The following is a 111,649-nucleotide window of genomic DNA, read 5'->3' as shown; positions in this document are numbered from 1 at the left end:
TGTTGCGGATATGGCTGTCGATGGTGCGGTCGGAGACCTGAATATTGAGCTGATAGGCCGCGCGCATCAGCTGCTCGCGATTGAACACCGATGTCGGCCGGGTCAGGAACGCGCGCAGGATGCCGAACTCGATCGCGGTCAGCTTCAGCGGCGTGCCGGCAAAGGACGCGAGATGCTGCTCGGGATCGATCAGGAGGCCGCCCTGCGACAGCGCGGCCGGACTTGCCTTGGCCTCGCCATTGCGCGGGCTGAGGCGGCGCAGGATGACGTTGACCCGCGCCACCAGCTCGCGCGGGCTGAACGGCTTGGTCACGTAGTCGTCGCCGCCGATCTCGAGGCCGAGGATGCGGTCGATCTCCTCGTCGCGCGCCGACAGGAACAGGATCGGCACGTCGGACGTCCTGCGGATCTCGCGGCAGACGTCGAGGCCGTCGAACTCGGGCATGCCGATGTCGAGCACGATCAGATCGGGCTTGTCGGCGGCAAAGCGGGCGAGCGCCTCCTTGCCGTCGCGGGCCTCGATCACGTCCATGCCGGCCTTCTTCAGAGCGACGCGGATGACCTCGCGGATGTGACCCTCGTCGTCGACGATGAGAATGCGATGCGCCAAGGATATCTCCGCTGCCTCGTCAGCCCGCCGGCCGATTCGCCGCCTGGGCGTCCAGCCTGCGCTGAAGCCGCCAGTTTCGGAAGCCCCAGCTCCGCCAGGCCAGATCCTGGCGCTGCTGTTCTACAAGGCGGTCGCGTCGCGACACAAGGCAGCTCTCGCTGGCGCTGGGCCGGAGCGCGATGGCCTTGTCGATGGCGGGGAGCGCCTGTGGCCCGAGCGTCAGGAGATAGTTGATGTCGATCTGCACGCCGTTGCCCGATGCCTCCCGGCTGTGGGCGACATTGTAGTTGGCGATGAAGGCATCGAAGTTCACCAGCGAGCAGCCATAGAGCACGACCGCCAGCGCGATCAGATTGACGCTGACCAGCCACTCGTTGGAGCGGTCGAGCACGATGCGCGCGACGATCAGGATCAGCCCGAGCGCCACCAGCCCCATCCAGATGAAGGCCGCGATGCGCCAGTAGGTCAGCATGTAGATGCCGACATAGAGATCGAGCCGGAGGATGGACGAGGCGACCAGAAGCACGTTCTGGCCCACCCAGAGATAGACAAGCGGCCGGATCACTTTCGATTTCTCGGCGGGCCCGCCCGGACGCATCGCGACCAGCACGAAAGCGGCGGCGAGCAGGGTTGTCGCGATCAGCGGATAAGCGCCGCGATGGGCGTACCACGCATAGGTCACATTGTCGGGCAGCGCGACATGACCCCAGAGATAGATGCCGTCGAGGACGGATTGCGCCGCGAACAGCAGATTGAACAGGATCAGCGATCGCAGAATGGTGGAGGGGCCCAGAAATTCGGCCGAGACGAACGCCGCCAGGGGCTCTGGTTCTGCGACATCGGTTGCGGCGGGCACAGCGAACTTCCGGCGCCGCCAGCGCACATGGATGAACGGCCAGACCAGCGTCAGCATCAAAGCCCAGAACAGCACACGCGGGACACTGACATACTCCAGGATGACCTTCGGATTGAGCAGGGACACCCATTGCTCGATCACCGGATTGGCCGCCGCGAACAGTGCGACGAACACGGTGCTCATCACCATCGGCATCAGCCACAGCGCGAGGCCGCGGGTGAACGCCGACAGGTTGAAGACCTGGAGCGCATCGGGGAAGAAGCGCAAGAAGCCGTACAGAACGAAGTTTCGGAGTGCGCGAGCGCGATCTGCGAGCCCGGTCGTCTCCGGATTGGTCGCGAGGAGCAGGGCGATGAGCAGCGCGGCCATCAGGATCAGGAACGAGAGCGTGTTGAGCTCCTCGACGGCTGGCGCGAGACCGAGAGTGACGATCGCGCCGCCAATCGTTGTACGCCGAAGATCCAGCGTTGCATGGTTGGCGAGCAGCGAGGCGCCAGCGACCGCGATGGCGAAGATGACCAGCGACAGCCCCATCCGCTGGCCGTAGAAGAGCCAGTCGGCGAGCGCGGCGAGCAGCAGCGCCATTGCGAGCTTGGCCGACAGGGCGGAAGGCCCGATGGGTTGGATGTCCGTGGTCGACGTCGAAGCCAGGCTCGTCATGTCCTGAAGACCTTTCGTGATAGGTGGCATCACGAAGTCTGAACGGCACTTGTGCAGAAGGCGGGATCATCGTCTGCACGGTTTCAGGAGTCTTTTGCAGATTTCGTGCAGGCGCGCGTTTGCCTCTCGTCCATCGTCAATCGCTTTGATAGGTGCGAAGCATTCGCCACTTCGAGCGCGTGACGCATCATGCAATTTCTCCGCCGTATCGGTCTCATCCTGCTCTGGCTGGCCGCGCCTGTCGTTGCTTTCGCGGCCGCGAACAAGAACGATCCTTATCTGGTCCCGCTGCGCGGCGCCGGAAACGCCGCGCTTGTCGTTACAAGCATCGTCATCGTGATCGTCCTGCTGCGCAGAGGGCGGTGGCGCACCATCGCCGGCAAGCTGCTCGTCATGCTCTGGTGCCTGCCGCCGCTGCTGATGTCGGCGGCGCATCTGAGGTTCGAGCTGCGCAGGCACGACGTTCTCGCCGCCAGCGCCGCCGAGGCGCGCCAGCTCGGGCCTCATTTCATGATCGGCTATTCCTCCTTTCCCGAGGTCGCGCGCCTTGCCGGCCAGGGCCTGATCGGCGGCGTCTATGTTACCCGGCACAACATCCGCGGCCGGACCGTCGAGGCGCTGCGCGCCGAGATCGCGGCGCTCCAGGATATCAGGCGCGCCGCCGGCCTGCCGCCGCTAACTGTCGCCGCCGATCAGGAGGGCGGCATCGTCGGGCATCTCGCGCCGCCGCTGACGAAAGTGCCGGCGCTCGCGACACTCGCGGGGCTCGCTCCCGACGACCAGCAGGCCAAAGCGGAAGAGTTTGGCCGCATCCACGGACGCGAGCTCGCCGGGCTCGGCGTCAACCTCAACCTCGCGCCGGTGCTCGATCTCAAACCGCCGGCGCGGCGCAACCGTCTCGATTTCCATACGCTGATCGGCCAGCGCGCGATCGCGACCGATCCCGCCGTCGTCAGCACCATCGCGAGCGCCTATGTGCGCGGACTGGAAGCGTCCGGCGTCGGCGCGACGCTCAAGCATTTTCCCGGCATCGGCCGCGTGCGCACCGACACGCATCATTTCAGCGCCAATCTCGATATGTCGGTGAAGGAACTGGAAGCAACCGACTGGCTGCCGTTCCGCGAGGTGCTGTCGCATTCGCGCAGCGCGCTCATGGTCGGCCATGTCACGCTCACCGCCGTCGATCCTGACTGCGCCGCCTCGCATTCGAAGCGTGTCGTCGAGGGAATCATTCGCGAGAAGTGGGGTTATCAGGGCGTGGTGATGACCGACGACCTCGTGATGGGCGCGATCTACCAGAACGATGTCTGCAAAGCCGTGATGGAAGCGATCAACGCCGGTGTCGATCTGCTGCTGGTTGCCTATGACGGCGCGCAGTTCTACCGCGTCTTCGCCTGCGCTCTCGACGGATTGCGGCAGGGCAAGCTCGACGCGGCGATGCTGCGCGCGAGCGAGGCGCGGCTGGAAAAGGGCTTTCCGACCGCGCAGGCGGAAGCCGCTTCATTTGATCGAAGCAGACTTGGGATAGTTGTGCCTGGTGCCCCGCGCGCTATGGCGCGGGGCGGTTGAACGCGGCGTGCCTGTGCGCGAAGAAGTCAGGCGAAGCGTGACACTCGTTCGCGCGCTGCCGGCGAGCTCTGCTACAGGCCTCTATGCTGCCTGCGCGATCAGTCCGTCAATCATCGCGCGCACCAGGGTCGCGATCTCCTTGCGCAGCGCCGGCAGCGGTACTGCAACCAGCTTCTGCTCCAGTCCCAGCGTCACCATCCCATGCACGGCCGAGAACAGGCTACGCGCCGTGATGCCGAGTTCCTCCGGGCTGCGCTCTGGGAACAGCGCGGCGAGCGGCTGGTAGATGTGGCGGAACAGCTGCATCTGGTCGTTGACGGACCAATCGGGGAGGGGCTTGTCGGCCGCCATGCGATGCTCGAACAGCGCGCGCCAGAGCTGGAGATTTTCGGCGGCGAAATCGCAATAGGCGATCGCGATGCGGACCAGTGCCTCTCGCGGTGATGGCTCACCCGCGCTGACTGCCGCGCTGAGCGCCTCATCGAGCCGGAGCAGCGTGCGTGAGCCGACGCGCAGGACGAGTTCGTCCACGTCAGTGACGAGATTGTAGACCGCGCCATTGGCGCAGCCGATCTCGCGGGCCAAATCGCGGGTTTTCAGACCCGCCAGCCCCCGCGCAGCGATCATCTGCTCAGCCGCCTGGATCAGGTCGGCTCGCAATTTCTCACGACGTTCCAGGGCTTTAGTCATTCTTAACCAAATTCTTGAGCGTCGCTCAAATATTTATTGAACAATGTTCAAGGTTTGTGCTACAAAGCATCTGTGAGCAACGCTCATAGACAGGGAGCAGACAATGTTCAAGACCGTCGTGACCCTCTTCCGCGGCAGCGTGGCCGCTGCGGGCGAGGAACTGGAAGACCGCACGGCCCTGCTGATCCTCGATCAGCAGATGCGCGATGCCGCCGCCGCCCTCGAGCGCAGCAAGCGCACGCTGGCGCTGGCGATCGCGCAGGACCAGCAGGAGGGTCGCAAGCTCGAGGCGACCTGCGCCCATATCGCCGATCTCGAGACCCGCGCGGTCGCCGCGCTCGATGGCGGCCGCGAGGATCTCGCCAAGGACGCCGCAGAGGCCATCGCAGGCCTCGAAGCCGATCGTGATGCGGCGATGACAGCACGCGCGCTGTTCGCGACCGAGATCGCCCGGCTGAAGCGGCAGGTCGCGAGCGCACAGGCCCGCATCACCGAGCTCGATCGCGGCCGCCGTCTCGCCCGTGCCTCGGACGCGGTGCGCTCGCTTCGCCGCAGCGGCATCGAGGCGGCGCGTCCCTACGAATCCACGCTGCCGGAGGCGGAGAGCACCTTGCGGCGGCTGCGCGAGCGCCAGCTGGAAGCCCAGGCCGCCGACGATGCCTTGGTCGAGCTCGATGCGGCTACCGGTCCGCTCGCCACCGCCGAGAGACTGGCCGAGCAGGGCTTTGGCCCGCGGCTGAAGACGACTGCGGACGATGTGCTGGCGCGATTGAAGTCCAAGCATACGCCGACGGCCTGATCTCACACCCAAACGTCATTCGAACCAACAGGAGACCATCATGAACCAGAACGGCCAGCCCCACAGCAGCGCCTGGGTGACCTTTACTTACGTGTCCTTCGCAGCCTCCGCGTTCCTCGTCGCCGTCGGCGTCTTCTTCCTGCCGATCGACCTCTGGATGAAAGGCTATCTCACCATGGGCATCGTCATGCTGATCCAGACCTGCATCACCCTGACCAAGACCGTGCGCGACAATCACGAGAGCAGCCGGCTGGTGAACCGCATCGAGGACGCAAAGGCCGAGCGGCTGCTGATGGAGGTCTCCAAGGCGGCTTGAAAAGGTGTTTTGAGCCGATCGGGACGAGAAGCAAAAGAGCCGCGGAGCAACACGCGCCGCGGCTTTCGCGCATTGTGCTTCGGCTGCAGGTGCGATATGGCTCTCGCGCTTTTCAGAGGTGGAGACGAGCTTTGTCGAAACAATCGCTGCGCGAGGAGGCCGAGCGCCTGATCCGCGAATCGATGGAAAAGAAGACCATCGTCGTCAAGCAGGGCACCACCCGCATCGAGGCTGTCTGCGGCAAATGCGGTGCTCCGAACCGGGTGCAGGCGGAGAAAGGCCAGAGCCGCGTCAAGTTTGCGTGCAAGAACTGCGGGCACAAGCAAGAGACGCTGTAGCCTTCTTGACCTTTCCCTGCTCTTTGCTCCCCGTGAGAACGGGGCGAGGGAGTGAGAGAGTGGTGCAAGCCTACTCCCCCTCCACGAACTTCTTGAACGCATCCGCGTAGTCCGGATGCCAGCGCGACAGCGGCGGGCGGTTCTCGACGATGTCGCCTGTCGCCCACAGCATGCGCTTCTCGTCGAGCGCGCGTGGCACGTCGTTATCCGGGCACAGGATGTAGAAATCGCCGGCCTCCAGCCGCGCCAGCATGAAATCGACCGTTTGCTCCGGCGTCCAGGCGCCGGCCGGCTTCTCGGTGCGTCCCTTCGCAGTTAGGCCGGTGAAGACGAAGCCCGGAATCAACAGATGTGCTGTGACGTGGCAGTCCTTCCTGTTGCGCAGCTCGTGCTGGAGCGCCTCGGTGAACGCTTTCACGCCGGCCTTCGAGACATTGTAGGCGGGATCGCCGGGCGGCGTGGTGATGCCCTGCTTGGAACCGGTGTTGATGATGAGGCCGCATTTGCCGCGCGCGATCATGTTCGGCGCGAAGATGCGCGAGCCGTTGATGATACCCCACATATTGACGCCGATGATGCGCTGCCAATGATCGGGCTCGCCGAACAGCGTGCTGCCGGGCTGGATGCCGGCATTGTTCATGAGGATGTCGGTGCCGCCGAACCGCTCGCGTACGGCGCGCTCCAGTTCCGTCACGTTCTCGACCTGGCTGACATCGACGGCGAGCGTCATCACGTTTGCGGCAACCGTGACGGATGACAGTTTTGTTGCAGCTTCTGCCAACCGTGTCTCGTCGACATCCGCGATGCACACCTTCATTCCAGCGCGTGCAAAGGCGGTGGCGGCGGCGAATCCGATGCCGGACGCGCCACCTGTGATCACGGCAACATTGTCTTTGACGATGGCGGGATGTGGCATGGAATGTCTCCGTGGAGGACTCTCGTCGAGCTATAACATGGCAGCAGTGCGACCCTGCACAAGTCGGCATGGGAGGTCTTCGTTCTGCGCTGCCTTTACGCCTATCCGGCACGGCTGTATCCTCCATCCAACGATCCCGCCCAGATCGAACCAATCAATCACCTGACAGGGAGTGCAGCCATGGCTGTGTCGCAGGCTATTCCGATCACGCGCCATCCGTTCGCGAACGGGTCCTACAAGCAGATGCTGATTGACGGGAAGTGGGTCGATGCAGCCTCAGGCAAGCGGTTCGAGACTCGCAATCCCGCCACAGGCGAGCTGCTCGCAACCGTCGCCGAAGGCGACAAGGAAGACATTGACCGTGCGGTCGCCGCCGCCCGCCGCGCCTTCGAAGGACCCTGGAGCAAGGTCAAGCCGTTCGAGCGGCAGAACCTGCTGCTCAAGCTCGCCGACCTCGTCGAGAAGAATTTCGACGAATTGTCGCAGCTCGACACGCTCGACATGGGCGCGCCGCTCAGCCGCACCCGCGCCTATCGCCTGCGCGCCGTCGGCATGCTGCGCTATTACGCCGGCCAGACCACGGCGATCCATGGCGAGACGATCGAAAACTCGCTGCCCGGCGAAATCTTCTCCTACACGCTGAAGGAGCCGGTCGGCGTCGTCGGCGCCATCATTCCCTGGAACGGCCCGCTCACCGCGACGATCTGGAAGATCGGCCCGGCGATCGCGACCGGCTGCACCGTGGTGCTCAAACCGGCGGAAGAAGCACCGCTGACCTCGCTACGCATCGCCGAGCTCGCGTTGGAAGCGGGCGTACCGCCCGGCGTCATCAACGTCGTTCCCGGCTATGGCGATACCGCGGGCGCGGCGCTCGCCTCCCACCACGACGTCGACAAGGTTGCCTTCACCGGGTCGCATGTCACGGGCCAATCGATCATCCGCGCCTCCGCCGGCAACCTCAAGCGCGTCTCGCTCGAGCTCGGCGGCAAGTCGCCAGACATCGTATTCGCGGATGCCGATCTCGACGCGGCCGTGCCGGGCGCGGCGATGGCGGTGTTTGCCAATTCGGGGCAGATCTGCAGCGCCGGCACGCGGCTGTTCGTCGAGCAGTCGATCTATGACGAGTTTGTCGGCCGCGTCGCCGAATTCGGCAAGAAGCTGCAGGTCGGCAACGGCCTCGATCCCAACGTGCAGATCGGCCCGCTCGTCTCCGAGCAGCAGCTCGAACGCGTCACCGGCTATCTCGATATCGGCCAGAAGGAAGGCGCCAAGGCGCTTGCCGGCGGCGGTCGCGTCACCGAAGGCGCGCTGTCGAAGGGCTTCTTCGTCTCACCGACGGTGTTCGCGGGCGTTGAGGACAACATGCGCATCGCGCAGGAGGAGATCTTTGGTCCCGTCATCTCCGCGATCGCGTTCAAGGACATGGACGAGCTGGTCAAGCGCGCCAATGCCACCACGTTCGGCCTCGGCTCCGGCCTGTGGACGCGCGACGTCAGCAAGGCCCACGCGGTTGCGAAGAGCCTGCGCGCCGGCTCGGTGTGGGTGAATTGCTACCAGGCGATGGATCCGGCCGTGCCGTTCGGCGGCTACAAGATGAGCGGTTACGGCCGCGAATCCGGCAAGCAGCACGTCGAGGAATATCTCAACGTGAAGGCCGTCTGGATCAAGACGGCGTAATATCCATTTCCCTTCCGTGTTCCGCGGCAGGGAATATCTGCCTTAGCGGGGCGGCACCTTTTCCGGTGGCCGCCCCTCGCTATATGATCCGCATCCTTTCATAGACATCCGGGGCCCGCATGAAATTCGAAGCGTTGTTTCAACCGTTGCAGGTTGGTCCGTACAAGCTTGCACACCGCGTGGCGATGGCGCCGCTCACCCGGATGCGCGCCGAGCGCGAGAGCTTTTCGCCGCGTCCGCTCAATGCTGAATATTACGGCCAGCGCGCGACGAAGGGCGGCCTGATCATTGCCGAAGCCTCGCCGGTGCTCTCGCACGGCCGCGGCAACCCGGCGACACCAGGCATCTATTCGGAGGCGCAAGTCGCGGGCTGGCGCAAGGTGGTCGATGCCGTGCACGCCAAGGGCGGCATCATCTTCCTGCAGCTCTGGCATGTCGGCCGCGTCTCGCATTCCTCCTTCCACGGCGGCGCGCTGCCGGTCTCGGCCTCGGCCATCCCGATCAAGGCCGAGGGCATGAAGGCGATGACCGCCGACGGCAAGATCTCGGACTATGAGACGCCGCGTGCGCTGGAGACCGACGAGGTCAAGGGCATCGTGGAGGCGTTTCGGCAGGGTGCCAAGAATGCGCTCGCCGCGGGTTTCGATGGCGTCGAGATCCACGGCGCCAATGGCTATTTGCTCGAGCAGTTCCTGCAATCGCGCAGCAACCAGCGCACCGATCAATATGGCGGATCGATCGAGAATCGCGCCCGGCTGCTGCTCGAGGTCACGCAGGCCGCGATCGACGTCTGGGGCGCGAACCGCGTCGCCGTGCGGCTGTCGCCTCACGGCATCGCCAATGATTCCGGCGAGCCCGATCCGATGCCGCTCTATACCCATGTCGTGAAGGCGCTCGACAAGCTCGGTCTTGCCTATCTGCACTTCATCGAGCCGCGCTCGAGCGGCGCGGGCCGGGCCGATGTCCACTGGGAGAACGTGCCGTCGGCAATGGTGCTGTTTCGCCCGCTTTACAGCGGCGTGCTGATGACCGCCGGCGGCTTTACCGGCGAGACCGCGAACGCAGCGATCGCCGAGGGCCACGCCGACATCATCGCCTTCGGGCGCATCTTCATCTCCAATCCGGATCTGCCGCGGCGCCTTCGGCACGGCTATCCGATCACGCCGTACAATCGCGCGACGTTCTACGCCGGCGAGGAGAAGGGGTACACGGATTATCCGGTTTATGACGAGCTGACGCCGGCCTGATCTGTCATTCCGGGGCGACGCGAAGCGTCGAGCCCGGAATCCATCTCACGTCTTAGCTGGCTGCCCGATGGATTCTCAGATGCGCAATTGCGCATCGTAGCTCGCGACTTCGTCGCGCCCCGGAATGACGATCGTGTATCGTCGCGCTCGCAATGACGACGGAGAGAGCCCCCCATGGCCAAAGCCGCAGCCGCCGCAGGAATCGCCACCGGCCAATGCCTCTGCGGCAAGGTCACCTTCGAGATCGACGTTCCCGCGCGCTGGGCCTGGCACGATCATTCTGCCGGTAGCCGCCGCGCCCATGGCGCGGCTTACGCGACCTATATCGGCAGCTGGAAGAAGCGCTTTCGCATCACCTCCGGCAAGACCGCGCTGACCCGTTACGAGGACAAGGCGACGAAGACCGCGCGCAGCTTCTGCTCGCATTGCGGCACGCCGATCATGTACGAACGCCCGCGCGGGCCGCACATGGTCAACATCCCGCGCGCGCTGTTCAACGAGCGCACCGGCCGTCAGCCGCTCTATCACATTGCGATCGAGGAGCTGCAGGAATGGGCCTATACCGGCGAACCTCTGGTGCCGCTGAAGGGTTTTCCGGGCGTGGTCTGGCAGCGCTCGAAAAAGAAGAAGCGTGCAGGCGGTGAGGACCCGTTCGAGCTCGGGCGCGAGGAGATGTAGCCCCACTCTCGTGCCCCGGACGCAGTGCGGCGCGCAGTGCCGCACTGCTGAGTCGGGGCCCATGCATCAGCGAACCCGGAGCGAATCTGGATCCCGGCTCTGCGTCGCAACGTTGCACGTTGCGTCGCGTCCGGGACACGAGACCGCCACACGCAACGCAGCCATGACCGCGCTTCCTTGCGCGGCTCCCAAGACTTCGGCCATCATGCCTTCAGTCCGTGCGGCAACGCCCGCTCCTGGAGGAAACATGAAGAACAAGATCACCGGCCGCTCCGCCTTTCTCGCGCTGCTCAAGGACGAAGGCATCACGCACCTGTTCGGCAATCCCGGCACCACCGAGCTGCCGATCATGCATGCGCTGAAGGATCATCCCGATCTCACCTATGTGATGGCGATGCAGGAGAGCCTGGTGGTCGCGATTGCCGACGGTTATAGCCGCGCCTCGGGCAGGCTCGTCGCCTGCAACGTTCATGTCGCGCCCGGCCTCGGCAATGCCATGGGCTCGCTCTACAACGCCCAGTTCACGGGCACGCCGATGATCCTGACAGCGGGCCAGCAGGAGCAGGGCCACGGCCTGATGGAGCCGGTGCTGTACGGGCCGCTGGTGCGCATGGCCGAGCCGCTGGTGAAATGGGCGGTCGAGGTGACGCGGCTGGAGGACCTGCCGCGCATCGTGCGTCGCGCCGCCAAGGTCGCGATGACGCCGCCGACCGGACCTGTGTTCATCTCGCTGCCGGGCGACATCCTGAATAGCGAGGTCGGGATCGACCTCGGGCGCTGCACCCGCATCGACGCGCGCACAAGGCCGTCGGACGAGGCGTTGAAGGCCTTTGCCGTGCGGCTGCTGAAGGCCGAGCGTCCCGTGATCGTCACCATGGACGAGGTCGTCAAGAGCGATGCGCTGAAGGAGGCTGCGGAGCTGGCCGAGCTGCTCGGCGCCGCCGCCTATCAATCGTCGACGCCCTATGGCTCGCACTTCCTCTCGGAGAGTCCGAGCTTTATCGGCGCGCTCGCGCGCGTGCAGAAGGCCGCGCGCGATACGCTGGCGCCTTACGATCTCCTGATCGCGCTGGGCGGCGATCCCCTGCGGATGTCGGTCTACAGCGAGGTCGACGCCCTGCCTGACGGACTCGGCATGGTGCAGATTGGTCTGGTCGATTGGGAAATCGCCAAGAATTACGGTGCGGAGATCGCGCTGAAGGCAGATCTGAAGGAGACGCTGCGCGCGCTGATCCCTATGCTGAAGGAGATGGGCGGCGCGACACTTGCGAGCCGCGCAAAACAGCGTCTCGCCGAGCTCGCGCCGAAGAACTGGACCGCCCGACGCGCCGCGCTGGTCGAGCAGATCAGCAAGAGTGCCGGCCGTGCGCCGATCGATCCGGATTTTCTGGTGCTGCAAATGGTCGAGGCGATGCCCGACCATGCGATCCTCGTCGATGAAGGTCTCACCTCCAGCCGCCAGGTCGCGGCGCTGCGGCCGCACCGCGACCGTTACGGCTACCACGGCCTTGCTTCCGGCGGCATCGGCTGGGGCCTGCCCGCATCGGTCGGTGCCAGCCTCGCCAATCCGGATCGTCCCGTGGTGTGCTTCTCCGGCGATGGCAGCGCGATGTATTCGATCCAGTCGCTATGGACTGCGGCGCATCACAAGCTGCCGCTCAACGTCGTCATCGCCAACAATGGCGGCTACCGCATCATCAAGCAGCGCCTGCTCGCCTTCCACGGCGATGACAATTACGTCGGCATGGATTTCGTCGATCCGCCCGTGGATTTTGCTGGCGTCGCCAAGGCGCTCGGTTGCGAGGCGATCAAGATCAGCGATCCCCGTGAATTGAAGGCGACGCTGGCGTCGACGTTTGGCCGGCCGGGGACCAAGCTGATCGAGGTGATGGTCGACGGGAAGGTGTAGGGCGGGCTGCCTTCACCGTCATCGCGCAGGTGCTCGCCACAAACTCAGCTGTCATCGCCCGGCTTGATCGGGCGATCCAGTAGTGTGCCGAGTATGAACGGCAGCTTGAGCCGAGAAGCCGCGGCGTACTGGATGCCCCGGTCAAGCCGGGGCATGACACCGAGTGTGTGGCGGCTCTAACCCGTCCTCCCCACGCGATACCCCGCCGCTGGATGCGGCGCATCTAACCGCGCGCGGCCCTGGCCGAACAGCTTCTCCCGCAGCGTGCCCTTTGCATACTCGCTCTTGTACCGTCCCCGTCGCGTCAGCTCCGGCACCAGCATGTCGGCGATGTCCTCGAAATCGCCGGGCGAGATCGCGAACGCGACGTTGAGGCCGTCGACATCGGTCGCCTCGAACCATTGCTCGATCTTGTCCGCGACCATCTCCGGCGTGCCGACCACGACCGGGCCGGCGCCGCCGATGCCGACATGCTCGATGACGTCGCGCACGGTCCAGACCCGATCGGGATCGGCGCGGGTGACGTTGTCCATCGCGCTGCGGCCGGCATCGTTCTGGACGTGGCGGACCTCCTGGTCGAGGTCGTAGCCGGAGAAATCGACGCCGGTCCAACCCGACATCAGCGCCAGCGCGCCTTCGGGGCTGATGTGGCGGCGATAGTCGGCGTATTTCTCCTTCGCCTCGGCTTCCGTCCGTCCGAGGATGATCGTCATCATCGAGAACATCAGGATCTCGGCCGGGTTGCGGCCGAGCGCGGCGGCCTCCTGGCGGATCGCGGAGACGCGCGGCGCAATCACCTTGGCCGACGGTCCCGACATGAACACGCACTCGGCATGCCTGGCCGCAAACTGCCGGCCCCGCGGCGAGGTGCCGGCCTGGTACAGCACCGGCGTGCGCTGTGGCGACGGCTCGCTGAGGTGAATGGTGTTGTTGATGCGGTAGTTCGCGCCTTCATGATTGACGCGATGAACTCTTGCGGGATCGGTGAAGATGCCTCGTGCCCGGTCGCGCAGCACGGCGTCGTCTTCCCAGCTGCCTTCCCAGAGCTTGTAGACGACCTCCATATATTCGTCGGCGACGTCGTAGCGGTCGTCGTGTCCGGTCTGCTTGTCCTTGCCGGCACCGCGCGCGGCGCTGTCGAGATAGCCGGTGACGACGTTCCAGCCGATCCGTCCCTCGGTGAGATGATCCAGCGTCGACATCCGCCGTGCGAACGGGTAGGGCGGTTCGAACGACAGATTGCTGGTGACGCCGAAACCGAGATTTTGCGTCACCGCGGCCATCGCCGAGAGCAGCAGCAGCGGCTCGTTCGACGGCGTCTGCGCTGCATTGCGCAAGGCTGCGTCAGGGCTGTTGCCATAGACGTCGTAGACCCCGAGCACATCGGCCAGGAACAGCCCGTCGAAACGGCCACGCTCCAACGTCTTGGCGAGATCGATCCAATAGGGCAGGCGGTTATACTCGGCGGTGCGGTCGCGCGGATGGGTCCACAGGCCCGGTGACTGGTGTGCGACGCAATTCATCGCAAAGGCGTTGAGCCTGATCTCTTTGGCCATGCTGGTCCCCTCGGCGCCCTGTACTGAGCGCTCTTCGAATGATAGATGTGCGCCCCAACTTGGCGAAGTTCTTGCATATAATTGGCCCTTGGCAAGGACCAAGATAGAAAGGCTTGGGTCTTGGCAAGACCAAATTCAGCGGCGCTGCTGCCCTTGGCAAGCCAATCTCAAGAGAGCAAGAACGAAATCGCAAGAGAAACTACAACAACTGCCCAAGCCCCCGCCACTTTCGACGGCCTATGTAGCCCACTACGTTCGCCCGCGTCGAAACCTTGAAAACGAAAGCAATGACCAGAGCCGACGCCATCACCCGCGCCCGGGATGACTTCAAATCCGGTGCGTTCCTCGCTGAACTCGACCGCCGCGTCGCCTACAAGACCGAGAGCCAGAATCCGTCGCGCGGCGCCGAGCTGCGCGCCTATCTGGAGCAGGAGATGCAGCCGGCCTTCGCCGCGCTCGACTTCACCAGCCGCATCGTCGAATCCCCCAGCGGCAAGGCGCCGTTCCTGTTCGCCGAGCATCACGAGAGCGCGTCTGCGCCGACCGTGCTGATCTACGGCCATGGCGACGTCGTCGACGGCATGGAGGGCGAGTGGCGTGAGGGGCGCGATCCCTGGCGCACGACGGTTGCGGGTACGCGCCTCTACGGCCGCGGCACCGCTGATAACAAGGGCCAGCACAGCATCAACATGGCGGCACTCCGTGCGGTGCGTGACGCGCGCGGTGGCAAGCTCGGCTTCAACGCCAAATTCATCATCGAGATGGGCGAGGAGATTGGCTCGCCTGACCTCGGCAAGGTCTGTGATCTCCATCGCGACGCGCTCAAGGCCGACCTGTTCATGGCTTCCGACGGGCCGCGCCTATCCGCCGACCGGCCGACGCTCTTTCTTGGCTGCCGTGGCGGCATCCGCATCCATCTCGACGTGAACTTGCGCGACGGCGGCCATCATTCCGGCAATTGGGGCGGCGTGCTCGCCAACCCCGCGACCATCCTGGTCAACGCGATCTCGACGCTGGTTGACGGTCATGGCCGTCTCCTGCTCGATGCCTTGAAGCCGCCGCGGCTCACCAACCAGATCCGCAGCTATCTCGCCGATGTGCAGGTGGTGCCGACCGCGGACGAGCCGGCGCTGGCCGAGAATTGGGGCGAGGAGGGATTGTCGGCGGCCGAACGGCTCTACGCCTGGAATACGCTGGAAGTGCTGGCGATGTCGTCGGGCAATATCGAGAAACCGGCGAACGCCATTCCCGGCCACGCCAATGCTGTGCTGCAACTGCGTTTCGTGGTCGGGACCAAGATCGACGGCCTGATCGAGGCCATTCGCGTGCATCTGGTCGCAAAGGGTTTTCCGATGATCGAGGTGCGGGCGGCCCAGAGTTTTGCTGCATCGCGCACGGATTTCGACAGCCCCTGGATCAAATGGGCGGCGGATTCGGTGACGGAGACCACCGGCAAGGCGCCGGCGGTGCTGCCGAATTTCGGCGGCTCGCTGCCCAACGACGTCTTTTCCGATATTCTGGGCCTGCCGACGATCTGGGTGCCGCATTCCTATCCCGGCTGCTCCCAGCATGCGCCCAATGAGCACATCCTGCTGCCTTTGACCGAAGAGGCCTTGACGGTGATGGCCGGGCTGTTCTGGGATCTCGGGGAGTTGCCGGCGCCGTTAACCTGAGCCGTTGATCCCGCCGAAAGTTACATTCTAATCCGGCTCGATTTGTGCTTGCATCCGGGCCGCATCATCCGAAAGGGGAAGAGAAAAGTGAAACATTTCCGCCACATCGGGCTCGCGCTCGCCGCGACCTTCGTCGTCAGCCAGGCCGGGGCCCAGGAGCTGACCGGCACGCTGAAGAACATCAAGGACACCGGCGCTATCACGCTGGGCTTCCGCGACTCCTCGATCCCGTTCTCCTATCTCGACGACAACCAGAAGCCCGTCGGGTTCGCGATGGACATCTGCTACAAGATCGTCGACGCCGTGAAGAAGGAGCTCAAGCTCGACAAGCTCGAGGTCAAGCTCAACCCGGTGACCTCGGCGACCCGCATCCCGCTGATGGCCAACGGCACCATCGACCTCGAATGCGGCTCGACCACCAACAATGCCGAGCGCCAGAAGCAGGTCGCTTTCACCAATACCCACTTCCTGACCGCCAGCCGCTACGTGTTCAAGAAGTCGAGCGGCCTGAAGTCGATCGACGACCTCAAGGGCAAGACCGTGGTCTCGACCGCCGGCACCACCAACATCAAGCAGCTTACCGAGGCTAACGTCGCGAAAAGCCTCGGCGCCAACATCATTCCGGCCAAGGACCACGCCGAAGCCTTCCTGATGGTCGAGACCGACCGCGCCGTCGCCTTCGTCATGGACGACATCCTGCTGGCGAGCCTCGTCGCCGGCTCGAAGTCGCCGAATGACTACGTGATCTCCAAGGATGCGTTCTCCAAGCCCGAGCCCTATGGCATCATGCTGCGCAAGGACGACGCCGCCTTCAAGAAGGTTGTCGATGCGGCAACTGCTGCGCTCTACACCTCGGGCGAGGCCCAGAAGATCTACGACAAGTGGTTCACCCAGAAGATCCCGCCGAAGGGCCTGAACCTCAGCACGCCGATCTCGGCCGAGCTGAAGAACGAGTTCGCCAAGCCGACGGACTCGCCGAACCCGGACGACTACAAGTAAGATAAAACCTCGATCTTTCGATCGGGATCATGTCCGGCCACTCTTGACACCAGGGTGGCCGGACATTTGCATAGGCGCTCAGGACATCCATGACTGGCGCGTTCGCGCGGGGGACACGTGAACTACAACTGGAACTGGGGAATCTTTTTCCAGCCGAACCCGATGGGGACCGGCACCTATCTCGACATGCTGCTGTCGGGCCTGGCGCTGACCCTCAAGACCGCGGCGCTGGCCTGGGTGATCGCGCTGATCACCGGCTCGATCGTCGGCGTCATGCGCACGCTGCCGTCGAAGGGCGCCACCTGGTTCGGCTTCGCTTACGTCGAATTCTTCCGCAACATGCCGCTCCTGGTGCAGCTGTTCCTGTGGTTCTTCGTGTTGCCGGAGATCCTGCCCAGGGCCGCGGGTCTGTGGCTGAAGCAACTGCCGAACGCGCCGTTCTGGACGGCTGCAATCGGCGTCGGCTTCTTCATGTCGGCGCGCGTGGCCGTGCAGTTGCAGGCGGGCATCTCGTCGCTGCCGCGTGGGCAGAAGATGGCGGCGACCGCGCTGGGCCTGACCACCGTGCAGGGCTATCGCTACGTGCTGCTGCCGATGGCGTTCCGCATCATCCTGCCGCCGTTGACCTCCGAGTTCCTCAACACCATCAAGAACACCGCGGTCGCCATCACCATCGGTCTGCTCGAGCTGACCGGACAGGCGCGCTCGATGCAGGAATTCTCGTTCCAGGTGTTCGAGGCCTTCACGGCCGCGACCATCCTCTATCTCCTCGTCAACGCCGTCGTCGTGACCGCGATGCGCTTCCTCGAGCGCTGGGTCGCGATCCCCGGCTACATCACGGGGAAATAGCGCCATGCTCGGAAATTTCGATTTCGACGTCATCCGCCGCGCGCTGCCCTATCTGTTCTACGAGGGCATGACGTTCACGCTGACGCTGACGGGGCTCGCAGCATTCGGCGGCCTGGTCTTCGGCACGGCGCTCGCCCTGATGCGCCTCTCCGGTCTCAAGCTGCTCGGCCGGATCGCCGGCGTCTATGTCGACTTCATGCGCTCGCTGCCGTTGGTGCTGGTGATCTTCTGGTTCTACTTCCTGGTGCCCTATATCGGGCAGTGGCTGACCGGCGCCTCGCGTCCGATCAGCGTCGGCGCGTTCGCATCCTCGCTCATCACCTTCATCATGTTCGAGGCGGCGTATTTCTCCGAGATCATGCGCGCCGGCATCCAGTCGATCTCGCGCGGGCAGCCGGCCGCGGCCAGCGCGCTGGGGCTGACCTACGCCCAGACCATGCGCTACGTCGTGCTGCCGCAGGCCTTCCGCAACATGCTGCCGGTGCTGATCACGCAGACCATTGTGCTGTTCCAGGACACCTCGCTGGTCTACGTCCTGTCGATCACGGACTTCCTGGGCGCGGCGAGCAAGGTGGCGCAGCGCGACGGGCGCCTGGTCGAAATGTATCTGTTCGCAGCAGTCGTCTACTTCACCATTTCCTGTATCGCGTCCTTCGGCGTCCGCCGCCTCCAGGCGCGCATCGCCATCATTCGCTAGGGCCCGTCATGATCGAAATCAGCCACGTCGATAAATGGTACAGCCCGAGTTTCCAGGTGCTGACCGACTGCACCACCAGCGTCGCCAAGGGCGAGGTGGTGGTGGTGTGCGGTCCCTCCGGCTCGGGCAAGTCGACGCTGATCAAATGCGTCAACGCATTGGAGCCGTTTCAGAAGGGCGACATCAGCATCGACGGTATCAAGGTCAACGATCCCAAGACCGATCTGCCGAAGCTGCGTTCGCGTGTCGGCATGGTGTTCCAACATTTCGAGCTGTTCCCGCACCTGAAGATCATCGACAATCTCTGTCTCGCGCAGGAGAAGGTGCTGGGCCGGTCGCACGACAAGGCGGTGACCAAGGGCATGCAACTCCTCGATCGCGTCGGCCTGAAGGAACAGGCGCAGAAGTTTCCCGCGCAGCTGTCCGGCGGCCAGCAGCAGCGCGTGGCGATCGCGCGCGCGCTCGCCATGGACCCCATCGCGATGCTATTCGACGAGCCAACCTCGGCGCTCGACCCCGAGATGATCAGCGAGGTGCTCGACGTCATGGTCGACCTCGCCCATGAGGGCATGACCATGATGGTCGTCACCCACGAGATGGGCTTCGCCCGCAAGGTGGCCAACCGCGTGATCTTCATGGACCGCGGCGAGATCGTCGAGGACGCGCCGAAGGACGATTTCTTCGGCAAGCCCCGCAGCGACCGCGCGCAGAAGTTCTTGTCGAAGATTCTGTCGCATTAGCATCAGCCGTCATTCCGGGGCGCGCGGTAGCGCGAGCCCGGAATCCATCGGGCCGCAGTCCGCGAGGTGAAATGGATTCCGGGTTCATTCGCTTTGCGAATGCCCCAGAATGACGAATAGAGGGTGATCGGCCCTCCCATTTCGCGTATACACGCGCCAAATCCCATTTCCCGCCAGGAGACCCGCTTTGGACCCGCTCGCCTACGTCAACGGCTCATTCGTCCCGCTCTCGGAAGCCAAGATCTCGGTGCTCGACCGCGGCTTCCTGTTCGCCGACGGTATCTACGAGGTCTCGGCCGTGCTCGACGGCAAGCTGGTCGACAATGCTTCGCATCTGGCCCGGCTTGAGCGTTCGGTCGGCGAGATCAAGCTGAGGCTGCCGGAGACCGTCGAGCGCATCACCGAGCTGCAGAAGGAGCTGATCGCGCGCAACAAGCTCGTGAACGGCCTCGTCTACCTCCAGGTCACGCGCGGCGCCGACAAGGGGCGCGACTTCCCGTTCCCCAAGGCTGACGTCAAGTCGAGCCTGGTGATGTTCACCTCCGAGAAAGACATCATCAACGCCCCGGTGGCAAAGACCGGCATTAATGTCATCACGGTACCCGACATCCGCTGGGAGCGCCGCGACATCAAGAGCGTGGCGCTGCTGGCGCAGGTGCTAGCGAAGCAGGCCGCAGCCGAAGCCGGTGCGGGGGAAGCCTGGATGCTGCAGGACGGCTATGTCACCGAAGGCGGCTCGTCCTCGGCGTTCATCCTGACCAAGGACGACGTCATCGTCACCCGCAAGAACTCCAACGCGATCCTGCCGGGTTGCACCCGCAAGGCCGTGATCGCGCTTGCCGAGGAGCGCCAGCTCCGCGTCGAGGAGCGGTCCTTCACGGTTGCCGAGGCGCTCGCCGCCAAGGAAGCGTTCATCACCAGCGCATCCTCATTCGTGCAGCCGGTGGTCGCCATCGACGGCAAGACGATCGGCGACGGCAAGCCCGGTCCAATGGCAACGCGCCTGCGCGAGATCTACGTGGAGTTCGCCAAGGCGACGGCGGTTTAAGTCATACACTCCGCTGTCATCGCCCGCGAAGGCGGGCGATCCAGTACGCCGCGGCGGCTGTGTGGACCGCACTGTCTCTGGAATACTGGATGCCCCGCCTTCGCGGGGCATGACAGTTGTGAATCCCTCACGCCACCGACGCCGTCACCTTCACCGGATGCACGGCGCGGAATGCGATCGCGATCCTGTTCCAGGCATTGATGGCACCGATCAGCATGGTCAGGTTCACCGTCTCCGAGTCGGAGAACTCCGCACGCACTTGTTCGTAGACGTCGTCCGGCGCATGCGTCTCGGCGATCAGCGTCACGGCTTCCGTCCAGGCCAGCGCGGCGCGCTCGCGGTCGGAATAGAGCGGGGATTCGCGCCAGGCGTTGAGCAGGTAGATGCGCTGCTCGGTCTCGCCGCGCTTGCGGGCGTCCTCGGTGTGCATGTTGATGCAGAAGGCGCAGCCGTTGATCTGCGACGCGCGGATCTTGACCAGCTCGATCAGCGATTTCTCCAGGCCCGTCGACTGAATCTGCTGTTCCAGCGCCATCAGCGCCTTCATCGTGTCGGGTGCGGCCTGGTAGAAGTTCATGCGGGGTTTCATGGTTGGTCTCCTTCGCTTGGGTTGATCTTAGTGGGCTCCGCCGGCCGAGGTCTGGCCGGGCTTCTTCAGGAAAAATACGGCGATCAGCGCCACGATCAGTGCCATGCCGAGCAGATAGAAGGTGTCGCTGAAGGCGAGGACATAGGCCTGCTTCTGCACGATACGGCCGATCGCGACATAGGCGCGATGCGCGGCGTCCGCATGGTCGAGGACGCCGTGATTGATGAAGTACTGGGTGAGTTGCTCCAGCCGCGTGCGCGTCGCCTGCTCGAACACCGAGACCGACTGCATCAGCACGTTGGAGTGATACTGCTCGCGCTTGGTCAGCACGGTCTGGAGCAGCGCGATGCCGACGGCGCCGCCGAGATTGCGCATCATGTTGAACAGGCCGGAAGCCGAGCCCGCATTCTCGGCTTCGATGCCGGCGGTTGCCACCGCCGACAGCGGCGCCATGACCAGCGCCTGTCCGATGGCGCGGACGACATTGGGCCACAGCAGCTGGTCGGCGGCGTAGTCATTGGTCATGTAGATGTTCATGAAATTGGACGCCGCAAACAGCACGAAGCCGATGCCGATGATGATCCGTGCGTCGAATTTCTGCATCAAGCGCGGCACCAGCGGGATCAGCAGGAGCTGCGGCAGTCCGGTCCACGCCAGCACCATACCGATCTGCTCGGCATTGTAGCCCTGGATGCGCGACAGATATTGCGGCAGGATGAACACGGAGCCGTAGAGCGCGATGCCGAGCAGGAAGTTCGCGAGCATGCCGAAGCCGAAATTGCGCCGCACCAGCAGGCGCAGGTTCAAGAGCGGCTTCTTCACGGTGAGCTCGATGACCAGGAAGGCGGTCAGCGCCACCGCGGCGATGATCGACAGCTTGACGATGAAGGGCGAGCCGAACCAGTCGTCCTTGTTGCCTTCCTCCAGCACGGTCTGGAGCGCGGCGAGCCCGATCGCCATGGTGATGATGCCGGCCCAGTCGCCATCCGCTAGCTGCGCCAGCTTCATGGGCCTCGCCTCGAGCGCGTACCAGAGCATGCCGACCATGATCGCGCCGGGCACCAAATTGACGTAGAAGATGTACTCCCAGCCGAAATTCTCGGTGAGATAGCCGCCGATGGTTGGGCCGATCGCGGGTGCGAACGTCGCCGACAGTGCGAACAGCGCGAGGCCCACCGGCTGCTTGCCGCGCGGCAGCAGCGTGATGATCAGCGTGAAGGCCATCGGGATCAACACGCCGCCGGTGAAGCCCTGGATGGCGCGCAGCACGATCATCTGCGACAGGTCCTGCGCCAGCGCGCAGGCTGCGGACAGAGCCAGGAACAGGATCGCGTTGGTGAGCAGATAGATCCGGATCGAGAACACCTGCGCGAGCCAGCCCGACAGCGGGATCACCACGATCTCGGCGATCAGATAGGAGGTTGAGATCCAGCCGCCGTCGTCGATGCCGGCGCCGATCGCACCCTGGATGTCGGCGAGCGAGGCGTTGACGATCTGGATGTTCAGCACCGCCATGAAGGCGCCGAGCGTTGCGCCGATCACCGCGATCCAGGTCTTGGCGGGCACCGCCTGAGCGGCGGGCGCGGGGATGTTGCCGGCGGCTGCGACGTTGAGGGCGGGTTGGAGAGTGGTCATGGAAGCCTCGTCTCGGATACGGAGACAGGATGCAGTAGGCGGACGATTTCGATAGTCGAGGATGTTCCGGAAGGGTCATCCGGCGGGATTTGACAATCCAGCCGGAGCCTTCCCGGCCTCAACCGCCGTTCGGGCGGGTCATGTTGGCTGCGAGACGCTTGGCCGTCTCGCGCTCGGCCAGCACCGTCGCCTTTGTGTCGATGGTCGGCACTGCGGACATGCCGGGGCGCAGCAGGCCGTTGAGGCTGTGGTCGTCGAGCACGATCTTCACCGGAACGCGCTGCACGATCTTGGTGAAGTTGCCGGTGGCGTTGTCGGGCGGCAACAGCGCGAATTCGAGCCCGCTCGCCGGCGACAGGCTGTCGACATGGCCGTGCAGGGTCCGATTGCGAAAACTGTCGACGTGCAGCTCGACCGGCTGGCCGGGCCGCACATGGGTGAGCTGGGTCTCCTTGAAGTTGGCAACGACATAGACCGCATCGAGCGGCACCACCGCCATCAATTGCGTGCCGGCCTGCACGTACTGGCCGACGCGCAAGCTGCGGGCGCCGACCGTGCCATCCACCGGCGCGGTGATTTCGGTATAGGACAGGTTCAACTCCGCCTGCTGCGCGACCGCACGGGCACGTTCGAGCTGGGCTGCGGCCTGGGCGCGCTGGGTGGTGAGCACGTCAATCCTGCGCTGCGCGGCCACAAGGCCGTACTTCGCGTGCTGCAATTGCGCGCTGCTGGCGCGCAGCGCCGCATCGGTCTGCTGCGCGCGCTGGATCGTGCCGGAGCCCGACTTCATGAGGTCGTCGTACCGGGCGCGCTCCTCCTGTGCGAATTTCAAATTGGCGTCCGCAGCAGCGACGTCAGCCGTGCTTTGCTCGATGATCGGCTGTTGCAGCTCGAGCTGGGCATCGATGTTGCGCACGGACGCTTCGGCGGCCGCGACATCGGCGCGGGCCTGATCGAGTGCGGCCTTGAAATCGCGGTCGTCGATCTTGGCCAGCAGCTGGCCCGCCTTGACCTTTTCGTTGTCGCCGACCAGCACCTTTGCGATGTAGCCGGAGACCTTCGGCGCGATGATCGTGGAGTCCGCCTTCACATAGGCATCGTCGGTGGTCTCGAGGTAGCGGCCGTTGGTCCAGTAATCGTGTCCGTAGTAGGCCATGCCTGCCGTGCCTGCGAGGAGCGCGAGCACCAAGGCCGCGCGCCGGACCATGTTCCGGGCTGGGACAGCGGGCGCCTTGGCGTATTCGCAAGTGATTTCAGTCGCTTGCTGGAAGGTCTCGGTGCGGGGCAGCTCGGACATTGCGGTCTCCTGTCGGCTCGCTGAGACTATCGGTCTTGCCGGCCCGGGCGATAATTGGCAAAATTCTGGAAGGATTATCCACTGTAGGTGGATAATCGGGGCCGTTGCCTCGGTTCGTGATGTTCTACCGGGCCGGGGACGCGACTGCCCCAGAGCGATTGCGGCCTCTGTCGCGCGATTGCTGCTGATGCGTACATCCTCGCGCAGGGAAGCCATGGATCGATTGACCAGCCTCGAAGTGTTCAGCCGGGTGGTCGAGACCGGCGGCTTCTCCGCAGCAGCCCGCAAGCTCAACATGTCGACCACCATGGTGAGCAATCACGTGCAGGCATTGGAAGGCCGGCTCGGGGTGAGGCTGCTTCACCGCACCACGCGCAAGGTCAACCTGACCGAGATCGGCAAGGCCTATTACGACCGCTGTGTCCAGATCCTCGCCGACGTCGAGCAGGCCGACGACATCGCGAGCGAATTGCAGTCGGTGCCTCGCGGCACGCTGCGCATTCACGTCGCGACCCATATGGTGCCGTTCGTCGCGCCGGTGGTGGCGAAACTGCTGTCGACCTACCCGGAGCTCAAGATCGATCTGCGCATGGGCGAGGCCGATGTCGATCTCATCGAGGAAGGCTACGACGTTGCCCTGCGCATGACCCCGCCGCCGGATTCGAGCCTGATCGTGCGGAGCCTTGCCACCTGGCGTCACGTGCTGTGCTGCTCGCACGATTATCTCGAGAAGCACGGCCGGGTGCAGAAGCTCGACGAGCTCACCGGGCACAATTGCGGTCGACACCTGAACTATCCGTTTGGCGACGAATGGCGCTTCCTTGATCGCAAGGGCACGCCGGCCTCCGTGCGCATCTCGGGCAGCTTCGTCACCAATAGCGGGGAGGCGCTGCGGAAGGTCGCGCTGGAGGGCGCTGCCGTCTGCCTGATGGCCGGGTTCCTCATTCAGGACGATCTCGAAGCCGGCCGCCTCGTGCGCCTGTTGCCGGAGTATCGAACGGTCGAGCTCTCCATGAACGCGGTCTATCCGCACCGTCATCATCTGTCGGCGAAAGTCAGGACCTTCATCGATCTGCTCGTGCACCACAGCGCCGAGCAGCAAAAGCTGATCAACCCGTATTCATGAGCGACGCTGCGCTCAGGCCGCTCGCGCCGCTCTCGGCCGCGCCAGCAGGGATTCGACCTCGGTCTTGACCGAAGCGATCGCAGTCTCTTTCACCGGCCCATAGCCACGAATGTTCATGGGGGCCTTGGCTACGACAATGAGATCCGGAAGATGCGCCGTGTCGAGCTCGCCGAGCATCCGCTCGATCAGGCCTTCATACCAGACGATCAGTTCCCGCTCGGCGCGCCGTTCTGCCGTGTAGCCGAACGGATCGAACGGCGTTCCGCGCAGCCCCTTCAAGCGCGCGAGCATGGCCAGAGGCATCTGGATCCACTGGCCGAAGGCGCGTTTGCGCGGCCGGCCACGGGCATCGCGCCGCGACGGCAGGAATGGCGGGGCGAGGTGATACTGGACGCTGAAGCCGTCCTCGAATTCGCGCTTCAACTCGTCGAGGAAGCCGCTTCTCATGTGCAGACGCGCCACCTCGTATTCATCCTTGTAGGCCATCAGCTTGAACAAGGAGCGTGCGACCGCCTCCGTCAGCATCTCGCTGTTCAGAGTGGACTCGGCGCCGCGGACCTTCGTGACGATCGCCCGGTAGTGTGCCGCATAGGCCGCGTTCTGATAGGCCGTGAGGAACTCGGCACGCCCAGCAATGAGCTGGTCGAGCGTCTCGGCTTCGGGCGCATCGCCCGCCTTCGGCAAAGAGTCCGGATCGGCCGCGGCGATCCGGCCCCAGGCGAAGGCCTGCTTGTTGCGCTCGACCGCGACGCCGTTGAGCTCGATGGCGCGCAACAGCGCCTGCAGCGAGACGGGGATGAGGCCGTGCTGCCAGGCAAAGCCAAGCATGATGATATTGGCATAGACGGCATCGCCGAGCAGGCGTTCGGCCAGCGCATTGGCGTTGATCGTGTCGAGATTGTCGTTGCCGATCACCTGACGGATCGCGCGCAGGCGGGCGGGCGAAGCGAGATCGGCGTCGCGGAAGCGGACCACGTCGCCGGTCGGCATCTCCGCGGTGTTGACAGCGGCACGCATGCCGCGGCGATAGGTGCCTGACGCCTTTGGCGAGGAGCTGACGACGAGATCGCAGCCAATCAGCGCATCGGCGGCGCCCTGGTCGATGCGGACTTGATGCAGCGCCTCCAGTGAGGCGGCGAGGCGGATATAGCTCAGAACCGGGCCGAACTTCTGCGCGAAGCCCGTGAAATCGAGCACCGAGACGCCGCGGCGTTCGAGATGCGCGGCCATGCCGATCAGTGCGCCGACGGTGATCACGCCGGTGCCTCCGACGCCGGTCACCAGCAGGTCATAGGGACGGTCGAGCGCGGTGGGCGCGGGCAAAGGAAGCGCGGCGGCGCGGCTGACCGCGTCGATCTGGCTCGCACTCTTCTTCCGGCGCGTCGCGCCTTCGACCGTGACAAAACTCGGGCAGAAGCCGTTGAGGCAGGAAAAATCCTTGTTGCAGGCCGACAGGTTGATCTGCCGCTTGCGGCCGAACGGCGTCTCCTTCGGCTCGACGCTGAGGCAGTTGGATTCGACCGAGCAGTCGCCGCAGCCCTCGCAGACGAGATCGTTGATGTAGGCAAAGCGCTTGGGATCGGCCAGCTGCCCGCGCTTGCGGCGACGCCGCTTCTCGGTGGCGCAGGTCTGCTGATAGATCAGCACCGAGACGCCGGGAACGTCGCGCATCTCACGCTGCACGGTGTCCATCTCCTCGCGGGGGTGGATGGTCACGCCGGTCGGCACGTCGGCAGGCGAGAACTGTGCGGGATCATCCGACACCAGCGCGATGCGCTCAACACCTTCGGCGCGGACACTGTGGGCGATGGCATGGACGCTGACGGGACCGTCGACCGGCTGGCCTCCGGTCATCGCCACGGCATCGTTGAACAGGATCTTGTAGGTGATGTTGGCGCCTGCCGCGATCGCCTGCCGGATCGCCATCGAGCCGGAGTGGTAGTAGGTGCCCTCGCCGAGGTTCTGGAAGATGTGCTTGCGGCCGGTGAATCGCGACGAGGCCGCCCAGTTCACGCCCTCACCGCCCATCTGGATCAGCGAGGAGGTCTCGCGGTCCATCCAGCTCGCCATGAAGTGGCAGCCGATGCCGGCCAACGCCTTCGATCCCTCGGGCACTTTCGTCGAAATGTTGTGCGGGCAACCGGAGCAGAAATACGGCGTGCGCGTTGCGCCCGGCACGTTGATCGTGCGCGCAGCCTCCGGCATCAAGGCTGCTGCGCGGGCGGCGAGATTGAGGCCCGGAAACATCGGGTCGAGCCGGCGCGCGAGCACGCCAGCCAGCGCGCGCGGCGACAATTCGCCAATCCAGGAAATCAGCCTTGCACCGGTTTCGTCATGCTTCCCCACCATGCGTTCGGGCTTGCTGCCGGGATAGTCGTAGAAGTATTCCTTGAACTGGCTCTCGATGATGCCGCGCTTCTCCTCGACCACCAGGATCTCGCGCTTGCCTTTCACGAAGTCCATGGCGTCATGCAGCGCCAGCGGCCAGACCATGCCGACCTTGTAGACGTCGATGCCGATGCTGCGGCAGGCCGCTTCATCGAGGCCCATCAGCCGCAGCGCTTCCATCAAGTCGAGATGCGCCTTGCCCGTGGTGACGATGCCGTAGGTGGCGCCCGGAATATCGTAGACGTGGCGATCGATCGGGTTGGCCTTGGCGAAAGCGTAGACCGCGTGCTTCTTCGCCTCCAGCCGCTCCTCGATCTGCGGGCCCGGCAGGTCGGGCCAGCGATAGTGCAGGCCGCCGGGCGGCGGCGTGAAGTCGGGCGTGCGGAAGACGCGCGGCGGGCGCAATGCGACGGATGCGCCTGATTCCACGATCTCCGAGATCGCCTTGAAGCCGACCCACATCCCGGAGAAGCGGCTCAGTGCATAGCCATATTCGCCGAACGCGAGATATTCGCCGACGCTTGCCGGATGCAGCGTCGGCATGAACCAGCTCATGAAGGCGACGTCGGACTGGTGCGGCATCGAGGAGGAGACGCAGCCATGGTCGTCACCCGCGACCACCAGCACGCCGCCATGCGGCGAGGAGCCATAGGCGTTGCCGTGCTTGAGCGCATCGCCGGATCGGTCGACGCCCGGGCCCTTGCCGTACCAGAGCCCGAACACGCCGTCGACCTCGCGATCTCCTTGTGTTTCAACCTGCTGCGAGCCGAGCACGGCGGTCGCGGCGAGATCCTCGTTCACTGCGGGAAGGAATTCGATGCGGTCCCGCTTCAGTTGCTCCTGGATGCGCCACAGTTCGAGATCGACGCCGCCGAGTGGCGAGCCGCGATAGCCGGAGATGAAGCCTGCGGTGTTGAGGCCGTTGGCGCGATCGCGCCTCACCTGGTCGAGCGCGATGCGGACGATGGCCTGCGTGCCCGTGAGGAAGACGCGGCCTTCCTCGCGGTCGTAGCGGTCGGAGAGTTCGTAGGTGTCGAGTGACGGAATGGCGTCCATGGCGGACCTCGCGCGGCATCCTGCCCAGTGATGACAGGTTATGCCTGGGCAGTTGGTAAATCTTACCTATTCATCCCAACTCGAGCGTCATTTCGGTAGAATTTTGCGTTCCGCGGCGATTTCTGGTAAATCTATATCGAATTGAGGGGCTTCCATGATCGAAGAGCAGGACACGCGCATTCTCGCCCACCTCCAGAAGGACGGCCGTGCGACCAACCAGCAGCTCGCGGATGAAGTCGGCATGTCCACCTCGGCCTGCTGGCGCCGGGTGCGGGCTCTGGAAGAGAGCGGCATCATCCAGGGCTATGCGGCGCTGGTCGCACGCGAGCAGGCGGGCTTTGCGATGTCCGCCATTCTCCACGTCTCGCTGGAGCGGCATGATGCGAAGTTCGTGGACGAGTTCGTGACGCGGGTGACCAGGCGCCGCGAGGTGCTGGAATGTTTCGCGACCACGGGCGATGCCGACTACCACTTGCGCGTCGTCGTGCACGACATGGCAGCCTATAACCGCTTCCTCGACGAGTTCATGTTCCGCATTCCCGGCATCCGCTACGTCCGCAGCAACGTGGTGCTGAAGGAGATCAAGACCAGCGTGGCGCTGCCGTTTTGAGGATGCTTCGTTCGCGCGCAGCAGGCATTCACATCGTCTCGGTCGGCCTGCGACGGACTAGCTGGCGCAGCGACAGGACGTGCAGAAGGATCGAGCTTGGCACGACGAAGGCGGGCGTCAGCACATTCGGAAAACCATCGACGGCCATGCTCGGGCCCTGTGGAATGATCAGCTGAAACGGGCCGGGCGACATGATCATACCCAAGATGATCGCGACGGCGAAGTCCGCAAGGCCGAAGACATTCCAAAGGATCGCTGCTCTTCGTCCCTCCGTCGTCCCACTTGCGAGGGCAATCGCCGCCGGTACGGCGAAAATACCAGTCAGCACATCGCCTGTTCCTGCCGGCAACGCGCAGAGGCCCGGCAGCACCCCGCGCAGCCAGTAGGCAAGCCATTGGCTGCCGAAGATGCGGTAAAGCTGAAGGGCGATGAGCCATGCGGCTGGCATTGCATCAAGCAGTTGTCCTATGCGCGCCGACAGCAGCAGCACGGGAGCGCCGACGATCACCGGCAGCAGGATCGCGGCGGGGAGCAGCGGCAGGGAGGAGGCGCCTGCGCGGAATGCATCGTTGATGGCTGCTGTCCAGGCGATGGCGGCCCAAAGTGTGAAGGGAATCATGACGAACAGCCAGGTCGCCTGCCGTTGTCTTGGCGTCAATGAAGTGCGTTCGAGGCCGAGCCACAAGCCGAGGGCGATGAGGCCGTGAGCCATTAGCCGAACCCCTAGAGCTGGCAAGCCGCTCTCTGGAAGTGCGGGCAAGGCGTAGATCAACCAGGTCCACAGGGTTGTGAACAGAGCGGCGTAGATCAGGCTGAGCCGGGCGGGAAGCGGCGCAACCACGCCAGCGGAAATAGTATTGGTGTTCATCGGCATCCTTTCATGCGGGCGCGATCCCGATCGGCTGCTCTGCCGGCACGCAGCAGATTGCGATCCGCGTGTTGCGTTACGATCTCTGCGCTTCCGATCCGGGCCTCAGCAAAAGCATGAAGACGAGAACGTGGCCGGCCAGCAGCAAAGGCACGTAAAGGGCCGGGATATAAATGCCGGCGCCGAACAAGCCGGGATTCTGAATCTTCGTCGCGCCCACGTAATACGCATTCAGGAGATCGAGCGTACCCCAGACGTTGAAGATCCAGACCATCGGAATGGCGATCGACCATCGCCTGGAGAGTGCCGCCATTGAGATGAGTGCAAGAGTGGCTGCGGTGAGATCCCCCCATCCGACCTCGCTGGCAAAATCCGGGCTCAGCTCCGGGGAGACGAACCCCGCGACCATGAAGTTCATCCCCAGGAAACGGAACGCATGGAAGGCTGCGAGAAGTCTCAGGGCGTCATGGCGCGGCATCGCTCGGACAAAGGGCCAAACATAGACGGAGGCCACCACCGCGCTTGTCAGAAAAGCGCCTGCGACACTGAGGACGAATGGAAGGTTGAAACCCGGTGGCACGTTCGAATGTCCTTGTATTGGTTCGTCCGGTCGGATGGGGTCGCGGCCACCGGCCGGTCAGGGCTTCGTCATGAGCAGGCGAAGCGGCATGAGCGGGCCGACTGCGATGTATTCGTGGTCGATGAGATCCTGCCTGGCGAGCGGCAGTGCATCCATGATCGCATGCGCTTCGGCATTATCCCTGGCATCCAGCAGGAAGATGGCGCCGCGCCCATCGGACCGCGAATACCATTCACGGACTTTTCCAGTGAGATAGAGCTGGACCGTCTGCCTGACTTCATCAGGCATGACGGTCATGATTTGCTCACGTGTGATGCCCGCCTTGACGGTCAGGATGACCATGATCCCGGTGGTCGTGGGTGACGGCACTTGTGCTTGGGCGGCGGATGGTTCGGTCATGGCGGTAACACCTGTCAATGTGAGGGCGAGTGTCAGGGCAGCTTTGCGGATGGCCTTCATCGGTTTCGCTTCTCCGGTGCGGCTTGTTTGCAATCAGGATGTAGGACGGCTTTCCGCGAGGGACTATTCGCGATAATGTTGATGGGCTATGAAGCAGAACTTCACAGTCAGGCAGGGGGCTCTCGACGGCGTCGAGGCGTTCCTCAGCGTCGCCCAGCACCGCAGTTTTCGACGGGCAGCCACTGAGCTCGGGGTGACGCCATCGGCCATCAGCCAGGCGGTCCGCGCGCTCGAGGCGCGCGTCGGCGCTGCACTGTTCATTCGCACGACCCGCAGCGTCGGCCTGACCGAAGCAGGCGAGCGCTTCCTTGCGCGCGCACGACCGGCCTTCGAGGAGCTCGTCGCTGCAAGCGGAGCGGCGCGTGAGCTCGGACAACGGCCGGCGGGACTGCTGCGTCTCACCGTGCCGCGCTCGGTCGTGCCGATCCTGCTCGAGCCGCTGATCGCTTCGTTCTGTCAGGCGTATCCGGAGATCGAACTGGAGCTTGCTGCCAGCGAACAGATGGTCGACCTCGCGGCCGGAGGTTTCGATGCCGGCATCAGGATGGGGCAGTTCATCGCCCCCGATATGATCGCGGTACGGCTGACCAAGCCGCTTCCCCTCATCGTCGTCGGCAGCCCCGCTTATCTCGCCCGTGCCGGTCGGCCCGAGTGTCCGGACGATCTGCGCGCACATGCTTGCCTGAGATTGCGACGATCGAGCGGCGCGCTCGCATCATGGTCGCTCGACGACAACGGTCGTTCTTTCGAGATCGCGCTGTCAGGACCTTTCATCGCCTACGATTACCCGACAATGCTTGGCGCCGCTGTCGAAGGCGTGGGTCTTGCGCAAGTGCCTGCACCGTTGGCCACCGGCGCCATCGCGTCGGGAAAGCTGGTCCATGTGCTGGAGAAATTCTCGCCGATGACGCCGGGCGTCTTCCTGTACTATCCGGGTCATCGGCAAATCCTGCCGAAGTTGCGCGCCTTTATCGACCATGTGAAGAGCCGATCGGCAGGCTGATCCGGCGGCGTCTACTGCCCCTCCCTCACAAACCTGTTCCGCAACGTCCCGACGCCTGTGATGTCGATCTCCACGACATCGCCATGCTTGATGTCGGGCGAGGCACCGTCGGTGCCCATCCAGATCACGTCGCCGGGCCACAGCGTGAAATACCTGGTCAGCTCGACCAGGAACGGCACCACGCCGAAGATCATGTCGTTGGTGTAAAAGCGGTTGGTCTCCTTGCCGTTGACCCGGACGACGGTCTCCATCCTGGCAAGATTCGCCTTGGTCTCGATCCACGGGCCCATCGGCTTAAACGTGTCGGCGTTTTTCGAACGCCACAGGCTGCGATCGGCCTTCTGCCAGCTGCGCTCGCTGACGTCGTTGCCGATGGTGTAGCCGAACACGCAATCCATCGCGTTCGCTTCGGTGAGATGCTTCACCTTCTTGCCGATGACGACGACGAGCTCGCCTTCATAATGGATCTTGTCGGTCGCAAAGGATGGGATCACGACATCCTCGTCATGGGCGATCAACGCATTCTGCGCGCGATAGCCGATCTCGGGACGGTCGGGCACGGCCGGCACCTCGCCGCGCTTGTCGGCCGCTTCCTTCAGGTGCTTCAGATAGTTGAGGCCGACGCAATAGAAGGTGCGCGGGATCAGCGGCAGCTCGATCTTCACGTCGCCCAGCGGATACGTGCGCGAGCTGCGCTGCCATTCACTGAGCGGATCGCCGTCGACCGCGACGACCTGATCGTTCTCGACGATGCCCCAGGAAGTTTTGCCCGCGGCGGTGAATTTCAGCCAGCGCATATCGTGTCCTCGTCGTTATTCCGCGGCATCGCGCGGCTGCACCTTCCAGGCGCCGGCCGCCGGTCGCTTGAGCCCGAGATTTTCCCGCAACGTCTTGCCGCGATAGTCCTTCTGGAACAGTCCGCGGCGCTGCAGCTCCGGCACGACATGCTCGACGAAATCGGCGTAGGAGCCGGGCACATAGGTCGCGGCGATGACAAAGCCGTCGCAGCCGCGCTCGACGAACATCTCTTCGAGCTTGTCGGCGATCTCCTTGGGACCGCCGACCATGGCGTCATGCACCTGGCCGCGGCCGGAGAAGGTGACGAAGTCGCGGGCGCTCGGGTTGCTCTTGCCCGAATTCTTCAGCACGCCGTCGCGGATGCCCAGGATGCCCTGCATGCTCTTCAAGTCTTCCGTCGTCAGCGGCTCGTCCAGATTCTTGGAGGCGAAGTCGTAGTTGAGCGCTTCGGCGAGCAGCGACAGCGCGTCGATCTCGAGCGGCAGCTTGTTGATCAGCGCCATTTTGTCCTCAGCCTCCGCCTTGCTCGCGGCGCAGACCGGCGTCGTCAGGTTGCAGAGGAACATCTGGTCGGGATCGCGGCCGGCTTTCGCAGCCTCGTTGCGCACGGCAGCATACCCCTCCTTGGCGCTCGCGAGGTTGCGCGCGGCGGTGAAGATCACCTCGCCCCATCGCCCGGCGAAGCGCTGGCCGCGGCCGGATGCGCCGGCCTGGATGATCACCGGATGGCCTTGGCTCGAGCGCGGCACGGTGAACGGCCCGCGCGACTTGAAGGCCGGCCCCTTGTGATCGAGCCGCTTCACCTTGGTGGGATCGGCAAAGCGGCCGCTCTGCTTGTCCATGATGAGCGCGCCGTCCTCCCAGGTGTCCCAATGGCCGAGCACGACCTCCATGAACTCGTCGGCGCGGTCGTAGCGGGAATCATGCTCGGGATGGGAGTCGCGCCCCATGTTGAGCGCCTCGCCGTCGTTGAGCGAGGTGACGACGTTCCAGCCGGCGCGACCGCCGGACATCAAATCGAGCGTTGCGAAGCGGCGCGCGACGTCGAAGGGCTCGTAGTAGGTGGTCGAGCATGTCGCGCCCAAGCCGAGCCTTTCGGTGACCATGCCCATCGTGGTCAGCACGATCAGCGGGTCCATCTTCACGCAGCGGATGCCGTATTCGACGGTGTGGGCATGGTCGTTGCCGTAGCGGTCCGGCATTGCGAGGCGGTCGTCGAAGAAGGCCATGTGGAACTTGCCGGCCTCGAGAATTCTGGCGATCTCCTGATAATAGTCCGCCGACATGGAATCGTCGCGCGAGTCCGGATGCCGCCAGGAGCTCGGCAAGTTCGTGCAGTTCTGTGCCTGGAGGAAGCCGACCAGTACCATCTGCCGATTCATGTTACTGTTCTCCGAATTGCGTCAGGCGAGGCCAAGGACGGTGTCGAGCCGGTATTCGCGCGCCAGCGCGCACAGCTTGTCCCAGGTCGCATCCTCGATCTCGATGCCGTCGCGCAGGCGCTGCTGCTCGCGCAGGCCCTCGATTTCGCCGGGATAGTACACGCCCTTGCTGCCCTCGGAGGGCGGTGTCGATTTCAGATAGCGCGCGAATTCCGCGACCTCGCGCTTGAACTCCTGCAGCGGGCGGAACGCTGCGACATTGAAGACCGCCATGAAGCATCCGTCATTGTGCCGCCCCGTAGGTTCGACGCCGAAGCCGAGGCCGGTGAGCAGGCCGCACAGCACCTCGACCATGGCAGCGAGACCGCTGCCCTTATAGCCCTCGGTGCCGCCCAGCGGCAGCAATGCGCCGCCCTTGCGATATTGCGTGGGGTCGGTGGTGTGCCGTCCCTCGGCATCGATGATCCATCCGGTGGGGATTTCTTCGCCACGCGCGACCGCGAGCTGGATCTTGCCAGCCGCAACCGCCGAGGTCGCCATGTCCAAATAAAACGGCGCCTCGAGGTCGGACGGCACCGCGATCGAGATCGGGTTGGTGCCAAGCCGTGCCTCCTTGCCGCCGAATGGCGCCACATGTTTCGGCGAGCGGCCGGAGTCCGCCGTCGCAATCCCGATCATGCCTTCGCGCATCGCCATCAAGGGGTAGGCGGCGAGGCGGCCGACATGGCTCTGCCGGAACACGGTGCAGGCGGCGACGTTCGCCGTCTTCGCCTTCTCGATGGTCAACGCCATCGCCTTGGCGTTGACGTGGAAGCCAAAACCCCAATGGCCGTCAATCACGGTCGTGGTCGGCGATTCCTGAACGATGGCCCACTTGGCGCCGGGAACGATGTGACCTGATTTGATGCGGTCGATATAGGCGGGCACGGCGATCACGCCGTGGGAATCATGGCCGGCGAGATTGGCGTTGACGCAGCCGATTGCGACCGCATCGGCCTCTTCCTCGGACGCACCGGCGGCGCGGAGCAGGGCGGCGCTGACGCGCGTGAGGCGATCGGCCTTGACGATCGGCATGGCGTTCCCTCGGCTTGGTGCCCTTAACAGGCTGCTTGTTGGGTGCCATCGTCTCAAAGCGCAGCAGCGATATCAATCTCCCGTAAACCATCACAGGGCTGCAAATTCGTAAAGAGAACGCGCCTTTGGTCGAGCGCACGTCCCGTGCGGCGGTATTTCCGGCAGTTTTGTGCTGCTCGTTCGCTGCTCGTTCACTTTGATCGACGGTTTGCGGTGCGCAATAACGCCCATTTAGGCGATCGCCGTTCATAAACGCACCGGGAGAAATAGGCAGAAATGCCCGGGAGCTGAGATCGTGCCGACGACACTCGCGCGCACCTTTGCGGCGTTGAGCGCCATCAATGAAGCGATCCTCTATGCGAGATCGCCGGACGAGCTGTACCAGAAGGTCTGCGACGCCGGATTCTCGAGCGGGGACTTTCTGGCCGTTGCCGTGTTCCTGGTCGAGCCGGACGGCCGGCGGCTGCGCTTCGCGGCCGGCTGTGGCGATGACATTCCGCGGCTCCGCTCGATTGTGATCACGACGGAAGCCGGCACACCAGAAGGATCCGGCGTCGGCGGCGAGGCATTTCGCGATCAGAAGCTGTGCATCAGCAACGATTATCTGAACGATCCGCGCTCGCTGGCGTGGCGCGAAGGCGCCGCCAAGGCCCATATCGGTGCGGCCGCGGCGCTGCCGCTGCTCTGCAACGGCAAGAGCGTCGGCGTATTGTATGTGACGCGGAGCGAGGCCAACTCGTTGAACGAGCAGATGGTGTCGCTGTTCGAGCGCATGTCGGCGAACATTTCCTACGCGCTGGACAATTTTGCGCGCGAGACCGCGCGGCAGACCAGCGAACGGGCGACACGGCGGCTTAACCGCATGTTCGGCGCCATCAGCGCCACCAACGAAGCGATCCTGCGTGCCAAGACCGAGCAGGAGCTGTACCAGCTCGTCTGCGACGCCTCCGTCCACAGCGGCAAGTCGCTGGCGACCATCGTGCTGCTCCGCGAGCCGGACTCACACTGGATGAAGCCTGTCGCCGCCACCGGGCAGAACCTCGAGCTCGTCACCCAGGCGCGCTATTCGGTCGACCCGGAGAATCCCTACGGCAGGGGTATCTCCGGCGAGGTGTTCCGGACGCAGAAAGCCATTGTCGAGGACGATCTCGCCAGCCGCACCAAGGGCTCGCCCTGGGAGCAGGCCAACGTCAATACCGGCGTCGCCGCCTGCGTGGTCGCGCCGCTGATCAAGCGCGGCGAAAGCGTTGGCGTGCTCCTGTTCTTCATCAGCCGTTCCTGGGCCAAGGACGAGGAGATCGTGGCGCTCCTGTTGCGCATCGCGGAGAACGTCTCGTTCGCGATCGAGAATTTTGGCCGCGAGGCCGACAAGTCCAGGATCGCGGCGGAAGAAGAGCGCTTGGCGCGCATGTATGCCGCGCTCAGCGCCACCAACGAGGCGATCCTGCGCGCGCGGTCGCGCTCCGAGCTGTTCGACCTCGTCTGCGAGGCGACGGCCAAAGGTGCCAAATTCACCTCGGCGAGCATCGCGCTGGTCGACCAGCGCGCCGAGCTGCTGCGCGTGGTCGCCAGTTACGGACCGAATGCCGACCAGGTTCGCAACTTCAAGCTTTCGATCTCCGAGCAGGTGGCGGAAGGACGCGGGCTGACCGGCACCGCGTTCCGCACCCGTCAGCCTGCCGTCAGCAACGACGTGCTCGCCGACGGCCGTATCGCGCCCTGGCAGGCCAGCGCCCGCCGCAACGGCATCGCGTCCTCTGCCGCGCTGCCGCTGTTCAACGGCGACCGGGTCGAGGGCGTGTTCCTGTTCAACTCGCCGGAGTGCGGCACCTTCACGCCCGAGCTCGTCGAGTTGCTGCGCAAGCTTCAGGCCAATGTCGCCTTCGCACTCGAAAGTTTCGACCGTGCCGACGAGAAGGCGCGAGTGGACAAGCAGCGCAATCGCCTCAGCGGCATGTTCGAGGCGCTAAGCGCAACCAATGAAGCCATCATGCGCGCCAAGACACGCGAGGAGCTGTTCGAGGCCGCATGCCAGGCGGCCGTGCTCGGCGATCTGTTCGCCTCGGCAACGATCGGCATCATCGATGAAGAACACGAGCTCGTTCGCGTCGTTGCGGTCAAGGGGCGCCTGCAGGAGCGCATGACTGGACGTACCTGCGTCATCTCCGCCGGCCATCCCGAGGGCCAGGGCATCATCGGCACCTCGTTGCGTACGCGCCGGCCCAGTGTCATGAACGACTATCTGAACGAGCCGCGTTCGGCTTACTGGCGGGCGAAGGCGATCGAGGATGGAACGCGGGCAGCGGCCAGCTTCCCGCTCCTGAAAGCAGGCCAGGAGCCGGTCGGCATCCTGCTTTTTCTTGCGCCGGAAGAGAACACGTTCACGCCCGATCTGGTCGAATTGCTCGGACGCCTCGCAGAGAACGTCTCCTTTGCACTCGACAATTTCGATCGCGCCGAGGAGAAGGTCCGCACCGAAGCGCAGAAGGAGCGTCTGACGCGCATGTTCGCGGCGCTGAGTGCGACCAACGAGGCGATCATGCGGGCGAAGTCGCGCGCCGAGCTGTTCGATCTGGTATGCCTCGCCGCGTCCACCGGCGGCAAGTTCACTTCGACGACGATCGCGCTCGCCAGCGCTGACAGCGACCAGTTCAAGATCGTCGCCAGCGCCGGACCGTCGTCCGACACAACGCGTAACGTCCGCCTCTCGGTCGACCCCGAGCGTCCCGAAGGCCGGGGGATGGCCGGCACAGCGTTCCGAACCCGGCAGCCCTGCATCAGTAACGACTATCTCAACGACCAGCGCGTGAGCGCCTTCCACGCCATCGTTCGCGGCGACGGCGCGCGCTCGGGCGCGGCCATCCCGCTCGTCGTTCACGACCTTGCCGTCGGCGTCATGATCTACATGTCGACCGAACCGGCCACCTTCACGCCCGAATTCGTCGAGCTGCTGCAGCGTCTCGCCGACAACGTCTCCTTCGCAGTGGAGAATTTCGATCGCGCCGACGAGAAGAACAAGGCCGACGAGCGGATCGAATATCTCGCCTCGCATGACAGCCTGACCGACCTGCCGAACCGCGAGACCTTCAACGGGCTTTTGCGCGAGGCAATCGACGCTGCGCAGCGCCACGATCACCGCTTTGCCGTGCTGTTCATCGATCTCGACCGCTTCAAGGTCATCAACGATTCGCTGGGCCACGAGGCCGGCGACCTGCTCCTGCTCGAAGTGGCGGATCGCTTGCGCGGCGCATTGCGCACGAGCGACGTGGTTGCGCGCCTCGGCGGCGACGAGTTCGTGGTGATCCTCGACCAGTGCGGCGAGATCGAGGACGTCCAGCACATCGCGACCGAGCTGCTCGCCGCGCTTGCCGAGCCCATGGAGCTGGCCGGCCACGAGTGCCATACCACGGCCTCGATCGGCATTGCGATGTATCCGGCCAACGGCTCCGACGCGCAGACGCTGACCAAGAACGCCGACATGGCGATGTACCTCGCCAAGGAAGACGGCAAGAACGGCTATCGCTTCTTCTCCAAGGAGGTGAAGACGCAGTCGATCGAACGCCTGTCGCTGGAGAGCGCGCTGCGCCGCGCGCTGGAGCGCGAGCAGTTCTCGCTGAACTACCAGCCCAAGGTGGACATGGAGACCGGTCAGATCACGGGCGTCGAAGCGCTGCTGCGCTGGGCGCATCCGGATCTCGGCAACGTCTCGCCGGCACAGTTCATTCCGCTTGCGGAGGAAACCGGGCTGATCGTGCCGATCGGCCGCTGGGTGCTGAATGAGGCCTGCGCGCAGGCCATGGCCTGGCAGCGCCGCGGTCTGCTGCCGCTGTCGATGGCGGTCAACCTGTCGCCGCGGCAGTTTGCCGACGAACATCTGTTGCAGGACGTCGACGAGGCGCTGGCGGCCTCTGGCATGTCTCCGGTGCTGCTCCAGCTCGAGGTCACCGAGAGCATGATGATGCGCAATGTCGGCCGCGCGCTCAAGGTGCTCGACTCCATCCAGAGCCGCGGCATCCGTCTCGCCATTGACGATTTCGGCACCGGCTATTCGTCGATGTCGCTGATGAAGCACTTCCCGATCGACACCATCAAGATCGACCGCTCCTTCGTGCGCGACCTGCCGCAGGACTCGGAGGATCAGGCGATCGCGCAGGCGATCATCAGCATGGGCAAGGCACTCGGGATGACCGTCGTCGCCGAAGGCGTCGAGAATGCCGAGCAGGAGGCGTTCCTGCGGACCAATGGCTGCGACGAGATGCAGGGTTTCCTCATCTCCAAGCCGCTGCCGGCGCGGCAGATGGCCGAGTTGCTGCGGCCGATGGCGCTGCCGGTCGCGCCGCCGCTCCAACCGGAACCGGCCGGCGAAGGCGCAGCGTCAGGGCTGAAACGCGCTGTCGTCTGACGGCTGCGGATGCAGCTCGCGGACCTCGTGGTCTCGCCCGTCGGCCTTGCTCGGAAAATCCTGGGGGCCCGTGAGGGATGTCTGCTCGGTGAACAGCGCGAGAATGCTGCGCGCGCCCTCGGCGAAGCTCGTCCCTGCGCTCACATTCAACGCGCGGCAGCATGTCTCGCTCATCGGCTCCTGGTCGTCGACCACGGCCATGGCGGGCCCCCACCACCAGGCAGGCGCCGGCGAGCGCTCGTCCTCCGGCACGACGTGCCAGCGGACGAACTCGTCCATCACGCGCTCGAATTCCAGGCGTGCAGCCTGATGCATGTGGTCGATGCTCCCAGAATCCGCGCCTGATGACGGGCCGACGCGCGGATTGATCGTGGCCTTGGACGCTCGGAAAAATCGGCTCGCGCAACTTGGCCGAGCCACGCATGCCGACATCGTCGTCGGCAATGCGGGAAAATGCGGCCGTCGGCGATACGCCAACGGCGGCAGCGAATATTCATTCTAGCCGTTTGAAGGCACGGCAGGCAAGGTTCGGATGTTACGGTTGCCTAACGCGACCTGAACGGATGTGCCTTCTGGTGCCAGGCCCAGGCCGTGCGGATGATCGTAGGCAGGTCGGAGTGACGCGGCACGAAGTTCAGCACCTTTCTCGCAGCAGAGGGATCCGCGACCAGATAGGTGGGATCGCCGGCGCGGCGCGGCTTGATGGTGTGCGGCACCTCGCGTCCGGTCTCCTGCCTGATGGCGTCGAGGATCTCGCGCACGGAGAAGCCGGAGCCCGTGCCGAGGTTGAAGCTGGCGCCGGCATGCCCTTGCTCGAGAAGCCTCAAGGCCGCGACATGCGCCGCCGCGAGGTCCGTGACGTGGATGTAGTCGCGGATCGCGGTACCGTCGGGCGTGTCGTAGTCGTCGCCGAACACCGCGAAGTCGACATGGCCCTGGAGCGCCATCATCGCGCGCGGAATGAGATGGGTTTCGTTGTCGCGCAGCTCGCCGATGCCGCCGGCCGGATCGGCGCCGCTGGCATTGAAATAGCGCAGGCAGAACGCGCCGAAGCCATAGGCCGTGCGGTAGTCGGCGAGCATGCGCTCGATCATCAACTTCGATGCGCCGTACGGATTGATCGGCGCGCAGGGAAAGTCTTCCGGCAGCGCCTTGGAATCGGCGTTGCCATAGACGGCGCCGGTCGAGGAGAACACGATGCGATGGCAGCTCGCGTTGCGCATGGCCTGCAACAGCGACAGCGTGCCTTGCACGTTGTTGATGTAGTATTTCTGCGGGTCGGCCATGGACTCCCCGACGAGGCTCGCCGCCGCGAAATGCATCACCGCCGTGATCTTGTGGTCGGCGAAGGCGCGCGCCAGCGTCGCGCCGTCGAGCAGATCGCCTGTCACCAGGGGGCCGGCGACGAAGCTGCGATGACCTGTCGAGAGATTGTCATAAACGACGGGCTGATAGCCGGCGGCGGTCAATGCGCGGCAGGCATGCGAGCCAATATAGCCCGCGCCCCCGGTGACGAGGACGGTCGGTCGTTCGGTCATGTCGTCTTCTGCTCTTCTCTTAGCGGAGGGGGCGGTTGCGGTTGAACAGAAGATAGAGCGCGCGGGGGTTGGTGGTCAAATAGCGCCAGAGCAGGCGGCGTGGCTCGAGCAAGGTGCGCCAGGCCCATTCGAGTCCGATCTTCTGCATCCATTGCGGCGCGCGGGAACGGCTCCCCGACAAAAAGTTGAACAGGCCGCCGGATGTCTTGATAACGCCAACATTGGTCAGATGCGGCGTGAATTCCTTCACGAATGCCTGCTCGTTGGGCACGCCGAGCGCGACCCACAGATAGTCCGGCGCCAGGGCGTTGATCTCCTCGATCTTGGCACGCAGCGGCTCGCCGCGCAGATAGCCGTGGCTGCGCCCGACGATCTTGAGGCGCGGATACATCTTCTGGACGTTCTCGACCGCAGCGGCGTTCTCGGCCTCGCTTGCGCCGAACATATAGAACGTGCGGCCGACCGCTTCCGCCTTGCGCGCGACGACGTGGAACAGGTCCGTGGTCGCAACGCGCTCCGGCAGCGGGAACCAGGATTGCAGCTTCGAGGCCGCGACCAGCGGCTGACCGTCGGCGTTGATCAGGTCGGCGGCGCGGAACAGGTGCTCGGTCTGCGGCTCGGTCGAGCAGCGCGCCAGCACCTCGCCATTGGCCGAGGTCAGGAACAGCGGGCGGCCGATGCGATTGTCTGGATCGGTCGCCTCGATCATGAAATCGGCGGTGGCTTCCAGGTCGAGCGCGGCCATACGAAGACCGCCGACGGTGATCCGCGGCACGTCGGCGGTTGCTGCCCGTCCCTCGAGGTTGACGCGGCGCTCAAGCATATTGTCTGCCTCGCTGGCGCGTTTGGATTGCAGGGGTGAGCTCGTCGAGCACGACGCCGACGAGCTTGCGCTCGACGGGGCCGAGCGCGGCCAGGATCTCTTCCAGGCTGTCGTTGACGTCGTGGCTGGTCGGCAGCACGGCCAGCAGCGAGTCGATGTCGTCGAGCAGCTTGCGGCCGCCGGCCGAGAGTGGCATCGCCGGGCCGTCGAGGATCACGAGATCATACCCGCCGGCGGAACGGGCCTGCGCGATCGCCCTGCGGACCGCCTCGGCAGCCTTGCCGGCGTCGCCCTCCGCGGCCGGCAGCACCGAGATGCCGTTGACCGACTTGATCTCGCGTGCGTCCTTGCTGCCGATCGAGAGCCAGCCGAGCCGGCTCGGTTCGCTCTTGCCGGGACGGATGACCTTGTTCGAGAGCGTGCGGGCCTGATGGTCGGCATCGATCATCAGCACGCGGGCGCCGTCGCGCGCGGCTGCCAGCGCGAAATTCAGCGCGGTCACGCTGCGCCCGGTGGTCTTGCCGGCACCGACGAGCGCAATGACCGGCATCGCCTTGTCGTCGGCGCGCCGCGCCGCGGCGGCGCGCATGTCACGCCAGGCGTTGAGCAGCGTCGTCAGCGGAAAACCGGGGCGGAGCGTCGGCCAGCCCAGCCGTGTGAGGTCGACGCCGCCGCCGGTGGCGAGTATGGCGCCGAGCGTGTGGATGACATCGGCCTCCTGGAAGCGTGCGATCAGCGGCTTTTCGATCAGGGGCTTTTCGACCATCGCAGGCTGGAGCGGGGGCGCGGCAAGTTCCGGCGGAATCTGTTCACCTTCCACAGCTCGCGAGGCCGGCTGAGGCGGCGAAGCCTCCGAAGGCCGCACGCGCTGCGGAGCCCGCGTTGCATCCGGCGCCGGCGTGCGTTGTGGGCGGGCCGGCGTCGGCGCCGGTGTGGTCGCGCCGGTGAGCAGGAGCTCGACCGCGACGAACCAGCTTGACGCCGCAATCGCACCGAACATGAAGCCGATCATGGCGAACAGGCTCATCGCCGGCGGGAACGAGCGCCGCTGCGGCACTGTCGCTTCGCCAATAACTCGAGCCGCCGAGGTGTTCAGGCTCTCCTGCTCCTCGGTCTCGCGGGAGCGCTTGAGAAAGGATTGATAGACGTCGCGGCTGGCATCGGCTTCGCGCTCGAGCTCGCGCAAGCGCACCGCGGCCTGGCTGAGCTGGACGCTCTGCCGCTTCTGCGCTTCCAGCGCCCGGTTGAGCGAGGCTTCAAAATCGCGGGCCCGCGTCAAATCGTTCTTGGCGGACTGAGCGAAGCGGTCGATCTCCTCGTTGATGGTGCGCTTGAGGTCCTCGACCTGCTTCTCGGTCTGGCGCAGCGCCGGATGACGCGGCCCGAGTTCGGCGGCTTGCTCCGCATATTTCTTGCGGGCATCGGCATATTGCGCGCGCAGATTGGCGATGGTTGGCGATTGCAGCGCCTCCGGAATCGCGCCGGCATCGGCCGCGGTGCGCCGGCTCGCCTCGATCTGGTCGAGCCGCGCCTGCGCATCCATCGTCGCCGCACGGGCCGCGGAAAGCCGCTGGTTGCTGGCGGAGAGCTGCTGGTCGCTGATCAGCGCATCCTGGGTGCCGACGAAATTGTTCTGCGCCTTGTAGGTGGCGAGCGCGGTCTCGGCGTTGCGCAGCCGCTCGCGCAGCTCCTTCAGGCGGCTGGACAGATCGTTGGTGGCGCGCCGTGCGGCCGAAGCCTGCGAGTTGCGGGATTCGGCGAGGTAGGCATTGGTCAGTGTGTTGGCCAGCATCGCCGCTTTCGCAGGCTCTGTCGACCAGACCTCGATGTCGACGATGAAGCTCTTCTCGGTCTTGCGGATCGTGATGTGCCTGTTCAGCGCCTCGAGCGCCGCGAGCTGCACTTCCTTCCTCTCCGCGGCGGAGGGCGTGCGGGGCTGCAGGCCGATCAGGCCGAGCAGCGACGCCATCAGGCTCGCAGCCTCGCCGCCGCCGAATTCGGGATCCTTGTCGAGACCGGCCTGCTGGATGACCTGGAGCAGCACGCTGTTGGAGGTGATCAGGCGGGCCTGGCTCTCCACCACCATGGACATGCCGGAGACGTCCTGCGCGCGGGGCGTGAGCTCGCGGTCGACCAGTTGAAGCTCGCGCGGGTCGACATAGAGCTGAGCGGTCGCGGTGTAGCGGGGCGTCACGCTCTTGCCGATGGTGACTGCGAGCGTCGCGCCGAGCAGGGCGGCCGCGGTGATCGCTACCTTTCGCCGCCAGAGCAAATTGGCCAGCTCCAGCACGTTGAAGCCGGCCTGAGGCTTCCGCTGCGAGGCCTCCGCTCCGGTCCGATCGATCGGCTGGTTATAGTCAAGCATGATCCCCAGCTTTCATTCCAACTGCCGCGGGCTGAGGGGTTACTCTTCGCTTTACGCCACGTACCCGGGATATAGGTGCCCAATCAACGCAACAGGGAAAATTAACCATACTCATTGAGGGACTATTCACCGAAATGGCAAACAAAGAGTTTAAGCGCATGCTGCTCTTCGCGGCGTCGCCGTGACGCCGAAATCCCCCAGAGATTAACGGTTCGTTACCGCGCGCGGCGGGCCAGCGACGCGTCGCTCGTCGTGCGATCAACTGCGCGCGCATGGCTGTTCAGCGCTTCCGCAGGATGACGTGATAGTCGCCGCGGCGGACGTCGGTGCCGCGCGGGAGCACGGCGTTCAGCACCGCGGCGCCGGCGTCGACCAGGGCCGCAAACAGCTGCTTGCGCCGTCGCATCTCGGGATAGCGCGGACTTTCGACCTCACGACGATAGATCATCTCGAGGCCGTTGGCGGCGGCGAATGCTTCGAGCCGGGGCAGCGTCACCAGCGGATGGAAGAACGTCGGGAATGGCGGCTCGCCGGGCAGGCCAGCGTCCTTGATGCCCCGGATGTGCCGGTAGAACCAGACGTGAAACCAGTGCGGCGAATATTTGGTGACGACCCCGGAGAGCGAGCGCGGATTGGGCGCGCCGATCAGGATCATCCCGCCGCGCTTGAGCGCGTCACGGAAGTTCAGGAGCGCGGCGTCGACATCAGGCAAATGCTCGATCACGTTGTAGCAGATCACGAGATCGAAGGTCTCGCGGCCGAAGCGGTGGGTCTGGACGTCGCCGAGGATCGCCTCGTCGGCGTAGGTGTTGTTGCGGACCTGATCCTCGTCGATGTCGACGACGGTGACCTTGCTGCGGCTCAGCAATTCCGGTGGCAGAACGCTGCATGAGCCGCCGCCGGCTTCATAGATCGCGAGCCGGCCCTGCGGCAGCTCGCGGCACAGCACCTCATGGACGGCGAGCAGGCTGTCGCGGGCTTCGCCGGGGACGAGATCATGAAGTGCCTGGGTATATGTCGCGGCCGCAGGGATTTGGATCGCCGTGGCTGTCGCGAAATCGATCGTGGCTGGCTTGTTCATATTTTCTGACCGCGCTTGTTCTATTCAAATTTACAGGAAAAAACGCGCTTGCCCGAAGAGCAAATCCGGTGCCGCACGGTCTCACCGGTCGCAGTGCTTACGGTCGGGTTAATGCGCATGTGCATTAACTACGGCATTGTTCATGTTGGGGGCCGCGTCGGCGCATGGACCGCCAATTGCAGTATCGCGTCCGGTAGATTTGGCGGCGATGTGCCGCCCGGCAGCCGTCTGTTTTGGGACGCATCTGTCCCGCGGCGATGTGTCGTCGTGGGACGCGTGATCGAAGCAGGGCTTTTTCAATATATCTCGGACATCTAGAGCGTCATGACATTGATCCCGACAGTCCTGTCTGTGGCGCACATCTTGGATGCCGTGCGCGATCCCAACCGGGAAATCGTGGCGAGCTCTGCGGTCATCGACCTGTCGGTCGGCGTCGTCGTCTGCATTCCCTGCTTCCGCCGTCCGCAGCACCTGCGGCTCACGCTGGAATCGCTGGCTAACCAGCGCACCCCGCGTTCCTTTGCCGTCGTCATGGTCGAGAACGATGCCGCGCGGCGCGAAAGCGCGCCGGTTGCGGCAGAGTTTCTGGCTGCCGGCAGGCTCCGGGGCGTTTGCCTCATCGAGAAGCGGCAGGGGAACTGCCACGCGATCAATGCTGCATTTGAGACGGCGCTGGGGCTGTTTCCCGCCGCGACCCGTTTCCTGATGATCGACGACGACGAGATTGCCTCGCCCGACTGGCTCGAGCTGATGGTCCGCACTGCGGAGGCGACCGGTGCCGACGTGGTCGGCGGGCCGGTGCTGCCGGTCTTCGACGACGACAGCAAGCCCTGGCTTTCGCGTCATCCCGCCTTCTGTCCCGCCTACGACTACAGCGGTGCGGTGCCGCTGATTTACGGCTGCGGCAATTGTCTGATCACGCGTGCCGCCTTCGAACGGTTCGATCGTCCCGCGTTCGACCTGCGCTTCAATTTCCTCGGCGGCGGCGATTGTGATTTCTTCGTGCGGTGCCGTGACGCCGGCATGCTGTTCCACTGGACGGCGGAGGCCGTCATCACCGAGACCGTGCCGCACAACCGCACCAGCCTCCGCTGGATCGCAAAGCGCGGCCTGCGCATCGGTGCGATCAATTATCGTGTGCAGTCCAAGGCCGCGCGAAGCGCAGCGGCGCGGGCGCGGGTGTTTGCGCAGATGCTTGGACGGCTACCGCTCTCGCTGCTTCGCGCCGCAGCCCTGTTGACGTCGTCGAAAGCCGTCGTCGCGATGCATCCCGTGATGGTTGCGTTTGGCGCCGCCTTGGCGGCCTTCGGCCTCGAGCCGAGGCCTTATGAGGCCTCGAAGATCGTGTCTTGATCCGGCTGCGACGGACTAGATGCCGAAACCGGCAAGGGCGACCCTGATTGCGGAGCGTGGCAGCGATTTGAACGACCGCCGGCCGACCATCGCGAGATAGGCGAGGGCTTCGCGATATCGGCCGAAGCGGACCGCTTGCATCGCCGAATAGGTGACGAGATGAATCTCGGCAGCCTGGCGCAACCCACGCGCCGCGCCCTCGGGGAGTCTCGCCAGGATCAGCCCATCATCGAAGACGCGTGCGACCGCCGGCAAGAAATCCTGCGGGGTTCGCACCGCGGCGTTCATCGTGTTGGCCGTATGCAGGCGATAGTCCAGCAGAAGCTTTGGCGCGAATTCGAACTCGCCGATCGCCGCAAGCCGGCACCAGCAATGCCAGTCCTCGCAATATCTGAGAGAGACGTCGAAACCGCCGATGGCGCGGAAGGCCTCCGCACGGGTGAGCACAACGCCACCGTTGACGATGAAGTTCCCGGCCGTGAGCCGCACCAGCACGTCGCCTGATGGTTTGCGGCGTCCCTTCAAAAGCTCGCGTCGGCCGATCTGCCGTCCTTCGCCATCGATCGTGTTGTAGTCGCCGTAGACGAGAACTGCGCGCGGAGCACCGCGCGCAGCCGAAAGGAGTGCCGCCACCGCACCGGGGCGCAGGAGGTCGTCGGCATCGAGGAAGAGCAGCCACTCGCCGCTTGCCTGTCGCGCGCCGAGATTGCGCGCGGCCGATACGCCCGCGGAATCGTTGTGGATCAAGCGCAACCGCGGGTCGCGCACGCCCCGCACGATTGCAGAGGTGTCGTCGGTCGAGCCGTCGTCGACGACGATCACCTCGGTCACCTCGCGTTGCGCCAGCGCGCTGGCGAGGGTTTCGCCGACATAGGCTGCGGCGTTCTTGGCGGGAATGACGACGGAGACCGATGAGGCCGAGCCGACCTGAAGCGGGAAGCGCGCCGGCGCTGCCGCGCGGGAGGCGGCTGGCAGTTCGAGAACGTCTTCGGCGGTGATCAAGTTACGGCTCGCCTTTAATGATCTGTTAACCAGGGCCTGTCTGCCGCGCCGGCAACGCTGGCGGTCGCAGCCCCGGTTGCCAGCGGATGATACTCGCATTGCAGTCAAATCATTGCAGCGAAGCCGCGCGGGTCGCGAGTTTCGTAGAATAACGTTAAGTCGCTGGCATTAAGCCTGTGGCAAATTTCGAAGAGTGCGGCAGCCGATCGCATGCGAGAATGCGCATCGGACTGCCGCGGATGGATCCAGTGCCCGCAAAGACGTTCGAACGCGACCCCGATGCGATGATCCTGAACCTCTTTTACGAGGACAAGGACGACCGCTGGTTTCCCGGCGACCGGCATCTGCGGCGCATCGCCCGCCGGTTGCTGCTCGGCGAGCCGCGCATGAGCGGCCAGCTGCGCGTGTTCCTCAATCTCTGTGCGGGGCTCGACCGGCTCGGCATCCGCTACCGCGTCAACGATTACGGTCATATCGCCAAGCATCCCGACGAGCTTGCCTGCATCGTCGGCCGCACTTTCCTGCTCGACAAATTCGCGTGGAAGAACCCGATCCTGCTCGGCGTTGCCGCCCACAATCATCCGCTCGACGACCCCGACTTGTTCAAGCGTCTGCCGGTGAAGAAGGTCGTGGTGCCCGGCCCCTGGTACGTCGACATGTACCGGCCGCATTGGCCCGATACGGAGGCCTGGCCCGTCGGCATCGACACCGATCTCTGGGCGCCGTCGGAGCTATCGAAAAAGACCGTCGATGTACTGATCTACGACAAGGTTCACTGGGACCGCGAGCGCTATGCGCCGGGGATGATCGAGCCCGTTCGCGCCCGGCTCATCAAGGAAGGCCGTTCGTTCACGGAGCTGCGCTATGGCAGCTACAAGGAAGCGGATTATCAGGCAGCGCTGGCGCGTTCGCGGGCGATGATCTTTCTGTGCCAGAGCGAGAGCCAGGGCATCGCCTATCAGCAGGCCTTGTCCTGCGGCGCGCCGGTGTTTGCCTGGGATCCGGGCGGGCCGTGGCGCGACCCCGATTATTATCCGCACCGGGTGAGGTTCGCGCCAGTATCGTCGGTGCCGTATTGGGACGAACGCTGCGGTGCCAAGTTCACCGACATCGCGGGGTTCGAGGCGGGTTGGGATAGTTTCTGGGCCGGGTGCGCCGCGAGCAAGTTCGATCCGCGCGGTTACATCCTGGACAATCTCACGCTGGAGCAACGGGCGCTGCAATATTATGAGATCGCGCGGAGCATCGTGCGGCAGCCAGCGGTGTCGCAGACCTCCGGCCGGCCCGTTGACGGACGCTCAACAGGGCTGAGCCAGGACGCGGAGCTTCTCCGGCGTCACCAAATGTCTTGAGCCATGGACCGCAGCGCGGCTGACATGATCGACGTCGAGGCCCGATCGTTGGGCCATGTCCTGCGCGACGGCCTTGCAAGGCTCAATGCCGTGCGGGCGGCACGCTGCCTCGTCGCGGTCGGGGCGCTGCTGCTGGTGCTGGTGACGCTCGATCCGTTCCCGGACCTGCGCAATCCCGACGTCACCGCCGTCGTCGGCGGACGAATGGCGCTGACCTATATCGCCTGGGGCCTCCTGGCTGCGGTCGCAATGCTGTGTGTCGCCGCCTCGGATGCGCCCGCGCTGAAGAGCTTGCTGACCCCGCTTCATCTCTGCCTCCTGGGCTGGTTGGCGATCAACATCGTCTTCTCCGAGAGTCGCGGCGTTTCGATCCAGCGATTCGTTCTCGCGGCCAGCGTGACGTCGCTCGCCGTCTTGCTGCCGTTGCTGCCGCCGACGCAGCGCAGCTTCAACCTGTGCCTGGGTGCCGCCGCGCTCGTGCTGCTCGCGCTTTGCTATCTCGGCGTTGTCCTCGCGCCGCAATATTCAATCCACACGGCCCTCGACGTCACCGAGCCGCAGCTTGCCGGCGACTGGCGCGGCAGCTTTGGCCACAAGAACATCGCCTCGGCCGTGATGACCATCCTGGTCTATGTCGGCATCTACCTGTCGGCCGTGGGCTCGTTCGTGATGGGGCCCGCGATCGCCGTGCTGGCCGGCACCTTCCTGATCTTCACCGGCGGCAAGACATCGTCGGTGCTGTGCCTTGCGATCTACGCGCTCGCCTCGCTGGTCTATGTCACGCCAGGCCTGTGGCAGAAGCGGCTCATCTGCTTCGTGCCGCTGGCTGCGATGAACCTGTTGACGGTCGGCAGCGTCCTCAGCCCGGCGCTCGGCGCAATGACGCGGCTGCTTCCGCTCGATCCCACCTTCACCGGCCGTTCGGCGATCTGGGAGTTCGCGCTTGCGGCCGTCGCCGAGAAGCCGATCATCGGTCACGGCTATGCGGCGTTCTGGGACGACGTGAGTGCGCGGCAGACCGCGCAGGGCGCCGAATGGGCGACGTCGGCGGCGCACAGCCACAACAGCTATCTTGATCTTGCGGTCACCATCGGCTTGCCGGGATTGGTGCTCGTGATCCTCGTCTTCGTGCTCGCGCCGCTCGGCAATTTCCAGACGACCCAGGCTCACAGCCGCAGTGGCGCACTGGCCAAGCTGTTCCTGACGGTGTGGTTGTTCGGCCTGTATTACGGCGCAACCGAGACCTTCCTGCTCGAACGGCAGAATCCGATCTGGTTCATGTTCGCTCTTGCCGTGGCCGGCTTGCACTTCCTGGCGAGGTTCCAATGCGTTGTGCACACGGAACCGAAGCCATGACCGTTCTCAGCGTCGAGCAATTAGACGGCCAGGTGTCCAGCACGCCGGGAATCGCGGTCGATTTCCTGCGTGACTGGCGGCACGCGGCCTCGCGCCTGAACGCCGGGCACCGCACCGCGTTCCAGCATGCTTATTGGCTCGGCGCCTGGTACCAGGCGTTTCACGACGTTGCTCCGGTGATCGCCGTGATCTCCGATGTCGCCACGGGCAAGGACATCGCGGTCGTGCCGATGATCAGCCATATCAGGCGCGGCATCCGCATCGTCGAGTTCGCGGACCTCGGCGTCTCCGACAACAACGCTCCGATCCTGGCGCTCGATGCTCCGTTGGACCTGGGGATGACGGATGCGATCAACAAGGCGCTGATCGGCGCGTTGCGCGCGCTGCCCGACCGTTTCGATCTGCTCCGCCTGAAGAAGATGCCGGCCCAGGTCGGCGGCAAGCCGAACCCGCTGGTGTCGCTCGGCCGGATCGGGTCCTCGTCGCTCAATGGCAATCTCGTGTTGATGGGCGCCGACTACGACGACTATCAGGCCTCGATCAAGCGCTTGCAGATGCGGCGCTGCTGGCGGGTCTTCAGCCGTCATGCCGGCGCGCGGTTCGAGATCGCCGCGGATGTCGCGCGTGCGCATGAACTGCTGGATGTGATGGATGTCCAGCAACAGGCACGCATGCAAAAGCTCGGCTCGCCGTTCGTTCTGAACGACGAGACCCATGCGCGGTTCTATCGCGAGGTCGTCCGCCAGGGCGTCGCGGAAGGCTATGCCATGGTCTCGGCGCTGGTGTGCGACGCGGGCATCATCGCCACTGCGCTGGGCGTCAAGCATGGCGCGACCTATTTCCTGCTGCGTATCAGCCATGCCGGCGATCCATGGTCGAGCTGCTCGCCGGGTCTGCTCGTCACCGAGCGCACCATGGCGGCGCTGCATGCGCAAGGCGTGCGCCGTTTCGACCTCAGCATCGGCAATCAAGCCTACAAGCGCCGCTTCGGCGCCGAGAGGGTGCCGCTGACCGATGTCAGCGTCGCGCTGTCCTGGCGCGGTCTGCCCTACGCCTGGCGCGATCATGCCGCGCAGGGCCTGCGCCGCCATCCGAAGCTCGCCTCCCTCGCGGCGCGGGCGATGGGCAAGGGCGCGCGTTAGAAGGCGCATGGTCCTGATTGCACGGGTCGTTCGACTATCGCAGTCGTTGTGCTATCGTGGCCTCCGATCCCGGAGGCGACATGGAAGACCGTTCGGCAAAATATCGTGCGTTCTATGCGCAGTTGATTTGCGCTGCCGCGAAGGCTGCGGACCCTCGCATCGAGCAGGCCTTTCGCGCCGTCAGGCGCGAGCCTTTCGTTGGCCCCGGGCCGTGGTCGATCTCCTTCGGCGGTCACCCCTATGTCGTGACGCCGGATGATGATCCCGCCTTCATCTATCAGAACGCGCTGCTGGCGCTCGACAGCGCGCGCAGTCTCAACATCGGCATGCCCTCTGCGCACGCTTACTGGCTCAGCGGCTGCGCCGTCAGGGAAGGCGAGACCGTGATCCAGATCGGCGCCGGCAGCGGCTACTACACCGCGATTCTCGCGCATCTCGTCGGTCCCGGCGGCCGCGTTCATGCCTATGAGATCGACGAGCGTCTGGCGGGACTTGCGCGCGACAATTTGAAGGACATCGCCCATGTGGACGTACGCGGACGCTCGGGCATCGCGTCGGATCTGCCGGCGGCCGACGTGATCTATGTCTGCGCGGGCGCGGCGCAGCCGGGGGCGGAATGGCTCGATGCGCTGCGGCCTGGCGGGCGGCTGGTGTTTCCGTTGGCGCCGGAAGGCATGCTCGGCGGCATGTTGATGATCACCCGCCCCGATGACGGCGCGACCTGGCCTGCGAAATTCCTCAGCCGCGCCCAATTCATCGGCTGCGCGGGATTGCAGGATGCGGAGGCGGGCCGGCGATTGGGCGAGGCGTTCGCAAGAGGTTGGGAAGGGGTGCAGTCGTTGCGGAGAGAGGGCGCCCCCGACGAGACATGCTGGTTTGCTGGTGAGGGCTGGTGGCTTTCGACGGCGCCCGCACCTATGCCGACGGAGCCGGTTCGGCCTCACGCCGGCACCACACAGGCCTAGCGGTGACACAGGCCTAGCGGTGACGACGTCTCACGATCCCGTGCATTCGGCGCAGTGAAGCCGGCCGCGCGAGGCGCGGAACAGGCTGCGGCAATACCAGCGCCGCGCCAGCGCCTGTGCAGGTTTACGGATCATCTGCGCGATCAACAAGAGTTCGAAGGCCATTATTCGGATCGTTCTTGCTTTGATATCCTGATCACAGATGGGGCGGCATTCCCGAATGAGAATGCCGCTCGTGTCGCATCAGCCGTGCAGCTTAGCCACGCAGCTTCCTGGCGGTCTCCGCGATCTGGCGGCCCTGATAGCGCGCGCCGGCGAGCTCGTTGGCGCTGGGCTGGCGGCTGCCGTCGCCGCCGGTGATCGTGGTGGCGCCGTAGGGTGCACCGCCCGTGATCTCGTCGAGCTTCATCTGGCCGCTAAAGCCGTAGTTCATGCCGACCACCACCATGCCGAAATGCAGGAGGTTGGTGATGATCGAGAACAGCGTGGTCTCCTGGCCGCCGTGCTGGGTCGCACTGGAGGTGAAGGCGCCGCCGACCTTGCCATGCAGTGCGCCCTTGGCCCAGAGCCCGCCGGCCTGATCCAAAAAGTTCGCCATCTGCGAGGCCATGCGGCCGAAGCGGGTGCCGGTGCCGACAATGATCGCGTCGTAACTGGCGAGGTCCTCGACGTTGGCGACGGGCGCGGCCTGGTCGAGCTTGTAATGGGACGCTTTCGCGACCTCGGCCGGCACCAGCTCCGGCACGCGCTTGATGTCGACGGTCGCGCCGGCCTCGCGCGCGCCTTCGGCGACGGCATTGGCCATCGCCTCGATATGGCCATAGGCGGAATAATAGAGGACGAGAACTTTGGTCACGTGTGGTCTCCGTTGGATGTGGATTTGATGGGAAAGTTGTGGTGGGGGTGAGCGGCGCTTATGCCGCGTCGACGAGCACGAGCTCGGAGTCTTCGAGAGCAGTGATCTTCAGCCGGTCCTCGTCGCGGATCGCGGCGCCGTCGCGGGCGTTGACGCGCACGCCGTTGATCTCGACGGAACCCGCCGCGGGCACGAGGTAGAGATGCCGCGATGTCTGCGGTGCGTACTCCGCGCTCTCACCGGCCCTCAGCGTGGTGGCGAGCACCCGCGCATCGGCACGGATCGGCAGCGCGTCGGTATCGCCTTCGATTCCGCTCGCGATCGTCACGAGCTTGCCGGAGCGATCCGCCTTCGGGAACGGCTTTGAGCCCCAGGTCGGTTGTCCCCCGCGCTCGGTCGGCTTGATCCAGATCTGGAAGATCCGGGTCTGGGTCGGCTCGAGATTGTACTCGGAGTGGCGGATGCCGCTGCCGGCGCTCATCACCTGCACGTCGCCCGCCTCGGTGCGTCCTTCGTTGCCGAGGCTGTCCTGATGGGTGATCGCGCCCTCGCGCACATAGGTGATGATTTCCATGTTGGCGTGGGGATGGGCGGGAAAGCCGGTGTTGGGCGCGATCTCGTCGTCGTTCCACACCCGCAAGGCGCCGTGGCCCATGTTGTTGGGGTCATAATGGCCAGCGAAAGAGAAATGATGCTTGGCCTTGAGCCAGCCGTGATCGGCGCCGCCGAGCTTTGCGAAAGGTCTGAGTTCGATCATCTGTGTAATTCCTTGACTTGAACGGGTGGAGGTTCGGATCAGGCGCCGAACCCGCCGTCGACATTGAGCACCGTGCCGGTGACGAAGGAGGCTTCCGGGCTTGCGAGGAACACGATTCCGGCGGCGACTTCCTCGGGGCGGCACTTCCTGGTCATTGGATTTCTCCATTTCCTGCATGTCTGATGGCCCTTGGATAAGCCCCCGCCTGTGGTATAGAAATAGAAACTGTTGAAACACATTGTTTCCTTAAATATCCCAGTTGGACCAAGGCCCATGGCAAAGCTCCCCGATTTCGAGGCGCTCGCGATTTTCGCAAAAGTTGTGGAATTACGGTCGTTTGCGGGGGCCGCGAGCGAGCTCGTCATGTCCAAGGCGACGGTGTCCAAGGCGGTCACGCGGCTGGAAGAGCGGCTCGGCGCGCGGCTGTTCAACCGCACCTCGCGCCGGCTCGCGCTGACCGATGCCGGCCACAAGCTGGCCGAACGCGCGACGCGCCTGCTGGCCGACGGCGAGGCGGCGGAGAACGAGGCGCTGGCGCAGTCGGTCGCGCCGCGCGGCCTGGTGCGGCTCGCGGTCCCCATGACGTTCGGCATCAAGGCGGTGGCGCCGCTGCTGCCGGAGTTCTTCGAGGCCTATCCGGAGGTCTCGGTCGATCTGCATCTGAGCGATGCGACCGTCGACCTGATCGGCGAAGGCTTTGACATGGCGGTGCGGATCGCGCGGCTGCCGGACTCATCGCTGATCGCGCGGCGGCTCTTCACCATGCCGCGCTACACAGTCGCCGCGCCGTCCTATCTCAAGCAATACGGCCGGCCGACGCATCCGATGCATCTGGCCCAGCACAAATGCTTCAGCTACGCCTATCTCTCCACGCCCAACGTCTGGCACTACACCAATTCGGCCGGCGAGCAGGCCAGCGTGCGACCAGGCGGTCAGCTTCGCGTCAACAACGGCGAAGCCGTGATGCCGGCGCTGATCGCGGGCCTCGGCATCGCCGAGTTGCCGGAATTCATCGTCGGTGAGGCGATCTCCTCAGGCCAGGTCGAAGTCATCCTGAAGGATTGGAAGCAGGCCGAAGGCGCCGTGCATCTGGTGACGCCGCCCGGCGGCCCGCGTCCCGCTCGGGTCGAGGCGCTCGGCGACTTTCTCGCCGCCAAGCTGCCGGGCACCTGCAAGCGGCGGCCGAAGAAAGGTGCGAAGGCAGGGTAACTGTCGGGTGGGCAAAGCGAAGCGTGCCCACCATCAAGCACTACGACACCTTCACGCCGTTGATCGCGACGATGCGCAAGCTCGGCTTCAGGGTCCCCTCCAGCTGCGACTTCAACTCGTGAACGCGCGGATCGCTCGAGCGCTTTGCGCAGACCGCATATTGATGGACGGATTGCGCCAGTGCGCGCCGCGCTTCCGGCGTTCGCGTCAATTCGGGCGTTGAAAGCCGCAGCACGATCGCTGCGAGATTCACCAGCATCTCGTCCAAGGCGACGTCGATGGTCCCAAGATTGCGCATCGCTTGCTCCCTGGGAGGGCAACGGCAGCTCTGGGCATGCGTTCCAGGCCGGCTCGGACATGGCTAATGCTTCGTAAACGACTTGTTCTTGCCGGTCGCCACGTTAGGCTGGCCGGTGAAACAAAGAAGATCAGGGGGGAGGCACCACCATGGATCGACGCGATCTCTTGCGCGCCGCTGCGGCATTGCCGGTGTTGCGGGCTGCTTGGCCGGACAAGGCCTTCGCGCAAACCTATCCGGTGCGCAACATCACCATGATCGTGCCGTTTCCGGCCGGCGGCCAGGCCGACCTCGCGGCGCGGCCGGTCGCGATGGCGCTGGAGCGGATCCTCGGCAAGCCGGTCATCGTCGACAACCGCGCCGGAGGCGGCGGCGGATCGGTCGGCAATGCCGCCGCGGCGCGCGCCGAGCCCGACGGCTACACGCTGCTGATGACGCTGTCCTCGCTCGCGGTGCTCCCCGAGGCCGACCGGCTGTTCGACCGTCCCGTTGCCTACGAAGTCTCGCAGTTCATGCCGATCGCGCGCGTGCTGGCAGATCCTACGCTGCTCGCGGTGCCGGCCTCGGCGCCCTGGAAGACCGCACAGGATTTCGTCGAGGATGCGAAGAGGCGGCCGGGCCAGATCACCTATGGCTCGTCCGGGCCGTACGGCACGCTGCATGTGGCGATGGAGATGTTCGCAAACAGCGCCGGCATCAAGCTGCTGCACGTGCCGTTCCGCGGTGCAGGTCCCGCGCTGACCGCGATCCTCGGCGGCACCGTGCAGGCGATCGCCGCCGCACCCGGCACTCTGAAGCCGCAGGTCGACGACGGCAAGCTGCGCGTGCTCGGCAATTGCGGCGCGCAACGCATCGCGAGCTTCCCGGATGTGCCGACCTTCCAGGAGCTCGGCTACAAGGACGTCGAGATGTACATCTGGGCCGGGCTCTTTGCGCAGAGCTCTCTTCCTGCGCCGATCGCGACCCGCCTGCGCGAGGCGATGGCGCAGGTGATGACGAGTCCTGATGTCCTCAAGGCGTTCGAGACCTCGGGCAGTCTCGTCGCCTATCAGGACGCGCCGGCCTTCGCGCAATTCATCGCGGCCGACAGCGCGCGTCTGATCGCGGCGGTGAAAAAGATCGGCAAGGTGGAGTAGGTTCCAGCCGCTTCTTCACATTTTTTTGTTGGTCCAGAACCTGCCCGCGTCTCATTGATTGGTGAGAATTCGAGGGAATCGAGAAGGATCGGGACATGCGAACAGAGCGGATTGCGCTGGGTGTGGCGCTCGCGGTCGGGGGCATCGTCGCGCAGAGCGCTGCGTCCGCGCAGGAATATCGCGGCACGATGGAACAGCAGATGGCCTGCACACCGGACGTGTGGCGGTTGTGCAGCGACCAGATTCCGGATGTGAACCGCATCGTGGCGTGCCTGCAGCAGAACACGCCACAGCTTTCCAGCGGCTGCCGTGCCGTGTTCCAATCCAACAACCAGGCTCAGTCGCAGCAGCAGGTTCCTCGCAATCGTGTCGCGCCGCCGCCGCGCTACAATGCTCCGCCGCCTGCACCGCGGCCGCGTTATGACGAGGACGATTAGAATTGGCTAGGGGTGGTGCTCGCAGACATCGACCCATTCAGCCGCGGTCAGCGCGGCCATACGATCTGGCGTGATGCGCACCGCGCTGTGGGTCGAGCCCGCAGCTGGCACCACCACGTCGAACGCCTTCAGTGACACGTCGCAATAGACCGGCAGCGGCGACTTCAGGCCGAACGGGCAGACGCCGCCGACCTCGTGTCCGGTGATGTCGGCGACCTCCTCCAGCCCCAGCATCTTCGGCTTGCCGCCGAACTGCGCCTTCACCTTCTTGTTGTCCATGCGCGAGGTGCCCGCGGCGATGATCAGGATCACGCGCTCGCCGATCCGCAACGACAGCGTCTTGGCGATCCGCCCCGGCTCGACGCCATAGGCTTCGGCCGCCAGCGTCACGGTCGCGGAGCTGATCGGGGATTCGATGACTGAGATGTCGGGGGCTTTCTCGGCGAAGAAGGCGCGAACGGATTCCAGGCTCATTCCAGTCTCACGGGCGGGCGGCGATGCCTAAGCAATCATTGGCAGCTCGGACAGCGCACGGACGCGGTGATCCGGCGCAAAGCCAAGCTCGTCCATCTGGGTACGGATCGCCTTGAACATGGTGAGCGGTGCCACGAGTTCGTTCTCGACGCAAGCCAGCGCCATGGCTTCCGGCGTCACCCGCTCGATCCAGGCAACCTTCAATCCGAACGATTTCGCTCCGGCGGCGTCCCAGGGATTGGAGGAGACAAACAGGACCTCGTTCGGCTCCGTGCCGAGAACTTCGCGGATCAGCTCGTATACTTGCGGGCTCGGCTTGAAGATCTTCTTCGCGTCGACGCTGATGGTGGCATCGAGCAGGCCGTCGAGGCCCGAATTGCGCACGAGCGCGTTGAGCATGTCCGGGCTGCCGTTGGAGAGGATGGCGAGCTTGCGCGGCCTCAGGGCCGCAAGCGTTGCGGTCGCATCCGGATAGAGATCGAGATGCAGATATTTCTCGATCACGCGCTCGAACGCCTCGCTTTCATAGGCAAGACCGAGCACACGCAGCGTATAGGCGAGCGAATCGCGCGTGACGACGGCAAAATCCTGGTAGCGCCGCATCAGCGAGCGCAGCCAGGTGTATTCGAGCTGCTTGATGCGCCAGACCTGCGTGATGATCTCGCCATAGCCCGGAAACGCATCCTCGGTGATGTCAGCGACCGACTGGATGTCGTAGAGCGTTCCGTAGGCGTCGAAGACGACGGCTTTGAGGGTCATTGGCTGTCCTTCCGGGCCGTTGTGGTCACAAGAACCCCGTTTGGGGGAGTGCGCACAATCGTCAGCTTACCAGAGCAAAGCGGACGTCTGCCACTGCAAGTGTGATCGGCGGCTTGTGACCCGGAGCGGACGTTAGTCGGACCGTGCGGCCGACTCGTCAATTTTCATGATCGGCTGGCCTGCCTTGACCTGCTGGCCAACTCGGTCACGCACGATTCAAATTTTGTCTTTTGACCTTGAGGCAGGCAAATATCCGCCCACGTGGTCGTTGCCACCGTGCGCGGCGATGAACATGGCGACGGCCGACCGGCAATAGGATTCGATTTCCCTGTCGTCCTCTGCTCTCGCCTGATCGAAGCGTGCGATCATCAGGAGATCGGATCCCTTGAAAAGCGCGGCAAACAAGCGGGCGGACCGGAGAGGATCGGGCACGTTCAGAACCGCCTTCGCGTGCAACTGACGCAACAGGGCCTCGATTTGGGCGATGACATAGGCGGGGCCGGCTTCGAAATGGAGCTTGCTTAACGAGTTTTGACTCGTCTTGTCGGCCATGACCATGGCTTCGACACTGCGGACGTCTGATCTCAACAGCGTGCGAAGCAGTAATGATCCCACCGCCATGAGCTGATCTTCGACCGAACCGTCGACGCCTTCAAGAAGGGCCTGGGGTGCAAACAACTGATGGCAGCCGGCCGCCATGGCCGCGCTGAACAGCGCCTCCTTGTTCTCGAAGTGCCGATAGATGCTGAGCTTGGATATCTTCGCCCGCTGGGCGACCTTGTCCAATGTCGTCGCTTGAAAACCCAATTCCACAAAGAGTTCGCGCGCGGCGTCGACGATCGTTTGGCCAAGCGCCTCGTTGGCGGGCCGGCCGCGCCGGCCCCGGCTGTTTTCGGTCACGATAATTCCAGTACTTGACAGTATTCTAATTCTTGAATTATGATACCATGAAGTATCTGAAATGTGCAAGCCGGGTAGGTTGCAACCTGTCCTCCAACGGAGCCCATCACCATGGATGACGTCATCATCATTGGCGGCAGCTTTGCCGGTCTCGCCGGCGCCCTGCAGCTCGGCCGTGCCCGCCGCAAGGTCACCGTTCTCGATACCGGTCTGCCGCGCAACCGCTTCGCCGGCCACTCGCATGGACTGCTCGGCCACGATCACAAGCCGCCGCTGGACATCCTGGCCGAGGCGCGACGGCAGTTGGCGCGTTATCCCGCGATCAAGCTGGTCAGTGCCCGGGCCGACAGCGTCTCCGGCGCCATCGACGATTTCAACGTCCTCACTTCCGATGGCGAAAGCCTTCGGGCGCGTCGTGTGATCCTGAGCTACGGCGTCGCCGACCAGATGCCTGATGTTCCGGGCTACGCCGAAAGCTGGGGCACGTCCATCGTGCCGTGCCCGTATTGCGACGGCTTTGAAGTCGCCGGCCAGCATTGGGGCCTCGTCTGGTCCAGCCCGCAGTCGCACAATCAGGTCAGGCTGTTCCACGATTGGACCGACAAGTTGACGCTCTTCGCCGATGGTCACGACATTCCGCCCGATATCCAGGCCGATCTGGCGCGCCGCAACATACCTGTCGTCGATGGCCGGATCGTCGAGATCGCCCATCACAAGGGCCATATCGCCACCGTCAATCTCGATACCGGCCGCAAAGTCGCAGTCGACATCCTGTTCGCCAATCCGCGCAACAAGCCGTCCGCAAGCCTGCACGAATCACTGGGCCTTGCCACCGTGGCTACGCCCGTCGGTATCACCCTCAAGGTCGACGAGCGCCGCCAAACCAGCATGCCCGGCATCTACGCCGCCGGCGACCTCACCACGCCCTTCTTGCCCTCGGTCACCCAGGCATCATCGCAGGGCGCGATGGCGGGTATCTTCGCCCAGCAGTCGATGCTGGTTTGAGAGCACAGATTCCCTTCTCCGGTTGCCGCGGGCGCGGTTGTCCTTCGAAGTCGGGCGCTAAAGCATGATCCGGAAAAGTGCGCAGCGGTTTTCCGAAAAGATCATGCTCAAACAATAACCTGAAGCGCGATGGCGATTCATCCTAATCGCATCGCGCTTTAGGCGGCACCGATCTCGACGCATGAGACGATCACACGCAGGTCTGGCGCCTTATCGCTGGTGAAGGCGGGATCGCTGGAGACGAAGCGCGCTTGGCATCGGACAGCTTAGTTATGAACGAATCAAAACAAGGATATGTCATGGCACAGCACAGTGCCCATCAGGTCGCCGACTGGAATGGCCAAAGCGGGGAGCGCTGGGTCGCCCACCAGGCCCGGCTCGACGCCATAGCGGCGGTGTTCGGCCAGGCCGCGATCGAAGCCGCCGCGCCCGCGGCGGGCGAGCGCGTGCTGGACGTCGGCTGCGGCGCGGGCGCCTCGAGTCTGGCTTTGGCCGCCCGCGTCGGCGCGGGGGGCCAAGTGCTGGGCGTGGACATATCCGAACCGCTGATCGCCCGAGCGCGCGCGCTTGCGCCACAGGATACGCCGGCCCTGTTCCGGGTGGCCGACGCCAGCAGCGCCGAGCTGCCCGAGGGGGCGTTCGACATCCTGTTCTCGCGTTTCGGGGTGATGTTCTTCGACGATCCGACAGGGGCGTTCGCCCATATGCGCCGCGCGCTCAAGCCGGGCGGGCGGGTCGTTTTCGTCTGCTGGCGTGACGCGGCCGAGAACGATTGGGTACGCCTGCCGATGGGCGCGATCAAAGGCATCGTCCCGCCGACGGCGCTGCCCGATCCCGAGGCGCCCGGTCCATTCTCGTTCGGCGACCCGGGGCGGGTGGGTCGGATCCTGACGGCGGCCGGCTTCACCGATATTGCTATCGCGCCCTTCGATGCTTCCGTCCCGCTTGGCGAGGGCGCGACGCGGGACGCGGCGATCGACGACGCGGTGAAGATGACGTTCGAGGTCGGCCCGCTGTCGCGCGTGCTCGCTGATCAGCCCGACGACATCCGCGCCCGCGCCTCGGCCGCGGTTCGTGCCGCCTTCGCGGGCCGCCCCGGCGAGCGGTCGGTGATGATCGACAGCGCGACGTGGATCGTCACGGCGCGCAATCCGGCATGCTGATAGCGATTAGCAGGGGAGACGCCCGGCTCGGTGGAGGGGGCGTCTTTGGCCGATCAGCGGGACCAGAGATGAGGGCGTATTCGCCGGCGAAGCACTCGCGCGGGAATGCCAGCGCTCTATTCCGGCGTTGGACGGACAAGCAGGCCGACACGAGCGCCGGACATCGGTGACGAAAGCCTTTGGGCTGTCCTGCTTTGCCAATTCACCAAATAGATGACGGAGAGAATGATGTCGAAAGCCCTCGAAGGAGTGAAAAGCTTTGCCGGCAAGCGGGCTCTGATCACAGGGGCGTCGAGCGGCCTAGGCCTTGAATTTGCAGACCTGCTGGCGGCGCAGAAGGTCAATCTCGTGCTGGCGGCGCGTAGGCTGGAGCCGATGGAAAAACTCGCCGCCGATCTTCGCCGCAAATACAGGGTGGATGTCTTGGTCGAGGCGATCGATCTTGCCTCGCCCGGCGCGGCCGACCGCCTGAAACGCAGTCTCGACGCGAAGTCTGCGCCGATCGATATCTTGGTGAATAATGCCGGATACGGCTTGCACGGTGACTTTCTGGAAACCGCGATCGAGCGCACCGTAGATATGATCCAGCTCAACATCACGGCGCTCACGGAGCTGACCTACCTGTTCGGCCGTGACATGGCCGCGCGGCGATCTGGACACATCCTTCTCGTCGCCAGCCTCCTGGGCTTCCAGGCCGTTCCCAGCTACGCGGCCTATGCGGCGACCAAGGCTTATGTGCTCGCTTTCGGCGAGGCGCTGCATGACGAACTTCGCCCGCATGGCGTCGTCGTGACCAGCCTCTGTCCCGGGCATACCGCGACTGGTTTCGACGCGGCGGCCGGCGCCACTGCCTCGTCCTTGCTGCGTCTTCTCACGATGAAGCCGCGTCCGGTCGCCGCGAGCGGTATCGCGGCGCTCTCAAAAGGAAGGGCGACGGTGGTGGCGGGTCTGGCGAACAAGATGGTCGCCCTCTCGAACCGCCTGACACCTCGGTCAATGCAAAGAGCCACGATGAGAAAAATCATTGGGCCGTAGAGGTGAGAATACCCATGGTATTCGATGCGCCAGAAAGCGGCCTAGATCGGTAAGCCCAGTCTGGTCTGGAATTGGCCCACGCCGGACTCAGGGCGAGTGGCGCCAACGCGCTGCAATCAGGGGCGGAGCAGACCTCGGACAAGGAGCAGCGCGAGCTAGACGGTCGGCGGGTGTCCTCGCCGCGTCCAACCCTCCCGCTCGGCGAAGACCCGGCTGACCTCTGCCATGTGCTCCGTGCCCCATGTGCAGAGCGGCACGAGCGCCTCGGCGAGGCTGCGGCCCAAAGGCGTGAGGCTATAGTCCACCCGCGGCGGCACCTCCTTGTAGTCGGTCCGCTTCACGAGACCGTCGGCCTCCAGCTCCTTGAGCTGCTGGATCAGCACCTTGTCACTGACATCGCGCACGGATCGTCGGAGCTCGCCATAGCGGGTCGGGCCGTCCTGGGCGACGAAGTAGAGGATCAGCGGCTTCCACTTGCCGGCGACGACCCGCAGGGTCGCATCCAGGCCGCAGGTGAAGCCGGGCAAATTTGGCGTGCAGCGCTGGACGTCTGCTTGAACCGGCGCCGGCGGGGAGATGGGGTCTGAACGATCTGACGACATTTTTTGGGTACTTACCAAAAGGTGCATACTTGTCGATAGGTGGGTAGGCCGCCAGCTCAGTGCAACCTCAATGAAGGAGCACATCATGAGCAGACTACAAGGCAAGACGGCGGTGGTGACGGGCGGTGGAACTGGCATCGGGTTTGGAGCGGCAAAACGGTTCGTCGACGAAGGCGCGTTCGTCTATCTGTTCGGGCGGCGGCAGGAGCCGCTCGATGCCGCCGTTGCGCAGCTGGGGTCCTCGGCGCGCGCAGTCAGGGGATCGGTCACCGATTTGTCCGACCTCGACCGACTGTATGCGACGGTGAAAGCCGAACGCGGCAACGTCGACGTCCTGTTCGCCAATGCCGGGACCGGGGCATTTGCGCCGCTCGGCCAGATCACGGTCGAGCACTACGATCAGATCTTCGACGTCAATGTGAAGGGATTGGTATTCACCGTGCAGAAGGCCCTGCCGCTGATGCGGAAGGGATCGTCGATCATCCTGACCGGCTCGAGCACGGGCGTGATGGGGACGCCGCAATTCAGCATCTACAGCGCGACCAAGGCCGCGATCCGCAATCTGGCGCGGAGCTGGGCGCTGGACCTGCGCGGCACGGGCATCCGCGTCAATGTGCTGTCGCCGGGCCCGACCAAGACGGAATTGGCGCTGGAAGTCGTGGGCGAGGAAGCATTCGACGCACTCGGCAGCGCCACGCCCATCGGGCGCGTGGGCGACCCCAGCGAGACCGGGGCGGTGGCCGCGTTCCTGGCGTCCTCGGACAGCAGCTACATGACCGGCGGCGAGGTCTTCGTCGACGGCGGCTTGGCACAGGTCTGAGGCCTTGAATCGAGAGGGCTTCGATCATGCGACCGAAGCCCTCGAAGCACTGCGGCTTGCTTGAGCTTTGCGGAACCGCCTTCAAGAAGTCGTCATCCTCCCGTGCTCAGAGGCATCTCACTTCAAGCTTCGATCAGTGCGACAAGTTGTCCTTGCCCCTTGTGGTGTTCCTGCAGAAGATTTTCAGGAGGCGCATGCGCCGCGTACGGATCGGGCGAGGGATTTCGTCGGCCAGAGCATTCGCAAGTCCAAAGCTCGTTTGCAGCTCGCGCGTCAACACAATTCGCGCACAACGTTAAAATTGCAATCATACAATCTTTGCTTGACGGTGCGCGATCGGTCTTGTCTATTGATTCCTGTTGCGCGACGACATCGCGAGTAGCATTCGACGCGCACCTCACGAGCGGGTTCTTTATGGCAAATGGTTGCCGAATAGGCTTGAGATCGGCTGCACACAGTACATGGCGACATCGGGCCTGCGCGTTCTTCGCTCTGTTTTTCCTCGCATCTGTCACCGAAGCGAAATCTTGCGGACAGGCGTGTCGCGCGGCGGCGATAGCGTGCTTGGGGCCGTGCTGTGACCGAGATCCGTCAAGCTCCGACATTCCGCATCAGGAAGGCTTGCTTCAGATGGTGGCAAACTCCCAGCCTCCTCTCGCATATTTTCTCGACGCGCTGCCGACCGATTTCGACCCGGCACATATCCCAAATGGCGTGCAAGAAACTGCCATCGTCAGAGTGCGTCCGCTCGCCAGTCCGGTCTGGTTGGGAGGACGGGATCAGTCAGGGATTCCACCGAAGCAGCACTCTCGCGACAAGAGCTTTGTCCGGTTGCAGGTACTGGAGGTGCGAAGCGGCAACGCATCCGTCGGCAAGACGTATGACGTCTACTTTGGCGAATGGGACCGCGAGATGATCTATCCACTCACGCCGGACCAGCTCGCGCGCGACTACATCGCCGCCATGTATTTCGATCCGGCTGATGGAAAACACCGGCTCGTCGGATTTCCAGTCAACGGTGAGACATATCGGGACTGGATGGCCAAGCGATCGGAATACTGGCGCTCGGAGCTCAAGAAATAAGATCAACTAAGGGGGGATTTGCCATGGCTTGGTCTGACGTCAAGATCAGGATAAAATTCTATGGCCCGGACGCAGACGATCTGGGCAATGCGACGGGTTTGGACGGTATGCCCGCAACCGTCAACGGCATCGAGCCCTACGGCCTAGCGTTCTCGACGTCTGTCGAAGACGGAGCCAACGTCCCCACGGAAAAAGCCGACATCCTCACTGCGCTGCAGGATCTTTACGACAAATCCGCGACGGCCCGAGCGATGCTGGATGCCGCCACAGCCGGCGAAGACATCTGGCTGATGAAGAGCCTGACTGGCTCTTCGTCGAAACCAGGGACGGGCACTGGTTGGAGACGCGTCATGGCCGGGCTTGTCCCGGCCATCCACGCCTTTCCACGCAGCATATAGAATGTGGATGCCCGGGCCTTCGCCTCGCCGAAGCAGCAGCTTCGGCCGCGCGGGCGGGACAAGCCCGGGCATGACGACCTCTATGATAGAGTAGAAAGCGACTCCGGAGCGCAGGTTTGAGACCCATCAATGCAGGATGATGTCATCAGGCAACCATTGCTGGTCGAGGTCGCCATCGAGGCGGCATCTCGGGCGGAGCATGAGAAGCTCGTGACGGCGCTCGCTAGGCTCGCCGCCGAGGATCACTCGTTCATGGTGTCGCTCGATCCCACGTCGGGTCAGATTGTGCTGAAGGGCGTGAGTGAAAGTCATCTCGCAGGCAAGGTCGATGTGCTCAATCGGGCCGATCGGATTGCTGTCAATGTGGGCGCAATGCAGGTCGCATTTCTGGAGCGTCCAACCACACGGGCAGAGGTGGCTTACACGCACAAGAAGATCTACGGCGCGAAAGGCGACTTTGCCGCCGTCAAGCTCGCTGTTGGACCCATCGATTCCGGGAAGGGCTTTCACTTCGAGTCAAAGATCGACGAGAGCGTGCTACCGAGGGAGTATCTCCCTGGCGTCGAAAAAGGTCTGAAGGACGTCCTCGCTTGCGGCGTCGTTGCGGGCTTTCCAGTGATCGATGTCGGGGTCGAACTGATCGATGCCAAGTATCACGATGTCGACTCATCGGTACTTGCCTTCGAGGTCGCTACGAGAACAGCCTTTCGCGAGGCCCTGAACATGGCAAAGCCGGTTCTGCTCGAACCGATCATGAAGGTCGAGGTGGTGACACCGGCAGCCTTTGCAGAAGCCATCGCCCACGATTTGCGATTGCGGCGTGGGCAGGTTGGCGTCACGAACGTCCAAGACGACACTGTCGCGATCGACGCGATCCTGCCGCTCATGACCATGCTTGGCTATACGAACAGTCTAGGCTTGATGAGCCAGGGGCAGGCGACCTACACGATGCGCTTCGATCATTACGCTGCAATTCCATCGCCCACCGGCGATCCGCCTTTTCGTCCAGCGATCGGGATTCGCGCTTGAGACTCGCAATGACCGCGGCGGAGTCGCTGCAAGCGGCTCCGCCGATCAATAAGAACGCCTAGATCCCCAGCAGCTTGCGCGCGTTCGCCTTCAGCACCTTCGGCCGGATCTCGTCGCGGATCTCGATCTTGGCGAAATCCGACAGCCAGCGGTCCGGCGTGATCACCGGCCAGTCCGAGCCGAACAGCATCTTGTCCTGCAGAATCGAGTTGATGTAGCGCACCAGGATCGGCGGGAAATACTTCGGCGACCAGCCCGACAGGTCGATATAGACGTTCGGCTTGTGGGTCGCGACCGAGAGCGCCTCTTCCTGCCAGGGGAAGGAGGGATGCGCGAGGATGATCTTGAGGTCGGGGAAATCGGCCGCGACGTCATCCATGTACATCGGATTGGAATATTTCAGCCGCATCCCCATGCCGCCGGGCATACCGGAGCCGACGCCGGTCTGGCCGGTGTGGAACAGCGCGATCGCGCCGCCATTGTTGATCTCTTCGTAGAGCGGATAGGCCATGCGGTCGTTGGCGTAGAAGCCCTGCATGGTCGGGTGGAATTTGAAGCCGCGCACGCCGTATTCCTCGATCAGCTTGCGTGCTTCGCGCGCGCCCAGCTTGCCCTTGTGCGGATCGATCGAGACGAACGGGATGAGGACGTCGAGATGCTCGGAGGCAACCTCCAGCATCTCGTAATTGTTGTAGCGGCGGAAGCCGGTCTCGCGCTCGGCGTCGACCGGGAAGATCACCGCGGCGATGTTCTTGGAGCGGTAATAGGCCGCGGTCTCCGGCACCGTCGGCGGATGCTTGTTCGGCGACTTGAAGTATTCCGCCATCTGCGCCTGGAAGTCGTCATAGCCGTCGTCGGGATGGCAGCCGCAGGGCTCCTCGGCATGGGTGTGGATGTCGATGGCGACGACATCGTCGATATTGGGCAGCTTCAGCTTCGGCATGGGTGTCCTCCCGACAGGTTGCCGAATTGATTATATGATATAACGAATTTGGCAAGGCGCGTTGGAGGCCCTTGAAGTCGTTGCGAGAAAATCGGGCCGATCCGGCCGCTTCTACTGTGCATGGGGTTGTTTTCACGATTTTGCCGGTTCGGAACCGGGCAGTTAACATTGACATCACCTCCACCCATGCCTTAAGAACCGCCCCGTCCCGGGCGGTCGGTCCGCTGGCGGGAAAAATCTCATTTTGCCACATTCGCGCGTGCCGAAACGGTAGTGCCGAACACGGCCTTTCGAACGTTCAGGATTCTGCCATGAAGGTCCGTAACTCGCTGAAATCGCTGCGCGGTCGCCATCGCGCCAACCGCCTGGTCCGCCGCAAGGGCCGGGTCTATGTGATCAACAAGGTGCAGCGCCGCTTCAAGGCTCGCCAGGGCTGATCTCGCCCTGCCGGGCGCCCTCGCGCGCCCCGCAAGACCACGGTCTCACACGAGTTTGACGCCGCCTTTGCTTTGCAAGGGCGGCTTTGCGCGTTTAGACTTTCACCATGGCAGTCAGATTCCACCTCGCGCGTACCTTGTGTCTGGCCCTTGTGCTGGGAACCGCCGGCTTGGCTCCGGCCTTGGCCCAGCAGGTCGAGCCACCCGGCAAGCAGAAGAAGCTGCCGGAAGCGCCGGCCAAGCTGCCCAAGGTCGATCGCAGCAAGAATCTCGATTTCCTGTTCGGCGCGCTGAAGGCGGCGCCCGACGAGACCAGCGCCAAGCATGTCGAGGCGCGGATCTGGGCGATCTGGCTCCAGACCCCGAGCGACACCGCCGCGCTTCTGATGTCACGCGCCAAGACCGCGGTCGACGCGAAGAAGATCGACGTCGCGATCAAGCTCCTGGATTCGATCATCAAGCTCAGGCCCGATTACATCGAGGCCTGGAACCGGCGTGCGACGCTCTACTACATGCAGAACGACTATGGCCGATCGCTCGCGGACATCCAGCAAGTGCTGATCCGCGAGCCGCGCCATTTCGGCGCGCTCGCCGGCCTCGGCATGATCATGCAGGAGGTCGGGGACGAGAAGCGCGCGCTCGACGCCTATCGCAAGGCGCTCGCCGTCAATCCGCACCTCGAAAAGATCCCCGATCAGGTCAAGGCGCTGACCGAGAAGGTCGAAGGTCGCGACATCTAGCTATAACTCGATCATTTCTTGAGTGGTTGCGGCGTGCCCGGATTAACCACGATCCGAAGCGTTGCACCGCGAGGACTATTGCGGGGCCTGTTGCAGGCCTACCTGCATGGCAGGAGCGAAAGCCATGAAGCGTTTGGTGGTCGCAGCTGTCTTGCTGCTCGCGTCGGGGACGGTGAGCTTCGCCGACGGATCGTTCTGGGTGGTCGGCAACCGCGCCACCGGAAAATGCAATATCGTGACCAGCAATCCGGTCATCATCGGCGACATCTGGTTCGGCGACGGTCCCTACAAGTCCAGGGCCGATGCCAAGCTTGCCCGTTCGACGATCCGCGCCTGTCCCGTAATCACGCCCGAGGAGGAAAAGGAGGAGGACGGTACGAACTAGCCGCGCGTCAATGCAGGACGCTGCTACCGCGCTCGACGAGGCTGCGGTCGGCGGCTGCGGCGTAAGCCTTTGCAAGCTCGGCCTCGAGATGTTCGTTGATCAGGAGCAGCGCCCGCACGGCACCGCGCAGGTCGCCGTTGCAGCTCGCGACGATTTCGTCGATCGCAGTGTCGTTCGATCTGAAGCTCATTGAAAATTCTCCGGTTCAAACCAGGACAAATCCTGCCGGTCTTTCCCGCATCGCCCGACGTTGCGAGAGGATCGGCGCCCACCCGCGCCTAGATGGCGGAACCGACCATGGCGATTATATGGAAGCCGCGATGACGCCTGCATGAAGCTGTGCCGGGGCTTGCGTCCTCTCTCGGATTATTATTGATTCCATTGAGCTTTTTTGTTCTGAAATTATGCACATATCCACAGCCCCCGGCATTTTCGGTGGAAGCGCGGAAAGCCGGCGGCGAAACTGCCGCCGATCAGACCCGTAACTGCCCAGTGCCCAGGATCACCCGGATTCTCTCCATGATCGTGATGTCAGTCGTGACGGCGCTGGTTCTACTGGTGCTGGTCACGCAGGTGGGAATCGTCGCCGTGCAACGCGCCTTTCCGCCGCAGGGCCGGATGATCGAGGTCGATGGCGCGACGCTTCATGTCGTCGATATCGGCCCTCGCCATTCCGGTCCTCCGATCGTGATGCTGCACGGCGCGAGCTCCAATCTCGAAGCGATGCGACGGCCACTCGGTGACATCCTCGCCGGGGATCGTCGCGTGATTCTGATCGACCGCCCCGGCCACGGCTGGAGCACGCGCGGTCGGCGGCAGGATTCGACGCCGCAGATCCAGGCGCGGATGATCGATGAGGCGCTTCATGAGCTCGGGATCGATCGCGCGGTCTTCGTGGTGCATTCCTGGAGCGGCGCCCTCGGTGCGCGGATCGCGCTCGATCACCCGCACCGCGTTGCCGGTCTCGTGATGCTCGCCCCCGTCACTCATCCCTGGCGCGGCGGTGTCGGCCGTTACAACGAGATCATCGCAACGCCCGTGATCGGTCCGCTGCTCGCCTACACGATCACGCTGCCGCTCGGCTATGTCCTGGCTGAATCCGGCGCGCGCAACGTCTTCCTGCCGCAAGTCATGCCGGACGGCTTCGTCAAGCACTCCGCGACGCCGCTATTGCTGCGTCCCCGCGAGTTCATCGCCAATGCCTATGATCTGGTGACGCTGAAGGAATCCGTCGCCGCGCAAGTTGCGCGCTATGGCGAGATAAAGGCGCCGGTCACGATCGTCGCCGGCGAGCCCGACAAGACGGTGAAAACCAGCATCCACGCGCGCCCGTTCGCCGCGGCGGTGCCGAATGCAAAGCTGATCGTGCTGCCCGATCTCGGCCACATGGTGCAGAACGCGGTGCCGGATCTCGTGAAGGCGGAGATCGAGACGATGATCGGCAAGATCATCCCGGCGCAGGCGGCCGCCGATTAGAGCGTTTTCGAGCGAAGTGGATGCCGGTTCGCGTGAAGAAAACGCGTCAAAGCAAAGAGCGACAGCTTCGGTTCTGATTCAATCAGAACCGAAGCTCTAGCGGTCGCCGTTTGCGCGCTTACTGCTTGATCTTCCCGTCCTTGTCGAACTGGGAGACGTAGGACCAGAGATTGTTGATCTCGGTCTCGTTCTTGATGCCGGCGAACGCCATCTTGGTGCCGGGGATCTTGGCCTTGGGGTCCTTGATGTATTCCTTGAACACGGCCTCGTCCCAGGTGATGCCGGAATTCTTGTTCGCGTCCGAGTAGCTATAGCCCTCAACCGTGCCCGACTTGCGGCCGTTGAGGCCGTTGAGCTCGGGGCCGACCTTGTTCTTGGCGCCTTCGCCGATCGCGTGGCAGGCCAGGCACTTGTTGAACGATGTCTTGCCGGCCGCGACATCCTGCGCCATCGCGGCGGGTGCGGTGGCAATCATGGTGAGGATCGTCAGTGCGCCAAAAGTCAGTTTTGTCATCGGGTGCTCTTCGTCTCTTCCCTGGTGGGTCTGGTCAGTCTCTTGCCTGATCGACAATCGCCGACCCGCCGCTTTTGGCAGGCCTGCTCGGCTTGGACAAGCCACCAAACCATGACAGGTTTCACGATTTCCTACTTGTCCCAGAGCGAACTCGCCTCGGATCGTCGATCCGACTTTCGGATGGCCTACCCAAACAGGCGCGGACGTGGTTGATTTGCCGCGACAAATTGGATCATGCGGCGCGAGCCGGAAGGATATGTCATGGCCATCATGATGCCCGCGAGCGACCAGGCGGTGCTTGCGCGCCGCGCGGAGATCATTGCTGCGTTGCGGGCAATCGTGCCGGGCGAGGGCGTGATCGATACGCCCGCCGAGATGCGCGCCTACGAATCCGACGGGCTGACCGCCTATCGGCAGCCGCCGATGGTCGTGGTGCTGCCCGATACGACCGAGCAGGTCTCGCTCATCCTGAAATATTGTGCGGCGCAGGGCATCAAGGTGGTGCCGCGCGGCTCCGGCACCTCGCTGTCCGGCGGCGCGCTGCCGCTCGAAGACGGCGTGCTGCTCGGCCTTGGCAAGTTCAAGCGCATCCGCGAGATCGATTTCGACAATCGCGTCGTCGTCACCGAGCCCGGCGTCACCAATCTCGCCATCAGCCAGGCGGTCGCGCATGCCGGCTTCTACTACGCGCCCGATCCGTCCTCGCAGATCGCCTGCTCGATCGGCGGCAATGTTGCCGAGAATTCCGGCGGAGTGCATTGCCTGAAATACGGCATGACCACCAACAACGTGCTCGGTTGCGAGATCGTGCTGATGAGCGGCGAGATCCTGCGCATCGGCGGCAAGTCCGCCGAGAACGCCGGCTATGACCTCATGGGCGTCATCACCGGTTCCGAAGGCCTGCTCGGCGTCATCACGGAGATCACGGTACGGATCCTGCAGAAGCCGGAGACGGCGCGCGCGCTGATGGTGGGCTTTGCGCAAGTCGAGGCGGCGGGCGAGTGCGTGGCGCGCATCATCGGTGCCGGTATCATCCCCGGCGGCATGGAGATGATGGACAAGCCCGCGATCCACGCTGCGGAGGCCTTCGTCCATGCCGGCTACCCGCTCGATGTCGAAGCGCTGCTCATCATCGAGCTCGACGGTCCCAAGATCGAGGTCGACGAGCTGATCACGCGCGTCGAGGCCATCGCCAATGCCTGCGGCTCGACCACCTGCCAGATCTCGACCTCGGAGGCCGAGCGCAACCTGTTCTGGGCCGGCCGCAAGGCCGCGTTTCCGGCCGTCGGCCGGATCTCGCCGGATTATCTCTGCATGGACGGCACGATCCCCCGCGGCGCGCTGCCGAAGGCGCTCGCCCGCATCCGCGAGCTCTCGGAAAAATACCAGCTCGGCTGCGCCAACGTGTTCCACGCCGGCGACGGCAATCTGCACCCCTTGATCCTCTACGATGCCAACAAGCCCGGCGAGATCGAGCGCGCCGAAGCCTTCGGCGCCGACATCCTGCGCGCCTGCGTCGAGTTCGGCGGCGTGCTCACCGGCGAGCACGGCGTCGGCATCGAGAAGCGCGATCTGATGCCCGACATGTTCAGCGAGATCGACCTCAACCAGCAGCAGCGGTTGAAATGCGCCTTCGACGCGCAGGGCCTGCTCAATCCCGGAAAAGTGTTTCCGACCCTGCACCGCTGCGCCGAGCTTGGCCGCATGCATGTGCATGCCGGCAAGCTGGCGTTCCCGGATATTCCGCGGTTCTAGATCCGCGACGAACGAATTGCTTTCCCTTGTGAACTTCGATACCGGCACAGTCGTGGATACGCTGAAGGTCAGAGACGCCAAAGACGTCGAAGAGGTGGTGCGCGCGGCGATTGCCAATGAGCAGCCGCTCGAGATCATCGGTCATGGCGGTAAGCGCGGCATCGGCCACGCGATGGCGACCAATGCGGTGCTCGACGTCTCTGCGCTCAATGCCGTCACCTCATACGAGCCCAATGAGCTGATCGTGACGCTCCAGGCAGGGGCGCCGCTTGCCGATGTGCTGGCGCTGATCGATGCCAAGAACCAGCAATTCGCCTTCGAGCCTGTCAACACCGCGCCGCTGCTGGGCACGCCGGTATCGGGCACCATCGGCGGCATGATCGCGGCCGGGCTCGCCGGGCCACGGCGGATCAGGGCGGGCGGCGCCCGCGATCACCTGCTCGGCGCGCATGCCGTTTCCGGTTTCGGCGACAGCTTCAAGACCGGCGGCAGGGTGGTGAAGAACGTCACCGGCTACGATCTCTGCAAGCTGCTCGCGGGGTCCTGGGGTACGCTGTCGGTGATGACCGAGGTCACGCTGAAGGTGATGCCGAAGCCGGAGGCTGAGCGGACGCTGCTGCTGCGAGGGTTAGATGATGCCGTCGCCAACAAGGCCATGACCGCGGCGCTCGGCTCGCCCTTCGACGTGTCCGGTGCGGCGCACCTGCCGAAATCGGCATTCCGGGCCAGGACCGACGGGCTGGGTGACATCGTGGGCCAGGGCGAGGCGCTGACCCTGCTGCGGCTCGAGGGCATCACCGCATCTGCCGCGCACCGCGCCGGCTCGCTGCGCGAATTGCTGGCGCCGTTTGGAACCGCGACGCTGATCGAGGATGCGGCATCTGCCGCGCTGTGGGCCGCGATCCGCGACGTGCTGCCGTTCGCGGCCGGCGGCGCGCTCGGCGCCTGGCCGGTGTGGCGTATCGTCTGTCCGCCGGCCTCGGGCGCGGCACTCGGCACTCAATTGGCGCGCGAGACCGGCGGCGATTTGATCTACGATTGGGGCGGCGGGTTGATCTGGGCGGCATTGCCGCCGAAGCCGGACGCGCACGCCCCTGTCGTGCGTGCGCGAGCGAACGCGGTCGGTGGGCACGCCACGCTGATCCGGGCGGCCGAGGAGGTCAGGCGCGATGTCGATGTGTTCCATCCACAGGCGCCGGGCATTGCCGCGCTGAGCGAGCGGGTGCGCGCCAGCTTCGATCCGAAGACCATTCTCAACCGGGGGCGGCTCACGCGGAGCGCTGGCTGAATGAAGACCGAATTCTCACTCGCGCAGCTCGCTGACCCCGACATCGCGGAAGCCGACAAGATCCTGCGTGCCTGCGTCCATTGCGGCTTCTGCACCGCAACCTGTCCGACCTATGTGCTGCTCGGCGACGAGCTCGATAGTCCGCGCGGCCGCATCTACCTGATCAAGGAGATGCTGGAGAAGGACCAGGCGCCGACGGCCGAGGTGGTCAAGCATATCGACCGCTGCCTGTCGTGCCTTGCCTGCATGACGACCTGCCCCTCGGGCGTGAACTACATGCACCTCGTCGACCAGGCCCGGGTCCGGATCGAGCAGCGCTATCAGCGGCCGCTGGCCGAGCGGCTGCTGCGTCAGGTGCTGGCCTTCGTCCTGCCGGACCCGCAGCGCTTTCGCGTCAGCATGTGGTTGGCGCGGCTGGCCCGTCCGCTGAGTGTCTTGCTGCCGACGCCCCGGCCTTCGGCGACGCCCGGATTGATCCAGCGCATCAAGGCGATGCTGGCGCTGGCCCCGAACCGGCTGCCGCCGGCAGGGCCTGCCGCGGGCAGCGTGTTCGCGGCGCTCGGCAAGAAGCGCGGACGAGTGGCGCTGCTCCAGGGCTGCGCCCAGCAGGTGCTGGCGCCGCGCATCAACCAGGCTGCCATCAGTCTCCTCACCCGCCATGGCATCGAGGTTGTCCTGGTCCGGGACGAGCAGTGCTGCGGCGCGCTGACTCATCACCTCGGCAACGACCAGGATGCGTTGGCGCGAGCTCGCGCCAACGTCGCGGCGTGGGGGAAGGAAGCGGCCGGCGAGGGGCTCGATGCCATCCTGGTGACGACCTCCGGCTGCGGTACGGTCATCAAGGACTACGGCTATCTGCTGCGCGAGGACACCGCGTTCGCGGCCGATGCGGCGAAGGTGTCGGCGCTCGCCAAGGACATCACCGAATACGTCGCCGGCCTCGAACTCGCGACGACTGCGAGACAGGACAACATCGTCGTCGCCTATCACTCCGCGTGTTCGTTGCAGCACGGGCAGAAAATCACAGGCCTTCCGAAAGAATTGCTTTCCAAGAATGGATTCGTGGTGAAAGATGTACCCGAGAGCCATTTGTGTTGCGGCTCGGCGGGGACCTACAACATTCTCCAGCCCGAGCTTGCGGGTCGGTTGCGCGATCGCAAGGTCGCCAACATCGCGAGCGTCAAGCCGGACATGATTGCCGCGGGCAATATCGGCTGCATGGTGCAGATTGCCAGTGGCACGTCAGTTCCGGTCGTACACACGATTGAGCTTCTCGATTGGGCTACGGGCGGGTCGCGGCCGGCATTGAACGCGCAAGCTTGAGCTTTCAAAGGCTGAGCTTTCGTCCGGAGGCGACGCCCGATCGACCATTGTTCGGCGGCAACAGGAGGACCACGATGGCGAAAGCGAAGAAGAAGAAAAGCAAGAAGGCCAAGAAGGCCAAAAAGGTTGTAGCGGCGAAGAAGACCGCGAAGAAGGCAGCCAAGAAGTCCGCGAAAAAGTCTGCCAAGAAGGCTGCAAAGAAAGCAGCTAAGAAATCTGCCAAGAAGGCCGCCCCGAAGAAAGCCGCCAAGAAGGCTGCGGCAAAGTCGGCCAAGAAGGCCGCCCCCAAGAAGGCCGCGAAGAAAGCGGCACCGAAGAAGGCGAAGGCAGCGCCTGCTCCGAAGCCGTCAGCACCGGTGGAGGCTCCGGCTCCCGAGCCTGCCGCCGAGACAAGCTGGGCGATGCCTTCGTCTTCTACGGAATCGGCGCCGGCCGAGGGACAGGGGTAGGCCCCGGCCGCTCGTCTCCCTTGGAAGGATCTGCAAGCAGAAGGGCCGCGGCGCCAGGCGCTGCGGCCTTTTTGCATCGCTATAGCCGGTTTGGTCGCCACCGTTCCCGGCGCCCGCCTTGATTCGTAGCCCGGGTGCCACGCTGTCCGACGACCCCCGGACTTACACGGGCCTCCCGTGGACTTTGGAATGCAAATAATGTGATCAAGAAGCCACACAGGCCGACAACCTTTCGCGGAATCGTCAAAACGCCTAAAAAGTCGGCAGATGCCCGCGCTTTTTGCTTCACGGTTCGCGCCCCTCAATCCAGATTGTCGCAGTAACGCAATTTTGCAGACACGTCGTACGCCCCGGGGGGCTTCCGGGATCCGACTGGTAAGAATTGGCGATGGGGATCGAAATGAAAAAAGTGGCTTTGTTGGCAACGGCGCTGGCAATGGTGACGACGGGTTCGGCTTTCGCGGCGGATTTGCGCGTGAAGGCACTGAAAGCCCCGCCGCCGCCGGCCTTCGATCCGTGGGATATCGCCTTCGGCGGCGCGATCATGAGCGATTACATCTTCCGCGGTATCACCCAGTCGAACCACAAGCCGTCGGTCGCGGCCTATTTCGAGCCCCGCTACAACGTCACCAAGGACCTCCAGCTCTATGTCGGCGTCGCCGGTGAGAGCATTTCCTTCCCGAACCGCGCGGCGGCCGAGATCGACGTCTACGGCGGTATCCGCCCGACCTTCGGCGCCTTCGCCTTCGACATCGGCGTGTGGGGCTACCTGTATCCGGGCGGCACTTGCTACTTCGGCGGCACTGGCATCGACAACGCCGGCGTCTTCCAGGGCGCCGATTGTGCCGAGAAGGCCCTGCTCAACACCAACGTGATCAAGAAGGACCTCAGCTTCTTCGAAGTCTACGGCAAGTTCACCTACACGGTGAACGATAACTTCTCGTTCGGCATCAACGAATACTACACGCCGAGCTACTTGAACTCCGGCGCCTGGGGCAACTACACCTCGATCGTCGGTAAGTACACCGCGCCCAGCACGATCTTCGGCTCCAGCGGTGTCGGCATGTACGTGTCGGGTGAGTTCGGCCGTCAGTGGCTCGGCACCTCCGACAGCTTCTACGGCGTGCCGGCTTTCCCGAACGGCATCAAATACGCTGACTACAACACCTGGAACATCGGCATCGGCTTCACCTACAAGGTCATGACGCTGGACCTGCGCTACTCCGATACGGACCTGTCGAAGGGCGATTGCAACGCCTTCACCAGCGATTTCTCGGCGCGCGGCAACATCACCGCTTCGAGTGGCACGTTCGTGACGCCCATCAATCCGACGGGCGTCGGCTCGAACTGGTGCGGCGCCGCCGGTATCGCCAAGCTGTCGTTCGACCTGACGGCGATGACCAACCTGAAGTAAGTTTCTTTCCGAGACGACTTTACCAAGTCATTTGGCGAGGGCGGCAGGGCAACCTGCCGCCCTCTTGCTTTGGGGTTGGTGAGAACGATGCTCGATCGCGGGGCGAGGGTGCGAAGTGTGGGGCTGAAGACCGGCGCTGACGCCTCACACTCCGTGATTGCGTTTGCAATGTGGATGTGAGCCGCGCGTCTCGTTCTCGTGCCCCGGACGCAGCGCAGCGCTCCCCTGGCGATGCGAAGCATCGTCCAGCGAGCGGTGCGCTGCAGAGCCGGGGCCCATCCTTCTGGAGTCCGACACCTGGGTCCCGGCTCTGCGCCGCAACGCCGAAGGGCGTTGCGGCTTGTCCGGGACACGAGAGGAAGCGGGCGCCGCGCACCTCTGCGCCTCAGGGCGCGGCGGTCGGCTCCGCCTCGACCGGTTCACGGCCCCTGCCGACAACGTGGATCGCGCCGTCTTTCACCAGCGTCACCTTCCGCGTGTGGAAGGCGTCGAGCGTCGAGCGGTGGCCGATCGAGACGATGGTGGCCTGCGGCAGCTTCTCCGCCAGGAGCCGGTAAAGCCGGGCCTCCGACGGCTCGTCGAGCGAGGCAGTCGCCTCGTCCAGGAACAGATAGTCCGGCACATGCAGCAGCGCACGCGCAAGCCCGAGGCGCTGCTGCTCGCCGAGCGACAGCATCCGGTTCCAATGGCCGTCCTCCTCCAGCCGCCCGGAGAGGTCAGGCAGCCCGACCGCGATCAGCGCGTCGCGGACTTGCGCCGCGCTGAACGCGCCGGGCGCTGCCGGATAGACCACGGCATCGCGCAGCACGCCGATCGGAAAATACGGCCGCTGCGGCAGCATCATCAGCTTTGCCTTCGCGGGGATGACAACCGTGCCGGTACCGAACGGCCAAATGCCGGCGATGGCCCGGAACAGCGTGGACTTGCCGGAGCCCGACGGTCCGGTCACCAACACGCGCTCCGACGTCTGAATGGTGAAGGCCTTGGCGGCAACCAGCGGCGTGCCGTTGGGCAGGTTCACGCAGAGCTGCTCGAGGTCGATATGGCGGCCGCCGCCGGCGACCTCCAGGGCGATGGCGGGCTCATGTGCCGGCAGGTTCGCCGCCGATTCGACCGACATCTCGAAGCCATCGAGACGCGCGACGATCGAGCGCCACTCCGCCAGTGACCGGTAGGCCGTGACGAAGAACGACAATGCGCCTTGGACGCTGGAGAAGGCGGATGCGGTCTGCATCATGTCGCCGAGCTGGATCTTCTTGGCGAAGAAGGCCGGCGCCACCAGCACGTAGGGAAAGATCACGGCGGCCTGCTGGTAGCTGGCCGTGAACGCGGTGAGGCGTTTGGTCCGGCTCATGATGCCGTACCAGTTGGCGATCACGAAACCGAAACGATCGAGCAGGCGGACGCGTTCGGCGCCTTCACCCCTGAGCAGCGCGATCTGCTCGGAGTTCTCGCGGACGCGGACGAGGTTGAAGCGGAAGTCGGCTTCGTAGCGCTGCTGCTCGAAATTGAGGTTGACCAGCGGTGCGCCGATCCAGTGCGTCAGCGCGGTGCCGAAGATCGCGTAGATCAGCGCGCCCCAGCACAGATAGCCGGGGATCATGAGATCGGTGCCGAACAGGCGCAGCGGCGCGGCGTTGGAAAGGCCCCAGAGGATGATCACGAAGGAGAACAGCGTCACGATCGACGAGAGCAGGCCGAGCCCGATGGTCAGGGTCTGCTCGACGAAGTTCTTGACGTCCTCGGTGATGCGCTGGTCCGGGTTGTCGGCCGCATCGCCCTTGAGCTGCATGCGATAATGCGTGGCGCCTCCGAGCCATTCACCGAGATAATGCCGAGTGAGCCATTGCCGCCAGCGAATCTGGAGCCACTGGTTCAGGTAAAGCTTGTAGACAGCCAACGCGATATAGGTGAAGGCGAGCGCGACGAAGATCCAGATCTCCCGCACGAAAGTGTCCCAGTCGCTGTTCTGGAGCGCGCTGTAGAACCGGTTCTGCCACTGGTTCACCAGCACGTCGATCGCGACCAGTGCCAGCTCCATCGCGACCACGGCGGCGAGCAGGCCGCGGCCGGCCCATTTGTCCTCGGACCGGAAATAGGGGGCGGCGATTCGCCAGACGATCGCGAGCGTGGCGCTGATGTTCTTCACAGAGCAGGATCTCCTCGGGGGATGTGCACAAATGCCTGGAGCCAAGGACTTGAGGCAATGGCTGAAATGGGCGCGCTTAGACTAAAGTCGCATGGTCCTGCAATTTGCGTTGGCTTGTCGCAGCTTGCAACCCTAGCATGGGGCTCGACAGCGCGGGGCGGGGTGCTCAGGGATTTCGCGAGCTTGTGAGCGGATGGGAACCGCTTCAGTCGCGACGAATTCGCGTCCAATTCAGGGGTTATCGCTTCCAGCGTCAAGCAGGACCGGCTCTCCACGCGGGTCGCCTGCCGCAAACATGCGTGGGGAGGAAGACTATGTGGAATCAAATCTATGATCCGCTGCACAGCCCGGTGCTGTCGACGATCGCGGCGGCGGTGCCGGTCGTCACGTTGCTGGTCCTGATCGCGAGCGGCCGCGTCCAGGCCCACATCGCGGCCATCATCGCGGTGATCGTGACCAATCTGATCACGATCTTCGTCTTCACCATGCCGACGAACATGTCGCTCCGCGCCTCGGTGCTCGGCATCGTCACCGGGTTCTTCCCCATCGGCTGGATCGTTCTCAACGTCATCTTCCTCTACCAGGTGACCGTCACGACCGGACGCTTCGAACTGCTCAAGCGCGCGGTCGGCGGCGTCCCCGAGGACCGGCGGCTGCAATTGCTGCTGATCGCCTTCTCGTTCGGCGCGTTCTTCGAGGGCGCTTCGGGCTTCGGCACCCCGGTGGCGATCACAGGCGCGGTGCTGATCGGGCTCGGCTTCTCGCCGCTCGCGGCCTCAGGCCTGTCGCTGATCGCCAACACCGCGCCGGTCGCCTATGGCGCGCTGGGCACGCCGATCCAGGGCCTTGCCTCCGTCACCGGGCTCGATCCCTACATCCTGGGTGCGATGGTCGGCCGACAATTACCGTTCTTCTCGCTGATCGTGCCGTTCTGGGTGGTGTGGGCATTCGCGGGCTGGAGGGGCATGAAGGACGTCTGGCCGGCGATCCTCGTCACCGGCGTGTCGTTCGCGATCCCGCAATATGTGATCTCGAACCACATCAATCCGTGGATCGTCGATATCGGTGCCTCGCTGATCTCGATGGGGGCGCTGATCCTGTTCCTGAAGGTGTGGCATCCGCGGCAGCTCTGGCTGTCACCAGAGCTGCGCGGTCACGATGAATCGCATGCCACCATGGCGCCGGCCAAGCCGCTCGACAAAACCCCGCTGACGCAAGCCGAGCTCTGGAGCGCGCTGCTGCCGTGGATCATCGTCTGCGTCGTGATGCTGGTTTGGGGAAGCGGCTGGTTCAAGACCTGGGCAAACGGGATCTTCGTCTATGACTACGCCGTTCCCGAGCTGCACAACATGATCAACAAGATGCCGCCGGTGGCGGCGAAACCGACGCCCGAAGCCGCGAAGTTTACTTTCACCTATCTGTCCTTCACCGGCACGGGCATGCTGATCGCTGCGATCATTTCCGGCGCCCTGATGGGGGTCGGACCCGGCAAGCTGCTCGTGCAGTACGGCCGCACCATCCGGCTGTGCGCGATCTCGCTGATCACGATCTCGGCGATGCTCGCGATCGGCACGCTGACGCGCCTGTCCGGCGTCGATGCGACGCTCGGCCTCGCCTTCGCCGCCACCGGCGTGCTCTATCCCTTCTTCGGCACGCTGCTCGGCTGGCTGGGCGTGGCGCTGACCGGATCGGACACCGCCTCCAACGTGCTGTTCGGAAACCTGCAGAAGATCACCTCCGAGCAGCTCGGCCTGTCGCCGATCCTGATGGGCGCGGCGAACTCCGCCGGCGGCGTGATGGGCAAGATGATCGACGCGCAGTCGATCGTGGTCGCCTCCACCGCCACCAACTGGTACGGCCATGAGGGCACCATCCTGCGCTTCGTGTTCTGGCACTCGATCGTGCTGGCGTGCCTCGTCGGCGTGCTCGTGACGTTGCAGGCCTATGTCTGGCCGTTCACGGCGCTGGTCCTGAAGTAGCCGTCAGCGCCGCGCTTCGACAAATCCCCGCGAGGTTCATCCCCGCGGGGATTTTTGCGTCTCCCGCGAACCTTCTCAATGGCGCAGCCGTCTTATAGAAGGTGCCGCAAATCAGGTCGGTCGAGAGGTCTCATGGTTTCGCTTCTGCGATTGGTATGTGCGGCGGTTGCAATGCTCGCGATGTCCACGCTCGCGCGTGCCGAGGAGGGGTTCCCCTTCGGCACCGAGATGACGCTGGAAGCGCTGCCGCAAGCAGGCTCGAAGCGGATTCCGAACATCGAGATCGGCGACAATGGCGAGGTCGTGCTGGAGCTCTGGTGCAAGGGCGGCAAGGGCCAGTTCTCGGTTGCCGGCAACACCGTGATCTTCGTCCCCGGCCAGATCCAGGACCGCTCCTGTCCGCCCGCGAAGGCGCAAGCCGACGACGAGCTCGTCGCTGCGCTCGGCAGCGTCGAGACCTGGAAGCGCCAGGGCGACGGCCTCTTGCTGATCGGCCCGAAGCCGCTGCGCTTTCGCGTCAACGGGAACTGACTCTCGTGTCCCGGACAAGGCGTAGCGCGCAAGCGTTACGCCGCTGAGCCGGGACCCAGTTGTCCCTCCAGGATCTCGCTTGTGGCCTCTAGGCCCCGGCTCTGCAGCGCATCACTGACGTGCTGCGCTGTGTCCGGGGCACGAGCGTCTACTTCCACACCGACTTGTCGGCGTCCCAGCGCTGGGCCTTCAGCTCCTTGGCAAGCGCCTCGATCGAGCCGTTGTCGTCGGGCAGATCGCCTTCTTCGTCGGGGCTCGCGTCATCGGACAGATTGAGCTTGGCGCCGCTGCTCTCGTCGGCGGTCGTGGTCGCGGGGCTGCCGATCCAGAGCATGAGCTTGTCGGTGGTGCCCGGCTTGTCGGGCGATACGAGCCCTGCGACCTCAATCGTGTCGGTGAGCTCGAGCGCCGGAAAATCCTGGTTCGGCCGCTTGAACACCAGCTTGAGCTTGCCGGTGGCCGGGTTGAAGTTCTGCGACACCGGCTTTGCCGCGAGCGTCCTGCTGAGGACGCTCGCTACCGCAGTCACAAGCTTTCCCTTGTTGATCTTGTCGCCCTCGCGCCAGTCCGCCGCGGGGAAGCGGATGGTGCGGTCCATCTCGGTCATGCCCGCGGTCCAGCCTGCGGCGGTGACGCCGGGCATTGCCTTGAATTTCGACAGCAGCGCGCCCGCGCGCTCCGGATCGACCGACATGTTGATGGTCTGCTCGCCCGCGCGCAGCGCATCGCAGCCGACATTGAGGCTCGCCAGCGTCACCTCGACCTCCTGGCCCTTCAGGCTCTTCAGGAACTCGGTCGCAGCGTCGAGCTTGACCTTGACCGCGATCGCTTCCGGCGAGACGTCGGTGAAATCCTTCGGCTGCGGCGTGATGCCGTCGTCGGAGGTCTGGTTGTCCAGAAATTCCCTTTCGCTGAGATCGGAATTGTCCGGGGAGGTGACCTCGGTCACCGCCTGGCCGATCGCGATCTGGCCGCGGAATTCGAACATGTCGCCGGCCTGCTTGCGCAGCAGCTTGACGCTGACCGGCGACTTCTCGCCAAGGCTCTGCGTCGTTCCCGACAGCGTCTGGCCGGCGACCTGGAGATTGACGACGAAGCGGTCCTTGCGGTCGGAGTTTTTCGCGATCGGGTAACAGACGTCGAGCACCGCCGCGGTGACCGTCTTGCCCTGGCGCGTCTCCTTCAGGATCACGTCGGCATTGCCGTCCATCAGCCCGTCGATCGAGGTGAAATAGCGCGTCTCCACGCCACCGGGCGCCGTGGCCTTGGGTGACAGCTTCATCTGGGCGGAGGCGCCCTCCGGCAAAGCTGCAAGCAGAACCGCCAACAGGGCTGTCGAACCAACGAAAAGCGCGCGCATCGACGAAATCCTCGAGCAATCAGAATCGGCGCCACCGTAGTGGGTTTTGGCCGCTGGTTGAATCGGAAAGCGAAGGGGCAGGGTCGGCCAAAAAGAAGGCCGCCCGGAGGCGGCCTTCGCAACACTGTCATGGGACGGAGGCTTAGAAGCCGCCCATGCCGCCGCCGGCGGGCATGGCGGGCGGAGCTTCCTTCTTCGGCAGCTCGGCGACCATGGCCTCGGTGGTGACCAGGAGGCCGGCCACGGAGGAGGCGTCCTGGAGCGCGGTGCGCACCACCTTGGCGGGATCGATGATGCCCTTCTCGACCATGTCGACATAGTCCTCGGTCTGGGCGTCGAAGCCGAAGGTCTCGGACTTGTTCTCCAGGATCTTGCCGACCACGATCGAGCCTTCCACGCCAGCGTTCTCGGAGATCTGGCGGATCGGGGCTTCCAGTGCCTTCAGCACGATGTTGATGCCGGCCTGGACGTCGTCATTGGCGTTGGTGAGACGGCCGACCGCCTTCTTGGCGCGGAGCAGCGCGACGCCGCCGCCGGGGACGATGCCTTCCTGCACCGCGGCGCGGGTGGCGTTGAGCGCGTCCTCGACGCGATCCTTCTTCTCCTTGACCTCGATCTCGGTGGCGCCGCCGACGCGGATCACCGCAACGCCGCCGGCGAGCTTGGCGAGGCGCTCCTGGAGCTTCTCACGGTCGTAGTCCGAGGTGGTCTCCTCGATCTGGGCCTTGATCTGGCCGACGCGGGCCTCGATCTCGGGCTTCTTGCCGGCGCCCTTGACGATCGTGGTGTTCTCCTTGTCGATCACCACCTTGCCCGCGCGTCCCAGCATCTTCACCGTGACGTTCTCGAGCTTGATGCCGAGCTCCTCGGAGATCAGCTGGCCGCCGGTGAGGATCGCGATGTCCTCCAGCATGGCCTTGCGGCGGTCACCGAAGCCCGGCGCCTTGACGGCGGCGACCTTGAGGCCGCCGCGCAGGCGGTTGACGACCAGGGTGGCCAGCGCCTCGCCCTCGACGTCCTCGGCGATGATGACGAGCGGCTTGCCCGACTGCACCACGGCTTCCAGCACCGGCAGCATGGCCTGCAGGCCGGAGAGCTTCTTCTCGTGCAGGAGGATGTAGGCGTCCTCGAGCTCGGCGGTCATCTTCTCGGCATTGGTGACGAAGTAGGGGCTGAGATAGCCGCGGTCGAACTTCATGCCTTCGACGATGTCGACCTCGGTGTCGAGCGACTTGTTCTCCTCGACGGTGATGACGCCCTCGTTGCCGACCTTCTGCATCGCCTGGGCGATCATCTTGCCGATGGCGGCATCGCCGTTGGCCGAGATGGTGCCGACCTGGGCGACCTCGGAGGAGGCGGCGACCGGCTTGGCGCGCTTCTCGATGTCCTTGACGACCGCTGCAACCGCGGTGTCGATGCCGCGCTTGAGGTCCATCGGGTTCATGCCGGCGGCAACCGCCTTGGCGCCTTCGCGCACGATGGCCTGGGCCAGCACGGTCGCGGTGGTGGTGCCGTCGCCGGCGAGGTCGTTGGTCTTGGAGGCGACCTCACGCACCATCTGGGCGCCCATGTTCTCGAACTTGTCCTCAAGCTCGATCTCCTTGGCGACGGTGACGCCGTCCTTGGTGATGCGGGGCGCGCCGAAGCTCTTCTCGATGACGACGTTGCGGCCCTTCGGGCCGAGCGTCACCTTGACGGCGTTGGCGAGAACGTCGACGCCGCGCAGCATGCGATCACGCGCGTCTCCGGAAAACTTGACGTCTTTGGCAGCCATGGTCTGCAATCCCTCGTGTTTCGTGATGTGTCTTGTCTTGTGCTGGGTTGCGCTCTCTCCGTCATTGCCGGGCTTGACCCGGCAATCCATCATCTTGCGAAGAATGATGGATGCCCGGGTCGAGCCCGGGCATGACAGCGGCGTATTCAGCGGCCGTTCAGGCGGACGGCCTTAGGCCAGCACGCCCATGATGTCCGACTCCTTCATGATCAGGAGCTCTTCGTTGTCGATCTTGACCTCGGTGCCCGACCATTTGCCGAACAGCACGCGGTCGCCGACCTTGAGGTCGATCGGGATCAGCTTGCCGGTCTCGTCGCGGCCGCCGGGGCCGACGGCGACGACCTCGCCCTGGGACGGCTTTTCCTTGGCGGTGTCCGGAATGATGATGCCGCCCTTGGTCTTTTCCTCGGCGTCGATACGTTTGACCACGACACGGTCATGCAGCGGACGAAATTTGGATTTAGCCATGACGTTTCCCTTTGGAGGCTCGCTTCGGAAGTAGTGGAAGTCGGTGGGGCGGCGCTTCCGTCCACCCTCTCCCCGAGGATCGAACGGCGCGCTTAGCAATCGGGCTTTCCGAGTGCTAATAGTGGGCCCGGAAATATGGCTTGGCCGCGATCCTGTCAAGCAAAGGTGGTTAAGCGGTTGTTGAGGCGGATATAGGATGGTGGCATTGGAAACTCGTTCGGGGCGCCGGCGTATAGTAGGACGTCATTGCTCCGGCAGCGGTTTTGCGCTTGGCTGCGGGAGGGGTGCGGCCATGGTCTTGTTCGGGGGAATGCCATGATCTGTTCGGCTCACGCGCGCACGGTTGCCAATCTGGCGGCCGCCTCTTGTCTGGCGCTGTTGCTGGGCGCCTGCGGCGGCGGCATGAGCCTGCCGTCGTTCTCGTCCTCGTCCCCGCCGCCGGAGGCCGAACCGGGCGTCGCTCCCGAAATGCCCGCCACCATCCGCTCCGACGAGATCGTCGGCCGCTGGGGCCTCGCCTCGTTCCAGAACCCGGCCGACCGCGCCCGCACCGAGGCGGCCGCCCGATCGCAATGCAAGAATCCCTACGTGATCACCGCCGGCTCCTCCGGCGGCGTGATCATGCATCTGGCCGACCAGGCGACGCCGCAGGAGCTGCGGCTGAAGGGCTCGCCCAGCGGCAAGAACTATATCGGGCCGGCGGGTCCCACCCCCGGCGAGCAGGACCGCGAGATCGTCTCCTTCGACGGCCGCGTCCTGATCACCCGCTTCATCGACAAGGACGCCGCCACCCGCTACGGCAACATGGTCTACGTCCGCTGCGCGCCGCGGGCGTAGTTTCTTTACCTCCGTCATGCCCCGCCTAGTGCGCAATTGCGCACGGGGGCGGGGCATCCGGTACGCCGCGGCTTCTCGACTCCAGCCTCGCCGTCTCTGGAATACTGGATCGCCCGGTCCCGGCTCCGCTGGGCTACGCCGGGCCTACAAGGACGCTCGGCCGGCGAAGCTTCAGCGAAGACGGCAAGCCGGGCGATGACAGCGGAGGGGATGGTGCCAAAACAAAAACGCCGGCCCGCGGGCCGGCGTTTTGTTGTTTCGATGTTTCGTCCGCTCAGTCGAACAGCGCGTCGATGTCGTCCTGCGAGGCGTGGCCGACGTCGCCGGCGAGCTTGGGACCGTTGAGGAGCTTCTCATCGTCGCTGCGGCTGTCGACCGGCGCCGGCACGTGGGCCTTGATCGCGTCGACGCCACCCCAGATCTCCATCATCGCATTGATGTGCTGCTCGATGAACTTCATCGTGGTCATGACCTTGCTGATGCGCTGGCCAGTCAGGTCCTGGAAGTTGCAGGCTTCGAAGATCGAGATGACGCGTTCCTGGATGTCGTCGGCGAGCCGCTTCTGCTGATCGGCCGATTGCACCTTGGACATCGCGCTGGCCGCTTGGTCGATCGACTCGGCGGCTTCGAGGATCTGCTGGGTCGCCTGCTCGGTGCCGCCGACGACCGCGCCGAGCTCGCCATTGACCTTGGCCATCTCGCCGCCGTCGAAGCTCTTGCCGTGCAGCGTCGCGATCTCGCGCTTGGTGCGGTCGATGGCGTCGTGGATGAGGTCGAGCTCGACCTTCAGCTTCTCGCACTGCTCGATCTGCGCCCGGTAGGTCTCGAGCATGGTGCGCGCCTCGGAGAGCTCGTGCGCCGTGGAAGCGTCGATCGCCGCCATGGCGGCGCTGCCGGACAGCGGGGCGGCGATGACGCCCTTCGCCATCTGGGCGCGGATCGCGCGCAGCTCGGCCATGATCTCGCTATGCATCGGGATTGCCTCTTCAGTTTCGTCCAGAACCGGCATCTCGCCGCTGATGATATCCTCGACGCGAAAACGTTTGCGGTGAACAGCCATCAGGTTACTCCCCCCACCTCATTCACGCGTCTTTGTAGGCAGAACCGATTTAACACGAAGTTCACAGCCGGAACCGCTGGGCGGCCGCGCGCGACGCTGCGCAAAGAAGCGATTAACCATGGACGCGCGCCATTCATGGAAAATAAACGCTGATCGCGAAATTGCGCCGCCACTCGCGACGTGGTGAATCCAAACGCTCTTTCCGTTTACCAAACAAAACGGCTTTTGCTTTTTATTGACCACGTCGCGGGGGCGCCGATCAGCCAGGCACCTTCCACCGCGCATGTGATCTAGACGAAACAGTACAGAGTACGTCGATGTTCAAGAAAATGTCTGTCGCGCTGCTCGGCAGCGCTTGCACCTTTATTGCCGGCGCGAACGACGCCAGCGCCTTCGACAACAGCGTGCCGAACGATCCGCCCGCGGTGCTCTACCAGCCGCGCGTGCCGCCGGCGCCGGTGCGCGTCGCTTCCAATTCCAACATGGGCGGCGGCTTCATCGAGTTTCTGTTCGGCGACGGTCCCGGTCGCGGTCCGGCCTACGCGCCGGAGCAGCCGGTGTATCAGCAGCAGCCCGCTTACTACGATCAGCGCCGCCTGCCGCCGATAGGCGAGCCGCAGATGCAAGGCGCAATTCAGCAAGGCGCGCTCCAGCAGGACGCGATCGATCCGCGGCAGCGTCCGTTCGATCCGAAATTCGAGAAACAGCTCGTTGACTATAACGGCAAGGAAAGTCCCGGCACCATCGTGGTCGATACGCCGAACAAGTTCCTCTATCTCGTCGAGGGCAACGGCAGGGCAATGCGCTACGGCATCGGCGTCGGCCGTCCCGGCTTCACCTGGTCCGGCGTGAAGTCGATCACCGCCAAGCGCGAATGGCCGGACTGGACGCCGCCGGCCGAGATGCTCGCGCGCCGGCCCGATTTGCCGCGGCACATGGAAGGCGGTCCTGAAAATCCACTCGGCGCTCGCGCGATGTATCTCGGCTCGACGCTCTATCGCATTCACGGCTCCAACGAGCCCTGGACCATCGGTACCAATGTCTCCTCCGGCTGCATCCGCATGCGCAACGAGGACGTCATCGATCTCTACGGCCGCGTCAATGTCGGGACCAAGGTCGTCGTGATGTAAAGCGTCATGCGCTCGATGGAGCGATCAACTCCGCGTGCCGCGCCGGCTCGGGATGTGCGGCATCGAAGGGGGTGCGTGCCGCCGCCGAGCGCTGCCTGGACGGTCTATGTCTGCTGACGGTGCCGCCTCGATCCGAGACGAGGCGCAACGGAGCGGCGACGACGAGTTGTTGAAGCCGAACGCGGTGCGCGAGCCGAGCGGTTCAACCGCCGCGCCGACAGCTCTGCCTTCCTGACGCGCTCGTGCAGTCCCTCCAGCTCGTACAATTCGGTGATGAGATGTGTTGTCACGTCGCTCAAGGTTGCGATGCGCTGCTGAAGTGGACTCATCTTAAGACCCCCGACTATAGCCAAGAGAGGCAGCCACGGCGTGTGGCAGGAGCAAGGTGTTCTTCCAGTTGAACACCCATGTCCGTATTTGGAAATCCGGGAGTCTACGGCTACGTGCGTCAGAGGGTGATTTCATCTCTCATGGTGAACTCAGGCGCATCGACTCAGTGCACTTCAACAACCGTGCGCATTAGTCATACTATATTCGAAAACTTTTCTGCGCGATGCGCAGTAGCAGTGAAGGTGCTTGAGCTGCGCTGCGAAAGACGACGGCCGCCGAGAGGCGGCCGCTTCGCATCTATCGGGCGAATTGCTTACGCGTAATCGCTGCCGCCGTCATCTCCGCCGTCGACATCGCTGTCGTCAGCCATGTCGAAGTTGTCGTCGCGATCGTCGCCGTAATTCTGGTCGTTGTTGTCGCGGTCATTCGACGCCTGGTCGAGGAAGCCCTGGCGGCTGTCCCGGTTCGAGCCGATGTCGTTCAGGCCCGCATCGCGCGCCAGCGAACCGCCGGACTGATCGCTACCGCCCCACGGGCTGCCGCCTGAACTGCCGCCACCGCGCTCCTCGATGATCGTGGTGTCGCCAAAAGCCTGCTGATGCGATCCACCCATCATGCCCCGGATGCTGGAGAGCAGCAGCGAGCCGCCGACGACGCCGGCCGCGGCCGCCGCCGCCGTGCCGAGGAACGAGCCGCCGCCACCGCCTACGGGCGGGGCACCATAACCTTGTCCCGGCCCTTGGCCGTAAGCCTGTCCATAAGGCGGCTGGCCGTAGCCCGGCTGCGTCTGCTGCATCGCCTGGCCGGTGTTCCAGACCGGTCGCTGCTCACGCGGCGGCACGTTCGGAACCGAGCCGCGCGAGGGACTCCCGCCGAACAGCGTGTCGCGCATGGTGTCGAGGAAGCCGCCGGACTGGGCGGGCTCGGGCGCTTGGGCGGCTTCCAGCTCCTGGATGCGATTATGAGCGCGCTTCAGCGCTTCGTCCTGCAACAGCGTGGTCTGCACGAGCGCATAGACTGCGCCGGGCGCCTTGCGCAGGCCGTCGGAAATCGCGGCGGTCGCATCGGGATCGCGCGGTGCATTTTCCAGCTTTGAAAGCCGGTCGAAAAGGTCGTCGACGAGCTGGCGTTCCTGCGGCGTCATGATCTGTCTCCTTCGCGCAAAACCAAGCGCGCAGGAGATGTAGGGTTCCATTGTGGCCCCAACAGTGCCGGCCGGATTAAATTTCCGTATGCGACAAGCTGCCTCCCGGCGCGCTTTTCGCCGGTTTCATCCCAGTGTCACGTTGCTATCCGCCAGCAGGCGCGCGAAGGCGTCGCCCGAGAGATAGGCGTGCTCGCGCTCGCGGACATCTGTCATCGGGTCGAGGCCGGCCAGGACCTCATCGACGAAGCCGGGATGGCACATCACGAGGCCGCCATCGGGGAGGCCTTCCAGGAATTGCCGCATCAGCGCGCCGAAATCGGCGGCGCGCGTAAAATCATAGGCGCCGGCGAAGGCGGGATTGAAGCTGAGGCCGGCGCTGGCGGCGCGGCGGCGGAATTGCGCGCTGAGGATATCGAGCACCATGGCTTTCGGTGAGGTAAGCCGCTGCGCCAGCGGCAGGTCGCGGCCGCACTGGCGCACCCAGGCCTGTGGCGCAGCGTCAGCGACCGCATCGACAAAGCCGTCGCGCACCTGCGGGTAGAGCTGCACATGCTGGTGGCCGTCGACGAAGTCAGGGGCGCGTCCGAACGCTTCGATGAAGGCGGCCAGCTGCGCCTTCACCTCGTTGCGGATGAATTCACGGTCAAGCCGCCGCATCAATCCGGCGCGCAGCAGTTTTGGAAACGGCATGAACATGTCGCCGTCCAGAGGACGGAAGTGCATGGTGAGGGGCCGGAACGGCGCCGACAGCGTCACATGCAATCCGATCGCGCAGCGCGGGCTTTGCTTTGCCGAAGCCTGAAGCGCCTCGACGTCGCCGCGCGCGATCGCCGGACCCACCATCATCACCGAAGTGGCGTTGAGGCGGCCGCGTTCGATCAGGTCGCGGATGGCGCGGTTGACGCCCGGGCTGATGCCGTAATCGTCGGCGCAGAGCCAGATCCGCCGCGGGCTCGCGGCGGTGCTCATTCGGCTGCCGTCCTGCTCGCGGCGTCGTCCGCCTTGCCGGCCTCGAAGTGCTTCTCGCTGTGCTCGGCGACGAAGTAGATCGGGCGCGCCTTCAGCTCGGACAGGATTTTTCCGATATATTCGCCGACGATGCCGATCATGATGAGCTGCACGCCGCCGATCGTCATCAGGCCGACCACGAGCGAGGGATAGCCGGGCACCTGCTTGCCGGTCGTGAACACTTCCCAGAGGATCGACAGGCCGAACAGGAAGGCACCTCCGGCGAGAATAACGCCGAGCAGGCTGGCGAAACGCAACGGCGCCACCGAGAACGAGGTCAGGCCCTCGATCGAGAGACCGAGCAGGCTTGCGGCGTTGAAGGTGGTGACGCCATGGGCGCGCGCCGCAGGCTCATAGTCGACGCGGATCTGGCGGAAGCCGATCCAGCTAGCGAGGCCTTTGAAGAAGCGGTTGCGTTCCGGCAGCTGCCTGAGCGCGGCGACCGCGCGCGGCGACAGCAGGCGGAAGTCGCCGGCGTCCTCCGGAATCTTCTGGCGTGCGCCCCAATTGATCAGCGCGTAGAAGCCGTGCACTGCGACCCGGCGCAAGAAGGGCTCGTTGTCGCGATGCGCCTTGGCGGTGTAGACGACGTCATAGCCGTCATCGATCCAGTGCCGCACCAGCTGTTCGATCAGCGCCGGCGGATGCTGGCCGTCGCCGTCCATGAACATGACGGCGCCGAGCCGGGCATGGTCGAGGCCCGCCATCAGCGCGGCCTCCTTGCCGAAATTGCGCGACAGCGACACCACCTGGACGTCGATTGCGTCGGCCGGCAGCGACCGGGCGATCGACAACGTCGCATCCGCGCTGCCGTCGTCGACATAAACGACCTCGCAACCGAGGCGGTAGCGCTGCCGCAACGTCTTGGCGAGATCGCAGATGCGCTCATGCAGGGCGGCGAGGCCGGCCGCCTCGTTGTAGACGGGAATGACGATCGACAGCCCTTTCGCTGCGGCGCTAGCTGCGGTGGTCGTCATGCCGGAAACGTCAGAGCCCAGCGTCATCGATCAAGGTTCCAGAGGCGTTTAGGTCTTCTCGACAGCATATGGTAGCTGCCGTTTGCTGTCGCTACGCTGAACGAACAGCTGAACAACTTTGGGCTCACCGTCCCAGGAACGCCTCGAGCTTGGCGAATAGCGGGTTCTCCCGGTCGAACACGTAGTCGAGCGAGACCACCGAGACGGTTTCGGCGCCATGCTCGCGCAGGAAGCTCGCCAGCGCATAGAGCTGCCCCGGTGGGCAGTGCAGCGTCAGCATGCCTGAGGAGGTTGGCGCGCCGAACGGTGCCTCGACACCGAAACGACTGTGGGCCTCGGTGAGCAAAGCCGCGTCGCATTGCCGGAAGCGGGTGCGGACCTCGCGGTACTTGTTGGCCCGCGCCCGCGCTGCGATGTGGTCGAGGATGACGCGCGCGGTCTCGCGCGCCTGCGGCGACCAGTCGGCCTCCTTGGATGCCACCAGATTGGCCTGGCTGCGCAGGATCACGCCGTCGTCCAGCACCCGCAGGCCATTGGCGGCGAGCGTCGCGCCGGTGGTGGTGATGTCGACGATCAGCTCGGCGCTGCCGGCCGCCGGCGCACCCTCGGTCGCACCTGCGCTTTCGACGATGCGGTAATCCGTGATGCCGTGGCTCTGGAAGAAGGCACGGGTGAGGTTGACGAACTTGGTCGCGACCCGCATCCGCATGTGATGCTGCTCGCGGAAGCCGGTGGTGACGTCGTCGAGATCGGCCATGGTGCGGACGTCGATCCAGGCCTGCGGCACCGCGACCACGACGTCGGCATAGCCGAAGCCGAGCCCTTCGATCAGCGACACGCGCTTGTCGGCATCCGCGATGGTCTCGCGCACCAGGTCTTCGCCGGTGACGCCGAGATGCGCGAAGCCGCGCGACAGTTGCGAGGCGATCTCGCTCGCCGAGAGATAGGCGACCTCGACATTGTCTAGGCCTGCGATGGTGCCGCGATAGTCGCGGGCGCCGCCGGCCTTCGACAGCTTGAGCCCGGCACGGGCGAAGAAGGCTTCCGTGTTCTCCTGCAGGCGGCCCTTGGAGGGAACGGCCAGAACGAATGGCGCGCTCATGACTTAAGCTCCCACCTTGCGGCCGATGCGGTTCAGCGCATCCACCCAGACCGAGAAGCCGACCGCGGGGATCGGCGCGGTCGAGCCGAGCTGGGTCATTAGCCTGTCATAGCGGCCGCCGGCGACCAGCGGCTCGGCGCCGTTGCCCCTGTGATGAAGCTCGAATTCGAAGCCGGTATAATAATCGAGGCCGCGCCCGAACGCAGTCGAGAAGCGCGTCTGCTTCACGTCAATGCCGCGCGCGGCCATGAAGCCGACCCGGCTCTCGAATTGGTCGATCGCAGAGGCGAGATCGAGCTTCGCGTCGGTCGTGAGTGCGCGCAGCTCGGCGATGGCATCGTCGGGATTGCCTGATATCGACAGGAAGCGCTTCAGCACGGCGATCGCCTCGCGCGGCAGCGCGCCGCCCTTCAGCGTCGATTGCTCGAGGAAGCGGTCGGCGATCTCGGCCGTGGTGCGCCCGCCGACATGGGTGGTGCCGGCGATCGACATCAGATCAGTGACGAAGGCGAGCGCCGCCTTGCGGTCGGAGCCGGCCAGCGCCGCCAGCACGCCCTCATATTCGCTGCGCGTCGCGGTGGCCGCGGCCGCCAGCCGCTCCAGATCCTGCTCGAAGCTGATCTTGCGGTTGAAATCCTTGACCAGGCGGCGGCGCCAGACCGGATAGAGGTTGAGTGCGTCGAGCAGGGCATTGAACAGCGCGACATCGCCGGTGCGGATCTCGACGTCGCGGACGCCGAAGGCGGCCGTCGCCTCAAGCGCCAGCGCCAGCATCTCGGCGTCAGCCGCGGCGCGGTCCTGTCGGCCGAATGATTCGATGCCGGCTTGCAGGAATTCACTGGCCCGGCCGCTGCGGTAGCGGAACACCGGACCCAGATAACTGAACCCGGCTGGTTGACCGGCCCGGCTAGATGCGAGGTAGTCGCGGGCGACGGGAATGGTCAGGTCCGGACGCAGGCACAGCTCCTCGCCGGAGAGGTCCGTGGTCAGGTACAGGCTCTTGCGGATGTCCTCGCCGGACAGGTCCAGAAATGGCTCGGCCGGTTGCAGGATCGCCGGCTCGGCCCTGACATAGCCGGCCTGCGCGAACGACAAGAGCAGCGTATCCGCCCAGGCGGCGGAGCCGGCAGCATTTGAGGTGGCAGTCGCGGTCATAACAGGGTCCATGGTCCCGGTGGAACCGGGCAGGGCAAGGGGAGGCACGGGAATTGCCGCAGCCCTTAGCATGGCCCGACAGCGGTTTCGACCTCCAAAGGATCAATCGCTTAACGGGCGGGCAATAGGTCCACGAAACCGGTGTTCTCCCTCTCCCGCTTGCGGGGGACGGCCGGGGTGGGGGTGTCTCCGCAACGGACACTCCCAATGAGGAGAGAGCCCCCACCCGGCGCTTCGCGCCGACCTCCCCCGCAAGCGGGAGAGGTTGGGAGCCCGTGGCGCGACCGCTTCGACTCAGCTCGATCTGTCTCTAGGCAGACTTGCCACCCCAATCGCCCAGCACCGCCTGCACCAGCGCCAGTGCGGCGACAGCGGCCGTGTCCGCCCGCATGATGCGGGGGCCGAGCGCCAGCCGCAGGATCCTGGGCTGCCGCAGCAGCAGCGCCCGTTCTTCCTCGGCAAAACCGCCTTCGGGGCCGATCAGCACGTCGATACCGTGTCCGGCCTCGCGCGCGCCTTGCAGGCCCTGAACGGGGCCTAGGACCTCCGCCGCCTCATCGCAGAAGATCAGCAACCGGCCCGCGGCGCGCTGGCTCAGAAAGCGCTCCAGCGGCACCGGCTCAGCCACGGTGGCAATGCTGAGGATGCCGCATTGCTCGGCTGCCTCGACCACATTGGCGCGCATCCGCTCGGTGTTGACCCGGGAGGCCTGGGTGAACCGGGTCAGGACCGGCTGCAGGCTGGCGGCGCCCATCTCGATGGCCTTCTGCACCATGTAGTCCAGCCGGGCATGCTTGAGAGGGGCGAAGACGTAGGTGAGGTCGGGTAGTCGGTCCTGCGGCCGCGTCTGCTGGAGGATCACAAGGCCATCCGGCCGCTTGCGGCCCTCGATGGCGGCGTGCCACTCGCCATCGCGCCCGTTAAAGGCCAGGACCTCGGCCCCGGCGGCCAGCCGCAGCACGTTGCCCAGATAATTGCTCTGGTCGCGGTCGAGCGGCACCCTGGCATCTTGGGTGAGGGGGGCGTCGACGAACAGGCGAGGGGCGCGAAAATCGTGGGAGGGCATCGTTCGAGGGTCCGATTTGCCGCCGTTCTTAACCGAAACAAGTACTTTTGGGGGTAAATATCGCCGAATTGGTGCGTCTCCGCGCCGCGCTCTTGCCCTATTCGACGGGTTGTTAAGGGCCGGCGGGAATCGTAAAAACGCTAACACGCTGGTTGCGCTTCAATTGGGAAGACGCCGAACCCCGTAAGCTCCTGCCGGAGAGACTGCCTTCATGATCCGTCATCTGATGGTTCCGATCACTGCCGCCATGGTCGCCACCCTGGTCGCCTTGGGTGCCGCGGGCGCTTATGCGCAGAGCGCCTTCCCGGCACCGTTGCCAAACCAGGCCGCGAGCAGCTCCGCCTTTCCGCCCGTGAACGGCTCGGCGCCCGTCGCCTCCGTCGGCACGGCGCCGCAATCGTCCTTTCCCGTGAACGGCGCCGCGCCGATCGGCGGCGCCGGTGCTTTCAGCGCCGCTCCGCCGACGCAAGCCGGTCCCGGCGAGGACTGCATGAAGGCCTTCATGCCGCTGCGCGAAGAGGCCGAGAAGCGCGGCAAGCTGATCAAGGCTGCGAGCGACCGTCATGCACCGCCGGACGAGGCCTGTAAGCTGATCCGCAATTTCAGCCAGGCTGAGACCAAGATGCTCAAATACATCGAGGCCAACGCCGCCAAATGCGGAATTCCGCCGCAGGTCGGCGCGCAGATGAAGGACGGCCACAAGAACACCGAGGCCATGACGGCGAAGGTCTGCAACGTTGCGCAGCAGATGCAGCAGCAACAGGCGCGTCCGGCCGGTCCCTCGCTGAGCGAGGTGCTGGGGTCGGGCTCGGCGCCGGAAGCCAATGCCGGCAAGAAGGGTGGCAGCACCTTCGACACGCTCAACGGCAACGTCCTGACCCGATGAGCGACTCATCCGCCCGCGTTGCCGATTCCACTGGCAACTGGGTCGATACGCTCGCGCCGCTTTGGGCGCGACCCTATTTGCGCCTGTCCCGCTTCGACCGTCCGATCGGCTCCTGGCTTCTGTTGATGCCGTGCTGGTGGTCGGCGGCGCTGGCCGCCGGCATGGCGCACGACGTTCGCGGCCTGCCGCTCACCATCGTGCTGTTCTTCATCGGCGCCTTCGTGATGCGCGGCGCCGGCTGCACCTGGAATGACATCACCGACCGCGATCTCGACGACAAGGTCGAGCGTACGCGCTCGCGGCCGCTGCCGTCAGGGCAGGTGACCACCAAGCAGGCGCTGGTCTTCATGGTCGCGCAGGCGCTGATCGGTCTCGTGGTGCTGCTGCAATTCAACCGCTTCGCGATTGCGACCGGCATCGCCTCGCTCGTGATCGTCGCGATCTATCCCTTCATGAAGCGCATCACCTGGTGGCCGCAGATCGTGCTCGGGCTTGCCTTCTCCTGGGGCGCCTTGATGGGATTTGCCGTCACCTTCGGACGCATCGACGTCACCGCGCTCGTGCTCTATGCCGGCGCGATTTCCTGGGTGATCGGCTATGACACGATCTACGCGCATCAGGACGCCGAGGACGACGCGCTGATCGGCATCAAGTCGACCGCGCGCCTGTTCGGCGCGCATACGCGCCAGGCGCTGGTCCTGTTCTACGGGCTCGCGGTGATGCTGATCGGCGTTGCGCTGGCCTCGGGCGAAGCGCGCTGGCCGGCCTGGCTCGGGCTTGCCGCCTTCGCCGCGCATCTGGCCTCGCAGATCGTGCGCTTGAGGATCGAGAATCCTGACCTCTGCAAGCGTCTGTTCTATTCGAACAAGTACGCGGGGGCGTTATTGTTTGCGGGATTGCTCGCGGACGCCGTGATGCGGGCGGCGTAGCTCTCGGGTGGGCAAAGCGTAGCGTGCCCACCATTTGCTTCCTCGGCGTTGATGGTGGGCACGGCGCTTTGCGCCTTTGCCCACCCGGCACCTCGCCTAGCTCCGCGCGATGATCTCGCGCTCGCCGCGATGAACGGGCAGCTCGCGCGCGATGCCGGTGCGACGGCGCATCAAGAATTTCGGACGGCGGGCGCGGATCGCGTTGGCGCGGCGACGGCGGACTGCGGGCTTGCGGGCGCCCTCGTCGAGCTGCGGCAGCGCGAAGATCTCGCTCCAGATCGCCCAGGCTTGCGCGATCTCGTCCGCATCGGCGCCGACCAGCAGCGGAATGGACAACGAGGGATCGCGATGCACGAGGACGAGCGTCTGCGCTTCGTCGTTGCCGCGCAACGCGACGCCGGTGAAGTCGGCAACGCGCACGTTGATCGCCATCTGCATGCCGCGGACGGCACGGCGCAGCACGACACGCTCGCGATGAAGCTCGATCTGCCTGACATGTCCGTCGGCGCGCGGATCGTGCGCATCGAAGCGGACCGGAAGGGAAAGAGGGTCGAGCCGCAAGGAGCGGCTCGACCCGGCGGGGTTGGCCCCGCATGTTGCTGTTTGACGCCTCACGGCTTAGTTCTCCCCGCCGGGATTATGTTCCCGGTCGATGCGAAGACCTTAGCGCGCGCCGTTCCGAAACCGCTTAAAAAGCCTGGTTAACCCACCGTCACTGCTGCTCATGATTGACAAGACCTTGGCGCGCATGATTGACGAGACGTTGCGCCGACGTCGCGAATCTGAGCTTTTGCGGGCTGAAAATGCTTGAAGTCCGCGCTCTCAGGGCACATCTGTGGGTTCCGGTCCCGAACCCCGCCCCAACAGGATTTCGTTCGTGAACTCTTCACCAAGCTCGACGCTTTCGCCTAAAGCCAATCGCGACCTGTTCGACCAGTCCGCGCTTTCCGATCTCGCGCAGCGGCTGGTCGAGGCGGCCAGGCGTGCCGGCGCGGATGCGGCCGATGCGGTCGCGGTGCGCGGCGTCTCGCAGGGCGTCGAGGTCCGCGACGGCCGTGTCGAGGAATCCGAGCGGTCCGAGGGCGACGATGTCGGCCTGCGCGTGCTGGTCGGCCAGCGCCAGGCGGTGGTCTCGACCAACGATGTCAGCGGCGATGCCGTCACCAAGCTCGCCGAACGCGCGGTGGCGATGGCGCGTGTCGCACCCGACGACAAATATGTCGGTCTCGCCGATCCCGCGCTGCTTGCGCGCGACTTCCCCGATCTCGACCTGCTCGATCCCGACGTGCCCGCGACTGCCGAGCTCGAGCGCCGCGCGCTCGCGGCCGAAGCTGCCGCGCTCGGCGTGAAGGGCGTGACCAAGTCCGGCGGCGCGTCGGCTTCCGCCGGCATCGGCGGCATGGTGCTCGTCACCTCGACCGGCTTCCACGGCTCTTACCTCCGCTCCAGCCAGGGCATCTCCGCCACCGCCATATCGGGCGAAGGCACCAGCATGGAGCGCGACTACGACTTCACCTCGGCGCCGCACGGCGCCGATCTGTTGTCGCCGGAAGCGGTCGGCCGTTCCGCCGGCGAGCGCACCGTGGCGCGCTACAATCCGCGCAAGGTCGAGACCTGCAAGGTGCCGGTCGTGTTCGATCCGCGCGTCGCCGGCTCCCTGGTCGGCCATCTCGTCGGCGCCATCAACGGCGCCTCGATCGCGCGCAAGACCAGCTTTTTGAAAGACAAGCTCGGCCAGCAGCTGTTCGCGAAAAACATTCGCATCATCGACGATCCCTTGCGCAAGCGCGGCCTGCGCTCGCAGACGTTTGACGCCGAAGGCGTCGCGGTGAAGAAAACCGCGCTGGTCGACGAAGGCGTGCTGACGACCTGGCTGCTCGACTGCGCCACCGCGCGGGAGCTCGGCCTCACCACGACCGGCCACGCCCATCGCGGCGTTTCCTCCTCGCCCTCGCCCGGTCCGTACAATCTGCATCTCGAGCCCGGCACGCCGACGCCGGCCGAATTGATCGCCGACATCAGCCAAGGCTTCTACGTCACCGACCTGATCGGCTCCGGCGTCAACGGCGTCACCGGCGATTACAGCCGCGGCGCCTCCGGCTTCTGGATCGAGAACGGCGAGATCACCTATCCCGTCAGCGAAGTGACGATCGCCGGCCATCTGTTCGAGATCTTCAAGTCGATGCAGCCCGCGAACAATCTCGAGTTCCGCTACGGCATCAATGCGCCGACGGTGCGCATCGAGGGTTTGACGCTTGGCGGACGTTGACGCGCACGCACTGGACGAAACCATCCTGATCCGCGACGCGGCGCTGCTGAAGGACACGGTGCGGGACGCCGGCGCGCTGGCGCAGTCGATGTTCCGGACCGAGCTCAAGAAATGGACCAAGGGCGCGTCCTCGCCGGTGTCGGAGGCCGACATCGCCGTCAACGACCTGCTCGAAGCGCGCCTGCGCGCTGCCACCCCCGACTATGGCTGGCTGTCCGAGGAGAGCGCCGACGATGCGGCGCGGCTGTCGCGGCGGCTGACCTGGATCGTCGATCCCATCGACGGCACGCGCAACTATCTCGGTGGCCATGACGAATGGTGCGTCAGCGTCGCGCTGGTGGAGGACGCCTCGCCGGTGCTGGCCGCGGTGTTCGCGCCGGCGAGCGACGAGTTCTTCTTCGCAGTGCGCGGCCAGGGCACGACGCTCAACGACACGCCGGTGCGGGCAACGCCCGGATCCGAGCTCGACTTCGCCCGCGTCGCCGGCCCGAAGCCGCTGGTCGAGCGGCTGAAGCCGTCACTTGGCGAGATCAAGCTGCATCGGCGAATCGGCTCGCTGGCGCTGCGGCTGTGCCGGGTCGCCCATGGCGCGCTGGATGCGGCTTTTGCGGGGGGCAATAGCCATGATTGGGACCTTGCGGCAGCCGATTTGATCGTGCAGGAAGCGGATGGTAGGATGAGCGACCTCTCCGGAGAACCCATCCTCTATAACCGCCGGGAAGTGGCGCACGGGGTGCTGGTGGCAGCGGGACGCGATCGTCATGCGGGCATTGTCGCGCATTTTCGCAACCGTCCCTTAGCCTAAAGCGCTTTCGTCGTGCTTCTCGAACACTGCTTTGCCGGGCAGCCCGTTAGGAACAGAACTCATGCCAGATAGTGCCCCGCAACAACTGCTTCACCTCGTCATCGGTGGCGAGCTCGTCGATCTCAAGGGCAACACCTTCAAGAATCTCGACGACGTCGAGATCGTTGGCCTCTATCCGAACTATGCGGCCGCCCATGCGGCCTGGCGGGCCAAGGCGCAGAGCACGGTCGACAACGCGCAGATGCGCTACTTCATCGTCCACCTGCATCGGCTGCTCGATCCGAATCAAGAACCGGCGCGTTGAAAAAACTGCTTCGCAATACGCTGCGAAGCAGCTTCGTTCAGCGTGCCGTCGGGGTCCTGGCGGCCGAATATCTGCGTCTGGTCTGGCGGACCAACAAATTCGCGTTCGATCCGCCTGATGTCTATGAGCGCGTCGAGCCGCAGATCCCCGCCATCTTCGCCTTCTGGCACGGCCAGCATTTCCTCACGCCCTTCATCAAGAACAAGGACTGGTACAAGGCCAGGGTGCTGATCTCCCGGCATCGCGACGGCGAGTTCAACGCCATCGCCGCCGAGCGGCTCGGCATTGGCACGATCAGAGGTTCCGGCGACCACGGCGGCGCGTTTCACCGCAAAGGTGGCGTCGGCGCCTTCAAGGAAATGGTGCGGACGCTCCAGGACGGTTGTAATGTCGCGCTGACCGCCGATGTCCCCAAGCGCTCGCGCGTGGCAGGGCTCGGCATCATCATGCTGGCACGGGAGTCGGGACGGCCGATCATGCCTTTCGCGATGGCGACCAGCCGCTTCGTCCGGCTCAAGAACTGGGACCGCACCACCATCAATTTGCCATTCGGGCGGGGCGCATTGGTCGGCATCAAGGAAATCCACGTTCCGCCGGATGCCGACGCCGCCATGATGGAAGCGTTGCGGCAGGAGCTGGAGGAGACGCTGAACGAGGCGACCCGGCGCGCCTATGCGCAGCTCGGCCGCCCGGGACCGGAAGATGCCTAAATCGCTGCCCATTGCGCTGCCGATCACGCTGCGGATGTACCGGCGCCTGGCCTCCGGCCTGGTGCCGCTTGCGCCTGCGCTGATCAAGCGGCGGCTGAAGCAGGGCAAGGAAGACCCCGCTCGGGTCGGCGAACGGCGCGGCCTGTCCCGCGACGTGCGGCCGCACGGCCCGCTGGTCTGGATCCACGGCGCCAGCGTCGGCGAGGTGCTGGCCGCGGCGGCGCTGATCGCGCGCCTGCGCGATCTCAATCTGCGCATCCTGCTCACTTCGGGCACCGTCACCTCGGCTGCGGTGGTGGCAAAGCGCTTTCCGCCCGACGTCATCCATCAATACGTGCCGTATGACTCGCCGCGCTATGTCGCGCGCTTCCTCGATCACTGGAAGCCATCGCTGGCGCTGTTCATCGAATCCGATTTATGGCCGAACCTGATCCTCGCCGGCGCGGCGCGCCGGGTGCCGATGGTGCTGATCAACGGGCGGATGTCGCCGCGCTCCTTCCCGCGCTGGCGGCGCATGCATGGCACCATCTCGGCGCTGCTGTCGCGGTTCGACATTTGCCTCGCGCAGTCGAAGATTGATGCCGAGCGTTTCTCCGCGCTCGGCGGCCGCGACGTCGTCACCACGGGCAATCTCAAGCTCGACGTGCCGGCGCCGCCGGCCGACCCCGGCAAGCTCGAACGGCTGATGGCGATGACGCGCGGGCGTCCGATCATCGTCGCGGCCTCGACCCATCCGGGCGAGGACGAGATGCTGATCGCGGCGCATCGCAGCCTCGTCGGTTTCTTCCCGCAGCTTCTCACCGTGATCGTGCCGCGCCATCCGGATCGCGGCTCCTCGATCGCAGGCCTGGTCATGGCGTCCGGCCTGAAGCCGGCACTGCGCTCGCGCGAGGAGCTGCCGATGGCGACGACCGACGTCTATGTTGCCGACACCATGGGCGAGCTCGGCTTGTTCTATCGTCTCTCGCCGATTGTGTTCATGGGCGGATCGCTGATCCACCATGGCGGCCAGAATCCGATCGAAGCGATCAAGCTTGGTGCCGCGATCGTCCATGGTCCGCACGTCTTCAATTTCGCCGACGTCTATGAGGCGCTCGATGCAAGCGGCGGGGCGCGGCAGGCCGACACGCAGGAAGCGTTGGTCAAGCAGCTCGGGCGGCTTCTGGCCGAGCCGACGGTGCGCGACAAGATGCAACGTGCAGCCTCAAGCGTGGTCGAGCAGCTTGGCGGTGCGCTCGATCGCACCATGGTCGCGCTCGAGCCGTATCTGTTGCAGTTGCGGATCGAGATGGGGGCCGCCAATGCGTGAGCCGGCCTTCTGGTACCGGCCACGTTCTCCGCTTTCGCACGTCCTTTGTCCCCTGGGTGCGCTCTACGGCGCGATCACCGCACGGCGCATGCTGCGCAAGGGCGTGGACGCCGGCATCCCCGTGATCTGCGTCGGCAATTACCATGTCGGCGGCGCCGGCAAGACGCCGACCGTGCTGGCGTTGACCAAGCTGTTGCGCGAGCTCGGCGAGACGCCGGTGGTGCTCAGCCGCGGCTATGGCGGGCGCCTGAAGGGCCCGGTGATGGTCGACCGCGCAAGCCACATTGCGGCCGACGTCGGCGACGAGCCCCTGATGATGGCGCGCGACGTCCCGGTCGCCGTCGCGCGCGACCGCCTCGACGGCGTCGCGCTGGCGAAATCGCAGGGCGCCACCGTAATCCTGATGGATGACGGTTTCCAGAATCCTGGTCTGCTCAAGGACGCCTCGCTGATCGTGATCGACAGCGAGCGCGGCCTCGGCAACGGCAAGGTGTTTCCCGCCGGCCCCCTGCGCGCGCCGCTGAATGCACAGCTCGCGCGCACCGACGCGCTGGTGCTGATCGGCGATGGCCGTGCCGCCAACGATGTCGCGGCCGAGCTTGCCAAGCGCGACAAGCCAGAGCTGCGCGCGCGCCTGAAGCCGGTTGCTGCATCGCTCGCGCAGCTGCTCGGCAAGCGGGTCTTCGCCTTCGCGGGCATCGGCGATCCCGGCCGCTTCTTCCGCACTCTGCGTGCGAGCGGCATCGAGGTCGCGCGCGCGCGCGCCTTCGCCGACCACCACGTGTTTTCGCAAGACGAGATCGCAGCGCTCGCAGCGGATGCGCAGCGCGAGCAGCTCACGCTGGTGACGACGGAGAAGGACCTTGCACGCCTGCGCGGCCGCGAAGGCGTGCCTGATGGCATCGTGCCGTTCGCCGTTCAGCTCGAGTTCGACGAGCCGGCAAAGCTGCGGCAACTGATCAGCTATCATCTGTACAAGGCGCGCGAGCGGCGGTTTTCCAGGCGATGATCGCGTAGTTAGCTCTGCGACCGGGCGAAGCGCAGTCGCAGAGTGTAACCCACCCTACTGAGATCCGGATCCAAAGCGCAGCCGCCGCAGTCGGACGACGCAGCGGCTGCGCTCATGTCAAAATCAGAAATCATGTCTGCAACGAGGTGACGGGTCATGCTTACCACGCCCCGACGGCCATCAATCCGACAATGGTGAGGCACGACATGCAGGCCACGATGACAGTGTAGCATTCGGGTGTATTCATTGCTGCCTCCCAAACTGTTGCCAATTGCTTGGTCACTGCTACGCGGGAGTGATCGTTCGGTCTTGGGGCCGCTTCAATTCGGCATGCCGTGACCGGTCTTGCGGTGTGCGTCCGTTCTCTCATCGTCACCCTGCTTCGCAGCATAATGATCCGCTTCGAGAGTTTCGAAGCGCTCAGCTGCGATCAGAAGCTGCTTGCGCATTTCAGCGAGACGGGCGCGGCAATATTCACGATAGAGCAGGTCGAAAATGGCGGGCATGATCACCCCCATCGCTAGATTGTCGATTTACAGATATTCCACCGCGAATTTTCAAGGTGACGGTAGCCCGTCAGATGGCTCTTCGATATGAGCCCGTTCACAGACCGCGCCAATTCCAACGCTCGATGGCTGTTTGGTTGACCTGATCGTCTGTGCGATAAAAAGAACAGGGCCAATGACCTAACATGCACTATAGCAGCCCTTTGTTTCACCAAGACTTCGTCAAACAACTTAAGGGCGCCGAACCGCAACAAAGAATCCAACCACAGCGCGAAATGAATAACCACGGAGTGCACGCACTGTTCGATGCAACGCGGAGCGGCACGACGGAGCTCATTTCGGCCGTGAGGCTGGCAGATCACGCGTGCGAACATCGTCGAGGCGCGACACATCCATCACATGCTTCGTCCAGACGCTGCGCCGCTCGTGCTGTTGCGGTTGAGTTTGGTCGGTCCTGCAGGAGCCTGTCATTCAGGCGACATTCATCGCAGGACCCCTATTCACTTCAGACGATCAGGAGAATTCGATGAAACTGCCGACCGCAGCCGCCGCCAGCCTTGTGTGTCTGATCATTGCGCCCGCGCTGGCACAAACGACGCCGTCCGCAGCTCCAACTGCGACGGTGCCCGTCCCCGCGACCAAGCGCGTGACGTGTCTCGCCACGACGCAAAGCCTGAAAGGGCAGGACAAGCGCGATCAGCTACAGCTCTGCATGGCGCAGGCGCGGGTGGATTGCCTGAAGCAGGCGATTGATCAGAAGGTCGTCGGCGAGAGCAGGAAGGCCTTCATCAAGACCTGCGTGGGCACGGATGGCGCAGATGGCGCTGAACAACAATAGGCGCGCGGGCGCGGCCTCACGGCTGCGGCTTCAGTGCTCCGGGAAAGTGCCGCTGCAGCACCGCGGCGGGCGTGGCGTAGGCCTCCTGCAAATCCACGCTCCAGTACTTCAGCTCGTCGAGCGGGATTCGCGTATCGGTGATCGCGCAGCGTACGAAGGTCCCCGGCGAGATCACGCGGAAATCGCCATCGAGATATTGCACCTGCGCTTCGCCATGGCCCGAGGGGCCGAACTTGTTCAGCACGGTCGAAAGTCTCCGCGGAAGGCCTCTCCATGGAAAACCTGGGAGGGCACGATGTGTCGGACGGAATGTAGCATAGATAGGGTGGCTTGTCCGCCCGTTAAACCCACCGGTTTGTGATGTTTTGCCGCCGTTTCCGCGTGACAGTGCTTCAGCTGAAGGGTTGCTGGTTCCGGCGCCTCCTGCGGCAGAGCCCGATGCGCCTTCGACTGACCGCCCTGTTCCTGACGCTGCTGATGTCGGCCGCGCACGCCGCGCCGGCACCCCAGCCGGTCGAGATTCCGCTCGCGTCCGGGGTCCTCCACGCGCAGCTCTACAAGCCCGAGGGCGCAGGCCCGTTTCCGGCCGTGATCGCGCTGCATGGCTGCGGCGGCCTCGGTGGCCATTCCGATCCGGTGCTGCCGCGCTATCGCGAGTGGGCCGAGCGCCTGCTCAGGGGCGGCCATGCCGTGCTGCTGCCCGACAGCTACGGCACGCGCGAGCTCGGGGCGCAATGCCGGGTCAGGGAGATGCATGTCAAGGCGCGGCGCGAACGCGTCGGCGATATCGCGGCCTCACGTGCCTGGCTGATGAAGCAGGCCTGGGTGGCGCGCGACCGCGTCAGCCTCATCGGCTGGGCGAACGGTGCGAGCGCGCTGCTCTGGGCCGTGCGCCCGCAGAGCGCGGCGCGCGATCTCAGCCCGGATTTCCGCGCCGCGATCGCGTTCTATCCGGATTGCCGGATCTCCGCCGGGCTGGGCTGGAGCACGCGGGTGCCGACGCTGGTGCTGATCGGCGCCGATGACGACGTGGCCTCGCCGCCGGCCTGCCGTCAGATGGTGGACGGCGCGCGCGGCCGCAGCGCACTCGCGCGCATCGTGGTTTATCCCGGCGCCGATCACGATTTCGACCGCGCCAACATGCCGCTGCACGCAGCTGCCGGCAGCAGCGACGCCGCCGCGCCCGAGCGCGATCATTTGGGCACGGACGCCGAGGCGCGCGCAGCCTCGCAGAAGGACGTCGCGCAGTGGCTGTCGCGGTGACGAAGGTCCGGTCGCCCGGATGAGCCAACGGGTCGGCGCGAAGCGCCGCCCGATGACAGGCTCCGCGACATCCGGGAAGACTATTCCCCGCATATCGCTGCGCTCATGCGGGCTACGCAGTCAGCCCAAGCGGGGCCGCCCGAGGAACAACGTTTGGCGGACAGCCCCGCATCGACCACCGCCCTGCACGGAGTATGGCCGACCGTGAATCTACGGATCGCGAAGGGCCGCGGTTTCAGCAGATGGTGGCGCCATCATTCGACCACGATGTCGATTCAACGCAATCTCATGCGTAACCGCATCACCCTCTTCGCCTCCGCACTGATCGTCTTCACCGTCGCGATCCTCCTGTTCGAAGCCCACGCCGGCACCCCACAGCGCGCGCCGGAACATTGTGGCTTCTGGACCACGATCGACGCGGGATTGTCCTGCCGGTAGGGCGCGCTGCCTGCACGTTCGTCATTGCGAGCCACCGGGTCCGCGCGAAGCGCGGCCCGATGACAGGCTCCGCGAAGCAATCCAGAATCTTTCCGCGGAGGGATTCTGGATTGCTTCGTCGCAAGAGCTCCTCGCAATGACGGGGTTGGGAGCGCTCGTCCCACACACTCGCTGTCATCGCCCGGCTTGACCGGGCGATCCAGTACTCCGAGGCGTTCGTGATTCCCCGAGAAGCTGCGGCGTACTGGATTCCCCGCTGGAGCCTGTCATCGGGCTCGCCGAAGGCGAGACCCGGTGGCGGGGAATGACACTGAGGGTGGAATGCCGTTCGCCCCGCCTCAGAACAAGCTGCCCTGATCCACCGGCTTGGCCACGCGCTTCGGCGCGGGCTTTGTTTCCTGCGTGGCCGGCTTGGCTTGCGCCGGCGCACGCTTTGCCGCGGGGGGCGGGCGATCCGCATCCGCCGTCGCGCCGACGCGGCCATCGGCGAACTCGATCTCGACGCGTGCGCCGGGACCGATCGACTCCGCCGCATGCAGGGGATGGCCGGCCTCATCGCGCACCAGCGCAAAGCCGCGCGCGAGCACGCTGCGATAGGACAGCGCGGAGAGCAGCTTGCCGCTGTTCTCGACACGCGCCTCTAACCGTTGCAGCAGCGTGACGAGCGCGCGGCTGGCCCGCTCGGCCAGACGATGCGTGCGCTCGCGCTGGCGGGCGATCGCGTTGCGCTGCGCCTGCGCATTCGAAAGTTTCGAGGCGCGCAGGCGCACCTCCAGCCCGGCAAAGCGGTCGCGCCGCTGCCGCAGCAATGAGCGCGCGGACAGGCCAAGCCGCTCGCCGCACACGGTGAGGCGGTGATCGGCCTGCGCGATCTGGCCGTGCAGCACCCGCAGCGTCAGCTTGGCGCTGGCGGCGGTGAACCTGCGGAAATGCGCGTGCGTGTTGGCCTTGAGGCAGCGGGGCAGGGAGGCTCCGGCGGAATCCAGCCGCTGCCGCGGGATCGCCAGCAGATCGCCGGCTGCCGGCAGCGCGCGCGCGGCGGCGCGCAGCTCGCTGCGGCGGCTCTCCTGGGCACGTTGCCAATAGGCGCGGGTGCGGCGGGCGAGATCGGCGACCTCGACGAAGAGGTCGCTGCGCACCGGCACCGCCATCTCCGCCGCCGCGGTCGGCGTCGGCGCGCGCTTGTCGGCGACGAAATCGATCAGCGTGATGTCGGTCTCGTGCCCGACCGCCGAGATCAGCGGGATCATGCTCTCGGCCGCCGCGCGCACCACGATCTCCTCGTTGAACGACCAGAGATCCTCCAGCGAGCCGCCGCCGCGCGCGACGATCAAGACGTCGGGCCGCGGAATCCTGCCGCCCTCCGGCAGCGCGTTGAAGCCGCGGATCGCGGCCGCGACCTGCTCGGCCGAGCCTTCGCCCTGCACCTTGACCGGCCACACCAGCACGCGGCGGGGGAAGCGGTCCTCCAGCCGATGCAGGATGTCGCGAATGACGGCGCCGGTCGGCGAGGTGACGACGCCGATCACCTCCGGCAGCCAGGGCAGGAGCTGCTTGCGCGCCTCGTCGAACAGGCCTTCGGCGGCGAGCTTCTTCTTGCGCTCCTCCATCAGCGCCATCAGCGCGCCGATGCCGGCGGGCTCCAGCGCCTCGATCACGATCTGGTATTTCGAGGAGCCCGGATAGGTCGTGAGCTTGCCGGTGGCGATGACCTCGAGCCCCTCCTGGGGCTTGAAGCGCATGCGGGAGTGCACGCCCTTCCAGATCACCGCCTCGATCTTGGCGCTCTCGTCCTTGAGCGCGAAATAGCAATGGCCGGAGGAGTGCGGCCCGCGAAAGCCGGAAATCTCGCCGCGGACGCGGACATGGCCGAAGGCGTCCTCGACCGTCCGTTTCAGGGACAGCGAGAGCTCGGAGACGGTGAATTCAGGCGCGTTGAGCAGTGGTTCCGCAGGCGGCATCGGCAAACGATTCGGCATTTTGGGGTCGAGCCCGACGTTAAGGATTTTCGCGCCGCGGCGCCAATCGGGGGATCTCTCGGAAGAGAACTCTGTAATATAGAGTACTCTATTGTTGATGAGTTTTGAGGAGTTGGGCCATGGCGATCCGGTTGCTGCGCGGCGTTTTGAACGGGCTGAAATGGCTCCTGTGTGCGGTCGGCGGCGTCGCGCTGATCCTGGGTGCCATGATCGCAACGCCACTGGAGCGGCCACCCGAGATGCGATCGGTCTTGGATTCCGCCAAGGGCATCGACTGGTCCACGCTGCCGCCGCTCGAGCGCTTTCAGGCCCGCGACGGCACCTGGATCGGTTATCGCCATTATGGGCCGAACGGCCCGGAGACAGGTCGCGGCGCGATCTTCATCCATGGCTCTTCCGGTTCCAGCGGCACCGTCAATCACGCGCTGACCCATGCGATCGCCGCGCGCGGGGTGGAGACCTGGGCGCTGGACGTCCGCGGCCATGGCGGCTCGGGCACGCGCGGCGACATCGGCTATGTCGGCCAGCTCGAGGATGACCTCATCGACTTCGTCGCTCATGTCCGCAAGAGCGCGCCCGATCTGCCCCTGACCCTGATCGGCCATTCCGCCGGCGCCGGCTTCTCGCTGTGCGTCGCCGCGACACCGATCATGCAGGACATGTTCGTCCGCACCGTGCTGCTCGCGCCCTATCTCGGCTATGACGCGCCGACCAACCGGCCGAGCAACGGCGGATGGGTCAGCGCCGATATTCCGCGCTTCCTGGGACTCACCGCGCTGCGCAAGCTTGGGATCGACTGCTGTGCGCAGCTTCCGGTGCTCGCCTTCGCGGTGCCGGTGAATTCGGCGAAGTACCTCACCTCGACCTATTCCGACCGCCTGATGCGCAACTTTGCGACGCGCGGCTATCGGCTCGATCTGCCGGCAACGACACGGCCGATCACGATCATCGCCGGCGCCGACGACGAGATGATGATCTCGGACAAATATGCGGAAGCCGTGCAGGCGATCAAACCTTCGGTCGACGTCAAGATCATTGACGGCGTCAACCACATGGGCCTCGTCACCAATCCGAAGGCGATCTCGGTGATCGCCGAAGACGTGGCAACGCGAGGCGCAGGCCAGTCATGATGCGACGCGCTGACGGCAACGCAATCGCAGATGGAAGCGGCATCCCCGCGGCCATCCTTCGAGACGCCCGCCTGCGGCGGGCCCTCAGGATGAGGACCGAGCTTGCGGCAGTCGCCTCAATGAGCACTGGTGCCACTGAGCCTCATCCAAGGGCAAAGCTGCCACTGAGCCTCATCCTGAGGAGACCGCGAAGCGGTCGTCTCGAAGGACGAGGCGCTCGCTCAGGTCCCACCGCGAGTCATGTGCGATAACCCCGGGCATAAAGAGGACGACATGATCGACAGCAGACAGGCCGCCGCCGCGCTGGCCGATATCGACGACATCGTCCAGCGCGTGAGGCAATCGCAGCTGTATGAGCTCGCAAGCCTCGCAGCGGTCTGGTGGGGCGTGCTGGTATTCGTAGCCAACGTCGTGACCTGGCTCTGGCCGATCTACGCGGTCTACGCCTGGGTCGCCGCGGATGCCCTGGGCATCGGCGGTCTGGTCGTGCTCCGCGTGATGAATCCGCCGCAACATCCCGGCGGTGCCGCCGCTAGCGTTAGGCTGCTCCTGGTATTCGTGTTGTTCTTCGCCTTCGGCTATCTCTGCACCAATGTGATCGGCCATTTCGGCCCGCGCCAGTTGGGCACATTCTGGCCGCTCTATTTCATGCTGTTCTATACGCTGGCGGGCCTGTGGTTCGGCTACGCCTTCGTGGCGATTGGCCTCGGCATCTCTGCGCTGACGCTGTTCGGCTTCTTCTACATCGGCGAAGCCTTCCCGCTCTGGATGGCCTTCGTGAACGGCGGCGGCCTGATCCTCGGCGGCCTCTGGATGCGGCGGATCTAGCGGGATGGCCGAGCTCGACGACATCATCCACCAGCCGTTGCGCCTCAAGATCATGGCGGCGTTGAACGCACTGCCCGCGACTTCAGGCTTGGAGTTCTCGCGCCTGAAGAAACTCACCGGCGCCACCGACGGCAATCTCGGCGCGCATATCGAGACCCTGGCCAAGGCGGGTTATGTCTCAGTAGAGAAAGCCTTCGTCGGCAAGAAGCCGCAAACGACCGTCACCGCCACCGCGGCGGGCCGCGGTGCCTTCGCCCGGCACGTGGCGACCTTGCAGGAGATTATTGCGGGCAAGCAGAGCTAATCCCATAGGCAAGGCCGGTACAGTTAGGTGGGGACCTCGATTTCACGGCTCAACTCCTCCCTGCCGATTGCTGCGCGCGCTAAGCGAAAATTGTCCTACCGGTTAGTCTTGCGCACTGGGGAAGAGCTCGGCCTTCTTGGCAGCTTCCTCAGCAGCGATTTCTCGGCGCGCCTTGATCTCGTAGTGCAGCCAAACAAGAAACACGCCTGCGGCAATCAGTTCTACAGCCAAGCCCTCGGCCGATTGCGCTCCAGCGAACAAAAGCCAACCAGCGCCGATGGCCACAACTATTACGAGGCCAATCGCAGCGAGCCAAAGAGCGCCTTGGATAAGGGCAGGTAGCAGCGCCAAAAAAAGTACAGCAAGTACAATCCCGCCTGCAATTTCGATCAGCATTTTCCCATTCCCAGCCGACCGGATCAGGTCGCCTTACGAGCCTGAAGGCGCGCGATGAGCCCCTTGAGCTGATAAAGCGCCTTTACGATTTCCTTGGCGAGCTCAATTGAATCCTGCGCTTCATCAGCGCCGATGTTGTCATAGGCCTTCGCCTCGATGTGGGCCGCATCGTTGCCGAGGGCCTTGAGTTCGTTCATTGCTTCAAATAGCGGCTCGGGAAGGATGATTGCAGTCTTTAGCGATACAAGACGCTGATGAAGATTCGTCCCCGCCGCTTTGTTCTCGTCGCAGATTTCTTCAAGAAGCCTACGGACCATCATCGCGGCGGCCCTATATGCGCCCGCACCATGGCACGCGACAGCCTCCTTCAGCGTCTGTTGGAGGCGTGGCGAGAGCCCATCGGGATTGAAGTCCAACAATTGTGGGGGCTCAATTTCGACCGGTCCGTTATCGTCTTCTATGATGAATACCAGCCCTCGGCACTTTACGTTGGGGCATATTCTGATGCTCGCGTAGTAGGTCGAGGTACTCGTATTGGGACCGAACTTCCCCCTTTTCGAATATGATCTTGGGTTGCCGACTGGATTGAAGGACCCCAGCTCGCGGCAGTGCGGGCAGCGAATGGAGAGAGCGTTGCGGCCCACCTCCTGCGAGACACCCAATTCGGCCCGGAAAACATTGGGCTCATCGGGCACAAACGTGGGGGGAGAGTTCATCAAGCACCCTTCGGTTTAGTCGGGCCAAGATGCTACCCGAGATTCGGCGCAGGTAAGAGCCATACAAAACGGAATCCCGTGGATTCCGGAGCGTCGCCAACCGCTCTGCGCATGGCGCGGCCCGATGGATTCCGGGCTCGCGGCTTCGCCGCGCCCCGGAATGACGGGGGGACCCATCCCCCTTGAGCCCCACCCCGATTC

General features: G+C 64.7%; 110 protein-coding genes (1 of these 110 cut by a window edge). 60 read left to right on the top strand and 50 right to left on the bottom strand.

Going from position 1 to position 111,649, the window contains the following annotated elements:
• Positions 1-610: the 5' portion of a response regulator gene (locus tag CVM73_RS23080; RefSeq protein ID WP_100234145.1), read on the bottom strand. Its footprint begins 95 nt before the window's first position; 610 of the gene's 705 nt are visible here — the first part of the coding sequence; its start codon is at positions 608-610; the stop codon falls past the left edge of the window.
• 19 nt (positions 611-629) lie between these two features.
• Positions 630-2,126, bottom strand: coding sequence for a DUF4153 domain-containing protein (locus CVM73_RS23075; protein ID WP_167407002.1), 1,497 nt, complete (start codon positions 2,124-2,126; stop codon positions 630-632).
• A gap of 189 nt (positions 2,127-2,315) precedes the next feature.
• Here CVM73_RS23075 and CVM73_RS23070 point away from each other — a divergent pair, with 189 nt between their 5' ends.
• On the top strand, positions 2,316-3,695 hold the full coding sequence (locus CVM73_RS23070) for a glycoside hydrolase family 3 N-terminal domain-containing protein (RefSeq protein WP_245452411.1): 1,380 nt from the start codon (positions 2,316-2,318) through the stop codon (positions 3,693-3,695).
• 81 nt (positions 3,696-3,776) lie between these two features.
• On the opposite strand, the gene CVM73_RS23065 is transcribed toward CVM73_RS23070, so the two are convergent.
• Positions 3,777-4,385: a TetR/AcrR family transcriptional regulator gene (locus CVM73_RS23065; RefSeq protein ID WP_100234143.1), complete on the bottom strand. Its 609-nt coding sequence runs from the start codon at positions 4,383-4,385 to the stop codon at positions 3,777-3,779.
• A 103-nt stretch (positions 4,386-4,488) separates the two neighbouring features.
• On the opposite strand from CVM73_RS23065, the gene CVM73_RS23060 reads away from it, so the two are divergent.
• The 3 genes from CVM73_RS23060 to CVM73_RS23050 all read left to right on the top strand — a co-directional run bounded on the left by CVM73_RS23060 (position 4,489) and on the right by CVM73_RS23050 (position 5,838).
• Entirely contained in the window at positions 4,489-5,184 is a 696-nt protein-coding gene (locus tag CVM73_RS23060) for a PspA/IM30 family protein (protein ID WP_100234142.1), read from the top strand.
• 40 nt (positions 5,185-5,224) lie between these two features.
• Positions 5,225-5,500 (top strand): YiaA/YiaB family inner membrane protein, encoded by a 276-nt coding sequence (locus tag CVM73_RS23055; protein ID WP_027573528.1) that lies wholly within the window; start codon positions 5,225-5,227, stop codon positions 5,498-5,500.
• A 131-nt stretch (positions 5,501-5,631) separates the two neighbouring features.
• Positions 5,632-5,838, top strand: coding sequence for a hypothetical protein (locus tag CVM73_RS23050; RefSeq protein ID WP_027562959.1), 207 nt, complete (start codon positions 5,632-5,634; stop codon positions 5,836-5,838).
• Positions 5,839-5,908: 70 nt separating this feature from the next.
• Here CVM73_RS23050 and CVM73_RS23045 read toward each other — a convergent pair whose 3' ends face one another.
• Positions 5,909-6,754 carry an SDR family NAD(P)-dependent oxidoreductase gene (locus CVM73_RS23045; RefSeq protein WP_100234141.1) on the bottom strand — a complete coding sequence of 282 codons (846 nt, stop codon included), beginning with the start codon at positions 6,752-6,754 and terminating at the stop codon, positions 5,909-5,911.
• Positions 6,755-6,934: 180 nt separating this feature from the next.
• Here CVM73_RS23045 and CVM73_RS23040 point away from each other — a divergent pair, with 180 nt between their 5' ends.
• The 4 genes from CVM73_RS23040 to CVM73_RS23025 all read left to right on the top strand — a co-directional run bounded on the left by CVM73_RS23040 (position 6,935) and on the right by CVM73_RS23025 (position 12,265).
• On the top strand, positions 6,935-8,431 hold the full coding sequence (locus CVM73_RS23040) for an aldehyde dehydrogenase family protein (RefSeq protein WP_100234140.1): 1,497 nt from the start codon (positions 6,935-6,937) through the stop codon (positions 8,429-8,431).
• A gap of 119 nt (positions 8,432-8,550) precedes the next feature.
• Positions 8,551-9,678, top strand: coding sequence for an alkene reductase (locus CVM73_RS23035; protein WP_100234139.1), 1,128 nt, complete (start codon positions 8,551-8,553; stop codon positions 9,676-9,678).
• A 174-nt stretch (positions 9,679-9,852) separates the two neighbouring features.
• Positions 9,853-10,356 carry a GFA family protein gene (locus CVM73_RS23030; RefSeq protein WP_100234138.1) on the top strand — a complete coding sequence of 168 codons (504 nt, stop codon included), beginning with the start codon at positions 9,853-9,855 and terminating at the stop codon, positions 10,354-10,356.
• A gap of 247 nt (positions 10,357-10,603) precedes the next feature.
• On the top strand, positions 10,604-12,265 hold the full coding sequence (locus CVM73_RS23025) for a thiamine pyrophosphate-binding protein (RefSeq protein ID WP_100234137.1): 1,662 nt from the start codon (positions 10,604-10,606) through the stop codon (positions 12,263-12,265).
• A 176-nt stretch (positions 12,266-12,441) separates the two neighbouring features.
• Here the strand turns inward: CVM73_RS23025 and CVM73_RS23020 are convergent, their stop codons facing one another.
• On the bottom strand, positions 12,442-13,821 hold the full coding sequence (locus CVM73_RS23020; protein WP_100234136.1) for an LLM class flavin-dependent oxidoreductase: 1,380 nt from the start codon (positions 13,819-13,821) through the stop codon (positions 12,442-12,444).
• Between the two features lie 287 nt (positions 13,822-14,108).
• On the opposite strand from CVM73_RS23020, the gene CVM73_RS23015 reads away from it, so the two are divergent.
• The 6 genes from CVM73_RS23015 (at position 14,109) to CVM73_RS22990 (ending at position 19,827) form a co-directional block, all read left to right on the top strand.
• Positions 14,109-15,494 carry a M20 family metallopeptidase gene (locus CVM73_RS23015; protein WP_100234135.1) on the top strand — a complete coding sequence of 462 codons (1,386 nt, stop codon included), beginning with the start codon at positions 14,109-14,111 and terminating at the stop codon, positions 15,492-15,494.
• A gap of 87 nt (positions 15,495-15,581) precedes the next feature.
• Entirely contained in the window at positions 15,582-16,493 is a 912-nt protein-coding gene (locus CVM73_RS23010) for an amino acid ABC transporter substrate-binding protein (RefSeq protein ID WP_100234177.1), read from the top strand.
• A 117-nt stretch (positions 16,494-16,610) separates the two neighbouring features.
• Positions 16,611-17,342, top strand: coding sequence for an amino acid ABC transporter permease (locus tag CVM73_RS23005; RefSeq protein WP_100234134.1), 732 nt, complete (start codon positions 16,611-16,613; stop codon positions 17,340-17,342).
• A 4-nt stretch (positions 17,343-17,346) separates the two neighbouring features.
• Entirely contained in the window at positions 17,347-18,039 is a 693-nt protein-coding gene (locus CVM73_RS23000; RefSeq protein ID WP_100234133.1) for an amino acid ABC transporter permease, read from the top strand.
• 8 nt (positions 18,040-18,047) lie between these two features.
• Positions 18,048-18,779 carry an amino acid ABC transporter ATP-binding protein gene (locus tag CVM73_RS22995; RefSeq protein WP_100234132.1) on the top strand — a complete coding sequence of 244 codons (732 nt, stop codon included), beginning with the start codon at positions 18,048-18,050 and terminating at the stop codon, positions 18,777-18,779.
• 187 nt (positions 18,780-18,966) lie between these two features.
• Entirely contained in the window at positions 18,967-19,827 is an 861-nt protein-coding gene (locus CVM73_RS22990; RefSeq protein WP_167407001.1) for a D-amino-acid transaminase, read from the top strand.
• Between the two features lie 127 nt (positions 19,828-19,954).
• Here the strand turns inward: CVM73_RS22990 and CVM73_RS22985 are convergent, their stop codons facing one another.
• From CVM73_RS22985 to CVM73_RS22975, 3 genes are all read right to left on the bottom strand, one after another.
• Positions 19,955-20,416, bottom strand: coding sequence for a carboxymuconolactone decarboxylase family protein (locus CVM73_RS22985; protein ID WP_100234130.1), 462 nt, complete (start codon positions 20,414-20,416; stop codon positions 19,955-19,957).
• A 27-nt stretch (positions 20,417-20,443) separates the two neighbouring features.
• On the bottom strand, positions 20,444-22,051 hold the full coding sequence (locus CVM73_RS22980) for a DHA2 family efflux MFS transporter permease subunit (RefSeq protein WP_100234129.1): 1,608 nt from the start codon (positions 22,049-22,051) through the stop codon (positions 20,444-20,446).
• Positions 22,052-22,169: 118 nt separating this feature from the next.
• Positions 22,170-23,348 (bottom strand): HlyD family secretion protein, encoded by a 1,179-nt coding sequence (locus CVM73_RS22975; RefSeq protein ID WP_100234128.1) that lies wholly within the window; start codon positions 23,346-23,348, stop codon positions 22,170-22,172.
• 214 nt (positions 23,349-23,562) lie between these two features.
• Between CVM73_RS22975 and CVM73_RS22970 the strand changes: the two genes are divergently transcribed.
• Positions 23,563-24,474, top strand: coding sequence for a LysR family transcriptional regulator (locus CVM73_RS22970; RefSeq protein WP_100234127.1), 912 nt, complete (start codon positions 23,563-23,565; stop codon positions 24,472-24,474).
• 12 nt (positions 24,475-24,486) lie between these two features.
• Here CVM73_RS22970 and CVM73_RS22965 read toward each other — a convergent pair whose 3' ends face one another.
• Positions 24,487-27,918 carry an indolepyruvate ferredoxin oxidoreductase family protein gene (locus CVM73_RS22965; protein WP_100234126.1) on the bottom strand — a complete coding sequence of 1,144 codons (3,432 nt, stop codon included), beginning with the start codon at positions 27,916-27,918 and terminating at the stop codon, positions 24,487-24,489.
• Positions 27,919-28,072: 154 nt separating this feature from the next.
• On the opposite strand from CVM73_RS22965, the gene CVM73_RS22960 reads away from it, so the two are divergent.
• The gene (locus tag CVM73_RS22960) at positions 28,073-28,528 is read left to right on the top strand and encodes an Lrp/AsnC family transcriptional regulator (RefSeq protein WP_100234125.1); all 456 of its coding nucleotides are present in this window, start codon (positions 28,073-28,075) and stop codon (positions 28,526-28,528) included.
• Between the two features lie 28 nt (positions 28,529-28,556).
• On the opposite strand, the gene CVM73_RS22955 is transcribed toward CVM73_RS22960, so the two are convergent.
• From CVM73_RS22955 to CVM73_RS22945, 3 genes are all read right to left on the bottom strand, one after another.
• Complete coding sequence (locus CVM73_RS22955; protein ID WP_100234176.1) at positions 28,557-29,396, bottom strand: MFS transporter; 840 nt, start codon at positions 29,394-29,396, stop codon at positions 28,557-28,559.
• Between the two features lie 76 nt (positions 29,397-29,472).
• The gene (locus CVM73_RS22950) at positions 29,473-29,976 is read right to left on the bottom strand and encodes a hypothetical protein (RefSeq protein WP_100234124.1); all 504 of its coding nucleotides are present in this window, start codon (positions 29,974-29,976) and stop codon (positions 29,473-29,475) included.
• 57 nt (positions 29,977-30,033) lie between these two features.
• Positions 30,034-30,435: a hypothetical protein gene (locus tag CVM73_RS22945; RefSeq protein ID WP_245452410.1), complete on the bottom strand. Its 402-nt coding sequence runs from the start codon at positions 30,433-30,435 to the stop codon at positions 30,034-30,036.
• 88 nt (positions 30,436-30,523) lie between these two features.
• Here CVM73_RS22945 and CVM73_RS22940 point away from each other — a divergent pair, with 88 nt between their 5' ends.
• Entirely contained in the window at positions 30,524-31,438 is a 915-nt protein-coding gene (locus tag CVM73_RS22940) for a LysR family transcriptional regulator (protein WP_100234123.1), read from the top strand.
• A gap of 11 nt (positions 31,439-31,449) precedes the next feature.
• On the opposite strand, the gene CVM73_RS22935 is transcribed toward CVM73_RS22940, so the two are convergent.
• The 3 genes from CVM73_RS22935 to CVM73_RS22925 are packed head-to-tail and all read right to left on the bottom strand — an operon-like array spanning position 31,450 to position 34,692.
• Positions 31,450-32,235, bottom strand: coding sequence for a fumarylacetoacetate hydrolase family protein (locus tag CVM73_RS22935; RefSeq protein WP_100234122.1), 786 nt, complete (start codon positions 32,233-32,235; stop codon positions 31,450-31,452).
• 15 nt (positions 32,236-32,250) lie between these two features.
• A complete protein-coding gene (locus CVM73_RS22930) occupies positions 32,251-33,618 on the bottom strand; it encodes an LLM class flavin-dependent oxidoreductase (protein ID WP_100234121.1) in 1,368 nt (455 codons plus the stop codon).
• A gap of 21 nt (positions 33,619-33,639) precedes the next feature.
• On the bottom strand, positions 33,640-34,692 hold the full coding sequence (locus CVM73_RS22925) for an Ldh family oxidoreductase (protein ID WP_100234120.1): 1,053 nt from the start codon (positions 34,690-34,692) through the stop codon (positions 33,640-33,642).
• Between the two features lie 295 nt (positions 34,693-34,987).
• Here CVM73_RS22925 and CVM73_RS22920 point away from each other — a divergent pair, with 295 nt between their 5' ends.
• Entirely contained in the window at positions 34,988-39,094 is a 4,107-nt protein-coding gene (locus CVM73_RS22920) for a bifunctional diguanylate cyclase/phosphodiesterase (protein ID WP_167407000.1), read from the top strand.
• Here the strand turns inward: CVM73_RS22920 and CVM73_RS22915 are convergent.
• From CVM73_RS22915 to CVM73_RS22890, 5 genes are all read right to left on the bottom strand, one after another.
• Entirely contained in the window at positions 39,068-39,409 is a 342-nt protein-coding gene (locus CVM73_RS22915; protein ID WP_100234118.1) for a hypothetical protein, read from the bottom strand. The two genes, CVM73_RS22920 and CVM73_RS22915, sit on opposite strands and share 27 nt — an antisense overlap.
• 230 nt (positions 39,410-39,639) lie before the next feature.
• Positions 39,640-40,632, bottom strand: a complete 993-nt coding sequence (gene galE / locus CVM73_RS22905) for a UDP-glucose 4-epimerase GalE (RefSeq protein WP_100234116.1) — start codon at positions 40,630-40,632, stop codon at positions 39,640-39,642.
• Between the two features lie 19 nt (positions 40,633-40,651).
• Positions 40,652-41,455 carry a WecB/TagA/CpsF family glycosyltransferase gene (locus CVM73_RS22900; RefSeq protein WP_100234115.1) on the bottom strand — a complete coding sequence of 268 codons (804 nt, stop codon included), beginning with the start codon at positions 41,453-41,455 and terminating at the stop codon, positions 40,652-40,654.
• Entirely contained in the window at positions 41,448-43,820 is a 2,373-nt protein-coding gene (locus tag CVM73_RS22895) for an exopolysaccharide transport family protein (protein WP_100234114.1), read from the bottom strand. Before CVM73_RS22895 ends, CVM73_RS22900 begins: the two co-directional genes overlap by 8 nt.
• Positions 43,821-44,100: 280 nt before the next feature.
• A complete protein-coding gene (locus tag CVM73_RS22890; RefSeq protein ID WP_100234113.1) occupies positions 44,101-44,901 on the bottom strand; it encodes a class I SAM-dependent methyltransferase in 801 nt (266 codons plus the stop codon).
• Between the two features lie 324 nt (positions 44,902-45,225).
• Here CVM73_RS22890 and CVM73_RS22885 point away from each other — a divergent pair, with 324 nt between their 5' ends.
• Complete coding sequence (locus CVM73_RS22885) at positions 45,226-46,254, top strand: glycosyltransferase family 2 protein (protein ID WP_100234112.1); 1,029 nt, start codon at positions 45,226-45,228, stop codon at positions 46,252-46,254.
• Between the two features lie 15 nt (positions 46,255-46,269).
• Here CVM73_RS22885 and CVM73_RS22880 read toward each other — a convergent pair whose 3' ends face one another.
• Positions 46,270-47,256 (bottom strand): glycosyltransferase, encoded by a 987-nt coding sequence (locus CVM73_RS22880; protein WP_167406999.1) that lies wholly within the window; start codon positions 47,254-47,256, stop codon positions 46,270-46,272.
• Between the two features lie 248 nt (positions 47,257-47,504).
• Here CVM73_RS22880 and CVM73_RS22875 point away from each other — a divergent pair, with 248 nt between their 5' ends.
• From CVM73_RS22875 to CVM73_RS22860, 4 genes are all read left to right on the top strand, one after another.
• Positions 47,505-48,608, top strand: coding sequence for a glycosyltransferase (locus CVM73_RS22875; RefSeq protein WP_100234174.1), 1,104 nt, complete (start codon positions 47,505-47,507; stop codon positions 48,606-48,608).
• Between the two features lie 3 nt (positions 48,609-48,611).
• A complete protein-coding gene (locus CVM73_RS22870; RefSeq protein ID WP_100234110.1) occupies positions 48,612-49,964 on the top strand; it encodes an O-antigen ligase family protein in 1,353 nt (450 codons plus the stop codon).
• Complete coding sequence (locus CVM73_RS40455; RefSeq protein ID WP_167406998.1) at positions 49,961-51,106, top strand: GNAT family N-acetyltransferase; 1,146 nt, start codon at positions 49,961-49,963, stop codon at positions 51,104-51,106. The genes CVM73_RS22870 and CVM73_RS40455 overlap by 4 nt, the downstream gene beginning before the upstream one ends.
• 80 nt (positions 51,107-51,186) lie before the next feature.
• Positions 51,187-52,071, top strand: coding sequence for a protein-L-isoaspartate O-methyltransferase family protein (locus CVM73_RS22860; protein ID WP_167406997.1), 885 nt, complete (start codon positions 51,187-51,189; stop codon positions 52,069-52,071).
• Positions 52,072-52,101: 30 nt separating this feature from the next.
• Here the strand turns inward: CVM73_RS22860 and CVM73_RS41525 are convergent, their stop codons facing one another.
• From CVM73_RS41525 to CVM73_RS39315, 4 genes are all read right to left on the bottom strand, one after another.
• Complete coding sequence (locus CVM73_RS41525) at positions 52,102-52,236, bottom strand: hypothetical protein (RefSeq protein WP_265441850.1); 135 nt, start codon at positions 52,234-52,236, stop codon at positions 52,102-52,104.
• Between the two features lie 91 nt (positions 52,237-52,327).
• Positions 52,328-52,927: an NAD(P)H:quinone oxidoreductase gene (gene wrbA, locus CVM73_RS22855; protein WP_100234109.1), complete on the bottom strand. Its 600-nt coding sequence runs from the start codon at positions 52,925-52,927 to the stop codon at positions 52,328-52,330.
• Positions 52,928-52,985: 58 nt separating this feature from the next.
• The gene (locus CVM73_RS22850; RefSeq protein ID WP_100234108.1) at positions 52,986-53,684 is read right to left on the bottom strand and encodes a pirin family protein; all 699 of its coding nucleotides are present in this window, start codon (positions 53,682-53,684) and stop codon (positions 52,986-52,988) included.
• A gap of 38 nt (positions 53,685-53,722) precedes the next feature.
• Positions 53,723-54,049 carry an SDR family oxidoreductase gene (locus CVM73_RS39315; protein WP_146006647.1) on the bottom strand — a complete coding sequence of 109 codons (327 nt, stop codon included), beginning with the start codon at positions 54,047-54,049 and terminating at the stop codon, positions 53,723-53,725.
• Between CVM73_RS39315 and CVM73_RS22840 the strand changes: the two genes are divergently transcribed.
• The gene (locus CVM73_RS22840) at positions 53,958-54,893 is read left to right on the top strand and encodes a LysR family transcriptional regulator (RefSeq protein ID WP_100234107.1); all 936 of its coding nucleotides are present in this window, start codon (positions 53,958-53,960) and stop codon (positions 54,891-54,893) included. The genes CVM73_RS39315 and CVM73_RS22840 overlap by 92 nt on opposite strands.
• A 40-nt stretch (positions 54,894-54,933) precedes the next feature.
• On the opposite strand, the gene CVM73_RS22835 is transcribed toward CVM73_RS22840, so the two are convergent.
• A complete protein-coding gene (locus tag CVM73_RS22835; protein ID WP_100234106.1) occupies positions 54,934-55,191 on the bottom strand; it encodes a hypothetical protein in 258 nt (85 codons plus the stop codon).
• A 149-nt stretch (positions 55,192-55,340) separates the two neighbouring features.
• On the opposite strand from CVM73_RS22835, the gene CVM73_RS22830 reads away from it, so the two are divergent.
• Positions 55,341-56,327, top strand: coding sequence for a tripartite tricarboxylate transporter substrate binding protein (locus tag CVM73_RS22830; RefSeq protein WP_100234105.1), 987 nt, complete (start codon positions 55,341-55,343; stop codon positions 56,325-56,327).
• 95 nt (positions 56,328-56,422) lie between these two features.
• On the top strand, positions 56,423-56,764 hold the full coding sequence (locus CVM73_RS22825) for a hypothetical protein (RefSeq protein WP_100234104.1): 342 nt from the start codon (positions 56,423-56,425) through the stop codon (positions 56,762-56,764).
• 6 nt (positions 56,765-56,770) lie between these two features.
• Here CVM73_RS22825 and CVM73_RS22820 read toward each other — a convergent pair whose 3' ends face one another.
• From CVM73_RS22820 to CVM73_RS22810, 3 genes are all read right to left on the bottom strand, one after another.
• On the bottom strand, positions 56,771-57,238 hold the full coding sequence (locus CVM73_RS22820) for a YbaK/EbsC family protein (protein ID WP_100234103.1): 468 nt from the start codon (positions 57,236-57,238) through the stop codon (positions 56,771-56,773).
• Between the two features lie 27 nt (positions 57,239-57,265).
• Complete coding sequence (locus tag CVM73_RS22815; protein ID WP_100234102.1) at positions 57,266-57,997, bottom strand: haloacid dehalogenase type II; 732 nt, start codon at positions 57,995-57,997, stop codon at positions 57,266-57,268.
• A gap of 216 nt (positions 57,998-58,213) precedes the next feature.
• The gene (locus CVM73_RS22810; protein ID WP_100234101.1) at positions 58,214-58,897 is read right to left on the bottom strand and encodes a TetR/AcrR family transcriptional regulator; all 684 of its coding nucleotides are present in this window, start codon (positions 58,895-58,897) and stop codon (positions 58,214-58,216) included.
• Between the two features lie 111 nt (positions 58,898-59,008).
• Here CVM73_RS22810 and CVM73_RS22805 point away from each other — a divergent pair, with 111 nt between their 5' ends.
• The 3 genes from CVM73_RS22805 (at position 59,009) to CVM73_RS22790 (ending at position 62,100) form a co-directional block, all read left to right on the top strand.
• Complete coding sequence (locus tag CVM73_RS22805) at positions 59,009-59,902, top strand: NAD(P)/FAD-dependent oxidoreductase (protein ID WP_100234100.1); 894 nt, start codon at positions 59,009-59,011, stop codon at positions 59,900-59,902.
• Positions 59,903-60,201: 299 nt separating this feature from the next.
• Complete coding sequence (locus CVM73_RS22795; RefSeq protein WP_100234099.1) at positions 60,202-61,065, top strand: class I SAM-dependent methyltransferase; 864 nt, start codon at positions 60,202-60,204, stop codon at positions 61,063-61,065.
• Between the two features lie 228 nt (positions 61,066-61,293).
• A complete protein-coding gene (locus CVM73_RS22790) occupies positions 61,294-62,100 on the top strand; it encodes an SDR family NAD(P)-dependent oxidoreductase (protein ID WP_245452409.1) in 807 nt (268 codons plus the stop codon).
• A 155-nt stretch (positions 62,101-62,255) separates the two neighbouring features.
• On the opposite strand, the gene CVM73_RS22785 is transcribed toward CVM73_RS22790, so the two are convergent.
• Positions 62,256-62,627, bottom strand: a complete 372-nt coding sequence (locus tag CVM73_RS22785; protein ID WP_100234097.1) for a winged helix-turn-helix transcriptional regulator — start codon at positions 62,625-62,627, stop codon at positions 62,256-62,258.
• Positions 62,628-62,787: 160 nt separating this feature from the next.
• On the opposite strand from CVM73_RS22785, the gene CVM73_RS22780 reads away from it, so the two are divergent.
• From CVM73_RS22780 to CVM73_RS22765, 4 genes are all read left to right on the top strand, one after another.
• Positions 62,788-63,522, top strand: a complete 735-nt coding sequence (locus CVM73_RS22780) for an SDR family NAD(P)-dependent oxidoreductase (protein ID WP_100234171.1) — start codon at positions 62,788-62,790, stop codon at positions 63,520-63,522.
• Between the two features lie 630 nt (positions 63,523-64,152).
• Entirely contained in the window at positions 64,153-64,605 is a 453-nt protein-coding gene (locus CVM73_RS39310) for a hypothetical protein (RefSeq protein WP_158237600.1), read from the top strand.
• Positions 64,606-64,628: 23 nt separating this feature from the next.
• Positions 64,629-65,003, top strand: coding sequence for a hypothetical protein (locus tag CVM73_RS39785; RefSeq protein ID WP_158237599.1), 375 nt, complete (start codon positions 64,629-64,631; stop codon positions 65,001-65,003).
• A 129-nt stretch (positions 65,004-65,132) separates the two neighbouring features.
• Positions 65,133-66,032, top strand: a complete 900-nt coding sequence (locus tag CVM73_RS22765; RefSeq protein ID WP_100234094.1) for a translation factor GTPase family protein — start codon at positions 65,133-65,135, stop codon at positions 66,030-66,032.
• A gap of 58 nt (positions 66,033-66,090) precedes the next feature.
• Here CVM73_RS22765 and CVM73_RS22760 read toward each other — a convergent pair whose 3' ends face one another.
• Positions 66,091-66,975 carry an amidohydrolase family protein gene (locus CVM73_RS22760; protein WP_100234093.1) on the bottom strand — a complete coding sequence of 295 codons (885 nt, stop codon included), beginning with the start codon at positions 66,973-66,975 and terminating at the stop codon, positions 66,091-66,093.
• A 311-nt stretch (positions 66,976-67,286) separates the two neighbouring features.
• Between CVM73_RS22760 and ykgO the strand changes: the two genes are divergently transcribed.
• The 3 genes from ykgO (at position 67,287) to CVM73_RS22745 (ending at position 68,537) form a co-directional block, all read left to right on the top strand.
• Positions 67,287-67,412 (top strand): type B 50S ribosomal protein L36, encoded by a 126-nt coding sequence (gene ykgO / locus CVM73_RS22755; RefSeq protein WP_006611362.1) that lies wholly within the window; start codon positions 67,287-67,289, stop codon positions 67,410-67,412.
• Between the two features lie 107 nt (positions 67,413-67,519).
• On the top strand, positions 67,520-68,152 hold the full coding sequence (locus CVM73_RS22750) for a tetratricopeptide repeat protein (protein ID WP_100234092.1): 633 nt from the start codon (positions 67,520-67,522) through the stop codon (positions 68,150-68,152).
• A 124-nt stretch (positions 68,153-68,276) separates the two neighbouring features.
• Positions 68,277-68,537 (top strand): hypothetical protein, encoded by a 261-nt coding sequence (locus CVM73_RS22745; RefSeq protein ID WP_100234170.1) that lies wholly within the window; start codon positions 68,277-68,279, stop codon positions 68,535-68,537.
• 7 nt (positions 68,538-68,544) lie between these two features.
• Here the strand turns inward: CVM73_RS22745 and CVM73_RS22740 are convergent, their stop codons facing one another.
• Complete coding sequence (locus tag CVM73_RS22740; RefSeq protein WP_100234091.1) at positions 68,545-68,727, bottom strand: hypothetical protein; 183 nt, start codon at positions 68,725-68,727, stop codon at positions 68,545-68,547.
• A gap of 329 nt (positions 68,728-69,056) precedes the next feature.
• Between CVM73_RS22740 and CVM73_RS22735 the strand changes: the two genes are divergently transcribed.
• A complete protein-coding gene (locus CVM73_RS22735) occupies positions 69,057-70,013 on the top strand; it encodes an alpha/beta fold hydrolase (protein ID WP_167406996.1) in 957 nt (318 codons plus the stop codon).
• Between the two features lie 118 nt (positions 70,014-70,131).
• Here the strand turns inward: CVM73_RS22735 and cycA are convergent, their stop codons facing one another.
• Entirely contained in the window at positions 70,132-70,527 is a 396-nt protein-coding gene (cycA, locus tag CVM73_RS22730; RefSeq protein WP_100234090.1) for a cytochrome c-550 CycA, read from the bottom strand.
• A 261-nt stretch (positions 70,528-70,788) separates the two neighbouring features.
• Between cycA and CVM73_RS22725 the strand changes: the two genes are divergently transcribed.
• The 5 genes from CVM73_RS22725 (at position 70,789) to CVM73_RS22705 (ending at position 76,756) form a co-directional block, all read left to right on the top strand.
• Entirely contained in the window at positions 70,789-72,282 is a 1,494-nt protein-coding gene (locus CVM73_RS22725) for an FAD-linked oxidase C-terminal domain-containing protein (RefSeq protein ID WP_100234168.1), read from the top strand.
• A 52-nt stretch (positions 72,283-72,334) separates the two neighbouring features.
• Positions 72,335-73,570: an FAD-binding protein gene (locus tag CVM73_RS22720; protein ID WP_100234167.1), complete on the top strand. Its 1,236-nt coding sequence runs from the start codon at positions 72,335-72,337 to the stop codon at positions 73,568-73,570.
• Positions 73,571-74,893: a glycolate oxidase subunit GlcF gene (glcF, locus tag CVM73_RS22715; protein WP_100234089.1), complete on the top strand. Its 1,323-nt coding sequence runs from the start codon at positions 73,571-73,573 to the stop codon at positions 74,891-74,893.
• Between the two features lie 74 nt (positions 74,894-74,967).
• Positions 74,968-75,342 carry a histone gene (locus CVM73_RS22710; RefSeq protein ID WP_100234088.1) on the top strand — a complete coding sequence of 125 codons (375 nt, stop codon included), beginning with the start codon at positions 74,968-74,970 and terminating at the stop codon, positions 75,340-75,342.
• Positions 75,343-75,742: 400 nt separating this feature from the next.
• Positions 75,743-76,756, top strand: coding sequence for a TorF family putative porin (locus CVM73_RS22705; protein WP_100234166.1), 1,014 nt, complete (start codon positions 75,743-75,745; stop codon positions 76,754-76,756).
• Between the two features lie 385 nt (positions 76,757-77,141).
• On the opposite strand, the gene CVM73_RS22700 is transcribed toward CVM73_RS22705, so the two are convergent.
• A complete protein-coding gene (locus tag CVM73_RS22700) occupies positions 77,142-78,905 on the bottom strand; it encodes an ABC transporter ATP-binding protein/permease (protein ID WP_100234087.1) in 1,764 nt (587 codons plus the stop codon).
• Between the two features lie 314 nt (positions 78,906-79,219).
• Between CVM73_RS22700 and CVM73_RS22695 the strand changes: the two genes are divergently transcribed.
• Positions 79,220-80,884, top strand: coding sequence for an L-lactate permease (locus CVM73_RS22695; protein WP_100234086.1), 1,665 nt, complete (start codon positions 79,220-79,222; stop codon positions 80,882-80,884).
• A 132-nt stretch (positions 80,885-81,016) separates the two neighbouring features.
• Complete coding sequence (locus tag CVM73_RS22690; protein ID WP_167406995.1) at positions 81,017-81,415, top strand: META domain-containing protein; 399 nt, start codon at positions 81,017-81,019, stop codon at positions 81,413-81,415.
• Between the two features lie 148 nt (positions 81,416-81,563).
• Here CVM73_RS22690 and CVM73_RS22685 read toward each other — a convergent pair whose 3' ends face one another.
• The 3 genes from CVM73_RS22685 to CVM73_RS22675 form a co-directional block, all read right to left on the bottom strand.
• Complete coding sequence (locus CVM73_RS22685) at positions 81,564-82,775, bottom strand: hypothetical protein (RefSeq protein ID WP_100234084.1); 1,212 nt, start codon at positions 82,773-82,775, stop codon at positions 81,564-81,566.
• A 142-nt stretch (positions 82,776-82,917) separates the two neighbouring features.
• The gene (gene groL, locus CVM73_RS22680) at positions 82,918-84,549 is read right to left on the bottom strand and encodes a chaperonin GroEL (RefSeq protein WP_100234083.1); all 1,632 of its coding nucleotides are present in this window, start codon (positions 84,547-84,549) and stop codon (positions 82,918-82,920) included.
• Positions 84,550-84,720: 171 nt separating this feature from the next.
• Positions 84,721-85,017 (bottom strand): co-chaperone GroES, encoded by a 297-nt coding sequence (locus tag CVM73_RS22675; RefSeq protein WP_025033779.1) that lies wholly within the window; start codon positions 85,015-85,017, stop codon positions 84,721-84,723.
• 315 nt (positions 85,018-85,332) lie between these two features.
• Here CVM73_RS22675 and CVM73_RS22670 point away from each other — a divergent pair, with 315 nt between their 5' ends.
• The gene (locus CVM73_RS22670) at positions 85,333-85,854 is read left to right on the top strand and encodes a hypothetical protein (RefSeq protein WP_167406994.1); all 522 of its coding nucleotides are present in this window, start codon (positions 85,333-85,335) and stop codon (positions 85,852-85,854) included.
• 274 nt (positions 85,855-86,128) lie between these two features.
• Here CVM73_RS22670 and CVM73_RS22665 read toward each other — a convergent pair whose 3' ends face one another.
• Positions 86,129-86,914 carry a protein phosphatase CheZ gene (locus CVM73_RS22665; protein ID WP_100234081.1) on the bottom strand — a complete coding sequence of 262 codons (786 nt, stop codon included), beginning with the start codon at positions 86,912-86,914 and terminating at the stop codon, positions 86,129-86,131.
• 317 nt (positions 86,915-87,231) lie between these two features.
• On the opposite strand from CVM73_RS22665, the gene CVM73_RS22660 reads away from it, so the two are divergent.
• Positions 87,232-88,044 (top strand): L,D-transpeptidase, encoded by an 813-nt coding sequence (locus tag CVM73_RS22660; RefSeq protein WP_100234080.1) that lies wholly within the window; start codon positions 87,232-87,234, stop codon positions 88,042-88,044.
• Between the two features lie 643 nt (positions 88,045-88,687).
• Here CVM73_RS22660 and CVM73_RS22655 read toward each other — a convergent pair.
• The 6 genes from CVM73_RS22655 to CVM73_RS22630 all read right to left on the bottom strand — a co-directional run bounded on the left by CVM73_RS22655 (position 88,688) and on the right by CVM73_RS22630 (position 94,829).
• Positions 88,688-89,518 (bottom strand): DUF2076 domain-containing protein, encoded by an 831-nt coding sequence (locus tag CVM73_RS22655; protein WP_100234165.1) that lies wholly within the window; start codon positions 89,516-89,518, stop codon positions 88,688-88,690.
• A 126-nt stretch (positions 89,519-89,644) separates the two neighbouring features.
• Positions 89,645-90,490 carry a ChbG/HpnK family deacetylase gene (locus CVM73_RS22650; RefSeq protein ID WP_100234079.1) on the bottom strand — a complete coding sequence of 282 codons (846 nt, stop codon included), beginning with the start codon at positions 90,488-90,490 and terminating at the stop codon, positions 89,645-89,647.
• Positions 90,487-91,533, bottom strand: coding sequence for a glycosyltransferase family 2 protein (locus CVM73_RS22645; protein ID WP_100234078.1), 1,047 nt, complete (start codon positions 91,531-91,533; stop codon positions 90,487-90,489). The genes CVM73_RS22650 and CVM73_RS22645 overlap by 4 nt, the downstream gene beginning before the upstream one ends.
• Positions 91,534-91,630: 97 nt before the next feature.
• Positions 91,631-92,608 (bottom strand): ATP phosphoribosyltransferase, encoded by a 978-nt coding sequence (gene hisG, locus CVM73_RS22640; RefSeq protein WP_100234077.1) that lies wholly within the window; start codon positions 92,606-92,608, stop codon positions 91,631-91,633.
• Between the two features lie 3 nt (positions 92,609-92,611).
• Positions 92,612-93,763, bottom strand: coding sequence for an ATP phosphoribosyltransferase regulatory subunit (locus tag CVM73_RS22635; RefSeq protein ID WP_100234076.1), 1,152 nt, complete (start codon positions 93,761-93,763; stop codon positions 92,612-92,614).
• A 310-nt stretch (positions 93,764-94,073) separates the two neighbouring features.
• On the bottom strand, positions 94,074-94,829 hold the full coding sequence (locus CVM73_RS22630) for a 16S rRNA (uracil(1498)-N(3))-methyltransferase (RefSeq protein WP_100234075.1): 756 nt from the start codon (positions 94,827-94,829) through the stop codon (positions 94,074-94,076).
• 211 nt (positions 94,830-95,040) lie between these two features.
• On the opposite strand from CVM73_RS22630, the gene CVM73_RS22625 reads away from it, so the two are divergent.
• Together CVM73_RS22625 and ubiA are read left to right on the top strand one after the other, a co-directional pair.
• The gene (locus CVM73_RS22625) at positions 95,041-95,715 is read left to right on the top strand and encodes a hypothetical protein (protein WP_100234074.1); all 675 of its coding nucleotides are present in this window, start codon (positions 95,041-95,043) and stop codon (positions 95,713-95,715) included.
• On the top strand, positions 95,712-96,644 hold the full coding sequence (gene ubiA / locus CVM73_RS22620) for a 4-hydroxybenzoate octaprenyltransferase (protein ID WP_100234073.1): 933 nt from the start codon (positions 95,712-95,714) through the stop codon (positions 96,642-96,644). The genes CVM73_RS22625 and ubiA overlap by 4 nt, the downstream gene beginning before the upstream one ends.
• 96 nt (positions 96,645-96,740) lie before the next feature.
• Here the strand turns inward: ubiA and CVM73_RS22615 are convergent, their stop codons facing one another.
• Entirely contained in the window at positions 96,741-97,259 is a 519-nt protein-coding gene (locus CVM73_RS22615) for a DUF6101 family protein (protein ID WP_100234072.1), read from the bottom strand.
• A gap of 262 nt (positions 97,260-97,521) precedes the next feature.
• Here CVM73_RS22615 and CVM73_RS22610 point away from each other — a divergent pair, with 262 nt between their 5' ends.
• The 6 genes from CVM73_RS22610 to lpxK all read left to right on the top strand — a co-directional run bounded on the left by CVM73_RS22610 (position 97,522) and on the right by lpxK (position 103,050).
• The gene (locus CVM73_RS22610; RefSeq protein WP_167406993.1) at positions 97,522-98,913 is read left to right on the top strand and encodes a TldD/PmbA family protein; all 1,392 of its coding nucleotides are present in this window, start codon (positions 97,522-97,524) and stop codon (positions 98,911-98,913) included.
• Complete coding sequence (locus CVM73_RS22605) at positions 98,900-99,718, top strand: 3'(2'),5'-bisphosphate nucleotidase CysQ (protein ID WP_100234070.1); 819 nt, start codon at positions 98,900-98,902, stop codon at positions 99,716-99,718. Before CVM73_RS22610 ends, CVM73_RS22605 begins: the two co-directional genes overlap by 14 nt.
• A 61-nt stretch (positions 99,719-99,779) precedes the next feature.
• On the top strand, positions 99,780-100,022 hold the full coding sequence (locus tag CVM73_RS22600; protein WP_025033794.1) for a DUF4170 domain-containing protein: 243 nt from the start codon (positions 99,780-99,782) through the stop codon (positions 100,020-100,022).
• Entirely contained in the window at positions 100,019-100,732 is a 714-nt protein-coding gene (locus CVM73_RS22595; protein ID WP_100234069.1) for a lysophospholipid acyltransferase family protein, read from the top strand. The genes CVM73_RS22600 and CVM73_RS22595 overlap by 4 nt, the downstream gene beginning before the upstream one ends.
• Positions 100,695-102,041, top strand: coding sequence for a 3-deoxy-D-manno-octulosonic acid transferase (locus tag CVM73_RS22590; RefSeq protein ID WP_100234068.1), 1,347 nt, complete (start codon positions 100,695-100,697; stop codon positions 102,039-102,041). The genes CVM73_RS22595 and CVM73_RS22590 overlap by 38 nt, the downstream gene beginning before the upstream one ends.
• Positions 102,034-103,050, top strand: coding sequence for a tetraacyldisaccharide 4'-kinase (lpxK, locus tag CVM73_RS22585; protein ID WP_100234067.1), 1,017 nt, complete (start codon positions 102,034-102,036; stop codon positions 103,048-103,050). Before CVM73_RS22590 ends, lpxK begins: the two co-directional genes overlap by 8 nt.
• A 320-nt stretch (positions 103,051-103,370) precedes the next feature.
• Here the strand turns inward: lpxK and CVM73_RS22580 are convergent, their stop codons facing one another.
• Positions 103,371-103,556 (bottom strand): hypothetical protein, encoded by a 186-nt coding sequence (locus CVM73_RS22580; RefSeq protein WP_245452408.1) that lies wholly within the window; start codon positions 103,554-103,556, stop codon positions 103,371-103,373.
• Positions 103,557-104,082: 526 nt separating this feature from the next.
• Here CVM73_RS22580 and CVM73_RS22575 point away from each other — a divergent pair.
• On the top strand, positions 104,083-104,394 hold the full coding sequence (locus CVM73_RS22575) for a hypothetical protein (protein WP_100234065.1): 312 nt from the start codon (positions 104,083-104,085) through the stop codon (positions 104,392-104,394).
• 16 nt (positions 104,395-104,410) lie between these two features.
• Here CVM73_RS22575 and CVM73_RS22570 read toward each other — a convergent pair whose 3' ends face one another.
• Complete coding sequence (locus CVM73_RS22570) at positions 104,411-104,638, bottom strand: DUF2093 domain-containing protein (RefSeq protein ID WP_014491939.1); 228 nt, start codon at positions 104,636-104,638, stop codon at positions 104,411-104,413.
• A 194-nt stretch (positions 104,639-104,832) separates the two neighbouring features.
• Between CVM73_RS22570 and CVM73_RS22565 the strand changes: the two genes are divergently transcribed.
• Positions 104,833-105,657 (top strand): dienelactone hydrolase family protein, encoded by an 825-nt coding sequence (locus CVM73_RS22565; RefSeq protein ID WP_167406991.1) that lies wholly within the window; start codon positions 104,833-104,835, stop codon positions 105,655-105,657.
• A gap of 153 nt (positions 105,658-105,810) precedes the next feature.
• Entirely contained in the window at positions 105,811-106,095 is a 285-nt protein-coding gene (locus CVM73_RS40450) for a hypothetical protein (protein WP_167406990.1), read from the top strand.
• Between the two features lie 338 nt (positions 106,096-106,433).
• Here CVM73_RS40450 and xseA read toward each other — a convergent pair whose 3' ends face one another.
• Positions 106,434-108,056, bottom strand: a complete 1,623-nt coding sequence (gene xseA / locus CVM73_RS22555) for an exodeoxyribonuclease VII large subunit (RefSeq protein ID WP_167407004.1) — start codon at positions 108,054-108,056, stop codon at positions 106,434-106,436.
• A gap of 137 nt (positions 108,057-108,193) precedes the next feature.
• Between xseA and CVM73_RS22550 the strand changes: the two genes are divergently transcribed.
• The 3 genes from CVM73_RS22550 to CVM73_RS22540 all read left to right on the top strand — a co-directional run bounded on the left by CVM73_RS22550 (position 108,194) and on the right by CVM73_RS22540 (position 110,336).
• The gene (locus CVM73_RS22550; protein ID WP_100234062.1) at positions 108,194-109,204 is read left to right on the top strand and encodes an alpha/beta hydrolase; all 1,011 of its coding nucleotides are present in this window, start codon (positions 108,194-108,196) and stop codon (positions 109,202-109,204) included.
• Between the two features lie 273 nt (positions 109,205-109,477).
• Positions 109,478-110,032, top strand: coding sequence for a hypothetical protein (locus tag CVM73_RS22545; protein ID WP_100234061.1), 555 nt, complete (start codon positions 109,478-109,480; stop codon positions 110,030-110,032).
• A 4-nt stretch (positions 110,033-110,036) separates the two neighbouring features.
• Positions 110,037-110,336 carry a winged helix-turn-helix domain-containing protein gene (locus CVM73_RS22540; protein WP_100234060.1) on the top strand — a complete coding sequence of 100 codons (300 nt, stop codon included), beginning with the start codon at positions 110,037-110,039 and terminating at the stop codon, positions 110,334-110,336.
• Between the two features lie 102 nt (positions 110,337-110,438).
• On the opposite strand, the gene CVM73_RS22535 is transcribed toward CVM73_RS22540, so the two are convergent.
• Positions 110,439-110,732 carry a hypothetical protein gene (locus CVM73_RS22535; RefSeq protein ID WP_100234059.1) on the bottom strand — a complete coding sequence of 98 codons (294 nt, stop codon included), beginning with the start codon at positions 110,730-110,732 and terminating at the stop codon, positions 110,439-110,441.
• Between the two features lie 23 nt (positions 110,733-110,755).
• Entirely contained in the window at positions 110,756-111,448 is a 693-nt protein-coding gene (locus CVM73_RS22530) for a DUF4145 domain-containing protein (RefSeq protein ID WP_100234058.1), read from the bottom strand.
• Between the last annotated feature and the right edge of the window lie 201 nt (positions 111,449-111,649).

Origin of the sequence: Bradyrhizobium forestalis (genome assembly GCF_002795245.1) — a bacterium.
GTDB lineage: Bacteria > Pseudomonadota > Alphaproteobacteria > Rhizobiales > Xanthobacteraceae > Bradyrhizobium > Bradyrhizobium forestalis.
This window is presented reverse-complemented; position numbering and strand designations above follow the sequence as displayed.

Coding starts and splice junctions, on each gene's coding strand:
- groL (WP_100234083.1), bottom strand. CDS start 84,549: ATGGCTGCCAAAGACGTCAAGTTTTCCGGAGACGCGCGTGATCGCATG.
- CVM73_RS22685 (WP_100234084.1), bottom strand. CDS start 82,775: ATGCGCGCGCTTTTCGTTGGTTCGACAGCCCTGTTGGCGGTTCTGCTT.
- CVM73_RS22635 (WP_100234076.1), bottom strand. CDS start 93,763: ATGACCGCGACTGCCACCTCAAATGCTGCCGGCTCCGCCGCCTGGGCG.
- CVM73_RS22870 (WP_100234110.1), top strand. CDS start 48,612: ATGGACCGCAGCGCGGCTGACATGATCGACGTCGAGGCCCGATCGTTG.
- CVM73_RS23025 (WP_100234137.1), top strand. CDS start 10,604: ATGAAGAACAAGATCACCGGCCGCTCCGCCTTTCTCGCGCTGCTCAAG.
- CVM73_RS22890 (WP_100234113.1), bottom strand. CDS start 44,901: ATGAACAAGCCAGCCACGATCGATTTCGCGACAGCCACGGCGATCCAA.
- CVM73_RS22725 (WP_100234168.1), top strand. CDS start 70,789: ATGGCCATCATGATGCCCGCGAGCGACCAGGCGGTGCTTGCGCGCCGC.
- CVM73_RS22590 (WP_100234068.1), top strand. CDS start 100,695: ATGCGCAGCTCGGCCGCCCGGGACCGGAAGATGCCTAAATCGCTGCCC.
- CVM73_RS22940 (WP_100234123.1), top strand. CDS start 30,524: ATGAAGCAGAACTTCACAGTCAGGCAGGGGGCTCTCGACGGCGTCGAG.
- CVM73_RS39310 (WP_158237600.1), top strand. CDS start 64,153: ATGGTGGCAAACTCCCAGCCTCCTCTCGCATATTTTCTCGACGCGCTG.
- CVM73_RS22705 (WP_100234166.1), top strand. CDS start 75,743: ATGAAAAAAGTGGCTTTGTTGGCAACGGCGCTGGCAATGGTGACGACG.
- CVM73_RS22530 (WP_100234058.1), bottom strand. CDS start 111,448: ATGAACTCTCCCCCCACGTTTGTGCCCGATGAGCCCAATGTTTTCCGG.
- CVM73_RS22820 (WP_100234103.1), bottom strand. CDS start 57,238: ATGAGCCTGGAATCCGTTCGCGCCTTCTTCGCCGAGAAAGCCCCCGAC.
- CVM73_RS22795 (WP_100234099.1), top strand. CDS start 60,202: ATGGCACAGCACAGTGCCCATCAGGTCGCCGACTGGAATGGCCAAAGC.
- CVM73_RS22835 (WP_100234106.1), bottom strand. CDS start 55,191: ATGCGCAATCTTGGGACCATCGACGTCGCCTTGGACGAGATGCTGGTG.
- CVM73_RS39785 (WP_158237599.1), top strand. CDS start 64,629: ATGGCTTGGTCTGACGTCAAGATCAGGATAAAATTCTATGGCCCGGAC.
- CVM73_RS22675 (WP_025033779.1), bottom strand. CDS start 85,017: ATGGCTAAATCCAAATTTCGTCCGCTGCATGACCGTGTCGTGGTCAAA.
- CVM73_RS23015 (WP_100234135.1), top strand. CDS start 14,109: ATGACCAGAGCCGACGCCATCACCCGCGCCCGGGATGACTTCAAATCC.
- glcF (WP_100234089.1), top strand. CDS start 73,571: ATGAAGACCGAATTCTCACTCGCGCAGCTCGCTGACCCCGACATCGCG.
- CVM73_RS23060 (WP_100234142.1), top strand. CDS start 4,489: ATGTTCAAGACCGTCGTGACCCTCTTCCGCGGCAGCGTGGCCGCTGCG.
- CVM73_RS22710 (WP_100234088.1), top strand. CDS start 74,968: ATGGCGAAAGCGAAGAAGAAGAAAAGCAAGAAGGCCAAGAAGGCCAAA.
- CVM73_RS23065 (WP_100234143.1), bottom strand. CDS start 4,385: ATGACTAAAGCCCTGGAACGTCGTGAGAAATTGCGAGCCGACCTGATC.
- CVM73_RS22545 (WP_100234061.1), top strand. CDS start 109,478: ATGATCGACAGCAGACAGGCCGCCGCCGCGCTGGCCGATATCGACGAC.
- CVM73_RS22600 (WP_025033794.1), top strand. CDS start 99,780: ATGCCAGATAGTGCCCCGCAACAACTGCTTCACCTCGTCATCGGTGGC.
- CVM73_RS22945 (WP_245452410.1), bottom strand. CDS start 30,435: ATGAAGGCCATCCGCAAAGCTGCCCTGACACTCGCCCTCACATTGACA.
- CVM73_RS22815 (WP_100234102.1), bottom strand. CDS start 57,997: ATGACCCTCAAAGCCGTCGTCTTCGACGCCTACGGAACGCTCTACGAC.
- CVM73_RS22995 (WP_100234132.1), top strand. CDS start 18,048: ATGATCGAAATCAGCCACGTCGATAAATGGTACAGCCCGAGTTTCCAG.
- CVM73_RS23035 (WP_100234139.1), top strand. CDS start 8,551: ATGAAATTCGAAGCGTTGTTTCAACCGTTGCAGGTTGGTCCGTACAAG.
- CVM73_RS22900 (WP_100234115.1), bottom strand. CDS start 41,455: ATGCTTGAGCGCCGCGTCAACCTCGAGGGACGGGCAGCAACCGCCGAC.
- lpxK (WP_100234067.1), top strand. CDS start 102,034: ATGCGTGAGCCGGCCTTCTGGTACCGGCCACGTTCTCCGCTTTCGCAC.
- CVM73_RS22695 (WP_100234086.1), top strand. CDS start 79,220: ATGTGGAATCAAATCTATGATCCGCTGCACAGCCCGGTGCTGTCGACG.
- CVM73_RS22925 (WP_100234120.1), bottom strand. CDS start 34,692: ATGCCGATCGTCAAGGCCGATCGCCTCACGCGCGTCAGCGCCGCCCTG.
- CVM73_RS22670 (WP_167406994.1), top strand. CDS start 85,333: ATGATCTGTTCGGCTCACGCGCGCACGGTTGCCAATCTGGCGGCCGCC.
- CVM73_RS22850 (WP_100234108.1), bottom strand. CDS start 53,684: ATGATCGAACTCAGACCTTTCGCAAAGCTCGGCGGCGCCGATCACGGC.
- xseA (WP_167407004.1), bottom strand. CDS start 108,056: ATGCCGCCTGCGGAACCACTGCTCAACGCGCCTGAATTCACCGTCTCC.
- CVM73_RS22760 (WP_100234093.1), bottom strand. CDS start 66,975: ATGCCGAAGCTGAAGCTGCCCAATATCGACGATGTCGTCGCCATCGAC.
- CVM73_RS22790 (WP_245452409.1), top strand. CDS start 61,294: ATGTCGAAAGCCCTCGAAGGAGTGAAAAGCTTTGCCGGCAAGCGGGCT.
- ubiA (WP_100234073.1), top strand. CDS start 95,712: ATGAGCGACTCATCCGCCCGCGTTGCCGATTCCACTGGCAACTGGGTC.
- CVM73_RS23075 (WP_167407002.1), bottom strand. CDS start 2,126: ATGACGAGCCTGGCTTCGACGTCGACCACGGACATCCAACCCATCGGG.
- CVM73_RS22655 (WP_100234165.1), bottom strand. CDS start 89,518: ATGACGCCGCAGGAACGCCAGCTCGTCGACGACCTTTTCGACCGGCTT.
- CVM73_RS39315 (WP_146006647.1), bottom strand. CDS start 54,049: ATGACGAGCTCGCTCGCGGCCCCCGCAAACGACCGTAATTCCACAACT.
- CVM73_RS22985 (WP_100234130.1), bottom strand. CDS start 20,416: ATGAAACCCCGCATGAACTTCTACCAGGCCGCACCCGACACGATGAAG.
- CVM73_RS22740 (WP_100234091.1), bottom strand. CDS start 68,727: ATGAGCTTCAGATCGAACGACACTGCGATCGACGAAATCGTCGCGAGC.
- CVM73_RS23045 (WP_100234141.1), bottom strand. CDS start 6,754: ATGCCACATCCCGCCATCGTCAAAGACAATGTTGCCGTGATCACAGGT.
- cycA (WP_100234090.1), bottom strand. CDS start 70,527: ATGACAAAACTGACTTTTGGCGCACTGACGATCCTCACCATGATTGCC.
- CVM73_RS22885 (WP_100234112.1), top strand. CDS start 45,226: ATGACATTGATCCCGACAGTCCTGTCTGTGGCGCACATCTTGGATGCC.
- CVM73_RS22650 (WP_100234079.1), bottom strand. CDS start 90,490: ATGAGCACCGCCGCGAGCCCGCGGCGGATCTGGCTCTGCGCCGACGAT.
- CVM73_RS22625 (WP_100234074.1), top strand. CDS start 95,041: ATGATCCGTCATCTGATGGTTCCGATCACTGCCGCCATGGTCGCCACC.
- CVM73_RS22750 (WP_100234092.1), top strand. CDS start 67,520: ATGGCAGTCAGATTCCACCTCGCGCGTACCTTGTGTCTGGCCCTTGTG.
- CVM73_RS22930 (WP_100234121.1), bottom strand. CDS start 33,618: ATGAATCGGCAGATGGTACTGGTCGGCTTCCTCCAGGCACAGAACTGC.
- CVM73_RS22975 (WP_100234128.1), bottom strand. CDS start 23,348: ATGTCCGAGCTGCCCCGCACCGAGACCTTCCAGCAAGCGACTGAAATC.
- CVM73_RS22575 (WP_100234065.1), top strand. CDS start 104,083: ATGAAACTGCCGACCGCAGCCGCCGCCAGCCTTGTGTGTCTGATCATT.
- CVM73_RS22665 (WP_100234081.1), bottom strand. CDS start 86,914: ATGGCTGTTCACCGCAAACGTTTTCGCGTCGAGGATATCATCAGCGGC.
- CVM73_RS22535 (WP_100234059.1), bottom strand. CDS start 110,732: ATGCTGATCGAAATTGCAGGCGGGATTGTACTTGCTGTACTTTTTTTG.
- CVM73_RS22915 (WP_100234118.1), bottom strand. CDS start 39,409: ATGCATCAGGCTGCACGCCTGGAATTCGAGCGCGTGATGGACGAGTTC.
- CVM73_RS22895 (WP_100234114.1), bottom strand. CDS start 43,820: ATGCTTGACTATAACCAGCCGATCGATCGGACCGGAGCGGAGGCCTCG.
- CVM73_RS22550 (WP_100234062.1), top strand. CDS start 108,194: ATGGCGATCCGGTTGCTGCGCGGCGTTTTGAACGGGCTGAAATGGCTC.
- CVM73_RS22660 (WP_100234080.1), top strand. CDS start 87,232: ATGTTCAAGAAAATGTCTGTCGCGCTGCTCGGCAGCGCTTGCACCTTT.
- ykgO (WP_006611362.1), top strand. CDS start 67,287: ATGAAGGTCCGTAACTCGCTGAAATCGCTGCGCGGTCGCCATCGCGCC.
- CVM73_RS23020 (WP_100234136.1), bottom strand. CDS start 13,821: ATGGCCAAAGAGATCAGGCTCAACGCCTTTGCGATGAATTGCGTCGCA.
- CVM73_RS22735 (WP_167406996.1), top strand. CDS start 69,057: ATGATCGTGATGTCAGTCGTGACGGCGCTGGTTCTACTGGTGCTGGTC.
- CVM73_RS22860 (WP_167406997.1), top strand. CDS start 51,187: ATGGAAGACCGTTCGGCAAAATATCGTGCGTTCTATGCGCAGTTGATT.
- CVM73_RS22780 (WP_100234171.1), top strand. CDS start 62,788: ATGAGCAGACTACAAGGCAAGACGGCGGTGGTGACGGGCGGTGGAACT.
- CVM73_RS22980 (WP_100234129.1), bottom strand. CDS start 22,051: ATGACCACTCTCCAACCCGCCCTCAACGTCGCAGCCGCCGGCAACATC.
- galE (WP_100234116.1), bottom strand. CDS start 40,632: ATGACCGAACGACCGACCGTCCTCGTCACCGGGGGCGCGGGCTATATT.
- CVM73_RS22645 (WP_100234078.1), bottom strand. CDS start 91,533: ATGACGCTGGGCTCTGACGTTTCCGGCATGACGACCACCGCAGCTAGC.
- CVM73_RS22935 (WP_100234122.1), bottom strand. CDS start 32,235: ATGCGCTGGCTGAAATTCACCGCCGCGGGCAAAACTTCCTGGGGCATC.
- CVM73_RS23040 (WP_100234140.1), top strand. CDS start 6,935: ATGGCTGTGTCGCAGGCTATTCCGATCACGCGCCATCCGTTCGCGAAC.
- CVM73_RS41525 (WP_265441850.1), bottom strand. CDS start 52,236: ATGGCCTTCGAACTCTTGTTGATCGCGCAGATGATCCGTAAACCTGCA.
- CVM73_RS22690 (WP_167406995.1), top strand. CDS start 81,017: ATGGTTTCGCTTCTGCGATTGGTATGTGCGGCGGTTGCAATGCTCGCG.
- CVM73_RS22540 (WP_100234060.1), top strand. CDS start 110,037: ATGGCCGAGCTCGACGACATCATCCACCAGCCGTTGCGCCTCAAGATC.
- CVM73_RS22580 (WP_245452408.1), bottom strand. CDS start 103,556: ATGCCCGCCATTTTCGACCTGCTCTATCGTGAATATTGCCGCGCCCGT.
- CVM73_RS23070 (WP_245452411.1), top strand. CDS start 2,316: ATGCAATTTCTCCGCCGTATCGGTCTCATCCTGCTCTGGCTGGCCGCG.
- CVM73_RS23055 (WP_027573528.1), top strand. CDS start 5,225: ATGAACCAGAACGGCCAGCCCCACAGCAGCGCCTGGGTGACCTTTACT.
- CVM73_RS22805 (WP_100234100.1), top strand. CDS start 59,009: ATGGATGACGTCATCATCATTGGCGGCAGCTTTGCCGGTCTCGCCGGC.
- CVM73_RS22630 (WP_100234075.1), bottom strand. CDS start 94,829: ATGCCCTCCCACGATTTTCGCGCCCCTCGCCTGTTCGTCGACGCCCCC.
- CVM73_RS22840 (WP_100234107.1), top strand. CDS start 53,958: ATGGCAAAGCTCCCCGATTTCGAGGCGCTCGCGATTTTCGCAAAAGTT.
- hisG (WP_100234077.1), bottom strand. CDS start 92,608: ATGAGCGCGCCATTCGTTCTGGCCGTTCCCTCCAAGGGCCGCCTGCAG.
- CVM73_RS22960 (WP_100234125.1), top strand. CDS start 28,073: ATGATCGAAGAGCAGGACACGCGCATTCTCGCCCACCTCCAGAAGGAC.
- CVM73_RS40455 (WP_167406998.1), top strand. CDS start 49,961: ATGACCGTTCTCAGCGTCGAGCAATTAGACGGCCAGGTGTCCAGCACG.
- CVM73_RS22765 (WP_100234094.1), top strand. CDS start 65,133: ATGCAGGATGATGTCATCAGGCAACCATTGCTGGTCGAGGTCGCCATC.
- CVM73_RS22825 (WP_100234104.1), top strand. CDS start 56,423: ATGCGAACAGAGCGGATTGCGCTGGGTGTGGCGCTCGCGGTCGGGGGC.
- CVM73_RS22955 (WP_100234176.1), bottom strand. CDS start 29,396: ATGAACACCAATACTATTTCCGCTGGCGTGGTTGCGCCGCTTCCCGCC.
- CVM73_RS23000 (WP_100234133.1), top strand. CDS start 17,347: ATGCTCGGAAATTTCGATTTCGACGTCATCCGCCGCGCGCTGCCCTAT.
- CVM73_RS22745 (WP_100234170.1), top strand. CDS start 68,277: ATGAAGCGTTTGGTGGTCGCAGCTGTCTTGCTGCTCGCGTCGGGGACG.
- CVM73_RS22565 (WP_167406991.1), top strand. CDS start 104,833: ATGCGCCTTCGACTGACCGCCCTGTTCCTGACGCTGCTGATGTCGGCC.
- CVM73_RS22970 (WP_100234127.1), top strand. CDS start 23,563: ATGGATCGATTGACCAGCCTCGAAGTGTTCAGCCGGGTGGTCGAGACC.
- CVM73_RS22830 (WP_100234105.1), top strand. CDS start 55,341: ATGGATCGACGCGATCTCTTGCGCGCCGCTGCGGCATTGCCGGTGTTG.
- CVM73_RS23030 (WP_100234138.1), top strand. CDS start 9,853: ATGGCCAAAGCCGCAGCCGCCGCAGGAATCGCCACCGGCCAATGCCTC.
- CVM73_RS22965 (WP_100234126.1), bottom strand. CDS start 27,918: ATGGACGCCATTCCGTCACTCGACACCTACGAACTCTCCGACCGCTAC.